Consider the following 114,315-nt stretch of genomic DNA (forward strand, 5'->3'; position numbering starts at 1 on the left):
GCGAGCGGGACGGTCTGGCCCTCGATCCGGGTGAGCGTGCGCCGCTCACGGCAACGCCGCGTCACGATGAGGCTCGAGCTTCGGGGTCCCCGTTCCGAGGACGCGGCGTGCCGACGGACTGACGGGGCATCCTCAGGCCGCCATCTTCGTGTCGGTGAGAAAGGCCAGGAAGTCGCCGTGGGGCAGCGGGCGGCTGACGTGATAGCCCTGCACCTGGCCGCACTGCTCGGCCGCCACGAAGGCGTATTGCTCGGCGGTCTCGACCCCCTCGACCGTCGTCGCCATGCCGAGGCAGGCCCCCATGGTGATGATGGCCCGAACGATGGCCGCGCTCTCGGGGTCCGAGGGCAGCTGGCGGACGAACGAACGATCGATCTTGATCTTCGAGAACGGAAAGCGGCGCAGGTAGCTCAGGGACGAGTAGCCGGTACCGAAATCGTCCATGGCGAGGCCGACCCCGATGGCTTTGAGCTTGGTCAGCATCGCGAGGGTGCGGGTCTCGTCGTCGAGCATCACCCCCTCGGTGATCTCCAGCTCGAGCCGGTTCGCGGGGAGTCCCGTCGTCTCCAGGACGGCGGCCACCATCTCGGGAAGCCGGTCGTCCCGGAACTGAACCGGCGAGAGATTGACGGCGATCTTGATCGTGCCGGCCCAGGCCGCCGCATGGGTGCAGGCGGTCCGCAGCACCCAGGCCCCGAGGGGCATGATGAGGCCGGTCTCTTCCGCGAGGGGAATGAAGTCGGCCGGGGCGACGAGCCCCTGCTCGGGATGGCGCCAGCGCACCAGGGCCTCCGCCGCCGTGACCACGCCCGTCTGCGAGTCGACGAGGGGCTGGTAGTGCACCTCGAACTCGCCGGCCTCCAGGGCGCGGCGCATGTCGGCCTCGAGGCGGCTGCGCGCCTGCATCCGCTCGGCCAGCGCCGGCTCGAACATCCGGAAGGTCGCCCTGCCCTCGGCCTTGGCCTTGTAGAGGGCAAGGTCGGCGTTGCGCAGCAGGGCGTCGGGCTCACGGCCGTCCTGGACGGCGATCGCGACACCGACGCTGACGCCGACATGGACCAGCTGGCCGTCCAGCAGGAAGGCGCGGTCGATCGCCTCGACGATCCGCGCGGCGATGGCCTCCGGCCCCGGCGCGCCCGCCCGGTTTAGGAGGAGGATCGCGAACTCGTCGCCCCCGAGGCGCGCGACGACGTCGGCCTCGCCGACGGCCGCCTGCAGGCGGGCCGCGACCTTGCGCAGGAGCTCGTCGCCCATCCCGTGCCCGAGCGTGTCGTTGACGAACTTGAAGCGGTCGAGGTCGAGCATCAGGACGGCAAAGCCACGCTCCTGCTCGCGCAGGGCGGCGGCGTGGTGGGCCAGCAGATCGCCGAAGCGGGCCCGGTTCGGCAGGCCCGTCACGGTATCGGTGAAGGCGAGCGTCCGAAGCCGGGCCTCGGAGCGCAGGCGCTCGCGCTGATCGCGGAAGGCGACGACCGTCTGGCGCTTGTGCCCCAGCATGATGTCCTTGCGCAGGACCCGCACCGGGACGCCCTGGCCGTCCGCGTCGATGAGCTCGGCGTCGCGCTCCTCCTGCTCGGGCAGGTCGGCCAGCATCAATCCCGGCAGCATCCGGGTGATGCTGGAACCGATGAGCGCGCTCTGGCTCCGGCCGGACAGCAGTTCCAGGCTTCGATTGGCGGTGGTGATGGTGTCGTCCTCGCAGACGGCGAGCCCCTCGAGGGCCAGGCTCGCCAGCTCGCGCAGGCGCTCGCGGTCGCGACGCAGCTGCGCGCGGGCCGCCAAGGTCATGCGCAGGCCGACGAAGGCCAGCACCAGCAGGCCGATCGAGATCGCGGCGATGATCGGCGCGATCGTCGACGGCGCGATGGCCGTCGCCGGCAGTTGGACCTCGGGGTCGTAGACCAGCGTCGCCGCGGTCATGCCGCAGAGGTGCAGGACGATGATCGAGCCGAGGAGAAGGGGGACGGCGCCCCGGCGCCACAGGCGATTGCGCTCGCCCGCCGCGATGAGGGCAAGGCCGGAGAGGACGAGGCTGATCAGGACGGACGCGCCCACCAGGCCCATGTCCCAGGAGACATGGCCGGTCACGCGATACGACGCTTGCCCGACATAGTGCAGGGCCGCGATCCCGAGGCCCAGGATCACGCCCGCGGCAAACCGGCGGAGACGGCTTCGCTGACCCAGGGACAGCTGGACCCCGGCGCCGATGCCGCCGATCACCAGGAGCAGGGAGACGGCCGTGAGGATCGGCTCGAAGCCGGATGCCATGCCGGGCTGGAACGCCAGCAAGGCGATCATGTGCGTGGCCCAGGCGGTACACCCGGACGCGACGATGCTGGAAATCCCCCACTTGAGACGCGTCAGGCCCTCCGCCCGTGCGGCGTGGGTGGCAATGGCGGACGCGGCGTAGATGCCAATCGAACAGACCAGAGCCGCAGCGAGTAAGAGCTGCTGGTCATGCCTCTGAGTAACACACGTTAAAAGCGCCTGCATGGCCACCTCACTGCTTAGGGTCTGAGCCGGCAGGGGTTAAGCCTTCGAAAAAATTCCCAACTATTTACTCAGAGAAAACATCCGGAAACACTTTTTACACCTTCAATGCAGCTTCGTTTTACGTCGAGCCGAGTGCGACATTGTGAACGTCGAAGATGTCCCGTCCGATGCCGGCCGTAAAGATGAAGGGTCAGCGCACGGCTCCCGAGGCCCCGGCGGGATCGTCGCCCCGCGCGGGCGACGCGCCGTCCCAGGCGGTCCGGATCGGGCCGGTCGCGGTATCGGGCTTTGACTCGCCGATGAAGATGACCACCGGACCGTGTTCGGCCCGTCGCGGGTCGTAGAAATCGAGCAGCGCGGGGGACCGATGCTGGAAGAAATCCGGAGTCAGGCCCTCCCGGCGCAGCAGGTGGTCGATGACGACCTGATCCCCGTGCACGGCGTTCGGCACCGGTCCGCAGGAACCGGCCGCCATCCAGCGCGCCGGCTCGGCCGCGAAGGCGGTGTAGAGGAAATCCAGTTCGCCGCCCCGCCACCGCAGCAGGGCGCTGGAGAGGCGGCCCTTGTGGAAGTAATCCTCCATGGCGGTGAGGCCCGGCTCCGCCAGGGCATCGGCCGGCCCGGTGAGGACGGTGTCGAGGTCGCAGAGCAGCGTCGGTCCGCGCGTGAGCCCGGGGCGGAACGCCTCCATCTTCGCCCACCAGGCCGGCCAGTCGTGCCGGAGCGGCACGCGCTCCACGCCGGCCACGGCCAGGGGCAGGTCCGTGAGGCAGAGGATCCGGTCGAAGGCCGGGGCGTGGCGGCGCACGCCGCGGGCGAGGCGCTCGACCCAGGCCGCGTCGTAGCGGCCGCCGCTCTTCAGGACGGTGATGAGTGTCGTCATCGGAGGGGCGCGATCCTGGGCGGGGCGGTCGGAGAGGACTGGGAAGTCGGGTGGCGGCGTTCAGGAATGGCAAGGATGGAGGCGGAGATGCCCGGCCGCCTCGGCCTGCCGGAACCAGGCGCGCTCGGCCGTCCAGGGATGGCCGGGCCAGCCGTCGAAGCCGAAGCCATGCGCCGCGACCGGGCCGCGCCGGAGGGGGCGGCCCAGGAGGAAGGCCAGCGTCACCAGGAAGCCGGTGCTCGGGTTCGGCCGCCCGGCCGGTCCAGGGTCGGTGGTGACGGGTGCGAGCCGGAGCCGTGCCGCCCGATGCAGGTCCTCGGGCAGGATGTGGACGGGTTTGCCCAGGGGAGCCAGCAGCTCCAGCACCTCGCGGGTCCAGCACACCTGTTCGGGGCGGTTCTGCTCCGCCGGCAGCATCGGGAACGGCAGGATGAAGGCATCCGCACACCGGACCACCGGGCGGTCGAGGAAGCGCGGATCGCGGAGCCACTCGCGCATCTGCCCGCCCCGATTGACCAGGGCGAGATGGGTGACCCGGACGCCGGCGCGGCCGCCGAAGCCCGGCGCGTTGTTGAAGCGCACGACGCAGGACGCCGCGTCGATCGCGGCGGCGGCATCGAGGCCCGGCGCATTGCCGACGATGGCGAGCGGTCCCGAGGCGGCGGGGAACAGGTCGAGCCTGCGCGGGGAGTCGACCGGGAGGTCCACTTGGTAGAAGTCCGATGGCGGCAGGGGTTCGCGGAGCAGCGGACGTATGGCGCCGGCCCGGCGCGGCAAGGTCCGTTCGGATCCTTCCGCTACAGGCCGAGTCGATTGGTGCAGAGTCAGTTGATGAAAGCAGACCGTCTCCGGTGAGCGCCGGGATGTCCGCGGTGAGACGAAGGGTCCGGGACCGATGATGCGCCGATGCTTCGTCTGCGCGGCCGACATGCTCGGGCCGAGCAGCCGTACCCTCGCCTACCCGAACGGGCGGGTCAGGAGGTTTCCCATCGCCTGCGGCGCCTGCGGCCTCCTGCTGGAGGTGGCGGCCGATCCGGCGGAATGCCGGGCGCACCTGGCCGCGCAGCTCGCCGGCCCGGTCTTCGACCCCGACCCGGATGCGCCCTACGGCCTCGACCTCTACACCCTGCGCAGCGCCGCGACCGGCCACGGGCGCGGCGTCCGGCCCCGTGACGCGGCAGGGCGCGCGGCGCTCAGCCGGCCACACGACCGGCACGCCGCATGCGCGGCGCTCTACGCCCTCGACCGGGCGGCGGGGCGGCCCGTCTCCCTCGGCCTGCTCTGCCGCCCCGACGCCGTGGAGGCTGTCCTGGCGACGCTCGCGGTCCATGCGGCCTGGACCGACGACGTCGTGATCCTCGCCGATGCCGAGGCGCGTCCGCCGGGCGTGGTGCCGTCCGCCGCGTTCCCGCGGGGCGCCGTTCGGGTGGGGGCCCGGCCCCTGGGGCAGGACTTCGCGGCCCAGCGCAACGCCCTTCAGGACCTCGCCCGCCATACCTGGATGCTGCAGCTCGACGCCGACGAGACCCTGTCCGCCGAGGCCGGCCGGCGGCTGCCGGCGCTGGCGGCCCTGGCCGAGGCGGGGGATGTCGTCTCCATCGGATTGGCGCGCCGGAACCACGTCGACGGCCGCCTCTCGGACGTCTACCCGGACGTCCAGTACCGGCTGAACCGCCGGTCCGTGCGCTATGCCGGCCGCGTGCACGAGCGGCCGGTGCTCGACGGCGGCTGGCCGCGCAGCCTCATCGCCCTGCACGGGACGATCGCGCATCATCTCGACCGGGCCCACGTCCTGGCGCGCTCGCGGCGCTACGAGCGCCTCGCGCCCGGGCACGGGCGCCCCGAGGAGGAAGCCGCGCTGCTGCGCCCCTACCGGGACTGAGGCGCGGAAGCGCGCCGGCGCGGGCCGGTTTGGGCCGCCGCGACGGCGCGGGCGTAGAGGTCGAGGGTCTCGCGCGCCAGGACCTCCCGGGTGAAGCGGCCGGATGCCGCCAGCGCCCGCCCCCGGTAGGCCGCGCGCAGAGCCGGATCGGCGAGGAGCGGACGCAGGGCCTCCGCCAGGGCCGCACCGGTGGCCTCCGACGCCAGGGGCCCTGCACCCGGCGCCCCCACGAAGGCGCGGGCGCTCGCGTCCGCGGCGCAGGCCACCACCGGCCGGCCATAGGCGAGGGCCTCCTGGTAGACGAGACCGAAGCTCTCGTAGCGGGAGGGGGCGAGCACCGCGTGGGCCTCCGCATAGGCCTGGGCCAGGGCCCCGGCCGGGACCCGACCGCGGGCGTGGATGCGGGCACGGGCCGCCTCGGGCAGGTCGCCCGGCAGATCCTCCGGGGGCACGCCGATCAGGTCCAGGCGGAAGGGGGGACCGGCGCCCCGCTCCGCCGCGTCGGCCAGGATCGCGATCGCGCCGAGGAGCGCGTCGAAGCCCTTGCGCGCCTCCGCCCGGCCCACGAAGAGCAGGCGCACCGGCCCGGTCTCGTCCGGATAGGAGGCCCCGCGCGCCGCGGCCGTGATCTCCGGCGGAAGGCTGAGGCCGATCACCGCCTCCGGCTGCCGTCCCGACAGGCCGTAGGCCCGGGCAATCACCGCCCCGTGCGCGGCGGTGTTGGCGATGAGGCCGGCGCTGCCCCGGGCCTGGGCGCGCTCCAGGGCGTCGGCGGCCGCACCGTCGAGGCGGTCGCGCAGGCTGGCGGGGGCGTCCCGGGTGAAGGCGGCGGGCGTCGAGCTTCGCGTGACCAGCGGGAGGTCCCGGCGCCCGGCCAGCAAGGCGGCGGGGGCGTACCAGTTCGTGGCTTCCGCGACGTCGAACGGCTGGCGGGCATGCGCCGCCAGGACGGCGCGGCGGAAGGCGAGCGGCGCGGCGAGGTGTCCCGCGGCCCCCCAGCGGCGCAGGCGTGCCAGCCCGCCGCCGGGCGGAAGGGCGAGGCCCGCCACCGTGACGCCCCCGCGGCGCTCGCCACCGGTCCGGTCGAGGCTGAAGACCGTGACGTCTGCGCCGGACCCGGCGAGGCTCTCGGCGATCTCGCGGGCCGCGGTCGAGAGGCCGCTCGGGGCCGGCGGGTAGTCCCAGGCGAGGAGGGCGACGCGCATCAGGCGGCCAGCAGGCGCCGATAGAGGGCGAGGTAGTCGGCCGCCATGCGCGCGGCGGTGAAGCGCGCCTCGAAGCGCCGGCGAATCCGGGTCCGGTCGAGCTCACCGATCCGGGCCAGGGCGGCCACCGCATCCGCCTCGGAAGCGACGATGAAGCCGGTCACGCCGTCCTCGACGATCTCCGGCACGGAGCCGCGGTTCCAGGCCACCACGGGCGTGCCGCAGGCCATCGCCTCGATCATCACCAGGCCGAAGGGCTCCGGCCAGTCGATGGGGAAGAGGAGCGCCCGCGCGCTCCCCAGGAGGTCGGCCTTCCGGGCATCGTCCACGGGGCCGAGATAGGCGGCGTCCTCCCCCAGGAGCGGGCGCACCCGGTGCTCGAAATAGTCGGGGTTGCCGACATCGATCGTGCCCCCGAGCCGGATCGGCAGGCCGGCGGCGCGCGCGACCCGGATCGCCGTGTCGGGCCGCTTCTGGTCGGTCATCCGGCCCACGAAGGCGACGTGCGGGTCGGGCTGCGTGCTCAGGGCGTAGCGGTCGCGCGCGAGGCCGTGATGCACGATCCCGGCCCGGTTCGCCGGGGGGATGCCGGCCGCCTGCGCCGCCGAGATCGCCGCCACCGGCAGGTCGGGGAAGCCCGCGAAGAACAGTTCCCGGTCGAGTTCGTCCACCCGCCAGTGCACCGTCGTCAGACTGTGCCGCCGGCGCGCGCCGAGGAGCGCCGCATGGGCGAACTCGCCGTGGCAATGCACGATGTCGAACTGGTCGAGCCGGGACCGCAGCGCTTCCAGTTGCAGGGCGTCCAGGGCTGCCGGGACGCCCGGCGGCACCCGCCCGTGACGCTGCTCCAGGGCCGCGAGGCTCGGCTGGTCGCCGATGCGCGGCAAACCTGTCGCACTGTCGGACGGCGCGAAGAGCGTTACCTCCACCCCTAGGTCAACCAGTGCTGTGCTGAGGTCATGTATCACCCTCTCCGTGCCGCCGTGGTGCCTGGGGGGAACGGGGAATATGTTGGGGGCGACTTGGGCAACACGAATCACGGTATGTACTTCCCCGATAACGCTTCTTTGTCTGAATTCTGTTTGTCAGAAGACGCTTGAGTTGCAAGCGGCCTGATGTTTGTCTTGCATATCGCCCTGCAGGGCTGCCTTCGCGGCGGCGGGGTCGTGTTCGGTCTGACCGCCGATACGGGTGGCCACATCCGCTACCTGCTCGATCTGGTGGCCGCTTCGTCCCAGGATGACCGCATCGCGCGGATCGTGATCGCGACGCGCCTGTTCCGCGGCGCGCTCGGCCCGGACTACGCCGTGCCCGAAGAGCGGATCTCCGACAAGGTCGCGCTCGTGCGGCTCGCGAGCGCGTCAGCGGATTACCGCTCGAAGGAGGAGATGCACGCGGAGGTCGACAGCTTCGCGCGCAACCTCATGGCCTGGATCGCGGCCCAGCCGCAGCCCCCCGACCTGATCCACGCCCACTACGCCGATGCCGCCTCCGTGGCGACGATCGTCGAGGATGCCCTCGGCATTCCCTTCGTGTTCACGGCCCATTCCCTCGGGCGGGTCAAGGCATCGATGCTCGGCCACGGCGCCGAAGCCTGCCCCGAGCTCGCCCGCCGCATCGGCGCCGAGGAGGGCGCGCTCGCGCGCGCAAGCCTCGTCGTCGCCTCGTCCCGCGACGAGGCCGAGGTGCAGTATGCCGGGTATGCGGCCTACGATCCGGGTCGCATCCGCGTCCTGCCGCCGGGCAGCGACCTGGCCCGGTTCGCGGCGGCCGAACCCCTGCCGCGCGTGGACGCCACCATCGACCGCTTCCTGCAGGATCCGGGCAAGCCGGTGCTGCTCGCCCTCGCCCGGCCGGTGGCGCGCAAGAACCTCGGCGCCCTGGTCCGGGCCTACGGCGAGAGCCCCGCCCTGCAGGCGCGGGCCAACCTCGTCCTGATGGCCGGGACCCGCGAGGACATCGATGCCCTCGACGGCGACATGGCCGGCACCATGCGGGAAATCCTGGTGCTGATCGACCGCTACGACCTCTACGGGCGGGTGGCCTATCCCAAGACCCACGGGCCGGAGGACGTCCCGGCTCTCTACGCCTATGCCCGCGCGCGCGGCGGCCTCTTCGTCAATCCCGCCCTCAACGAGCCCTTCGGCCTGACCCTGCTGGAGGCCTCGGCCGCGGGCCTGCCGCTGGTGGCCACCGACAGCGGCGGCCCCAACGACATCGTGGAGACCTGCGGCAACGGGCTCCTCGTCGATCCGCGCACCCCCGACGCCATCGCGGCGGCGTGCCTGCGCATCCTGGACGATCCCGCCCTCTATGCCCGCTGCGTGGCGGGGGGCGCCCGCGCGGCCGCCGCCTACGACTGGGACCGGCACGCCGCGCGCTACCACGACCTGCTGCGGGCGCTGCTCGTCCCGATCCCACCGCTGGCGGATGCGCGTCAGCTCCTCGTCTGCGACATCGACAACACCCTGGTGGGCTGCGAGGCGGCGCTCGGCATCTTCCGGCGCTGGCGCAGCCGGCAGGCGGGCCTCGCCTTCGGGGTCGCCACCGGCCGCTCGTTCCACAGCGCCATGGCGATCCTGGAGCAGCAGGCCAGTCCACGCCCCCAGGTGATGATCACCTCGGTGGGATCGGAGATCTACCACCTCGACCCCAACGGCGTGACCTACACGGCCGATGCCGCCTGGCGCGCCACCGTCTCGGCCGGCTGGGACCGGGCGGAGGTGCGCGCGGCGCTCGCCGATCTCGACGGCCTCGTGCCCCAGGGGCCCCTGGAGCAGCGCGGGCACAAGCTCAGCTATTTCGGGGATGCGGCGACCGCCCAGAGGGTCCGCGCAGGGCTCGCGCGGGCGGGACTGTCCGCGAGCGTGATCCACAGCCACGGCCTCTACCTCGACGTCCTGCCGGAGGCGGCCTCGAAGGGCACCGCGGTGGGCCATGTCCGGGCCCTCTACGGCCTGCCGGAGCAGGCGGTGTTCGTGGCCGGCGACTCCGGCAACGACGTCGAGATGCTGCGCGCCCAGGCCCAGGCGATCATCGTGGCCAACTACTCCGACGATCTCGCCAGCAACGCCGCCCTGCAGCACTCCTACGTCGCCCGGGCCTCGCACGCCCGCGGCATCATCGAGGGTGTCGGCCATTTCCGCCGGATGCTGGCCGATGCCGGCTGAGCCGTCCGCCGGACCATCCAGCGGGGCATCCGGCGGTCTGGGCGCGAGCGTGCTCACCCTGGTGCGCGGCCGGGCCGACCGCCTGCGCAACCTGATGGCGGGGCTGGCGCGCCAGTCCGTGCGCCCGGGCGAACTGGTGATCGCCTGGATGCAGCCGGAGCGCGCGCCCGACCTGCCGGACCCGGGCTGCCCCGTGCGCCACTGCCACGTGGCCGGAGAGCCGCTCCCCCTCGCCGCCGCCCGCAACCGCGCGGCCGAGGCCGCCGCGGGCGAGCTGCTGATCTTCCTCGACGTGGACTGCATCCCCTCCCCCACCGTGGTTGAGGCCTACCGGCGTGCGGCGGGGGAGACCGACGGCCTGTTCCTCGGCGAGGTCCTGTACCTGCCCGAAGGGCTGAGCCCGAACGCGGCCACCGACGAAGCGGCGCTGGCCCGGCTCGGCCGGACCCATCCGGCGCGCCCCTCGGTCCCGCCGGAGGGCCTGCACCGGGAGGCCGATCCCGGCCAGCTCTGGGGGCTGTCCTTCGCGCTCCCGGCCCGGTCCTGGCGCGCCGTCGGCGGCATGGACGAGGCCTATCGCGGCTATGGCGGCGAGGAGACCGACCTCGCCGCGCGCCTGGCGGCCTCCGGGCTGCCGACCTACTGGGTCGGGGGCGCCCGGGCCTACCACCAGCACCATCCCGTCCACGTGCCGCCGCTGCAGCACTTCGATTCCATCCTCGCCAACGCCGCCCGCTTCCGGCACACGCACGGGCGCTGGTGCATGACCTACTGGCTCGACCAGTTCCGGGCCGCCGGGCTGATCGACTGGGCCGACGACGCCCCCGCGATCCGGGTCCTGCGCCGGCCGGCGGCCCCTGAGATCGCCGCCGCCCTGAAACCCGACGCCCTGTTCTCCTGACGGATCGCGAACCCGACAGCCATGAAGAAACCCATTGCGTTCTTCGTCCATCACCAGGGACGCGGCCACGCCAACCGCACGATGGCGGTGGCCGCCGCCTTCGCCCAGGACCGGCCCGTCTCCGTCCTCACCGCCGGCCCGCAGCTCTTCGACGGGTTCTCCCGCGACATCGAGATCGTGCCGCTGCCGAACATGATCGGCGCCGAGGTGCCGACGCCGCGTCTCTACGCGGAGCCGACGCCCCAGGTCATGCACTGCGTGCCGCTCGGCCTCACCGCGATGCGCCGGACCATGCGGCGCATCCTCGACCATCTCGACGAGCGCGACGTCGGGCTGTTCGTGGTCGACGTCTCGGCGGAGATCGCGCTGCTGGCGCGCATCGCCAGCGTGCCGGCGGTGCAGATCCGGATGCACGGCGACCGCACCGATATCGGCCATGTGGGCGCCTACGAGGCCTGCGTCGGCATGCTGGCCCCCTTCGACGCGCGCATGGAGCAGGACGATTACCCGGCCGCCCTGCGGGCCAAAACCTTCTACAGCGGCGGGCTCTGCACCAGCGTCGACCGGGTGCCGGATCGGGCGGAGGCCCGGGACAAGCTCGGCCTCGACCCGGACCGCGAGATCGTCGTCGCGGTGACCGGGGGTGGGGGCAGCGGCACGCCCTACGCCCCCCTGACGGTGGCTGCCCGGGCCGCGCCCGAGGCCCTGTGGCTGACCCTGGGACCGACCCATCGCGAGGGCCACGAGACCGATTTCGCCAACCTGCGCGAACTCGGCTGGGTGCCCTCGGTGACCGACTACCTCGCCGCCGCCGACATCGTGGTGGCCTCCGCCGGCGACAACACCATTCACGAGGTCGCCCGCGTCGGCGGACGCCTGATCGTGATGCCCGAGTGGCGCTATTTCGGCGAGCAGACCCGCAAGGCCGAGGCCCTGGTCCGCCTCGGCGCCGCCGTCCAGGCCCCGGTCTGGCCCGGCGATCTCCAGGGCTGGCGCGACCTCCTCGCCCGGGCCCGCGCCCTCGATACCGCCCCGCTGCGCAGCCTGTACGCGCCGGACGCCGCCGCCCGCGCCGCCGGCTGGCTCGAGGGCCTGACCGACGAGCTCTGGCACGGCGCGGCGGCGCCCGCCGCCCTCACGGTCGTTGCCGCCGGCTGACCGCCCGCTTTCCCCGCGCTCGAACCTCCCGGAGCCAGACCGCCCCATGTCCACCGTTTCCGTCGTGACCCTGGCCAAGGGACGGCCGGCGCACCTGCGCAACCTGCTCCGCGGCCTGGAGCGCCAGACGCAAGCCCCCGCCGAGTTCATCGTGGCGGTGATGCAGGACGCGCCCTACGATCTGCCCGAGGTCGCCTTCCCGGTCCGCCAGATCCTGGTGCCGGGCACCGACCTGCCGCTGGCGGCGGCGCGGAACCAGGGGGTGGCGGCGGCCGGCGGCGACGCCGTCGTCTTCCTCGACGTCGACTGCATCCCGGCCCCCGACCTCGTGGCCGACTACGCGCGCGGCCTCGCGGAACTCGACGGCCTGCTCATGGGCGAGGTCCTCCACCTGCCCGAGCGCGCGACCGCGGGGGATTGGACCTGCGAGGGCTTCGCGGCGGTCGCCGAGCGCCATTCCGACCGCCGCGGTCCCCCGGCCTCCGGTCTCGAGATCTGCCCGGATTACCGCTGCTTCTGGTCCCTGAACTTCGCCATCCGGCGCGCCACCTTCCTGGCCACGGGCGGCTTCGACGAGCGCTACACCGGCTACGGCGGCGAGGACACGGATTTCGGCAAGGTCCTCGACCAGGCCGGCCTCCCCATCGCCTGGATGAAGGGCGGGCTGGCCTATCACCAGTACCACCCCCATCACATGCCGCCGGTCCATCATCTCGACAGCGTCGTGCGCAACGCCGAGCTGTTCGAGGCCAAGTGGGGCTACCGCACGATGGGCCACTGGCTCTACGCCTTCAAGGTGATGGGGTTGATCGACGACACCCCCGACCGGCCGATCCGCATCCTGCGTCGCCCGGAGGCCGGCGACTTCGCGCTGACCGGGCAGCAGAGCCACCAGCCCTACAGCAACTCGGCCTCCGTCATCCGCCACCTGGAGGCCCAGGCCGCCGCGGCGGCGACGGCGTGAGGATCGCGCTCCTCGCCCATCTGCGCCATCCGGTGGCGCGGCCCTTCGCGGGCGGCATGGAAGCCCAGTGCTGGGCGCTGGCCGACGGGTTGATGGCGCGGGGACACGACGTGGTCCTGTTCGCCGCCGGGGACAGCGACCCGCGCTTCCCCGTCGATCCGGTGATCCCGGTCCATCACGAGCGCAGCTTTCCGGACCTCGAACATCGGGGCGATGCCGGGCTCAAAGCCCACGTGGATGCCGGATACGCCGCCGCCTGCGACCGGATCGCGGCCGGGGGCTTCGACGTACTCCACAACAATGCGTTGAGCCGCCTGCCCCTGGAGCGGCGGCGTCTCGCGGGGGTGGCCACCGTCACGTCGCTGCACGTCCCGCCCTACGACGCCCTGCGCTGGTTCGTATCCGATAGCCTCGTGCCCGGGCACCGGATCACCGTGACCTCGGAGGCTCAGCGCCGGACCTGGTGGCCCGAGGGCGCGCCGCCGGAGGTGTCCGTGCTCCACAACGGCGTCGATCCCGCCGCCTGGCCCTTCCGGGAACGGGGAGACGGTGGCGCCGTCTGGTCCGGGCGCATCGCGCCGATCAAGGGCACGCATCTCGCCGTCGCGGCGGCCCGGCGCGCCGGCCTTCCCCTGACGCTCTTCGGTCCGATCGAGGACCGGGATTACTGGGAGGCGCAGATCGCCCCGCAGCTCGGTGGATCGATCCGCTACGGCGGCCATCTCTCCGGCGACGCCCTGGCGGGCGAGATCGGCCGCGCCTCCGTCTTCCTGTTCACGCCCTGCTGGGACGAGCCCTTCGGCCTGGTGGCCATCGAGGCGATGGCCTGCGGCGTACCGGTGGCGGGCCTGGCCATGGGGGCGGCCGCGGAGGTCGTCGGCGAGGCCGGCCATCTCGTGCCGCCGGACGCGGGGCCGGCCCTCGCGCAAGCCCTCGCGCAGGCCATCGGCGACGCCCTCGCGATCCCGCGCACGGTCCCGCACGCACGGGTCCTGCGCCTGTTCACCCGCGATCGCTGGCTGACGCGCTGCGAAGACCTCTACGCGCGTGCGCACCGCGCCGCCCACGGCTGATCCCCCCCGACGCACCCGAGTCCCCGGCGGGCGCGCCCCGCATCGCGAGCCAACACCATGAGCCGTCCCCCGACGACCCGCCGCACCCTCCTCGATGCCCTCTGGCACGGCCGCGATCCGTTCGCGGACCCGCCGGGCGATCTGCGCCCCCTCGACCTCCAGGGCTGGCGCAGCGTCCATCCATTCCTCGACGAGGCCGTGACGGCGTTCCGCCCCGGCGTGGTCGTGGAGATCGGCGCCTGGAAGGGCGCCAGCACCTTGCACCTGGCCAAGGCCCTGGCGGCGCACGGCGTCGACGGAACCGTCATCGCGGTCGATACCTGGCTCGGTGCCGTGGATCACTGGGCCGACGCGGCCCTGTTCGCCGAACTCGCCACCGAGCACGGCTACCCGAGCCTGTACCGCACCTTCCTGGCCAACGTGCTGCGCGAGGGGCTCGCGGACCGGGTCCTGCCCCTGCCGCTGGACTCGGTGAATGCCGCCGAACTCCTGCGCCTGCGTGGCGTGACCGCGGATGTCATTCATCTCGACGCCGGTCACGAAGAGGCCTCCGTGGCGGCGGATCTCCGGGCCTGGTGGCCGGTCCTGCGCCCCGGCGGCCTCTTCATCGCCGATGATTACGACAGCCTCGGAGGCCGCTTCCCCGGGGTGACCCGCGCGGTCGACGCGTTCTGCGCCGAGGCACGGGTGCAGGGTCCCTGGGCCCAAGGGGGAAAGTGCAAGTTTCTCAAGCCGATCTGAGTCCCTGAGACGACGCTCCCGGGAGGGGCGCTTCCGGGAGAGGCGCTTCCGGGAGAGGCGCTTCCGGGAGAGGCGCTTCCGCGGTGCGCAGGTCGGAGCTCGGCGGTCGCAGCGCCCTCTCCCGGCGGGCAGCGCCCATCGCGATGAGCGTCTCACCCGTCGCGCGATGTCCGATCGAGCCCGCCCAGCGCGCGCACGAGGGCCGGCTCCATGGTCTGGAGTTCCTCGAGATGGGCCACCGTCAAGGCGGCCAGGATGACTTCCGCCCGCGGCGTCAGCGCCAGCTCCATCCGTCGTCCGTCCTGGGGGCTCCGCGTCTTCGTCAGCAGCGACGCTTCGACCATGCGTGAGACGAGTTCGGCAGCCGTATGCGGCGCGATCAGCAGCCGCTCCGCCAGCAGGCCGACGGTCGGGGGTTCCGCGCCCACATGGCCGGCGATGGCCAGCAGGGCCTGGTGCTGCTGATGCGGAAGGCCGGCCTGCTGGGCGGCCGCCTCGCTGAACGCCAGGAAGCGGCGCAGCTGATAGCGGAAGGCCGCGATGGCCGCGTATTGGGCACGCGACAGGGCCTCCCGCGGCGGGGGGTCGGCGGACATCTCCAAATCCTCTGCTCCAGGGGCTTTATTATATCGTGGTACGATATATATCGCCAGCGACCTCAGGGGGAACGATCATGCCGCAGGACAGGACGGGCGCAAACGACGGGGCAGGCCTCGCCGGCGGACAGGGCGGCGGAATCGCGCTTCGTGCGAAGCGGCCCCTCGGCGATTTCACGACGGATCGGCGCGTCCTGATCCTGGTGGCGATGTCGCTCGTCGTCGGCACCGGCGGAGCGCTGGCGGCCTGGCTGCTCGTCCAGCTGATCACGCTCGTGACGAACCTGGCCTGGTTCGGCCGCCTCGACACGATGCCGGTCTCCATGGCCGCCGCGGCGCGGACGCCCTGGATGGTGCTCGTACCGGTCCTGGGCGGGCTCGTGATCGGGGCGATGGCGCGCTTCGGCTCGGAGAAGATCCGCGGTCACGGCATCCCGGAAGCCATCGAGGCGATCCTCATCGGCGGGAGCCGCATGTCGGCGAAGGTCGCCGTGCTCAAGCCGATCTCCTCGGCGATCTCGATCGGCAGCGGCGGGCCGTTCGGCGCGGAAGGGCCGATCATCATGACGGGCGGCGCCATCGGCTCCCTGTTCGCGCAGTTCTTCCACCTGAGTGCGGCGGAGCGCAAGACGCTCCTCGTGGCCGGCGCCGCGGCCGGGATGACCGCGATCTTCGGGACACCGATCGCGGCCGTGCTCCTGGCCGTCGAGCTGCTGCTGTTCGAGTGGCGCCCGCGCAGCTTCATCCCGGTGGCCGCCGCCGCCATCACGGCGACCTGCTGGCGCCCGCTGCTCTTCGGAGCCGGGCCGCTGTTCCCGTTCTCGGCCGATCCGGCCCTGCCCTGGTGGGGCCTGATCGCCTGCGCGGGACTGGGCATTCTCGCCGGACTGCAGTCGGGCCTCCTGACGAAACTCCTCTACGTCCTGGAGGACGCCTTCGAGCGCCTGCCGATCCATTGGATGTGGTGGCCGGCCATCGGCGGGCTCTTCGTCGGCCTGGGCGGTCTGGTCGAGCCCCGCGCCCTCGGCGTCGGCTACGACGTGATCGGCGATCTCCTGACCGGCGACCTCGCCGTCCGGGCCGTCCTGACGATCCTCGTGGTCAAGGCGGCGATCTGGCTGGTGGCCCTCTCATCCGGCACCTCCGGGGGCGTGCTGGCGCCCCTGCTCATCCTCGGCGGTGCCCTCGGCTGGGTCGTCGGCCTCGCCCTGCCCGGTTCCCCCGGCTTCTGGGCCTTGCTGGGCATGGCCGCCATGCTGGGCGGCACCATGCGCGCGCCCCTGACCGGGGCGCTCTTCGCGGTGGAACTCACCGGCGACGTGCACATCCTGGCCCCGTTGCTGGCCGCCACCGTCGCGGCCTACGCGGTGACCGTGCTGCTGCTGAAGCGCTCGATCCTGACAGAGAAGATCGCCCGGCGCGGGCAGCACGTGACGCGCGAGTACGGGCTCGATCCCTACGAGCTGACGCGCGTGGGCGCGGTCATGACCCGCACGGTCGATGTGTTCGATGCGGAGCGGTCGATCGCCGACACCATCCAGGCGATCGAGACCGGGCCGCATCACGCCTACCCGGTCGTCGACGGGCAGGGACGCCCGGTGGGGCTGGTCACCCGTGGCGATGCCCTGCGCTGGACGGCGGAGGGCGGGCATGGCGGGGAGCGCCTCGGGGCGCGGGTCTCCGATGCCGCCCTGGCGGTCGTTCATCCGGAGGACGTGGTCGCCCGCGCCCTCGACATCATGATGGCTGCCGACCAGGGGCGGGTTCCGGTGACGGATGCGGCGAGCGGTGCCCTGGTGGGCCTGCTCACCCGCAAGGACCTGCTGCAGGTTCGCGCCACGGTCGTGCGGTCCGAGCGGGAGCGGCGGGCCTTTCTCGGCCCTCGCCCCCTCCGGCACATGAAGGCCCGCTCGGCCGGCGGGACCCCGGACGCGCGCTGACCGCACCCGGCCGGCGAAGGTTACGGCGCTTCGTCTCGCAGCTTGGCCCACGATGCCGGAGCGCCCGCCGACCAGTCCCGACCCTGCCCGACGGCGGCCGGATCGCGGCGCCAGGGCGCTCCCCTCCGGCAGCGGTTCGGGGAGACCCCCACCGCCGCGGCTCTCGCACGTCGCGCGTCAGGCAAGGTCGCGATGTTCGAGGATGCCGTACCGGAGATAATGGGCCAGCGGATCGATACCGGCAGCGGCGACATCCGGGTTCGCGGCGAGGTAGGCCTGGGTGTCGAACAGGGCCGACGGGTTGCGGCCCTCGCGCCATCCGAAATCCTCGTAATGAAGCATCGGATTCAGGCCCGCTGCGGCCACGTCAGGGTAGGCGGCCAGGTAGCCCTTCGTCGAGAAATAGGCGTCCGGGTCGCGCCCCTCGGCAGCCCCGAACTGCAGGTAATGCGTGAAGGCGAAGCTGTCCGGTGCGACGCCGGATGCGGCGGCCGCACGGGCCACGTCCGGATTGCGGTCGAGATAGTAGGTGGCATCGAAGTCGCCGTCGAGCTGGTCGACGATCGGTGTGGTCGGAAGAGTCGGTGCCGTCGGTGTCGTCGGTGCCGTCGCTGAGACAGGCGCTTCCGTGCGACCCTCCGTCCGCCCGAACTCGAGATAATGCGCGAGGGGATCGATGCCCGCCGCAGCCACGTCCGGGTTCGCGGCGAGGTAGGCTTTCGCGTCGAACGAAGGCGACGGGTTGCGTCCCTCGCGCCAGCCGAACTCATCGTAATGCGCGAGGGGGTCGATGCCGGCCCTGCGACGTCCGGGTTCGCCGCCAGGTAGCCGGAGGTCGAGAACAGCGGATTCGGGTCGCGCCCTTCGCGCCAGCCGGACTGGGCATAGTGCTGGTCGGGATCGACCTGCATCTCCCAGACATCGGGGTTGGCGGCGTAATAGAACAGGTCGTCGACGAGGGGCGATCCGTCGGCCTCGTCGATCGTGCCGTCGGTGAAGTGGAGATGGCCGATGCCGGTGACGTTGTGCACCACGCCATCCGGCCCGGTCAGCAGCGCGTCGCCGCTTCGATAGGTGAGGCTCGCCTGCGCGAAGGCGAAGGCGAAGGTCGCGTCGGTTGCGGGCGCGGCCGATGCCACGGTGGCGGTGAGCGCGGCCGAGGCGCTGCCCCCACGGCCATCTGCGACGGAGTAGGTGAACGTGTCGGAGCCGGCGCTCCGGCCCAGATAGGTATAATGCCCGTCGGATTCGATCGTCAGGGCGCCATGGGCGCTCGCGACCGTGACGCTGCCCTTCGTCGGAACAGCGTAGGTCGTTCCGGAATCCGAGTGGACCGACGCGACCCGCAAGGCACCGCCACCGGGATCGACGTCGTTGGCGAGCACGTTTCCGCTCGCGATCGTGTGCGCGTCGAGGTTGACCGCGTCCGCCCGGGTAACCGGCGTGGTGGTCACCGCGAAGGTGAAGGCGACCGGGTCGGCAAGATTGCCGGCCGCGTCGCGCGCGGTCGCGGTGACCGTGTGGCTGCCGAGGCCGAAGACCTGGCCCGACGTCACCACCGCACCGCCCTCCGTGAAGGCGACGCTCGGGTGGGCATCCACGGCATCCGTCGCCGTGGCGGCGAAGCGTACGGCCGCGCCCGCGGCGGAGGTCGCCTCGATCGTCGCCGACGGGGTCTGCGTCAGGGCCAGGGCGGGCGCGGTGGTGTCGATGGTCAGGGTGCCGGGCATCGCCGTGACGAAGCCGGCCAGGGCGACGGGACTGCCGTCTTGGCCGACCAGGGCGGCGTTCGTCAGGCCGATGCCGGTGACGGCCAGGTCCTGCACGTCCTGGCCGGGGGCCACCACGTAGGCAAAGCGCAGCGTGGTCGTTCCGGACCCGCCCGCGTAAGCGGCGGTGGCGCCGTTGCTCAGGGTCAGCACGGGCGCGCCCGTCACGTCGACGGCGGCGGCGAACTGGACGGCCAGGGTGACGACGGCCCCGGCCTTGAGCAGGCCGTTGCCGCCGGCGTCGATGCCGGTGCCGCTGTCTGCGATCGCCTGGACCGCGATCGGGCCCGGGCCGACGCTCGGGCTGGTGACCGCCAGGCCGCGGGGATCGACCCAGAGCGGCAGGTTGTTGGCGTCGTAGATCGCGGCGCCGATGCCGGGCTGCCCGGGCAGGGCGATGCGGTCGCCGCCCCATCCGTAGAACAGCTCGGTGGCGGCGGGGACGTCGCGGTCGAAGGTCAGCCGGATGTGGGTGGCGTCGACGATCTCGGCCCGGGTGGCGAGCGCCTGGCTGGTTCCGACGCTCCAATCGGGGCGCAGGCTCCAGCCGGTCCCGGCGGCGGCGGCGCTTCCGAGGGCCTTGATCGCCGTGGCCTGGTCGAACTCGACGGTGAGCAGGAGCTGGTTGGCGGCGCCGGCGACGCGGTCGGCGCGCACCACGTGGGGGCCGTCATCGTCGATGTCGCCGCCGGCCAGCGCCATGGGCGAGCCGGGGCGGGCCGAGGCCTTGAACTCCTCGGCCACCGACAGCGCGATCCGGTTGAAGATCTGCGCACCGTCGGCGCGGTCGACGTGGAGATCGCCTGGGGTAGACGGAAGGCCGCTGGCGTTCACGTCCATGTTGACGTCGCTCGCCTGGTGGGTGGCGTAGCCGGCGTTGAAGGCCTTGTCCTCGGTGAGCTCGGCCTGCCCGACCCGGATGGCCTGGTTCTGGATCGGCTGCGTGCGGGTGACTCCCGCCGTCTGCGCGGGGAACGGGATGGCGTTGACGAACAGGTAGGGGACGGTGGCCGCATCCTGGCCGAGCACGCCGCGCACGAGGCCGGCCTCGTAGCGCACCGCGCTCTCCCACATGGCCGTCGTGAGGTTGGTGTTCTGGCTGTCGTTCTCGTTGTGCAGCCAGACGATGGCCGTTGGCGCGGCCCTCTGGGCAGCCGGAAGCTGCCCGATCGTGTTCAGAAGGCCGATTTCCTGCTGGTTGGCGGTCCATCCGTTCCGGTAGTCGCCATTGACCGGGGTCAGCCAGTCGGTGAGCATCCCGGTGCCGGGCCACTCGGTGTTGGCCCCATTCGCATTGTCATGCGTGCCGATGACGTTGACGACCTGCTGGACTCCGTCAAATCCCAGCTGCGCCTCGATGGCGGCCTTCAGTTTCGGCAGGTTGCCGTACAGCGTCGGGAAGTAGGTGTTGGACTGGCCGCGAAGCACGACGTTGAGCACGGTGGTCCCGGGTATCGCATCGGTCTTGTCGCTGACCGGATCCGCCGCGAACCCCACATTGAGCTGCGCGTTCGACGCCCCGTCGGCGACGCGCCCCGTCGCGATTGTGGTCGGCACGGTGCCTTTCAGGCCTGCCGGGGTCGCGACGGTGATCAGATAGCTGCCCGCCGTCGTCCCGAAACTGTAGTGCCCGGCGGAGTCGGTGACGGTGGATTTCAGCGTGTCCCCGGTGACCGCGTCGCGCAGGAGCAGGCTGGCGCCGCGGATGCCCCCTTCGCTCGCCGACTGGAGTCCGTTGCCATCCGCGTCGCCGAAGATCGTCCCGGACAGGCTGACCGTCGGCGGATTGTTCTTCACACCGAAGTTCTGTGAACTGAGAACCGCACCGCTGGTGACGCTCTCGGTGAGTGTGGATGCGCCGCTCGTGACCTTGCCGTCCGGTGCGGTCACGCTGACCGTGTAAGTCCCCGGGGCGAGATTCTGGAAGCTGTAGACGCCGCTCGTGCCCGGCCGGAACGCGTCCTTGTTGCTCGACGTCGTGGTGGCCAGGAGGACGCCGATGTCATTGTAGAGCTTCACATCGACGCCGTTGGTCAGCACTTCGCCCGCGTTGAAGGCGCCGTTCCCGTTCGCGTCGGTGAAGACGATCCCGGCGATCGTGCCCGCCTTGGAGAATCCCTCGTCGAAGACCGTCACCGTGTTTCCGGGAACGCTCAGATTGGTGACGAGCGTCCGGCCATCCGTCCCCGTCGTCCCGGCACTGCCTCGATATCCGGCGGTCGGCGGCGTGAAACGCACCGCGTAGGTGCCACCCGCGATGTTGGCGAAGGCGTACGTGCCGCTCACGTCGGTCTTGACCGTCGCCAGCACGCTGCCGCTCCCGTCGGCGGCGAGCAGATCGACCGCGAAGCCGGCGAGGGCCGTCTCCGTCGCCTCGCGGGCGCCATTGCCGTTGAGATCCGCAAAGACCGTCCCGGACAGCATCGCAGCAGCCATACGAACCTCCCTGATGTTTGACGATGCTTTTCTGCACCGCGCTTTATCAATCCAGGTAGGCCGCTATAGCGCCGAGGCGCAACACGATATAGTGACAAAACAGGCTATTTGGTGGAACAATATCGCTATAGCGCCGGGATAAGTGTCTCTCCCTGCGCAAGCTCGGGCCGCTTTGTCTTGAGCCGTCTCCAGACGGCATCCGCAGGCGATGGTGCAGGCCAGGTCGCGTCAGGAAGCGTGAGCAGCCCCCTTTGGAGGGGTCTGCCCTTTGGTAGGGCCCTTGAGCCTGGAAAAGGGCCGCACGACATCACGGTGGGCGAGCATCCGGCTCTGGGCCGGCGCGCTGTCAGTCCCTATGGGCTGGACGACCGGATCGTCTGGATCACCGAGAATCCGATGACCGACACGATCCGATAGGGCGCGGCTGCTACAACACGGCACCCAAAAAAAAACTACAAACGCCTTGCCAGTACCAGGCTAAGTGACTGACGTTGAACCACGAAATAGAATGGCGGAGAGGGGGGGATTCGAACCCCCGATGCCCTTGCAGGCATGCCGCATTTCGAGTGCGGTGCATTCAACCGCTCTGCCACCTCTCCGCGAAGGCGCCTCGATGAGACGGGCGGTCACTAGCACGAGTGCTCCGGCTTTCACAAGCGGGGATCGCGGGAAAGCGTGGGGGGAGCGGACGAGGTGGCCGGCCTCCGTGCAGGTCAGGTACGCCGAGGCCTTCAGCGTTGCTTAACCGGACCGGTGCGAGGGTCTCAGGGACGCGGAATCGGGAAACCGTCGGCGACGCCTTGGGCGCCGTACGGGGATTTACAGGATCGGGAAGCCGAGGGATGGCATTGGACGCCGCCACTGCCGTGATCGCCATCCTGGCCGGCTCCGCGCCCCTGCATCTCATCCGCGTGCTGTCCCCCCTCGGCTGCGTCATCCGCCCGGTCACCGGCCTGCCGCAGGATCTCGCGACCGATCGTGGGCCTTTGCCGGCCTGCGACCTGGTCGTGGTCGAGGCGGGTGCCCAGGATTCGCGCGCGGTGCTCGCGCTGATCGCACGGGTGCGCAGCCGGGCGGCGCTGGCCCGGACGCCGCTTCTGCTGATCGCACCCGAGGATGCGGAACCGGTCCGGCGCGAAGCCGCGGCTGCCGGGGCCACCGATGTCATGGCGTATCCGGTAGATCCCTTCGCTCTGCGGACCCGGGTCGGCAACTTGATCGAGCTCGCCCTCGCCCGCCGGGCCGCCGAGCACCAGGGCCGAGTGGCGGCCCATACCGTCGAGCGGGCCGTCGTCGAGGCCGCCGCCCGGGAGCGGGAGATCATCCGCCGCCTGATGCTGGCTGCGGAGTTCCGCGACGACCAGGCGGGAGGCCACCTGACCCGCGTCGCCGGCTGCGCCATCGCGATCGCCGAGGGCCTCGGCCTCTCGGAGCAGGAGGCGAACGACATCGCCTTCGCGTCGACGATGCACGACATCGGCAAGATCAGCATCCCGGACCATATCCTGATGAAGCCGGGCGCCCTCACCGAGGCCGAGCGCGAGGAGATGAAGCAGCATGCCCTTCGGGGTTACCGCATGCTTCACGACAGCCCCTCCCACCTGCTGCAGCTCGCCTCCGACATCGCGCTGACCCATCATGAGCGCTGGGACGGCGAGGGCTACCCCCAGGGCCTGAGAAGCACCGAGATCCCCCTGGCCGGCCGGATCATCGCGGTGGCCGACGTGTTCGATGCCCTCATCTCCGAGCGGGTCTACAAGAAGGCCTGGTCTCTGGAGCGGGCGCGCCAGCACATCGAAGCGCATGCCGGGACGCATTTCGATCCCGACTGCGTCGCCGCCTTCGTCTCGCGCTGGAGCGACATCGTCGTGCTGATCGCGGAGCATCCGCCGGAGAGCGCGGCGGCCTGACCCCGTCGGGACACCACTGATCCCGGCTCAGCCGGCGAACATCCCCGAATTCGGTTGGGCTACAGAAGGCCGGGATCCTGTTACCGCTGCGGCGAAACAGGCATATACTAGAGCCATCTACGTCCGCTATCCTCGATTGTCCGCAGGGGCGTTCCCCGTCGTCTTGCTGGGACGTCGGGGGCTTCGGGATTTCAGTGGCATGGCATGCATGATGGACGCTCCTCGCGAGACAACCGCGCCCCTCACCGATCCGCTGCTCCTCGACAACCAGCTCTGCTACGCCCTCTACGCGGCCGCCCACCGGATGACGAAGTCCTACCGCCCGATGCTGGAGCGGATGGGCCTGACCTACCCGCAATACCTCGTCCTCCTGGTGCTGTGGGAGACCGACGGCATCACGGTTTCGGAGATCGGGCGGCGCCTGCGTCTCGATTCCGGCACCCTGACCCCGGTCTTGAAGCGCCTGGAGGTGGCGGGCTTCCTTGTTCGGAGCCGCCGGCGCTCCGACGAGCGCGAGGTCGAGATCGCGCTCACGCCGCGTGGACAGGGGCTCCGTGCCGAGGCGGCCGCCGTGCGGGAATCCGTGATGTGCCAGCTCAACATGTCGGAGCCGGAGGTGCAGGCCATGCGGGCCGACCTGAACGCCCTGATCGAGAACCTCAGTGCGGCCGGGTGAGGGAGCAGGGTGCCGGCCCGCCCGCGCCTGTCTCCAGACGCCGTCATTGGGAGACGCGCAGGAACTTTGCCGGGTAAGTTTTTCTTGAACCGGACGGGACAGTGCCGCTAAGGCGGGGCTGTCGAGCGCGCGATGCCGCGGACAAGCCCTCGTTCACACCTGTGCGGGATTGAGCGTATCGTGGATCTTCACCGACCGGTTCAGCAGGCCATCGCGACCCGGTACCGGGTTCCGGCGAACGAAGTGCCGTGGCCGTCGATCGGTTGCGTGCCCGGGCGCGGACGCATCAGGGTCGAACTTGCTGGTCGGTCCGGCGTTTCCGACCGATGAGCGCGCATGCGGGCGAAGCGGATCTGGCCCCGCGACGGCAGGTTGGAGTTTTGCCGTTCCGGCGGATGCCCGACGGCGGCTTCATGATCATGCTCATCACCTCGCGGGAAAGCCGACGCTGGGTGATCCCGAAGGGCTGGCCGATGAAGGGGCGCAAGCCCTACGACGCCGCCGCCCGGGAAGCGTACGAGGAGGCCGGCCTCCTCGGCACCGTTGGCAAGCGTCCCCTCGGCTTCTACCTCTACGAGAAGCGCCTGAAGAGCCGCGATGCGGTCCTGTGCCAGGTGAAGGTGTTCCCCCTGGAGGTGCGCAAGCAGCTCAAGCACTGGCCCGAGCGTCACCAGCGCGAGGACCGCTGGTTCAAGCCGTCCGAGGCGGCCGACGCCGTGGCGGAGGCGGGGCTCGCCGCGATCATCCGGGCCGCCTGCAAGCGGGACACCGGCGCCCTGGCCTGAGGCAGGCGCGCGGGGTCCCCACTGCGCCCGTGGGAATTCGGCCACCGGCCTGAGAGAAACCGACACAATTCGCTGCGATGCGATTGCCAAGGAGATGATGATCGGCTAATTGCCCGTCCGTCCGGTTCGCACGGCCCTCGCCGCAACCCAGGACGTTTAGCTGCTGTAGCTCAGTGGTAGAGCACCTCATTGGTAATGAGGAGGTCGACAGTTCAATCCTGTCCAGCAGCACCACTTTCACCCGACGATTACAGAGAGGTAGGGGCGGCGGTGCGGACCGGCGACTGACCCCGGACGATAGTGGGCAGCACGTATCCGCGGCCTCGATCGGCTCACCTGCGGCAACCGATCACAGGGCAGCTCTCGGCGCCTCGGCTCGCGCTCGCTGCTCGCTCAAGCTGTTGGGCGTCGCCTTCCTGGATCGTGGGTCGATCGGGCCGTCGCCCTTGATCGGACGACACGTGAGATATTCGGGGCCCACTCCGCGTCCGGCACCGTTCGGCCCGGCTTCAGCGTCGCCATGGTGCCCGGCCTCAAGCCGGCTTCCAGTGTCCACGAGACCCGCATGCGCTTCGTGAACTCGACCTATCAGCGAGACACGCTGGCCGCTGCGGACGTTCGGCCGGTGACGTCGCGTCACACCGCCCTACCTCGGCGACCTGGCCAGGAACCCAACAACCGGCAAGCTCGACAAGGCGAAGGCCATCTTCGAGGCGGCTGTCATGGCCGCGGTCGACGCCGACATGGCCGCCCCAACCACCCGGGCATTCCCGTTCGGGGACGCCTGCCTCATCACCTTACCGAGGCGGGAGGCTCGTACGAGCGGGCCGACCTCGCGGTCGCGAACCAGGATGCCACGGAGCCGGTGAAGCACGCAGCCACGCGCACCGCGGTTCTGCCGGTCAAGCCGGGAAAGGGTCGACAGTCCCAATGAACATGTCCGCGATCGCTGCGATGGCCGGGATCACGGCCGCCTTTTTTGGCCTGCTCTTATTCGCAATCCAGTACGACCATCCGGCCATCCTGATCCTGATGGCATGCATCGCGGCAATCGCTTTTGCTCCCTGGCACCTGTGGGATAAGTAGTCGGAGAGACAAGGAGCCGAAGAGACAGGGAACCGAGATAGTCTGTTGCCATTCCGCTGGATCACGTTCGGCGAGCTTCATTATCGCTTTTTCACAGCCGGGGTGAGTAGCTCGCAGTGGAACGATCATGTTTACGGCGATGAAATTCAGAGATCTCTCGGAATTTTTACCGTTGGTAGGGCATTGAACACTCGAAAAAACCTCATGCGCACAACCCCCTCGAGAACACGAAACCCGAGCCATGTCTGAGCACGACGTTCATACAGGAACCAACGGATGGCTCTTCCTCGTAGGGGGAAGCAACAAGGTCCTGGTTCACTCTAGGAGAAGCGTCGAGATCGACATCCAACTTCAGGCTTGGCAGAAGATCTTCACTCAAAGATATCTTGCAGCCAAACAAGCAAACTGCCGATATTTTACGATGATCGCTCCGGAAAAGATCTACATCTACGACGATCAGCTCGGCGAGCTTGCAATTGATCCTAAATTTTCACTAAGCCAGCGCTTGCATCGGAACCTCTTGTTTCACCCTATCCTACGCCGATCCTACATCCGACTCTATTCCCACTTTCGAGCGAACCGGACGAAGAGCGATCTTTATCAGAGGACGGATACGCATTGGACGCTAGCCGGGTGCACGATTGCCTATCGGGAGATCTGTCGGTCATGCAGGGCCAAGCCGGTCAATGACTTTCATCGCAGGGCCTTCAGAGAGGAAGTCTCTGCGGGCGACCTTGGATCGAAATTAAATCCTGAACGCTCAGAACGACGAACTTTCTACGATCTCCAGTCAGATTCGACCCGGACCCACGCGAATTCGCTGGCCTTGCTGTTCGAGTCGCAACAGACCTCATCGCATAGAGGCATACACCACGTGTATCGGAATCAAAGCACGGACGCCGACCCGCGGACTTTGATGCTCGTCGGCGATTCCTACGCGCACTTTTCGGCGGCGAGCCTCATTATCATGCTAGCGGAGACCTTCCGTGAAGTACACTTCATTTGGTCTCCGGCCGTGGACTGGGAATATTTTAAAAAAGCAAAGCCCAACATCTTAATCTGCGAGATGGCGGAACGGTTTCTGTGCCAAGTCACAGCAGACTGCTTCACTGTCGAGCCATAGGAACTCGGATTGACGCTTTCGCGATAGCAATTCTCCGAAGATGAGCCCGACGCGATGGACTGGATCTGCGAGCCAGTTTGGGCAACCCACCTGCGCAGCGCCTTCGCGATCTGTTCCGGCCCGTTATCGCGGCGGTTGTGTTCAGGGCTGGCGTACAGGCACATCAGGTCGGCCCGTGCTTCAATCGCCACCAAGCTGTTGATGCGCCCAGCGATCTTCAACGCCGGACAGGCTCGACTCTGCTCTGATCTGTGCCTCGCGCTCGCCGGGGCGGGGCTCGTCGGCCTTGGCCGGCGCGGTGCGGAACGCGCTGAGGGCGCGCAGCGCTGGGTAGCGCTCTATCGGCAGGACGATCGGCGCTACCTGGAGGGGCGGATGACGCCCGCGATCCCGGCACCTGGCCTGCCCCCTGAAAAAGTGGTCCTCCCTAAGGTATGGCTTTGCGCCATGTGGAGGATGTCATCATGGGACGGAAGAAGCACACGGTTGAAGAGATTGTTGCCAAGCTGCGCCACGTTGATGTTCTGGTCTCGCAAGGTCGCAAGGTTGCCGAAGCAATCCGGTGCACTGAGGTGACTGAGGTCACGTATGACCGCTGGCGCTCCGCGTACGGTGGCCTGAAGGGTGATCAGGTCAAGCGGCTGAAGTCCCTGGAGACCGAGAACCAGCGGCTTGGTCGGGCGAACTCGGATCTGACCTTGGAGAAGCTGATCTTGAAGGAGGCAGCTTCGGGACCCGAAGGGCAGCGCCAGCAAAACTTCTGAGCCCGGCTCGCCGCCGGGCGTGTGTCGACGACGTCGTGGCCGAGCACGGTGTGTCCGAACGTTTCGCCTGCCGCGTCCTGGGGCAGCATCGTTCGACGCAACGCAAGACCGCCGTCCTGGTCGAAGACGAGGCCGCTCTGACGGCCGCGATCATCGCATTCGCCGTCCAGTACGGGCGCGACAGTTGCCGTCGGATTGCGGCCTTGCTCCGGTGTGACGGCTGGACGGTGAACGTGAAGCGCGTCGAACGGATCTGGCGCCGCGAGGGGCTCAAGGTTCCGGCTCGGCAGTCGAAACGGGCACGCCTCTGGCTCGACGACGGCTCCTGCCTGCGACTGCGGCCCGAGCGGCCTGACCACGTCTGGTCCTACGACGTCGTCGAGCACCGGACGCACAACGGACGCAAGGACCGGATGCTGAACGTCATCGATGCGTTCACCCGCGAGTGCCTGGCGATCCGGGTCGCCCGTAAGCTGAAGGCGCTCGATGGGATCGACGTGCTCTCGGACATGTTCAGCCTGCGCGGGGTGCCAGGCCCTATCCGTTCGGACAGCGGACCTGAGTTCATCGCTCGATCTGTCCGAGATTGGATCGCAGCGGTCGGCTCGGAGGTCGCCTACATCGAATCGGGCAGTCCGTGGGAGAACGGTGACTTACGAGAGCTTCGACGCGAAGCTGCGCGATGAACTCCTCGACGGCGAGGTGTTCTTCGCCCTCAAGGAGGCCAGCGACGTGATCGAGCCATGGCGGAAGCACGACAACAGCATCCGACCGCACTCGTCGCTCAGCGACCAGCCGCCTGCGCCCGAAGTCATCCTCTGGCCAACGGAACCGAACGGCTCAGTGCCGACCGCGCGCCCTGCCATCGTCACGCGACCGACGATGCACGAACTTCGAACCTGGACCACCAGATCGGGGCAGGCCAGGTCGCCCCGATCCCCAAAAGGTAGTGGCCTATCAATTAGCCTGCAATGGGACAGGCCCGGACCGAGGATCGGGACGGCGCCCCGCCATGGGACGAGGACCGCCGGGGACGTTCGATCGACCCTCCTCCCGCTCCGCCCGACGGCTCCCCGCGCCCGCTGCCCGGACAGACCTCCACGCCGACAGGTCCCCGCCCTGCCTGGAGCGGATGCGTCGACAACGCGTTCCGCTCCACATGGGTGCGTCCGCCGCGCGGCCGAGGCCGGTCACCCGGCATGGAGGGATGATGACCGGGACCTTGCACGCGCAGCTGATCGGAGCCTGGACGCTGGTATCGTACGTGGAAAGGCCCACCGACGGCTCGGCCCCGTCCTATCCGCTGGGCGAGAGCCCGCGGGGACTGATCCTGTACACGCCGGACGGGTACATGTCGGCGCAGCTCATGCGGCCGGGCCGTCCCGCCTTCGCCTCCGGGGACTGGTTCGTCGCCACACCCGAGGAACTCGCCGCGCAGGCGATGGGTTACATCGCCTATTCCGGCCCGTTCCGGATCGAGGCGGAGGGGCTGCTCTCCCACACGATGGCCGTGTCGCTGTTCCCGAACTGGCTCGGGCAGACCCAGCCGCGCCTCGTCTCCCTCGAGGGGGACACCCTTCGCCTGAGCACCGCGTCGCCGATCCGCTCCGGCGGCCGGGAGGTCACCTACCACCTGACATGGCGCCGCGCCGCCGCCGGTTAGGGCCTGCGTCGCCGCGCAAGGCCCCTTGTGGGCGAGGATCCGGGGCGATTTGTCGGAATGCTGCGACGGGGTACTCTCCCCACAGGGAGATACGCCGATGATGACCTCGACGACGGCCGACAGGGCCGCGCCATCGATCTATGACCGGGACCTCGACCGCAACCCGGCGAATTACCAGCCGCTGACGCCCCTGAGCTACCTCGACCGGTCGGCGCGCGTCTTCCCGGATCACTGCGCGGTGATCCACGGCCCCCTGCGCCGCAGCTATGCCGAGCTCTACGCGCGCTGCCGCCGCCTCGGGGCGGCCCTGGCGGCCCGCGGCATCGGGCGCGGCGACACCGTCGCGGTCATCCTCGCCAACACGCCCGAGATGATCGAAGTCCATTACGGGGTGCCGATGACCGGCGCCGTGCTCAACACCCTGAACACCCGCCTGGACGCCGCCGGCCTCGCCTTCTGCCTCGACCACGGCGAGGCCAAGGTGCTGATCACCGACCGGGAATTCTCGAAGGTCGTGGCCCCGGCGCTGGCCCAGGCCCGGGTCAAGCCCCTGGTGATCGATGTCGACGATCCGGACTTCACCGGCCCCGGCACGGCGGTCGGCAGCCTCGGCTACGAGGCGCTCCTGGCGGAGGGCGACCCGGCCTGGGACTGGGCGATGCCCGGCGACGAGTGGGACGCGATCTCCCTGAACTACACCTCGGGCACCACCGGCGACCCGAAGGGCGTGGTCTATCACCATCGCGGCGCCGCCCTGCTCTGCCTCGGCAACGTCATCACGGGCAATCTCGGGCAGCACCCGGTCTATCTCTGGACCCTGCCGATGTTCCACTGCAACGGCTGGTGCTTTCCCTGGTCCCTGTCGGTGGTCGCCGGCACCCATGTCTGCCTGCGCCAGGTCCGGGCCGGCGCGCTCTACCAGGCCCTGGCCGAGCACGGCGTCACGCATCTGTGCGGGGCGCCGATCGTGATGCAGCTCCTCCTCAACGCGCCCGAGGCGGAGCGCCGCCCCCTGCCCCGGCGGGTCGCCTTCCTGACGGCGGCCGCGCCGCCGCCCCAGGCGGTTCTCGGCGCCATGGGCGCCGCCGGCTTCGACGTCACCCACCTGTACGGTCTCACCGAGACCTACGGCCCGGCCGTGGTGAATGCCTGGCACCGCGACTGGGACGCCCTCGACGACGAGGCCCGTGCCGCCCGGATGGCGCGCCAGGGCGTGCGCTATCCCGTCCTCGAGGGCTTCGACATTCGCGACCCCGAGACCTGCGCGTCCGTGCCGGCCGATGGCGAGACCATGGGCGAGGCGATGTTCCGCGGCAACGTGGTGATGCGCGGCTACCTGAAGAACCCGAAGGCGACGCAGGCGGCCTTCGCGGGCGGCTGGTTCCGCTCCGGCGACCTTGGGGTCAAGCACCCGGACGGCTACATCCAGCTCAAGGACCGCTCGAAGGACATCATCATCTCGGGTGGCGAGAACATCTCCTCCATCGAGGTGGAGGACGCCCTGTTCCGCCACCCCGCCGTCTCCGCCGCCGCGGTCGTGGCCCGCCCCGACGCGAAGTGGGGCGAGACCCCGATGGCGTTCGTCGAGCTGAAGCCCGGCGCCACCATGGAGGCCGACGCCCTCATCGCTTGGTGCCGCGAGCGGCTGGCCGGCTACAAGCTTCCGCGCCACATCGTGTTCGGAGACCTGCCGAAGACCTCGACCGGCAAGGTGCAGAAATACCTGCTGCGGGAGCGGGCGAAGGACACGTGAGCGATCGACGGTCCCGCCCGTCGCCGATCACGCCGGGGCCGCGAACCTGCGATGGACCAGGGCGGCCTCGTCGGCCGTCAGGTTGTAGAGGGTCTCGATCGTCCGATCGAGACTGGAACGAACCTCCCGGAAGCGCGGGATCGCCTCCGCCCGGACCTTGAGGCTCGGATGGGCGGTGAGCTGCGCGCCGAGCTGCAGCAGGTGCCCGACCTGCGCGACGATCGCGGCATGGGTCCGCGCCTCGCCGGCATCCCCCAGGTCGAGCAGCCGGATCGGCAGGGCGGCGAGTTCGTTCGTTCCGACATTGTTGTTGGAGCTGGTGAGCTGGAATCGCCATTGCAGCAGCCGACTGTTCAGGCAGGCGAGGATGTATTCCGGGGACAGGCCGCAGGTCGGAGCGACGACGACCGCGTTGGTCGAATCGGCGAAGTACCAGCCCGGCTCCGAGAGAGTCGCGACGATCCGATACCGCTCGTCGACGCCGGTGATCCTCTGGGTCGCGATGCGCCGGACGCCGACGGCATCCGGCGTGACGTGGGTCCGCTCGTATCGCGCACGGTCGAACCATTCGACCCGCCCCTGGCTCAAGGTACGGTGGATCGCGTAAGCCGAGACCTCGACGCCCTTCAGGAGCCGGCTGTGCCGGGGATCGTCCGTGATGTAGGCGCGGTAGACCGTCTGATTGATCTCGCCCCGGGCAATCCGAAGGCCCTCGATCCCGTCGAGGCGCGCGACCGAGTTCGATTGATGCAGCTTCTTGGCCAGCTCCCACGAGGCCTGATCGGTGATCGGGATCGGCAGGCCCAGGGGATCGATGGCCGCCAGTTCGCTCCGTTGCATCGTCACGTCGCGGGAGGGATCATCGAAGGATGCCCGGGGATAGACCTGCAGGCCGATGCGCGGGTTGTGCTTGCGCCGGGACGGTGCGCGCTTGCGGCCTCCCACGACCACCGTCGACAGCTTGGCATCGTAGAAGACGCGATGCTGGCGGATGTCCTTCTGCGGAAAGGCCTGCGCGCGCAGCGCGTCGACCTGATCCAGGAGCGAGAGGCGGGTCCTCTTGCAGCTGAAATCGGCCAGGAGCGCCATGGGTACGATCATGCCCAGGGACCCGTTGTGCCTGACGAGTTGCAGGCTCTGGATCAGGAAGAACCGGAACAGGTTCAGCTTGCCGCCCTTCGCGGCGTCCAGGCGGTCGGTCCGGGCGAGGTAGGCGCGGAAGACATCGTGCGGCCAGGAGGCCGCGCCGCGCGCCTTCTCGATGACGTCGTAGGGCGGATTGCCGATGACGGCGTCGAACCAGCCGCGGGCACGGACCTCCGGAAACGACAGCTCCCAGGAGAACGGTTTCGCCTCGGTGATCCGCAGGTCGGCCGGCAGAAGCGCGTAGGCATCCTGTCCGACGAGGCTGTTGCCGACATGGATGTTGCCGGACAGGTCCGGAAGGAACGTCTCGTTCGGGAACAGCACCCTCTGCCGCCCCAGGGTGGATTGGGTCTCGCCCTCGAGGATCTTGAGATAGATCGACATCTCCGAGACTTCGACCGCCTGGCGATCGATATCGACGCCGAAGATGCAATCCTTGGCGATGCGCTTCTTGAGCTCGCTGGTCAGTTTCAGGTCGCCCTGCGGGTCGACATAGACGGATTTCCCGTCCCGCTTGTCGCCGTTGAGATGGTAATAGTGGATATGCGCCTGGAAGAGCTTTTCCAGCGCACGGATCAGGAAGGTTCCGGAGCCGCAGGCCGGATCGAGGATCCGGATCCGGCGCATCTGTTCCGGCGTCTTGCCCTCGAGGAGCGGCGCCAGGGCGCCGTCGACGATCTGCGCGACGATGTGTTCGGGCGTGTAGAAGACGCCGCCCTGCTTCCAGATCTCGGGCTTCGGCGTCACGTTCCCCTGTCCATCGATGATCGAGCCGAGGAAGCGCTCGTAGACGGAGCCCAGGATCTCGATCGGCAGGGTGCTGAAGAGGTAGGGCGACTCGTCCCCGGCCAGATGATCGATGAAGTCGGCGAGCCACCGGTCATCGACCACGCAGGACTCGACGAAGTGGGACGGCGTTCCGGCCCGTCCGTAGAGCCCGCCGTTGAAGGCCGCCCGCATGTTCGCCTGGTTGCCGACGATCAGGGTCCACAACTCGCCCTTCCGGCGTCCGTGCCGCTCCCAAAGCGCCAGGGCCTGCCGCAGCGTCTGAAAGGTATCGATGTCGCGATCCTCGCAGACCCTCTGGAAGATCAGGCGATCGAGGATCACCTGGACGGCTTCGTTGATCGCGTCCACGTCCCAGTGCAGGGCGGCATTGTGCCGGATCAGGGACTTGGCCAGCCGGGCGCGCTCGCCTTCGAGATACTGCAGGAAATCGGTATCGACGGCCCGGTTGCGGTCCGGCTTGATCAGCCAGAGTTGCCGGTCGGTCCGGGAGGTGACCTTGGGCAGGTTCTGGATGAAGGCTTCCAGCGATCCGGCCGCGACGGCCTGCCGTGACAGCAGATCCCAGATCTTGGGCGCCGCATCCCGGTAGTCCTGGTAGCAGAGGCGCCAGCCCGGCACGACGCTGAACGGCTTCTCCCGGCTCGGCTTCCCCCCGACGACGAACAGGTTCAGCTCGTCGAAATTCGTCGTCAGGCCGATCCAGAGACGCAGGTTGTAGACGTAGTTCTGCAGCTGGAACCGATGGTTCTCGAGCTTCTCGGGAAACTTCTTCGCTTCGCAGACGAACCGGTCGAAGCCGCCGATCCGAAACACGTAATCGGCCTTGCCGTTGATGATTCCATCATAGGCCCTGTACTCGACCCGCACGTCTCGCATGAAGGGCGGATCGTCCTTCGTGTTCCTGACGTCCCAGCCCAAGGCCTCGAAGAACGGATCCAGGTACTCGTTTCGCAGCGAGTATTCGTCCAGGCCCCTACGATACTCCGGGCGATATTTCGCGAATCGCTGGCACAACCGGTCCAGGACCTGGAGAAACTGATCGAACTCGCGGCCTCGCTGCAGGTCCATCCGACACACTCCAACGCATCCGCATCCGTCTCGAACGAGCGTTCCGGGGTCAGCCGATCGCCGGACCGGCACCCGGGCGAAGACGGACGGGCTCGCCCGCCCGGCGGGCTTCGCCACGCGGCGGAGCAGGACACCGCCGCGCAGGCGGCATCGCCCTGAATCCGAAGGGACCGGACGGATCCGAAGGGGCTGGCACCCCGCGGGGGCGGGACCCGGTCCGACCCACGGGCGAACCAAGGAATCCTGCGAGGCCGGGGGGATCGGTGACGGGAACGCTCGACATGATCCAACCTAACGTTGGATCAGAATTTATTCTAGGTGTTATCTTGGGTCTTCCCACGCGCTGTCGAAGGTGCTGGAGTTGGGGAAGCGGAACGAAAAAAGGCCGGGCTTTCGCCCGGCCTCGTGTCGTCAGTGCGTGGGGTGGGTGGGTGCGCTTAGGCGACGCCGCCCGAGCGCTCGAAGCGCTTGCGCTCGTTGGGGTCGAGGTAGGTCTTGCGCAGCCGGATCGATTTCGGCGTGACCTCCATCAGCTCGTCGTCCTGGATCCAGGCGAGCGAGCGCTCCAGGGTCATGCGGATCGGCGGCGTCAGGCGCACCGCCTCATCCTTCGAGGTGGTGCGGATGTTGGTGAGCTTCTTGCCCTTGAGCACGTTCACCTCGAGATCGTTCTCGCGGTTGTGCTCGCCGATGATCATGCCCTGGTACACCTTGGCGCCGGGCTCGATCATCATCGGGCCGCGGTCCTCGAGGTTCCACATGGCGTAGGCCACGGCCTCGCCCTTGTCGTTCGAGATCAGCACGCCGTTGCGGCGGCCTGGCATCTCGCCCTTGTAGGGCTCGTAGGCCTTGAACAGCCGGTTCATGATCGCGGTGCCGCGGGTGTCGGTCATGAGCTCGCCCTGGTAGCCGATCAGGCCGCGGGTGGGCGCATGGAAGACGAGGCGCAGGCGGGACCCGCCCGACGGCTTCATCTCGATCATCTCGGCCTTGCGCTCGGACATCTTCTGCACGACGACGCCGGAATACTCCTCGTCGACGTCGACCACGACCTCCTCGACCGGCTCGAGGACGTTGTCGTTCTCATCCTTGGAGAGCACCACGCGGGGACGCGAGACGGCGATCTCGAAGCCCTCGCGGCGCATGGTCTCGATCAGGATAGCGAGCTGCAACTCGCCGCGGCCCGAGACGAAGAACGAATCCTTGTCGGCGGCCTCCTCGATCTTGAGCGTGACGTTGCCCTCGGCCTCCTTGAACAGGCGGTCGCGGATCATGCGGCTCGTGACCTTGTCGCCCTCGGTGCCGGCGAGCGGCGAATCGTTGACGATGAAGGACATCGTCACGGTGGGCGGATCGATCGGCTGGGCCTGGATCGGGGTCTCGACCTGCGGGTCGCAGAAGGTGTCGGCCACGGTGCCCTTCACGAGGCCCGCGATGGAGACGATGTCGCCGGCCTCACCGATGTCGATGGGCGCGCGCTCCAGGCCGCGGAAGGCCAGGATCTTCGAGACGCGGCCGGTCTCCACGAGCTTGCCCGTGCGGTCCATGACCTTGATGGCCTGGTTCGGCTTCACGGTGCCGGAGGCGATGCGGCCGGTGATGATGCGGCCGAGGAAGGGGTTGGCTTCCAGCAGGGTGCCGAGCATCCGGAACGGGCCGTCCTCGACCTTGGCCTGGGGCACGTGCGCCAGGACGAGGTCGAACAGCGGCGCGAGGCCCTCGCTCTGGTCGCCGTCCGGCGAGGTCGCCATCCAGCCGGCGCGGCCCGAGCCGTAGAGGATCGGGAAGTCGAGCTGCTCGTCGGTGGCGTCGAGAGCCGCGAACAGGTCGAACACCTCGTTCACCACCTCGGTGATGCGGGCATCCGGACGGTCGACCTTGTTGATCGCCACGATCGGCTTGAGGCCGATCTTGAGAGCCTTGCCGACCACGAACTTGGTCTGGGGCATCGGGCCTTCGGCCGCGTCGACCAGCACGATCACGCCATCCACCATCGAGAGGATGCGCTCCACCTCGCCGCCGAAATCGGCGTGGCCGGGGGTGTCGACGACGTTGACGCGGGTGTCCTTCCAGACGACCGAGGTCGCCTTGGCCAGGATGGTGATGCCGCGCTCCTTCTCGAGGTCGTTCGAGTCCATGGCGCGTTCCTCGACGCGCTGGTTCTCGCGGAACGATCCGGACTGCGACAGCAGCTTGTCGACGAGCGTCGTCTTGCCGTGGTCGACGTGGGCGATGATGGCGATATTGCGAAGCTTCATAGGGTATCCGGAAGCGAGAAGAGCCCGTCACGCGACGGGCCGCAGGAATGCGGCCGGCTGCGCCGGGTCACGGGATCGAGCTATCGCGTCGCAATATAAGGTGTGAGGCTCCGGGGCAAGGGGCGACCGCCGCAGGACCGAGCATGGCCCACCCCCGTCAGGCGCGGGCGGGCTCCGGGGGCCGGGCTCGCGCCCGGTCGCGGCCGAGCGCGGTGACGCAGACGAACGAGATCGCCGCGAGGGTGGTGCCGAAGGCGGCGATGGGCCACCAATGGCCTTGGAAGCGCTCGGCCAGGATGGTGCCGATGATCGGGGTGAGCCCGCCCGCCACCGCGCCGCAGACTTGGTAGGCCACCGAGATGGCGGTGTAGCGCACCCGGGTCGGAAAGGCGCCGGCCACGTAGCCGGCGATGACCGCGTAGAAGGTGGCGCTGCCAACGACGTTGAGGGCCAGCCCGAGCATCAGGGCCGGGACGGAGCCGAGATCGACCAGGAGGAAGAGGGGGTAGGGCGCCAGCATCGCCCAGATCAGGGTGCCCTGGAGGAAGAGGCGCTCGTTGCGGATGACCTCGGCGATTCGCGCCCCCACCGGCGTCATCACCAGCTGGACGCAGGCCGCCACCAGCAATGCGTCGAGGATCGTCGCCCGGGGCAGGCCGAGATATTGGGTCGTGTAGGTGATCATGAACGTGTTGAAGAGGTAGACCGAGCCGATCGCGAAGGTGTTGGCCCCCGCCGCCAGGGCCAGCGGCCTCAGGCTGGTGGCCAGGACCTCGCGAATCGGGGCCTGGGCAGGGGCCGCCGCCCGGTTCTCCGCGGTTCGAGCATCCTGAAAGTCCGGTGATTCGCCGACGCCGAGGCGGATGAACAGGCCGACGAGGAGCAGGACGATGCTGACGAGGAAGGGCAGGCGCCAGCCCCAGGCGAGGAAGCTGTCCTTGTCCATCAGCCCGGCGAGGCGGAAGGCCAGCAGCGACAGGATCTGCCCGGCGGGACTGCCGAGCTGAGCGAAGGAGGCGAAGAAGGTCGCGCGCCCCTTCGGCGCGTGCTCGGCGGCGAGAAGCACCGCCCCGCCCCACTCGCCGCCCACGGCGATGCCCTGGAGGATGCGCAGGCACACCAGCGCCACCGGCGCCCAGATCCCGATGCTGGCATAGGTGGGCAGCAGGCCGATGCCGGTGGTCGCCAGCCCCATCATCACCAGGGTGACGACGAGGGCCCGCTTGCGCCCGAGCCGGTCGCCGACATGGCCGAAGACCACGCCGCCGAGGGGCCGGGCGAGGAAGCCCACCGCGAAGGTGCCGAAGGCCGCCAGGGTCGCGACGAAGGGCGTCGCCTCGGCGAAGAACAGCGGCCCGAACACCAGGGCGGCGGCCGTGCCGTAGATGAAGAAGTCGTACCACTCGATCGTGGTGCCGACGAAGGCGGCGATGGCGGCCCGGGCGGGCTGGCGCGGCGCGGACTCGGGGGATGGGCTCGGGCGCATGCGCGGCTCTCTTTTCTGGGAATCAGGGCCGGGACGCCCAGCAAGGGACGGACCGCGCGGCGGAGGCGCGGGGCCGGCCCCACCTTGCCGCGTCGCGCGGGTGGATGCGAGAGTTCGCGACCGGTCCTCGGAGCACGCGGGGCGCGGGGCCGAAGGACGACGATGGAACTCAAGTGGATCGAGGACTTCATCAGCCTCGCCGAGACGCGCAGCTTCTCGCGCTCGGCCGAGGCGCGGTTCGTCACGCAATCGGCCTTCAGCCGGCGCATCCGGTCCCTTGAGGTCTGGCTCGGCACGGTGCTGCTCGATCGCAGCACCTACCCCATCACCCTCACGGCGGACGGACGCCAGTTCCTCGAGACCGCCGAGGAGGTCCTGCGCCTCCTCACCCTCAGCCGCGCCGACTTCCGCACTCGCAGCGAACGCACCAGCCTGCCGGTGGTGACGATCGCCGCGCTCCACTCCCTCTGCCTCTCCGTCCTGCCGCGCTGGCTGAACGGCATCCGCGAGGCGGTCGGGCCGATGGCGAGCCGGGTCCTGCCCGACAACTTCAACATCTGCGTCCAGGCGCTGGTGGAGGGCGGCTACGACCTCCTGCTGACCTATCACCATCCGGGGATTCCGATGCCCCTCGACCCGGAGCGCTATCCCCATCGGGTGATCGGACGCGACAGCCTCGTGGCGGTGGCCGCCCCGAACGGCCTTCCGCCCGACCGCGAAGGACGGCGGCCGCTGCTGCAGTATTCGCGAGGCTCCTTCCTCGGCCTCCTCGCCGCCATCGCCCAATCCGCGGAGGGTGCGCCCGTCACCTACCCGATCCACACCAACGAGAACTCCATGGCCGAGGCCCTGCGCTCCATGGCGCTGGCCGGCCACGGTGTCGCCTGGCTCCCCGTCAGCCTGGTGGCGGGGGAGATCGCCTCCGGCGCCCTGGCGGTCGTCAGCGCCGAGATGCTGATGGAGATCCGGCTCTATCGCAGCGCCGAGCGCGCCCGGCCCTTCCTCGATGCGGTCTGGGCCGCCGCTGCCCTCGACGAACCAAACTATGCGTTACAGGAATAATCTCGGTCGAAACTAGCATTGGCGCTGGCGTCGGAGCGGGATTACTGCCCTCCCCGGCGGCGCACCGAGCCGCACCCGTCCCGCGGCGCGTCGCGGGCGCGACCCTTCCGACCCTCCACGCAGACTCGAGGCGAGGCCGTCCGCGCGGCTGCGCCGCCGCGCCCGCGTGGCCGATTCCCGACCGGCACACCGTGCCGGACCGCATCCGCATGCCTATCGCTTCGGACCCCGGACGTCCGGACGCCAGGAGAGAGCCGTGACCCGCATTCCCGTTGATGGCCATCCGACCCGCACCGAGCACGACCTCCTGGGCGACCGGGAGGTGCCGCAGGCGGCCTATTACGGCGTCCACTCCCTGCGGGCGGTCGAGAACTTCGCGATCACGGGCCGGACCCTGGCCGACTGCCCGGACCTCATCAATGCGCTCGCGGCGATCAAGCAGGCGGCGGCGCTGGCCAACCGGGAGCTCGGCCTCCTCGACGCGGCCCGCACGGATGCCATCGTGGCAGCCTGCGAGGAGATCCGCGCCGGCGCCCTGCACGACCAGTTCGTGGTCGACCTGATCCAGGGCGGAGCCGGGACCTCCACCAACATGAACGCCAACGAGGTCATCGCCAACCGGGCGCTGGAGATCCTCGGCCACGAGCGCGGCGCCTACGAGCACCTGCACCCGAACGAGCACGTCAACATGGGCCAGAGCACCAACGACGTGTACCCGACGGCCCTGAAGATCGCCGCCACCGGCGCCATCCGACGGCTGATCGACGCGATGGCGGCCTTGCGCGGCAGCTTCGCCGCCAAGGCGACCGAGTTCGCCGACATCCTCAAGATGGGCCGCACCCAGCTGCAGGACGCGGTGCCGATGACGCTGGGCCAGGAATTCGGCACCTACGCGCTGATGCTGCGCGAGGACGAGGCCCGGCTCGGGGAAGCCGCCCTGCTGATCCGCGAGATCAACATGGGGGCCACCGCCATCGGCACCGGCATCACCGCGCATCCGCTCTACGCCGCCCGCGTCTGTGCACGGCTGTCCGAGATCACCGGCATCCCCCTGCAGACCGCCGAGGATCTCGTCGAGGCGACGCAGGATTGCGGTGCCTTCGTGCAGCTCTCGGGGGTGCTCAAGCGGGTGGCCGTCAAGCTGTCGAAGACCTGCAACGACCTGCGCCTCCTCTCCAGCGGGCCGCGGGCCGGCTTCAACGAGATCAACCTGCCGGCGCGGCAGGCCGGCTCCTCGATCATGCCCGGCAAGGTGAACCCGGTGATCCCCGAAGTGGTCAACCAGGTCGCCTTCGAGGTCATCGGCAACGACGTGACCATCACCTTCGCGGCGGAGGCCGGTCAGCTCCAGCTCAACGCCTTCGAGCCGATCATCGCCTACAGCCTGTTCAACAGCCTCACCCACCTGCGCGCGGCCTGCATCACCCTCGACCTGCACTGCGTCCGGGGCATCACCGCCAACCGCGAGCGCCTGCGGGCCAGCGTCGAGCAATCGATCGGCATCGTCACCGCCCTCAACCCCTATATCGGCTATCGCAACGCCACCGCCGTGGCCCTGGAGGCCCATGCCACCGGGCGCGGGGTCTACGAACTCGTCCTCGAACAGGGCCTGATGGCCAAGGCGCAGCTCGACGCCGTGCTGCAGCCGGACCGCCTGACCCGGCCGCAGGCCTTCGCGGCGGCCTGAGGATGGCTCCCCGCCCCTCTGCGGGAGAGGGGGCAAGGGCCAGACGGCGTGGCGCCGCGCCCATCACCGCACCACCGGGTCACGCCATGACCCGCGGGAGAGAGCGCCGGCACGGCGCCAACAACACCCCACAGGGAGGAACACCATGACGCACGGCGACGCCAAGGCGGACGGCAGGAAATCCGGCCGGCTCACCCTCTACACCGGCCTCGGGCTCGTCCTCGGCATCCTGGTGGGAGCGGTCCTGCACGGGATGGCGGCGGGGCCGACGGAGGCCAAGGAGATCGCCGGCTATTTCACCCTCTGCACCGACATCTTCCTGCGCCTGATCAAGATGATCATCGCACCCCTGGTCTTCGCCACCATCGTGTCGGGCATCGCGAGCTTCGGCGACACCCGCGCGGTGGGCCGGGTCGCGGCCCTCGCCATGGGCTGGTTCCTCACCGCCTCCGTGGTCTCGCTGACCCTCGGATTCCTCGTCGCCAACCTGTTCCAGCCGGGGGCCGGCCTCGCCCTGCCCCTGCCGGAGGCCGGGGCCCAGTCCGGGCTCAAAGCCGCCTCCCTCAACCTGCGCGACTTCCTCACCCACGTGTTCCCGACCAGCATCGTCTCGGCCATGGCCACCAACGAGGTGCTGCAGATCCTGGTGTTCTCGATCTTCTTCGGCTCCGGCCTCAGCGTGATCGACCGGCGCTACGCCGACCCGATGGTGCACATGATCGACGGTCTCGCCCGGGTGATGTTCGCCGTCACCGACGCGGTGATGCGCCTGGCGCCCGTCGCGGTCTTCGCCGCCATCGCGGCCGTGATCACCGTGCAGGGCCTCGGCGTCCTCATCGATTACGGCAAGTTCATCGGCGCGTTCTACCTCGGCCTCGCGGTACTCTGGATCCTCCTGATCGGGGCCGGCTGGCTGGCGCTGGGCCACCGGGTGGTGCGCCTGCTGGACCTGCTGCGGGCGCCGATGATCCTCGCCTTCTCCACCGCCAGCAGCGAGGCCGCCTTCCCCCGCACCGTCGAGGTGCTGGAGACGTTCGGCGTCCGCCCCCGGGTCACCGGCTTCGTGCTGCCGCTCGGCTACTCGTTCAACCTCGACGGTTCGATGATGTATCAGGCGATGGCGGCGCTGTTCATCGCTCAGGCCTTCGGCATCCATCTCGGGGTGGCCGAGCAGTTCACCATGCTCCTCGTCATGATGGTGACGAGCAAGGGCATCGCCGGCGTGCCGCGTGCCTCCCTCGTGGTGGTGGCCGCGACCGTGCCGATGTTCGGGCTGCCGGCGGCGGGCATCCTGCTCATCATGGGAGTCGACCAGATCCTCGACATGGGCCGCACCGTGACCAACGTCCTCGGCAACGGCCTCGCCACGGCGGCCGTCGCCCAATGGCAGGGCGAGATGGACGCCGAGCGGGATGCGGAGACGGACGGTTCCGCGGAGGCCTCGGCGGCGACGTCCCCCCTGGCCCCGGCCCGCGGCTGAGGCGCTACTTCGCCGCCACCGGCCGCACGGACCAGGTCGCCCAGTAGACGGGGCGGCCGAATACGCTCGATGCGTTCGCGCCGCCCGCTCCTGGCGCGAGCCGGTCCAGCCAGGTCAGGAAGCCGGCCTTGGCGCGATAGCTCGTCGGGGTCGCGAGGTTGCCGTAGCGGTCCGTCATCCAGAAGTGCTGGCTGCGCCCGAAGCGGCCCGACCCGTCGCCGCCCGAGCGCAGGCCGAGATAGGCGGTGGAGCGCATGATCGCCTGCGGCTCCGAAAACCAGGTGAGGCCCGCGAGGGAGCCCGGCGCGAGGTCGGCGGTGTACTGCACGCAGATGTCGGCGACGGGACCGTCCATGGTGTTGGCGGGGCGGTTGCAGCGATAGGCCGCCACCCAGCGGTCCATGTCCCGGGCCTTAGCCACCCGCACCAGGCTCTGGGCCGGCAGCGGCTCCACGACGGTCCGAGCCGGCGACCAGACGCGGTCGGCGGTGAGGTCGCGGCTGGTCCGCAGGTAGAGGCCCATCCGCCGGGTCGCCGCCGGCTCGTTGCAGTCCGAGGGCAGCACGTCGGTGTAGTAGTAGTGATAGACCTGATCGACCACGCTGATCGCGCCGACCAGATCGGTGCGGTCGAAGCCCTGCCCGGCGCAGTTGCCGATGATCGCCGCTCCGGTCTCGTCGAGAACGGCGCTGGGGCTCGGCGCCTCGGGCGTCCGCGACCGGCCGCGACGGGAGCGCTCCGCCGGACGGTCCGCGCCGAACGGCGTCCAGACCGTCCCCGCCTCGGTGCGGCCGCGGATGTCGAAGCCCTTGAAGTCCAGCGTGCGGGCCTGGAGCAGCGCGTGCCGATTGCCGGCCTCGGTGGGCACCGCCGCGAGGAAGAACACGTAGCTGTAGGCATCCCCGCCCCAGGCGCGCCCCGCCACCGTCATCGGATGCCGGGCCGCGATGCCCTCGCTGGCGGGCTCGGGCGCCGGCGCGGGCGGGGATTCGGCCCGGCGACGGCCGCGGCGGCGTCCGCCCTCCTGGGCGCCGCCGCCTTCTTCGCTGCGAGTACCTTCTTGACCGCGAGTGCCTTCTTGGCTGCGGGCAACCTCGCGGGCCATCTCCCACAGGCGTCCTTGGGTCGGCGGCATCGTGGTGGCGAGTTGCTCCGGCATCGCGCCGGAGCGGACCGAGCCGCCGTCGAGAGCGTTGGTGGCGCGGCGCGGCGCGCAGGCCCCGGCCGTCTCACCGCGCCGGGATTTCCTGGCGACCGGGGGCGTCTCGGCCTGGTACACGGCCTGGAGCGGGCCGGTGCCGGGCGTGGTGCGGATCACCTGCACGCTGCTGGCGGATTCACAGGCCGGGGGCGCGAAGAACACCCCCTCGGCCTCGCTCCCCCGGCAGATCTCCAGCGTCCCGCCACCGGTGACGTAGCAACTCGTGTCGGTGGTCTGTGCGCCCGCGGGGCAGGTCGCGAACCCCAGGAGAAGCGGCAGGAAGGCCGACGGGACGGCGCGCATGCGGGCCGGCTGACGGGGAACGCCGGAGGGCGCAGCGAGGGGGAAGGTCCGCGGATGTGTCACGGTGGAGAGGGTTAGCGTAGCCCCGCGGTTCGACAAGGCTTCACCGGGGTGCCATCCACACCGCCGGTCCTCACATTTCCGCGGACGGCCCCGCGTCAGCGGGCCTCCCGGGCCTCCGTCCCGCACCACTCGGCGATGAACAGCGCCATCGCGGTGGTGATCCGCTGCACGGAGGCGAGACTGACGCGCTCGTCGAAGCCGTGGATGTTCTGGCTGACCGGGCCGTAGCAGAGAGCCGGCACCTGGTCGTAGAGGGCGTAGACCCGCGTATCGAGATAGCTCGGCGACATGAAGCTCTGCAGCTCCGCGCCGGTTGCGGTCCGGTGCGCCCGGCCGAGCACCGCCTCGGCCTCCGATCCCTCCGCCAGGGCGTAGCCCTCGGAGTAGAAGCCGTTGAAGCTGACGCGGGGCGGGGTGTTCGACAGGAAGGCGTCGTCCCGGGCGAAATCGCCGATGGCCTGCTCCACCGCGCGGGCGGCCTCCCCGGCCGAGACGCCGGGATAGAGGGCGATGCGGCAGTCGATCCGGCACCAGGCCGGCACCGAGGAGGCCCAGTCGCCGCCCTCGATCCGACCGACATTGAGGTTGATGGCGTCGGGCTGGTCGGCGAAGTGGGGATGGGCCGCCTTCTCGGCGTTCCAGCGCGCCTCGAGGGCCCGCAGGGCGCCGATCACCCGGTAGGTGGCGTCGATGGCGTTGGCGCCGGCCCCCATCTCGCGGACATGGACCGGACGGCCGCGGACCTCGACGGTGAACCACAGCACGCCGACATTGGCGCGCACGAGCTTCTCGTCCTCGGGCTCGGGGATCAGCACGGCATCGGCGCGGTATCCGCGCAGGTGGGTCATCAGGGCGCCGTTGCCGGTGGATTCCTCCTCGACCACGGATTGCAGGGTGACGGTGGCCGCGGGCTGAAGCCCGATCCGGGCCAGCGCGTCGAGGGCGAACAGGTTGGCGGCGTGGCCCGCCTTCATGTCGGCGGCGCCCCGTCCGTACATCCAGTCGCCGTCGACGACCGGCTCGAAGGGTGGGTGGGTCCAGAGGTCCGCGGGGCCGGGCGGCACCACGTCGACATGGGCCTGGAGGATCAGCGAGCGCCCCGTCTCGGCCCGCGGCCGATGGATGCCGACGACGAGGGGCGCCTGCGAATGCGTCTCCGACATCGCCGCCCCGCCCGGATGGGCGGCCAGGGCGGCCCCGTCCATGGTGAAGCGGTCGAGGGCATAACCGCGGGCCCGGAAGGCCCGGAAGACGAAGTCCTGGATCGCGTGCTCGGCCCCCCGGGTCGACCCGAACCGCACCAGGGCCTGGGTGTGGGCGACCTGCTCGGGAAAGCCCGCCGCGACGGCCTCGGCGATGCGGTCGGCGAGGGCGGGATCGAGGGGCATCGGCGCTCCGGCGTTGGCGAGGGACGCGGCCAGGATAGCGATGTCGGCCGGTTCAGGCGAGCAGCGCCGCCGCCAGCGCCAGGGGCAGGGCGAGGAGGGCCGCCGGGCGGATCCAGGCCGGGCGGTAGGACACCAGCCCGACCACCAGGAGAGCCGCGCCGGTCAGCGAGCCGATCCACTGCACCGGGCCGAAATTCCAGTCCGAGGTGACCACGGCAGCCGCGAAGGAGGCGGCGAGGGCGGCCCAGCCGGCGAGGCGCAGCGCCCGGGCGCGGGCCCGCGTCTGGCCGCGCCCGGCGATGGCCCGATGGTGGCGGTCCATGGCGAGGCAGAGGGCCGCCAGCCCGGCGAAGCTCAGGGCGAGGTTGAGGGCGATGGAGAGCGGCGTCATGCTTCGACGAGACCTTCGGGCACCCGGGCCGGGCCGGGGCGCGCGGCCTTCGCGGCTTGCCGGCGCGCCTCGTAGTGGGACACCTTGCGCGCCCCGAGGGCGAGGGCGAGGCCCAGCCCCAGCATGGCGGCGTCGAAGGCCAGGAAGTCGAGGCCGCGATCCGTGGTCAGCGCGCCGACCACCGGGACGGCGCCGAACAGGAGGCCTGCGGCGAGGCCCAGCTCGGTCCAGGCCCTGCGGTGCGGCCGAAGCAGGGATACGACGGCGGCCAGCGCCCAGGCGCCGAAGAACACGCCTCCCTCCCAGGTCGCCCGATGGGCGAGGTCGACGGGCAGCAGCCGGTTGCCGAGGAAGAACGCCGCCATGCCGATGGGCAGGCCGAGGATCGTCCCGATGTTGAGGCCGCGCACCAGGCGCAGACCGAAGCCCGGCGCCTCGCCCGTCTTCGGCGCCCGGGCGACGGTCCAGAGGACGAGACCCGTGGCGATGGTGGCCGCGCCGAGCAGGCCGCAGAGGAAGAACAGCGCCCGCAGGGCCGTGCTGGCGAAATGCGCCTCGTGCAGGCCCATGAAGCTGGTGAAGACGCGGGCAGCCGGCTTCAACGGCTCGACCCGCTCGACGACGCTCCCGGACGCGGCATCGAAGGCGATCTGCGGATGCTGATGGGCGAGGCCGTGGGGCTCCTCGAAGACGGCGACCACGGTGGCGTTGGCGTCGCCCGGATTGTTGACGATGACCATCTCGAGAGGTTCCGAGATCTCACCCTGGGCCCGGGCCAGCAGGGGCGCCAGCGGCACGGCCTCGCCGGGCCGGCCCGCGGCCGGGCGCCAGGTCGTGGTCTGAGCCGCTTCGACGTAGAAGCGCAGGTCGTCGCCCTTGTAAGCGGCCGTCACGCCCCAGGGCATGTACATCACGCCGAGGGTCACGATCCCCGTATAGGTGATCATCAGGTGGAACGGCAGGGCGAGGACGCCCGTGACGTTGTGGGCATCGAGCCAGCCGCGCTGGGCCGACCTGTCCCGCCGGAAGGTGAAGAAGTCGGCGAAGATGCGCCGATGCGTGACGATGCCGGAGATCAGGGCGATGAGCAGGATCATCGCGGCGGCGCCGACGATCCAGCGGCCGAGAGCCGGCATCATCTGGAGCTCGTAGTGAAAGCGGTAGAAGAAGTCGCCGCCCTGGGTGTCGCGCGCCTTGGTGGGCGCGCCGGTCTCGACGTCGAGCATGGCCTGCCCGAGGGGGGCCTCCAGGCTGTCCATCCAGTAGACGGCGATCACCGGCCGGTCCGGCTGCGGCGCGGAGACGTACCAGGCCATGGCCTTCGGCGCGTGGGCCTTCAGGTAGGCAATGCCGCGCTCGGCGGCCGGAATCGCATCGTTGGGGCCGGCCCGCAGCTCCGGGCGCATCCAGAGCGAAAGGTCGGCGCGGTAGTAGGTGGCCGTGCCGGTGACGAACACGGCGAACATCACCCACCCGGTGACGAGCCCGGCCCAGGTGTGGAGCCAGGCCATCGACTGGCGAAATCCCTGTCTCATGCGGGCGGTCCCATCGCGACACCGTCGAGGGCCAGCCAGAGCCCGAGGCCCACCAGCGCGATCGGAAGCCCGAGGCCCAGGGCGGCGCGCAGCAGGGTGCGGGCGGCAAAGACCCAGATCACGGCGCCGGCCAGGATGGCGAAGCTGATCAGGGTCGCGGTGGCCACCGCCTCGGAGCGCACCATCGGCAGGGTCAGCGACAGGAAGGCCGTCGCGAGCCCGGCCAGGGCGTAGCCGCCGAAGGCCGCCAGGCCCACGCGTGCCGCCACCGCGGAGCGGTAGCGCCAGCCACTTCGCGAGCGGGCCCTGTCGAGGGGACCGGAAATATCCGTCACAGGCAACACCTTCGAGACGCGCAGGGGCGAGACAGGTGCGGAGGCAGGCCCCGCAAAGGCAGGCAGGATCGGCAATCCCGGCCGGGACAAAACGCCGACCGATCCCCCAATGCGTGAGGATCACCCCCGCTATAGCGATCCTGGTCTTGGGCTCGCAAACCCTATGTTATGGAATCATTCCAATTCGACTTTCGGATGCTGCGTCCCGCCGGCGACACCGTCGCGCTCCGCATACCGGTGCGCCGGTGCGGCCCAGCGATGGCCCGACGGAATTCGTGTTGACGGGCCGCAGGTCGCGCCCTGTGCCGCCGGGACGCAGGTTAGGATAAGGTGACGGCCAGCGCCCGCTTCCCGCGAACATCGCCCGAGAACAAGACACCCGATCGTGACCGCAAGCTCCCCCCGTCCCCCGATCCGCTTCCGCGGCCGCTCCTTCATGGCCCTGGTGCTCGCCCCGGTGCTGCCCGTCTCGGACTGGCTCGGCGAACTCGACGCCCTGGCCCGGCGCTCGCCGGCCTTCTTCGTGGGTCGCCCCGTCATCCTCGACGTGGCCGGGCTCGGGCTCGAGCGGGAGGCCCTCGTCGCCCTGGTGGCCGACCTCGCCGCCCGCGACATCGCCGTGATGGGCATCGAAGGGGCCGACCCGGGCCAGCTCGGGGCCGGTCTGCCACCGCCCCCGGCGGGCGGGCGCCCGGTCGATGCGGTTCCGACCCCGGAGGCCTCGGCGGACGCCGCGCCGGATACGCCCGTGGTGCCGTCGGCGCCGGCCCCGTTCCGCTCGCTGATCCTCGATGCGCCCGTCCGCTCCGGCCAGACGATCCTGCACCTGGAGGGCGACATCACCGTGATGGGCTCGGTGGCCTCCGGGGCCGAGGTGATCGCGGGCGGCTCGCTCCACGTCTACGGCGCCCTGCGCGGCCGGGCGATCGCGGGAGCGGCCGGCAACCCGGAGGCCCGCATCACCTGCCGCCGGTTCGAGCCGGAACTCATCGCCATCGACGGGCTCTACCGCACCGCCGACGACCTCGGACCGGTCCAGCGCGGTCTGCCGGCCCAGGTCCGGCTCGAGGGCGACGCCATCAAGGTGGCGGGGCTGGACTAGGCCCTACCGGCCCGTCCAGGCCGGCGGGCGCTTGGCGAGGAACGCCTCCATGCCCTCGCGAAGATCCGCGCTGGTGTAGCAGAGGCGGATCAGGTCGTCGCCGGGACGGTCTTGGCCGGAATGGTCTTGGCCGAGATGGTCTTGGCCCGCATCGTCCGTGTCCCGGAGGCGGCGCAGGCCCTCCTTGGTCGCCCGCAGGGTGAGCGGCGCGTGACCGGCCACCAGGGTCGCGAGTTCCGTGGCGCGGGCCGCCAGGGCCTCCGCATCCGTCACGACCTCGCCGACGAGCCCGATGGCCAGGGCCTCCTCGGCCCCGACGAGGCGGGCGGTGAAGATCATGTCCTTGACCCGCGCCGGGCCGATCAGGGCCGAGAGGCGGCGCAGGTTGCCGAGGGAGAGGCAGTTGCCCAGGGTGCGGGCGATGGGAAAGCCCAGGCGGGCATCGCGGGTGGCCAGGCGCAGGTCGCAGGCCGCCGCGATGGCCGCACCTCCGCCCGTGCAGGCGCCGGCGATCGCCGCGATGGTGGGCACGGACAGGCGCTCGAGTGCACCCATGACCCGGTCCATGAAGCGCTCGTAGTCGATCGCGTCCTGCGCGCTCGTGAAGCTCCGGAATTGGGCGATGTCGGTGCCGGCCGCGAAAGCCTTCTCGCCCGCCCCCGCGATGACCAGCGCCTTGACACGCCCCTCCGCCTCAATGCGCGCGCAGGCGTCGATCAGGCCCTGGTACATCCCGAAGGTGAGCGCGTTGCGCGCCTGCGGCCGGTTGAGGGTGAGCCGCGCGATGCCGCCCTCGACCGTGAAGAGAAGCTCGTCGGTATGAGTCGCGTCGGACGTGGTCATGCAGGGTCCCTGGGCGCCGGGCGCGGATGCGTGATCCTCCCTCTCGCCCATCGGGGCCGGCCGGAGCAAGCGGCCGGCGCCCCGCCCCGCCCCGCCTCAGAACACGGACGGCACGAACATCGCGTCCGGCACCGGGTGGCGGATGTAGTCCGCGTGACGCTCGCGGTCCGGCAGGTGCACCGGCGGATGCGCGACGTCGCCGTAGGGGATCTGCGCCAGGAGGTGGCTGATGCAGTTGAGCCGGGCGCGCTTCTTGTCGACGGCCTCGACCACCCACCACGGCGCCTCGGGGATGTGCGTCCGGGCGAGCATGTCCTCCTTGGCCTTGGTGTAGTCCTCCCACCGGCGGCGGGACTGCACGTCCATCGGCGAGAGCTTCCACTGCTTCAGCGGATCGTGGATGCGCATGTTGAAGCGGAATTCCTGCTCCTCGTCGGTGATCGAGAACCAGTATTTCAGCACGAGGATGCCCGAGCGGGTCAGCATGCGCTCGAACTCGGGCACGGAGCGGAAGAACTCCTCCACCTCGTCGGGCGAGCAGAAGCCCATCACGCGCTCGACGCCGGCGCGGTTGTACCAGGACCGGTCGAACAGCACGATCTCGCCGGCGGCCGGCAGGTGCGAGACGTAGCGTTGGAAGTACCATTGCGTGCGCTCGCGCTCGCTCGGGGCGGGCAGCGCCGCGACGCGGCAGACGCGCGGGTTGAGCCGCTGGGTGATGCGCTTGATCACCCCGCCCTTGCCGGCGGAGTCGCGGCCCTCGAAGATCACGACGACGCGCAGCTTCTGAGCCTGGACCCAGTCCTGCAGGCGCACCAGCTCGTGCTGCAGGCGGAACAGCTCGCGGAAATAAACCTTGCGGTCGAGGCCGGGCGGACGGGCGGGCTGTCCGAGCTCGTCGGCCAGGCGCTCCAGGCGCTCGTCCTCCATCTCGAGTTCGAGTTCCTCGTCGAAATCGTCGGCGACCTCCCGGCGGATCGCCTCGACCTCCGCTGCCCGCTGCCCGCCGTCCATGTGGAAGCCCCGTCTCCGCCGAAATGCCGGCCGCGCTTAGATCACGGCATCATGACAGGCTTGATACGGCCTGGTGAGCCGGCGACGATCCGAGGGAACGGGGACCGCACCCTGCGGGTTGAAGGGCAAGCTGCGCCATTTCGCGAGCCTGGCTCGCCCGGCGCCCCACACATCAAGAGGGTCCACCCATGAGCCTGATCGGACGCATCGTCACCAAGCTCCTCGGCAACGAGGACCGTCCCGTGGTCCGCGACGACCGCAACTACGATTCCGGCACGCCGCTCGGTCGCCTCGTGACCAAGATCCTGCGGAAGTAAGGTTTCCCTCCGGGCGGCTTCGGCCGCCCGGCTCCAGAATCCCGGCGCGGCTCAGGCTGCCCGGCGCTTGGCCTTCTTCTCGCGTCCCTGGCCGGGCGCACGCTGGCCGGCGCGGGTCCGGTCGAGCACGAACTTCGCGTAGTCGTCCATGTCGCCCGCGAAGGGCTTGACCGTGTTGTCGGCCGCCAGCCACAGGCGATCCGCCACCAGCTCCATCAGCGAGCGGTCGTGGGTGATGAGAATGACCGCCCCACCGTAATCGTTCAGCGCGTCGAGGAGTGCCCTCCGGCTGTCGATGTCGAGGTGGTTGGTCGGCTCGTCGAGGATGAGCAGGTGCGGCGCCTGCATCGCGACCAGATTGAGCAGCAGCCGCGCCCGCTCGCCGCCCGAGAGCGCATCCACCGTCGTCTCCTGCTTGTCGAAGGCCAGGCCGAAGCTCGCGAGCTTGGCGCGCCGCGCCGACTCGCTGTCGTCCGGACGCTCGCGCCGGATGATCGCCAGCGGCGTGTCCTTCGGGTCGAGAGCCTCGATCTGGTGCTGGTGGAACCAGCCGACCTGCACGCGCCCTTCCCGCACCATGCGCCCGTCGCGCACCGTGAGGGCGCCCGCCGCCATCTTGGCGAAGGTCGACTTGCCCGCGCCGTTGACGCCCAGCAATCCGATGCGGTCGTCGACGTCGAGGGTCAGGTTGAGGTCCCGCAGCACCGGCGCGTCGTCGCCATACGCGATGGTGGCGTCGGTGAGGTGCATCAGGGGCGGGGCCAGCGGCCGCTTCGGCGAGGGCAGGTGAAACGGCGCCACGTGCTCCTCAATGGTGGTGGCGATCGGCTCCAACTTGGCGAGGCGCTTGACGCGGGACTGCGCCTGGGCCGCCTTCGAGGCCTTGGCCTTGAAGCGGTCGATGAAGCTCTGCAGGTGCGCGCGCTCGGCTTCCTGCTTCTGCTTGGTCGAGGCCTGGAGGCGGGCCTTCTCGGCCCGGCGCTTCTCGAAGTCGTCGTAGCCGCCCGTGTAGAGTTCGAGCTTGCCGCCGGCCACGTGCAGGATCGCGTCCACCGAGTTGTTCAGGAGCTCGCGGTCGTGGCTGATGATCAGGGCCGAGTGCGGGTAGCGCTTCAACCGCGCCTCCAGCCAGAGGGCGCCCTCGAGGTCGAGGTAGTTGGTGGGCTCGTCGAGGAGCAGCATGTCCGGCTCGGCGAAGAGCGCGGCGGCCAGGGCCACGCGCATGCGCCAGCCGCCGGAGAACTCCGCCATCGGCCGGGTCAGGTCCTCCACCGAGAAGCCGAGACCGGAGAGGATCTCGCCGGCTCGGGCCGGGGCCCGGTCGGCATCGATCTCGATGAGGCGGGCATAGATCTCGCCCAGGCGCTCGGGCGCGGCGGTCTCGAGCTCGGCGTTCAGGGCGTCGCGCTCCACGTCGGCCGCCAGGATCGTGTCGATCAGGCTGACGGGGGTCGCGGGGTGTTCCTGGTCGACCGAAGCGACGCGGGCGGTCTTCGGCAGCAGGATGGCGCCGCCGTCGGGCTGCAGCTCGCCGAGGATGATCTTGAACAGGGTCGACTTGCCGACGCCGTTGCGGCCCACCAGCCCGACCTTGGAGCCGGGCGGAACCGCGACGCTGGCGCGATCGAAGAAGCGCCGGCCCCAGGCGCTGAAGGTGAGGTCTTCGATCTGAATCATGCGGGGGCTCGTCGGGGGCGTGGGCACCGGACGGACCCGGACGCGGGCCATGACCCTACCGCACCGCACCATCAGACGCGAGGGGCACGGCACGCAACCGCCCCCCTCGCCGCACGCGCCCCGGGTCGAGCCCAGGGTCGTGCCCGGACGGGAAACGAGCCGGGGCGCCGGCCTACTGAGCGGCCACCACCGAGGCTTTCACCAGCGGCGCCACCGGCACGTTCTTGTGCCAGAACGTGCCGGTGCGCCCGGTCTCGTAGCCGGTCTCGTACAGGCTGCGCATGTACGCGGTGTCGAAGCCGCGGGCCGTGGAGGCATTGGGCGCGGATTCGTCGATATAGGCGAGGTTGAAGCCGATGCCGTTGTTGCGCGTGAGCGCGTAGGTCGCGGCCAGGGTGGCGCGGCTGCGGGCGCGGCTCGCGGTGGTGAAGGAGCGCTCGACGATGGAGAGCGTGTTGTTCTGGGCCAGGTCGAATTCCGGCTCCAGGCGCCCGTTGATGATGACGTAGATGTCGGACTTGGCGCCTGCCTTGAACCGGCCGTCGCGCAGCAGGAACGATTGCGGCAGCGTGAACACCGGCGTCACCACCGAACCGTCGACATGCATCTCCTGGAAGGTGCGCTGCGCCGCCTGGACGTCGATGAGCTGCGGCGGGAACACCGCCGGGATGCTGGCCGAGGCGGTGAGCACGTTGGTGAAGAGGTCGAGGGCGGCCGGCCCGCCGCTGGTGGCGATGGCGCCCATGTTCCAGATCACGGCGCGCTGGGCATCGAGGTTCGTCGTCACCACGAGGAGACGACGGCCCTTGGCGTGCTGGGCGGCGACCGCCGCCAGGAGGTCCGGCGTCACGTAGCGCCGCACGAGGTCGCGCAGGCGCCCGTCGCCGAACAGGCCCGAACCGAACAGCACGTTGGCGAAGCTCGGCGACTGGACCAGGGTCGAGGCCACACCGCTGGTGTAGATGTCCTTCAGGATGGCGTCGTATTCCGGCCCGACGAAGGCGAAGGGCGCGATCAGCGCACCGGTGGAGACGCCGGAGACCAGGGAGAATTCGGGGCGCTTGCCGGACTCGGTCCAGCCGTTCAGCAGGCCGGCGCCGTAGGCCCCGTCGCCGCCGCCGCCGGACAGGGCGAGGTAGGCGAACGGCACCTTGCTGTTCTGGGGGCGCGCCGACATCTCGGTGAAGGTCTTCTCCGAGGCATCCGCGTAGGCGCGGACGTTCGGATCGAGCCCGGGCAGGACCGCGGCGGCCGCCTCGCTCGCCGTGTAGGACGTACGCGGCGTGGTGCCACAGGCCGCGACCTGGCCCGCGACGAGCAGGGCCAGGAGCCCCCGGGTCCAACCGAGACGACGCATGTTCGACATGTCCACAGCCAAGTCCACAGTCTGGATTCCGGAGCCCGACCCCGGCGCAACCCTAGCACGGAAAACGAGCTTGGCCGTTGCCGTGTTCCGGCTACGCTTCGCGACGCCTTACCGGTGTGGCATTCGCGCAGCAGATGCCGGGATCTCACGCGATCTCGCGAAAGCGTGTGGACGCCGGGGGCGTCCGTGGCCCGCCCCGACATCAAATGAACTTCCTGCGCACACGTCCGTTGGAGCACCATACTGTGACGGTTGACCGTCGCGGTCATGATCCGACATCCCGTTTCCCTCGCGAAACCTGCTTTCGCCGACCGGTTGCGCTTACGCAGACCGGCCGTGCCGCCCGCATGTGCCGTCGACGGTCCTGACGGATGACGGGGTGAGCAGGACAGCCCCAGGGATCGGTGGCGCGAGGAGGAGGCAGAGGCGATGGAACGAGACGATGCGTGGCACCTGACGGGCGATCTGATGGTCGAGCACGGCAAGGGCGATCCCTTCGCTGCCGCCATCCGGGCGACCCGCATGCCCATGATCGTCACGGACCCGCGCCGCGACGACAATCCGATCGTCTTCGTCAACGATGCCTTCCTGCGCCTCACCGGCTACGAGCGCGGCGAGATCATGGGGCGCAACTGCCGCTTCCTTCAGGGGCCCGACACCGACCCGAACGCGATCCAGCAGCTCCGCGAGGCGGTGGATGCCAGGCGCGACATCGCCGTCGACATCCTCAACTACCGCAAGGACGGCAGCCCGTTCTGGAATGCCCTCTACATGAGCCCGGTTATCACCAAGAGCGGTGACCTGCACTACTTCTTCGCCTCGCAGCTCGACGTGACCGACCGGGTCGACGCGCAGATGCGGACGCAGAACGAGAAGGAGCATTTCGAGCGCGAGGTCGCCAAGCGGACGCGCGAGCTGTCGGACGCCCTGGCGGCCAAGACCATGCTCGTGCACGAGGTCGACCACCGGGTGAAGAACAATCTCCAGATGGTCGCCTCGCTCCTCACGATGCAGACCCGGAGCATCTCCGACCCCACGGCGCGCGAGGCGATGAAGTCGATGCTGACCCGGGTCGAGGCCCTGGGGACGGTGCACAAGCGCCTCTACCAGTCCCACGACGTCGAGCGCTTCGATGTGGCCGAGTTCGCGCGCGAGCTCGCCACGGACCTCGTGCGCGGCTCCGGCCGCTCCGGGATCAGCCTGCACCTCGACCTGGAGCCGGTCGAGGTCCCGGTGGAGAAGGCGCCGCCCGTGGCGCTGATGATGAACGAGCTCATCACCAACGCGCTGAAGCACGCCTTCCCCGACAACCGGCCCGGCCGCCTCTCGATCCGGGTCCAGCCCGATGGACGTTACTTCGGCATCCGGATCATTGACGACGGCATCGGCATGCCCCAGGAAGTCGTGGGCACGCGTTCGTTCGGCAAGCGCCTGATCGAGAGCTTGGCGCGACAGCTGAATGCCAGTATCGCCTGGCAGCCGGGTCATCCCGGAACTTCGATCGACATTCGCCTCCCGCGCGAATCCCCGGGCGCCAAGGACAGCACGTGAGCGAACCCCTCCGGGTCCTGATCGCGGAAGACGAAGCGCTCATCCTGATGCAGCTGGAATTCCTCGTGGAGGATGCCGGCCACGTCGTCGTCGGCAGCGCGGCGACCGCCGAGGAGGCGATCGGGGTCGCCCGCGAGGTTCGGCCGGACCTCGTCTTCGTCGACCTCCAGCTGCGCGGCGGCTCGTCCGGCCTCGACATCGTCCGGACATTGCGGGACGAGGCCGCGATGATCCTGATCTTCGTCACCGCCAATGCCCAGCACCTTCCGGAGGGGTTCGAGGGGGCCGCCGGCGTGATCGCCAAGCCCTTCACCGAGGCGGTGATCTTCGACACCCTGGCGTATTTCAGCGAGTGCGTGCGCGCGCCGCCGCCGCGCTCTCCCCTGCCCCTCGGGCTGCGCCTCGCTCCCGCCTATCGCGCCACCCTCAGCGTCTAGGCCGGCTCAACGATAGCCGGCGGCCTGCAGCTCGAACAGCTCGGCGTAGCGGCCGCCCAGCGCCTGCAGCTCCGCGTGACTGCCCGACTCGATGACCCGCCCGCCGGCGAGGACCAGGATGCGGTCCGCCATGCGCACGGTGGAGAAGCGGTGCGAGATCAGCACCGCCGTGCGCCCGTGGCTCAATTCGCGAAAGCGCTGGAACACCTCGAACTCGGCCCGGGCATCGAGGGCGGCGGTGGGCTCGTCGAGGATCAGGATCTCGGCCTCGCGCATGTAGGCGCGGGCGATGGCGATCTTCTGCCACTCGCCCCCCGACAGGTCTACGCCCTCGGCGAAGCGCTTGCCCAGCGGCTGGTCGTACTGGAGCGGCAACCGGCCGATGACGCCGTCGGCGAGGCTGCGTCCGGCCGCCCGGGCCACGCGCTCGGTGTCGTCGCGCGCCTCGATCCGGCCCACGGCCACGTTCTCGTGGGCGGTGAAGCTGAAGCGCACGAAATCCTGGAAGATCACGCCGATGCGGCCGCGCAGGTCGTCGAGGTCGTAGGCGGAGAGGGGCCGGCCATCGAGGAGCACGCGGCCCTCCGTCGGGTCGTAGAGACGGGTCAGCAGCTTGACGATGGTGGTCTTGCCGGCGCCGTTCTCCCCGACCAGGGCCAGCACCTCTCCGGCCGCGAGGTGGAAGCTGAGGTCGCGCACCGCCCAGGTGTCGGTGCCGGGATAGCGGAAGCCGACCGCCTCGAAGACGATCCCGCTTCGGATCGGACGCGGCAGGGGCGCCGGGTGCGCGGGTGAGCGGATCGCCGGCACCACGGCGAAGAACGAGAACAGGTCGTCGAGATACTGGGCCTGGGAGGCGATCTGCGAGAAGCCGAGGAGCAGCCCCTCGATCAGGCCGCGCAGGCGCTGGAAGGAGCCCGCCAGGAAGGCGAGGTCGCCGATGGAGAACTGGCCGGCGGCGGTGCGCCAGACGATGGTGGCGTAGGCGAGATAGTAGGCCAGTGTGCCGAGCGCCGCGAAGGCCCCGCCCCAGCCGGCCCGGCGCAGCGCCAGGGCGCGGTTGTCGGCCACGAGCTTGGACGCCAGTCCCCGGTAGCGCTCGGCGATGTAGCCGTTCAGCCCGAACAGCTTGACCTCCTTGGCGGATTCCACGCTCGCCCCGAGGAAGCGCAGATAGTCGATCTCGCGCCGCTCGGGCGTCCGGGTCCAGGCCAGCCGATAGCCCTCGCGGTTGAAGTAGGTCTCGTTGAGAAAGGCCGGCACCAGGGCGACCGCGAGCAGCAGGATGAGCCAGGGTGCGAAGGCCACGAGGCCGAGGGCGAAGGCCACGAGGGTGATGAGATCCTGCCCCTGACCGAAGAGCTGGAACAGGAGGTTCGAACGTCCGGTGACCTGGCGGCGGGCCCGCTCGAGGCGGTCCTGCTGCGCGCTGTCCTCGAACTGCTCCAGGTCGAGCTCGGCGGCGTGCCGCATCAGCTTCAGGGTGGCGGACGTGCCGTAGAGATCGGCGACGAGGCCGTCGACCAGGGTGCTGGCCCGCCCGAGGAGGTCGGCCAGGATGGCGAGGCCGAACTCCGCCGCCACCAGCACGGCGAGGTGCCTCAGGGCCGGATCCGACAGCCAGGCCTCGGGCCCGAGGCCGCCCGGATGCGGCCGGGCATGCTCGGCCACGATCGCGTCGAGGATGAGCTTGGCGAGGTAGAGCATCGCGACGGGCAGGCTGGCCCGCGCCAGGCGCAGGCCAAGGCTGACCACGAGCAGGCGCGGACTCGCGGCATAGACGAGGCGCGCCAGGGCCGGCAGGTGGCGCAGGGCGCCGAGGCGCGCGGAGAGGGCGGTCAGGGGAGAGCGGCGATCGGGCATCGGCCGGGACCATGACCGGGAGAGGCACCCCCGTCGATGCCGCAGACGCCGCACCCAGTCGCGCAGATGTCAGCGTGGGACCGGCCGAAGTCTTCAAGCTCTTGAGGACAGGCGACCCGGCGGCGAGACTTCACTTTATCGCCTATGTTAGGCGTTCATCCTCTTCACAGGCGCGAGGCCGCCCTCACAATGCTCAGCGGTTCAGCGGTCCTGCGGGTCGGCATTCTCATCGTGGTGGCAGCCGTCCTGGCCGGGATCATCCAAATCCTGCGTCCGCATGACGGCGGAACACCGGAGGCGCCGATCAGCCGGACGGCCCCGGAGACCGGGGCTGCCGGAACCCAGGCGGCCGTGCCGCCGGCCGTGACGCGGCCCGTCTCCCCGGTGTCGCCGGCGCCCCTGCCGCAGGCTGCGCCATCCCCCGCGCCGGTGCCACAAGCCGCCGTGCCGCCGACGCCCGCGCCCGCACCGAATGCGCCCCTGCCGGCACCGACGCCGAATGGCGCTTCGCCCACGTCACCGCTGCCGAGTGCGCCGGCCCTGCCGTCTCCCGGTCCGGATCTCGGGACGACCGCCCGGCCGACGAGTCCATCGGCCGGCGAGGAGGCCATCGACAACGCCGCCGAGACGGCCGGGCCGCGGGGCGTCGCGATCGTCGACCTCAACACCGGAACCGTCGCCGAGCTGAACGGCCTCCGGGGCGGCGGCATGATCGGGCGCGCCATCGTGCAGAAGCGGCCCTACGCCTCGGTCAGCGAGCTGCTGTCGAAGCGCGTCCTCAGCCGGGCGGTCTACGAGCGGATCAAGGATCAGGTCACGGTGCGCTGAGGCCCGTTTCGGGTAGCGCGCCACGCGCCGGCTGCCTAAGATGCGGCTCCAGGAAGCCGGAAAGTCGCTTCGATCACCAGGGACGAGCCATGTTTGCGCAAGCCGGGGGCGTTACCTTTCGCGAGGATCTCGGCGTCGAGGAGACCACCGAGACCGACAACATCGTCCGGTGGGACGGCGAGAAGCTCTACGTGGAGCACGACATCTATCACAACGGCCAGCTGATCCACCGCAAGTACCGCAAGAACGTCAGCGAGGCGGTGGCCCGGGCGCTGCAGGCGCTGATCAACCGCGCGCAGCAATAGGCGTCCGGATCCCCGCGCGGGCGCCCCCGGCGCCAGCGCGCTACTTTCCGATCCAGTCGTGCCCCGCCACCACCGCCTCCACGGTGCGGGTCCAGGTGCCGGGCTGGTCCGTGGATCCCGTCCCGAGGGCGCGCTGGACCATGACGCTGTCGCTCCAGCGCCCGAACTTGTAGCCCACCGCCGGCAGGAGCCCGACGCGAACGAAGCCGCAGGCCTCGTGGAGGCGGAGCGAGGCCTCGTTCTGCGCATCGATGTAGCCGATCATCTGCCGGTAGCCGCCCGCGGCGCAGGCCTCGATCAGGGCCGGCAGCAGGCGCCGGCCGATGCCGGCGTGCAGGTGCTCGTGGTGGACGTAGATCGAGTGCTTGAGGGTGTAGCGATAGGCCGGACGCTTGCGGAACGGCACCGCGTAGGCGTAGCCCGCCACGATCCCGTCGCGGTCGGCCACGAGGTGCGGCAGGCGCTTCTTGCGCATGGCCTTGCGCCGCTTCTTCAGATCGTCGGGATGGAGCGGATCCGCCTCGAAATCCCCGACATCGCCGACGCCGCGCCGGATGTGGTGGGCGTAGATGTCCACCATGTCCGGCACGTCGCTATCCGACGAGGGCCGGATGACGAGGTCGGGATCGCTCTCGGACGAGCCCGCCATCAGCGCCCCTCGCGCATGACGCGGGGCTCTCGCATGACATAGGTGTGGAACCGGATCGTCCCGTCCGGATCCACGTCGCGGAACACGCCCTGGATCTCGGCCTCGAAGCCCGGGAACAGGTTCGCGGAGCGCTCGAACATCTTGAAGTAGTCCAGCATGGGTTTGGCCCGCTCGTCCAATCGCTCGCCGGGAAGCACCGTGCCGATGCCCGGCGGGTAGACCAGAAGCAAGGTCGTCGCCACGCGCCCCTCGGCTTCCGCGATCGGCACGTAATCGACGTTGTTGCGGGTGAGCTGCTGCACCGCCTCCTTGGGCGTCATCACCATCTCGGGCAGGTGCCCCGGCTCGAACTGCTTGCGCTGGAGCGTGCTGGTGCCGTGCTCGCGGTGGAAGGCGTGGAAGTCGGCGCAGAGATCGCGCAGGCGTACGCCCTTGTAGCGATTGGGCCGGCGCCGCACGAATTCGGGCATCGCCTCCTCGAGGGGCACGTTGTCGTCGTGCAGGCGCTTGAAGGCCACGAGGCCGGAGATCAGCGTGCCGGCCTTGGAGGATTCGACGCCCGGGGTCAGCAGGAAGAGGAGCGAGTTCAGGTCGTTCTTCTCCGGGACGATGCGGTTTTCACGAAGATACTGAGCCACGATGGGGGCCGGCACGCCGTGCTCGGCATACGCGCCCGTGTGCCGGTTGAAGCCCGGGGTGAGCACGGTGAGCTTGTTGGGGTCGGTCATGGCGTAGTCCGGCGCCACGTGGGTGAAGCCGTGCCAGTCCGCCCCCGGGGTCAGCTCCCAGTACTTCGCGTTGCCGGCAAGCTCGTCGGTGGAGAGGCTCTCCCACGGCACCTTGCCGTCCGGCCCCTTGACCGTGTCCGGCACGAAGGGATCGAAAAACCAGCGCCGCAGGGGATCGCCCTCCTTCTCCTCGAACTCGCGGCGGATGGCCCGGACCTTCTTGCGCCACTCGATGCCGAGGCGGATCGTATCGTCCCAGAGGACGACGCCGGAGCGCCCCTTCATCATCTGCGCGCCCACGTCGAGGGAGGCGAACAGGGGGTAGAACGGCGAGGTCGAGGCGTGGACCAGGAAGGTCTCGTTGAAGCGCCGGTGCTCGATGCGCCGGGTCTGGCCGCGGATGTGGCTGTCCTTGGTGTGGATCTGCGAGGCCTGCGAGAAGCTCGCCAGCTGCTTGTGCGTCGACTGCGTGGCGATGATGCCCGGCGAGGTCTCGTCGAGGCCTTTCAGCCCCATGGCGAAGCGGCCGGCGAAGAGCGGGTGGAACTTCATGAAGCCCGCCCAGGCCTCGTCGAAGAGGATGTAGTCGCAGAGATGCCCGATCTTATCGAGGATCATCTGCGCGTTGTAGATCGTGCCGTCGTAGGTGCACTGCTCGACCACCGCGACGCGGAACGGCCGCTCGCGCCGCCAGGCCTCCTTGTCGGTGATCAGCGGGTTGGTGCGGATCTTCTCGCGGATCGCCTTCTCGTCCAGCGCCTCGTGGTACATCGGGCCGATCAGCCCATAGGCGTTGCGGTCGGTCTCGAGGAAGACGGGAATCGCGCCGCCGAGGAACAGCGCGCCGTGATGCGCGGCCTTGTGGTTGTTGCGGTCGAAGAGCACGAGGTCGCCCTCGGCGACCAGGGCCGAGAGCACGATCTTGTTGGAGGCCGAGGTGCCGTTGAGGACGAAGTAGGTCTTCTCCGCCCCGAAGATGACGGCCGCTTCCTTCTGGGCCTTCAGGGCCGGCCCCTCGTGGACAAGGAGATCGCCGAGGTCGAGCACCGAGTTGTCGAGATCGTCGCGGAACACCGCCTCGCCGAGATGCTCGACGAAGATCCGCCCGATCGGCGAACGGTTGTAGAAGATGCCGCCGTTGTGGCCCGGGCAGGTCCAGAGCTGGTTGCCCTGCTCGGCATAGTCGACCAGCGCGCCGAAGAACGGCGTCTTCAGGGTCTCGGCATATTGCTTCACCCGGCTCACCAGGCCGCGGGCGATGTAGTCCGGGGTCTCCTCGGCGAGGAAGATGTACCCGTCGATGAAGTCCAGCACCTCGACGGGGATGTCTTCCAGGCGCTTGCGCCGGACCATGATGACGATGGGCATCTCCAGCCCGCGCTTGCGCATCAGGTTGATCAGCGCCGCGGCCTTGCCGTCGAGGCCGCGCTTGCCCCAGTCCACCACCATGCAGCCGATGGCCGAATCGGTCTGGACCGCGATGGCCGCATCCTCGACGCGGCGAGCCCGCACCACCTCGAAGCCGAGCTTCTCCACGGAGCCGATGATCTGCTGGACGCGCACGCCCTCGAGATCGTCCGGGTCGAAGTTCGGCGCGCACATCAGGACGGTGAAGCGGCGAAAGAAGTCCATGCGGAAAAGGCTCCCAGAGGGGTTTGGCGCACCGTTCGCGACAGGACGTGACGCTTCGATGACGATCTTGCGGCGGTCGCGGTGTTTTCAGGCTCCCCGCGCTGCGACAGAGAGCCGGCTTACGATCAGCCGCGCCGTTTGACGAGCCCGAGTCGGCGGATCACGCCGTAGACCGCCAGGGCGGCGACCGCGCAGATGAGCAGGGCGAGGAGCGAGCCGTCCTCGAACTCCCCCAGGAACAGCCCCTTGGTGTTCATGCCGAAGACGCCGGTCACCAGGGTCGGCGGCAGGAACAGCGCGGTGAGGATCGACAGGGTGAAGAGCTGGCGGTTGGTCTCGGCCGCCGTGCGCCCGGCGATCTCATCCTGCAGCAGGCGGCTGCGCTCGGACAGGACCAGCATGTCGCGGTGGAGCGAGTCGAGGCGCTGGACCACCCGGGCAGCCATGCGCTTCACCGCATCGGGCAGGGCGTCGTCCGCCTCCTCGGTCTCGGCTTCGAGGCGGTGGAAGACCGCGCTCAGGCCCGCCAGCTGGCGGTGCTGGCGCACGGTCTGCCGGCGGATCGGCGCCAGGGGCCGGGGATCGTCGGGCTGATCCTCGTCGAGCATGCGGTCCTCGATGGCGTCGAGGGCATCGGAGAAGCGCCGCGCGGAGGCGTCGAGGGAGGCGGCGACGCCCGCGACGAAGATCTCGAGGAGACCCGCCGGCGTCGTCACCCGGCGCCCGGCCAGCACCGCGTCGCGGGCGGCCTCGGCGGCGGCGGTGGCGTGCCGGCGCCCGCTCACGAGGCGCTGCGCACCGAGGACGCAGTGGAGGCGTCCGGCCGGCTCATCCGCGATCCGGCCGTCGAACTCGCGTGCCCGGTCGGCGATCACGAGGCCGAGATCGGTGCCCTCGATCACCACGCGCTGGTGACCGTCACGGGCGAAGGTGGCGACGGCGAGCGCCGGCGGTCCGAAGCGCCCGGCGGCGATCAGTCCGTCGAGGCGCGCATCGACGAGGTCGAGATGCAGCCACAGGAACCCCTCCGCGACGGGCTCCGGCAACTCGCCGCCCTCCCAGAGGCGCCCACGCCCCGCGGCGTCGAACACCATCGCGAAGAGCAGACACGGCAGGGCGGCGGTATCGGAGAGGAGACGCGGCATGCGGGCGGCCCTGTTGCCGGCAAACCGCCGACGGTCGCGGCGCTGGATCGCAAGTGTGGGCGACAGTGTCGTGACGGTCGTGGGCAACCGGGTCGGGACCGCGGCTCGGACCATGGCCCCATCCTGGTCTCCCCGTCGACGGGCGCGCGGAGAGGCACCGCGCGGAGAGGCACGCCGTCGCCCGCGATGCTTCCCCCCCGGCGCCGGTCGACAACGTGATATCGCCCGCGACAAACGCCGCGGCATCGGGCTTGCTCGGCGCAGGGCAGAACAGCGGGGCGGCATGGTCGAGAAGCTTCTTCACGCGGGCGCGAGCCTCGCCCTGCTGCTGGCCGTCGCCGTGCTGTTCTCCACCAACCGCCGGGCGATTTCGCCCCGGGTGGTGCTCTCGGCCCTGGCGCTGCAGCTGGCGCTGGGAGCCCTGGTGCTGTTCATTCCGGCGGGCCGGACGGGCCTCGCGGCGGCGGCGTCCTTCGTCCAGACCGTGCTGGACTACGGCGACCGGGGCACCGCCTTCCTGTTCGGCGGCCTCGTGGAGCCGCGGATGTTCGAACTGTTCGGCGGCAGCGGCTTCATCCTGGCCCTGCGCATCCTGCCGCAGATCCTCTACGTCTCGGCGCTGATCGCGGTGCTCTACCATTTCGGCGTGATGCAGGCCGCCGCGCGCGGCATCGGCGCGGTGCTGCAGCGGGTGATCGGCACCTCGCGGATCGAGACCTTCTCGGCGGTGATCACCATCGCCATCGGCCAGAGCGAGATCGCCATCGCGCTGCGCCCGTTCCTGGTGGCGCTGACCTCGGCCGAACTGTTCGCCGTGATGTCGAGCGGGGCCGCCTCCACGGCGGGCACGATCCTCGCCGGCTACGCGGCGCTGGGGGTGCCGATGGAGTACCTCCTGGCCGCCAGCGCCATGGCGGTGCCGGGCGGGCTCCTCTACGCCAAGATCCTGGTGCCGACGACGGAGCCGAGCCGGATCACCTCCACGCGGGTCACCTTCGCGGAGACGCGGGCGGTCAACGTCATCGAGGCGGCGGCCGACGGCACCCAGAAGGGGCTCGCCGTGGCGGTCTCGGTGGGGGCGATGCTGATCGCGTTCACGGGACTGATCGCCCTGCTGAACGGGTTCATGGGCTGGGCCGGTGGCCTCGCGGGCTATCCCGCCCTGAGCCTGGAGGGCATCCTCGGCACGGTGTTCGCGCCCCTGGCCTGGCTGATGGGCGTGCCCTGGGACCAGGCCGGCCTCGTCGGCGGGGCCTTGGGTCAGAAGATCGCCTTCAACGAGTTCCTGGCCTACGCGCAGCTCTCGCCGGTCCTGAAGGGCGGTACCCTCGATCCGCGGACGGCCGCGATCCTGTGCTTCGCCCTCTGCGGCTTCGCCAACCTGACCTCGGTGGCGATCCAGCTCGCGAGTCTCGCCAGCCTCGCGCCGGAGCGCAGGGCGGAGATCGCCCGGTTCGGCCTGCGCGCGATCCTGGCCGGCACCCTGTCCAACCTGACGAGCGCGACGCTCGCCGGGTTGTTCATCGGGGCCTGACGGCGATGCCGGCCAGGACGGGGGCGCGGAGGCTCATGCGGCGGCGAGCTTCGCCGCCTTGACCTTCGCGGGACCGGCCTTGGTGACGGCCGTGAGCGGCAGCTCGATGTCGATGTCGAGGGTCGACATGTCCTGTCCGCGGTCGAGGCGGATCTGCACCTTGTCGCTGTTCACCTCGACGTGCTTGGCGATGACCGCGAGGATCTCCTCGCGCAGCACCATCACGAGATCGGAGCCGCCGACCCCCGCCCGTTCATGGGCGAGGATGAGTTGCAGGCGGTCCCGGGCGACCGGCGCCGAACCGCGCCGGTTGAACATGTTGAGGAGGCTCATGCTGCCCTCCGGGTGAAGAGTTTGTCGAGGAAGGACTTCTTGTCGGTGGGGACCGACATCGGGACCGCATCGCCGTTGAGGCGGCGCACGGCGTCGGTGTAGGCGCGGGCCGGGGCGCAGAGCGGGTTGTTCAGGGTCACCGGGCAACCGACGTTCGAGGCGCGCAGGACTTCCATGCTCTCCGGGATGATGGCGAGCAGCGGGATCGAGAGGATCTCGAGCACGTCCTCGATCTTGAGCATGTCGCCGCGATCGGCCCGGGCAGGGTCGTAGCGGGTGAGGATCAGGTGCTTGTCCATCGTCTCGCCGCGCTCGGCCTTCAGCGTCTTGGAGTCGAGCAGGCCGATGATGCGGTCGGAGTCGCGCACCGAGGAAACCTCGGGGTTCGTCACCACCACGGCGACGTCGGCGTGGCGCATGGCCAGCGTGGCGCCGCGCTCGATGCCGGCCGGCGAGTCGCAGATCACCCAGTCGAACTTCTCACGCAGCTCGTCCATGACGCGGGCGACGCCCTCGTCGGTGAGCGCATCCTTGTCGCGGGTCTGCGAGGCGGGCAGCAGGTGGAGCTTGTCCAGGCGCTTGTCGCGGATGAGGGCCTGGTTGAGCTTGGCGTCGCCGTTGACCACGTTGATGAGGTCGTAGACGACGCGCCGCTCGGCGCCCATCACGAGATCGAGGTTGCGCAGGCCGACGTCGAAGTCGACCACCGCCACGCTCTTGCCGGCCTGCGCGAGCGCCGCGCCGAGGGCCGCCGTCGTCGTCGTCTTGCCGACGCCGCCCTTGCCTGATGTCACGACCAGAATTTTGGCCATATGAGCTGTCTCCTCAATCCAAGGATGCGAATTTGATGGCGCCGCCATCGAGCCAGATTTGCACGGCCTTGCCGCGCAGGTGGTTGCCCATCTCCTCGGCCGTGCGGACGAGGCGGTCGATACCGAGAAGCTCGGGCTCGAACTTGCGGCAGCAGATGCGGGCGCGGGGGTTGCGGGCGGCGCCGGCGATGGCCCGGCCGCGCAGCGCGCCGTAGACGTGGATGGAGCCGCCGGCGAGGATCTCCGCGCCGGAGGAGACCGACCCCATGACGGTGACGTCGCCGGTGGGGTGGACGATGGATTGCCCGGACCGGACCGAGCCCTCGATGGTGAGGGACGTCGTGGCCGGCTCGAGGGGTGCCGGCGGCACCTCGGGCTCCGGCTCCGGCTGGGCCGGGATCTCGATCATGTTCGAGGGCCGTCCCTGGACGAGGAGCGGCGGGCGCCCCGGTCCGAGGAGCGACACGTCCGTGCCCTCGATGCCGAGGATGCGGATCTGCCGGCTGCCGAGTTCGGCGAGCAGCGTGTCGAGGTCCGGCGCGGCGGGCGCCAGCGCCGCCACGTCGAGGATCAGGGCGCGCCCGTCGAACAGGGTCGGCGAGCGCTTGAGCGCTTCGTCCAGATCGGCGAACCAATCGGGAAGCGGGGTCTCCGGGGCCAGCACCAGGGACTTGAAGGCGCGGCCACGAAGCTGAACGGGTCTGCGGGGAGGGCTTGTGTCAGTCACGGGCTCTCGCGATTCCTTACCAGACCATTGATGCCCGGTATGGTTACCGCTTCGTTAACAACCCGTGTTCAAAGGATTAAAGGCGCGCATTTTCCTCGGATCCGATGATCCAGGGACGGGATACGCGAAAAGAGATCGGCCCCGGAGGGGGCGCACGACGGCCTGGGCCCGTCGCGCGCCCCCCCCCCGGGGCCGGATTCGTCAGGTAAGGGTCGTCGCCCGGGCGACGACCCGGTTCACCGCGTGGTGGGCAGCAGCCAGTTCGGCAGCCACATGGCGATGCCGGGCACGAGGCAGAGGATCAGGATCGCCACCGCCATCAGGATCACGAAGGGCAGCGTGCCCCAGATGATGTCCTTCAGCGGGATGTCGGGCGCGATGTTCTTGATGACGAAGATGTTGAGGCCCACCGGCGGGTGGATCAGGCCCATCTCCATGGTGATGGTCATCACGACGCCGAACCAGACGAGGTCGAACCCGGCGGCCTTGAGCGGCGGCAGGATGATCGGCGCCGTCATCAGGATGATCGAGACCGGCGGCAGGAAGAAGCCGAGCAGGATCACGAGGCCGAGGATCGTCACCAGCAGCACCCAGGGGGAGAGCTGCATCGCCACGATCGCGGCCGCCGCCGACTGCGAGATGTGCAGGTAGCTCATCACGTAGGCGTAGAGGAGCGACATGCCGATGATCAGCATCAGCATGGTCGATTCCCGCAGGGTCGCGGTGAGGATCGGACCCACGTCGCGCGGACGCCAGACGCCGTAGATGACGGCGATCAGGCCCAGGGCCAGGAGGCCGCCGAGGCCCGCCGTCTCGGACGGGGTGGCGTAGCCGCCGTAGAGGGCCACCATCACGCCGGTGAGCAGGATCACGAAGGGCAGCACCCGCGGCAGCGTCGAGAAGCGCTGGCGCATGCTGTAGGTATCCTCCGCGAGGATCGGCGAAGCCGTGCCGTTCCGCTCGTAGGCGACCTTCGCGGCCGCGTATTCCGCGCGGAACCGGTAGACCGACCAGGTCGCGAACAGGCCGACGAGGAGGAGGCCCGGTCCGATGCCGGCGAGGAACAGGCGTCCCAGCGACTGCTCGGCCGCCACCGCGTAGAGGATCATGGTGATCGAGGGCGGCAGCAGGATGCCGAGGGTGCCGCCCGCGGCGATGATGCCGGCGGCGAAGCCCGGCGAGTAGCCGCGCTTGCGCATCTCCGGGATGCCGGCCGAGCCGATGGCCGAGCAGGTGGCCGGGCTCGACCCCGCCATGGCGGCGAAGAGCGCGCAGGCGAACACGTTGGCGATGCCGAGGCCGCCGGGGATGCGATGCATCCAGGCATGCATGGCCGAGTAGAGGTCCTGCCCGGCCTTGGACCGCCCGATCGCCGCGCCCTTCAGGATGAAGAGCGGGATCGACAGCAGGGTGATCGACGCCATCTCCTCGTAGACGTTCTGCGCCACCGTATCGAGGGAGGCGCCCGGCATGAAGACGTACATGAAGGCCAGGGCGACGAAGCCCAGGGCGAAGGCGATGGGGATGCCGGCGAGCATCGCGCTCAGGGTGGCCCCCGCATAGAGGAAGCCGATGGCCGCGACGCTCATGGATGCCTCCCGGTGACCTTCGTGTCCGGCACGGTGTTGGCGAGGGGATCGCCGAGGGGCCGCGTGCCCGTCGGGGTACCGCCGGGGTGCCCCTGCGTGTCGCGGTTGAGATCGGCACCGAGGCCGATCTTGGGATTCGCCCAGCCGGCCTTCTCGGCGCCGTAGAGGATCTCCTCGGCGATCTGCAGGGCGAACTGGATGCCCAGCAGGGTCATGCCGATCGCCATCAGGATGTAGGGGATCCAGAGCGGCGGCCCCCAGCTCGACTGCGACACCTGTCCGTCGACCCAGGCCTCGTGGAGCAGGGTCCAGCTCTTCCAGGCGAAGAACGCCACGAAGATGAAGCTGATCACGTCCGCCACCAGGAGGCGGGCGCGGTTGACCCGCGGCGAGAGCAGGCCCGTCAGCGCCTCGATGGCCACGTGGCCGCGCTTGGCCTGCACGGCGGCGGCCGAGAAGAAGGTCGCGCCGACGATCAGGAACACCGCCATCTCGTCCTGCCAGTCGGTGGGCTCGTGCAGGACGTAGCGGATGACGACGCTGTAGCTGAGCACCAGGCAGGCGCAGACCAGGGCGATGCCACCGAGCAGCATGATGACGTGATTGACGCCCTTCAGGGCCCGGTCGATGGTGCCGAGGAGCCCCGGAACCCGGGGCTCTGCCGTGGTGTGCGTCTCGGCGGCGGCCGAAGCCGCGTCGAAGGCGTGGCTCACGACACCTGCTCCGCCAGCTTGAGGAGCTCGGCGCAGCCGGCCGACTTGCCCGCGAAGTCCTTCCAGGCGGTCTCCCGGGCGATGTCGCGCCACTGGCCCAGGGTCTTCTCGTCGAGATTCTGGACCTTCGCGCCGGCCTTGGTGAAGATCTCCTCGACCTTGGTGTCGTCCGCCTTGGCCCCGGCCTGCCCGAACGGCTCGAGCTCGGCGCCGATGGCCATGATCAGGTCCTGCTGGTCCTTGGGCAGGCGCTCGAAGGCGAGCTTGGACATCATCAGCGGCTCGAGCATGAACCAGTAGGAGCGCTCGCGGCCCGAGGTCAGGGCCTTGCCCAGTTCCTCCAGGCGGAACGAGATCAGGCTGGTGGAGGAGGTGATGACCGCGTCGCACGCGCCGGTCTGCATGGCGGCGTAGGATTCGCTGGAGGGGATCGACAGGGTGGCGGCGCCGGCCTGCTTCATCATCAGGTCCATCTCGCGGGACCCGCCCCGGACCTTGAGGCCCTTGGCATCCGACGGTGCGAAGAGGGGACGCTCGCGGCTGGCGACGCCGCCCGCCTGCCAGACCCAGGAGACGAGGATGATGCCCTTGGCGTCGAGGATCTCGGTGAGTTTGCGACCCACCGGCGCCTTCTTCCAGGCGATGGCCTGCTCGTAGGAGCTCACCAGCGCCGGCATCAGGCCGATGTTCAGCTCAGGCACCTCGCCGCCCGCGTAGGGCGAGGGATAGAGCGACAGGTCGAGGGCGCCCTTCCGCATGGCCGCGAACTGAGCGTTCGTCTTCATCAGCGACGAGCCCGGGTAGACCTGCACCTCGAGGGCCCCCTTCGAGCGCTCGGCCAGGGCCATCGCGAACTTGCGGCACATGCGATCGCGGAAGTCGCCCTCGTCGATGGTGCCGCCTGGGAACTGGTGCGAGAGCTTCAGGGTGGTGGCAGCCTGGGCCCGCGAGCCCAGGGACAGGATGGCGGGGGCGGCGAGGCCGCCGGCGACGAGGGCACGGCGTGTCAGCATCATGGCGTGTCTCTCCCTGGGCCGGTGCCCGGCCGCTTCGTTTTGCAGCGCAGCATTTATACTGCGCTGCATCTTCGTTATACATGAAACGACGCCTTGTATATTTTGTCAACGCGATTGAATAATGGTGGACGCCTGATTTTCGCGAGTCGGCGGGATTAAAACGGGCCGGGATCTCAGCGCATGAACCAATCGCGCCGCCTCAGGCAGACCATCGAGACCGAGATCGTGGACGGACGCGTCGCCATCGGCGCGCGCCTCGACGAGACGGAGCTCGCCGAGCGCTTCGGGGTCTCGCGCACGCCGATCCGCGAGGCACTTCTGCAACTCGCCATGACGGGCCTCGTGGAGATCAAGCCCCGGCGTGGGGCCATCGTCAGCGCCCCCGATCCGCAACTCCTGATCGCCATGTTCGAGACCATGGCGGAGATCGAGGCCTCCTGCGGGCGGCTGGCGGCGCGCCGGCTCATCCCCGACGACGAGGCCGCGCTCAAGGCGGCCCTGGCGGCCTGCGCCGCCTCGGCCGCGGCCGGCGACCCCGAGACCTATTACGCGGAGAACTACGTCTTCCACACGGTGGTGTACCGGGCCTGCCGGAACGGCTTCCTGGAGGAGCAGGCGCGCCAGTTGCACCGGCGGCTCGCGCCCTTCCGACGGCTCCAACTGCGCGCCCGCAACCGCCTCGGCCAGTCCCTGGCCGAGCACGAGGCCATCGTGGCCGCCATCGTGTCGGGCGACGAGACCGCGGCCTCCGACCGGCTGCGGGCCCACGTCATCGTCCAGGGCGACCGCTTCTCGGATCTGGTGGCCGGCCTGCGCTCGATCAACGCCGCGGCCTGACCAACCGCGAGGACGTCGCCCCGATCTCAGCCCGGGGCGACAACACAACCGACGGATGTCGCCCGGTGGAAAGCAAGTCAATCTTAAGGGAGGTCCGCTAATCGAGACCTGCTCATTCTCGCCAAGCGGTCACCGGCTTTTCCCATGCGCCTCTCTCTCAAGTCGACCCTGATCGGCCTATTCGGTCTACTGGCGGTCATCACCACCGGGCAGGGGCTCGTCTCCCTGGCGAAGATGGATGCCATCGGCGACCGCATCACGGTTCTATCCGACAACGCCCTCCCCTCCGTCGATGCCGCCCATGCCATGAATGCCCTGGTGATGCGGATCCGGCTCTGGCAGTTCCGCTACGTCATCGCCGACACCGCCGAGGAGCGCACCAACAGCGTCGCGCAGGCGGCGACCCTGGCGACGGAACTGGAGACCCGGCGCGCGGCCTACCGGACGCTGGTGAGTTCCCGCGCCGAGGGCATCCTCTACGACGAGGTCAGCGCCAAGCTCGCCCAGATGGGCCAGGACTGGACCCAGCTCCAGGCTATCGATCCGACCCGGCGCGACGAGATCCTGGCCCTGTTCCGGGGGCCGATGAACGCCAACTATCTCGCCACCAGCGCCAGCATGCGCAAGCTCGTGACGCTCAACGGCGAGGCCGGCGAGGCCGCCAAGGCGGCGGCGCGCGCGGAACAGGCGAGTGCCGTGCGGACCACCCAGGTCATGCTCGGGCTCTCCGTCCTGATGGCGCTGGCCGCCATGGCCTACACGATCCGCGGCATCACCCGGCCGCTGGGCGCGATGACGGCGGCCATGCGGCGCGTGGCGGACGGCGAGGCCGAGACCGAGATCCCGAGCGTCGGCCGCCAGGACGAGATCGGCGCCATGGCCGACACGCTCGAGACCTTCCGGGCCAATCTCCTGCGCAGCCGCGCCCTCGAGGACGAGACCCGCCTCGCCCGTGCCGGTGCCGAAGCGCAGCGCAAGGCCGCGATGCGCGAGATGGCCGACGGGTTCGAGGGCGCCGTCGGCGGCATCCTCGACCGGGTGACTGCGGCGGCGGGCCAGCTGCGCGGCACAGCCCAGAGCATGGCCAACACCGCCTCCGAGACGGCCCAGCAATCCAGCACGGTCGCGGCGGCGGCGGACCAGGCGGCCTCCAATGTCGGCATGGTGGCGGCCGCCGCCGAGGAACTCGGGGCCTCGGTCCAGGAGATCGGGCGCCAGGTCGACGGCTCCACGGAACTCGCCCAGCGGGCGGTGGACGAGGCCGCCCGGACCGCGTCGCAGGTCCAGGAACTCAGCGCCGCCGCCGCGCGGATCGGCGACGTCGTCGCCATGATCTCGACCATCGCGGGCCAGACCAACCTGCTGGCGCTGAATGCCACCATCGAGGCGGCCCGCGCCGGTGAAGCGGGCCGGGGCTTCGCCGTGGTGGCGGCCGAGGTCAAGGAACTGGCCAACCAGACCGCCCGGGCCACCGAGGAAATCAGCGGCCAGATCGGCCGCATCCAGGGTTCCACCGGCCAGGCCGTGACCGCGATCGAGGGCATCAGCGGTCGGATCCGCGAGATCAGCCACGTGGCCACCTCGATCGCGGCGGCGGTGGAGGAGCAGGGCGCGGCCACCCAGGAGATCGTGCGCAACGTCGGCGAGGCCGCCACCGGCACCGGCGAGGTCACGACCAACATCGCCGGGGTCGCCGGAGCGGCCGAGGCAACGGGGGCGGCCGCGTCGCAGGTCCTGGCCTCGGCCTCCGAGCTCTCGCACGAAGCCGAGCATCTCGCACAGGAACTGGCACGCTTCCTCGGCACCGTCCGGGCGGCCTGACCGGACCCTGCGCGGGCGGGACCCGGAAACCCTCGAGGGCAACCGGTCCACCTGTCAGGGAGCGCCCGTCCGCGGGCCGGCGCTCCGTGCGACCCGCCGGGGGGCAAAGGTCGTCCGCCCGCGGGGGGCGTCCCCGATGCGAGCGGCTCGAGCCGCGCTAGCCGACCGACCCGGCCGCCTCGCGCCGGGCGGCGCCGAAATTCTCGGCGATCACCGGGGTCCGGGCCCGGATGTGGGCGCGCATGAGCAGGGCCAGCGCATCGCCGTCGCGGGCGCGCAAGAGCGAGATCATCCGCTCGTGCTCGGCCACCGACTGCGCCCACTGCTCCGGCGTCTGATGTACGGCGTAGCGTGAGCGCTGGATGCGGCCCGAGAGGCTGTCGTAGATGCCCCCGAGGGTGGCGTTGCGGCTGGCCCGCATGATGCCCTCGTGGATTTCCCGGTTGAGGGCGAAGTAGACCCCCTCCTCGCCGGCCCGCCAGGCCGCCACCATGGCCTCGTGATCGCGCGAGATGCCGTCGATCTCCGCATCGGTGATGATGCGGCAGGCGAGATCGGCGGCGGTGGCCTCCAGGCCGGCGATGACCTCGATCATCTCCTCGATCTCGGATTGCGACAGGCTGGCGACGCGGGCGCCGCGATTGGGCAGCAGCTCGAGCAGCCCCTCGGTGGCGAGGATCTTGATCGCCTCGCGCAGGGGCGTGCGCGAGATGCCGAAGCGCTCGGTCAGTTCGCTTTCGTTGATCCGCGCCCGTGGCTCCAGCTCACCCGCGCGGATGAGGTCGCGCATTCGGTCGACGACTTCATCGTGAAGATAGCGCCGGTTGATGCCGAGGCCCGGTTCGATCTTGTTCATGGGTCCACGACGTCTGGAAGAGGAATGAAAAATACTCCCTCTGGTAATCCGTCGACTCAGAATTGTCGAGGGATTGCGGAACTATAGCCCGGTTCCGCGCAGAGGCCGCCCGCGAAATCCACGCGATGCCACCGGGATGGCGGAGTCGCGTGTCTTCGAGTCCCTGGGGGCCACCGAATACCACCCCACCCCGATCCGGCGGGGGCTTCTCTCAGCGCAGCTCTTCGTGCCAGGTCCGGCCGTCGCGCTCGATCAGCGCGATGCCGGCGGTGGGGCCCCAGCTTCCGGCAGCGTAGGGCCGCGGCGGCTCGGGCCGGTCGGCCCAGGCCTTCAGGAGGGAATCGGCCCAGGCCCAGGCGACCTCGACCTCGTCGCGGCGCATGAACAGCGTGGCGTTGCCGCGCACCACGTCCATGAGCAGGCGCTCGTAGGCATCGGGGTAGCGCTGCTTGAAGGTCTCCTCGAAGGAGATGTCGAGGTTGGTCGGCCGCAGCCGCATTCCGCCCGGACCCGGATCCTTGGTCATGACCTCGAGCTTGATCCCCTCCTCCGGCTGGAGCCGGATGACGAGGCGGTTGGGCTCGCGCCCGAAGGATTCCGCCGGGAAGATCGAGAACGGCGAGGCGCGGAACTGCACCACGATCTCGGAAAGCTTCCGGGGCAGCCGCTTGCCGGTGCGCAGGTAGAACGGCACGCCGGCCCAGCGCCAGGACTGCACCTCGAGCTTCAGGGCGACGAAGGTCTCGGTCCGGCTGTCGACGTCCCCGCCGAGGTCGGCGCGGTAGCCGTCCACCGGCTTGCCGTTGACGGCGCCCGCCGCGTACTGGCCGCGCACCGTCACGCTCTGCACGTCGTGCGGCGTGATGGGCTTCAGGGCCCGCAGGACCTTCAGCTTCTCGTCGCGCACCGAATTGGCGTCGAGGGAGAGCGGGCTCTCCATCGCCATCAGGCAGAGAAGCTGCAGCATATGGTTCTGAACCATGTCGCGCAGGGCGCCCGAGGTGTCGTAGTACCCTGCGCGGCCCTCGACGCCGACGGTCTCGCCCACCGTGATCTGGACGTGGTCGATGACATCGGCCGTCCAGAGCCGCTCGAAGATGGTGTTGGCAAAGCGCAGGGCGAGCAGGTTCTGCACCGTCTCCTTGCCAAGATAGTGGTCGATGCGGAAGATCTGCTCCTCGGGAAACACCGTGCCGACCGCGTCGTTGATGGCGCGGGCCGATTTCAGGTCCTTGCCGATGGGCTTCTCCAGCACGACGCGGGACTTCTCGCCGATCAGGCCGTGCTTGGCGAGATTCTGGCAGATCGAGCCGTAGAGGTCGGGTGAGGTGGCGAGGTAGTAGGGCCGCACCTGGTCGGGGCGCTCGGCGAGCTTGGCGACCAGATCCTCCCAGCCCTCGTCGCTGGCTCCGTCGACGGCGACGTAGTCGAGGTGGTCGAGGAAGGCGGCAAGCTTGTCCTCGGTGATGTCGCCGGCCGGAACGAAGCGCTTGATGGCGTCGCGGGCGCGCTCGCGGAACGCCTCGGCGCTCATCTCCGAACGCGAGGCGCCGATGATCCGGCTCGTCCCCGGAATCTGTCCGTCCACGAAGCGGTAAAACAGGGCCGGCAGCAGCTTGCGCGTCGTCAGGTCGCCGGTGGCGCCGAAGACGACGCAATCGAAGGAGGCGACGGGGATAATGGTGGCCAAAGGCGGCTCCCGGTTTCCTGAGGGTCGACGGTGCCGGCACCCGAGCCGACCGATTCATCACCGTCGGGATTATACCCCTGCAGGAACCTCGCCAAGGCGGGTCGGCCCCGCGGCGGGGGCGGCGGGATCGGTTCCCTGGACAATCGCCCCTTGAACTCTCGATCGTCGCAACCTTGCGCGCGACAGCATCATAGATCGCGTATGAGCCCGACCCTTGTGGGCAGAACGCCTCGCCCATGCTGGTCGGCCATATCAGGGATCAGCTTGGAGAAGGCCCTGTAGCCATCCTTGCGTGTCGGATAGCCGAAGCGCGACGTCAGGCAGGCGTCGGGCTCCGACCCTTCCGCGACTCGCTGAACAGCGCCTTTCTTCTTCTCCGGACTTTCCCGGATACAGGGTCTCGCAGACGCGATCGCGTCGAAGGATCCGTCCCTCATCATCGGTCAGGTCGACGGACGTAGACCGAACAGCTCCCGCCCGTAACTGTCCGCGACGCGCTTGATCATCTCAGCGTCGGTCTTCCCGACATGCCTGTCGACGATATGGCGGTTGAGGTCGGGATCCTTGGCAAGCTCCGCTCCGGAGATCCGGTCCCGTTCCCGGCCCGCGAGAGGCCTAATCAAGGAACCGTCGTCGGACCCGTCCGAGGTGCTGTCGCCGGACCATCGTTCGCCCTCACGGGTGCCGGCCGGGACGCGCGGCTGGAACGGGTTGAACACCTTGAGCGCCAGGCGCACGGACGAGCTTCGCCTCGACATCGCGAGCGGCCAACGGCCAACGAAGCGCATTCACGGTGGTCGCCGGCAGACTCTCACGCATGGCCATCCCCTGGCGCGAAAGCCATCCGAGGTCGTTCATTTTGCCTACAATAGAAATATATTCTTATCCGCTCGGCAGTCCGTCGGCCCACTCCGCGCAAGCGCCTCGGCCCCCCGGACGACAGTCTCGGCTGCGGATCCGCGGCGGCCGAACGGCGTGCTCCCGGGTCAGATCGATCGCCCGCGCCTTCGCGGATCCCGGATCGCCTCTCGGAGTCAGACGAATCGCCTGCGAGACACCCCTCGTGTCAGCGCCCCGTAGCGAACGCCCGGAACGCCTCAGCGTGATCCGGGTGCCAGCGCGACAGGGCGGGACGGTTCTCGATGATGTCGCCGGCCGCCCAGGCGATGCGGCGCTCGTCCTGCGCCCGCGTGGTCTCGTTGTCCGGGCAGAGAATGTAGAAGTCGCCGGCCTCCAGCCGCTCCAGCATGAAGGCGACGGTCTCCTCCGGCGTCCAGGCGCCCGCGGGCTTCTCTTCCACCCCCCGCGCTTTGGTGAGGCCCGTATAGACGAAGCCCGGAATCAGCAGGTGCGCGCTGACGCGGGCGCCCGCGCGGTCGCGCAGGTCGTGGGCGAGGGCCTCGGTGACGACCTTCACCCCCGCCTTCGAGGCGTTGTAGGGCGTATTGCCGGGCGGGGTGGTGATGCCCTGCTTCGAACCCGTGACCACGATGGCGCCGGGCTCGGCCCCGGCGATCATCGCCGGCGCGAAGGCCTGGATGCCGTTGATAACGCCCCAGAGATTGGTGTCGAGGATGCGTGCCCAGGTCTCGGGGGTCGAGAACAGCTGTCCCCCCGCCTCGATCCCGGCATTCAGCATGACCACGGCCGGCGCGCCCTCCGCACAGGCCGCCGCGCACAGGGCCGCGACGGCCTCGGGCCGTGCCACGTCCGTGGCCATCGCGTGGACGGACGCCGCAGTCCCGTCGCGCGCGACCTCGGCGCGGGCCGAGTCCAGCGCCTCGCCCGGCAGGTCGGCAAGCCAGACCCGCATGCCCGCCGCGGCGAAACGGCGAGCCGCCGCGAGCCCGATGCCGCTCGCCGCCCCGGTGACGACGGCGGTCCGTCCCGCCTGAATTGCCGGATGGTTGGTCATGGCCGCTCCTGCTCTGCCGTATCCTGCTCTGCCGTTCCGGGGCGGGAGTTAGGGCAGGTGCCGGCCCCCGTCACGGCACGAGAGGAGATTGGTAACCCTCTGCACGCATGGTCGGGGAGACATTGCACTCGAAAGGTTCGCGATGCTTTCGCGCCACAGGACCGTCGTTCTCCGCCCGCACCGCCTCCGCGCGGGCCTGTCGCCCCTGGCCCTCCTCTGGGCGCTGGGCGGCGCCGCGACGGCTCAGGTCTCCGGCGTACCCGAAGCCCCCTCGCCCGCGAAGGCTCCGAAGGTCGAGAGCCTCACCACCACCGCTCCGGCGACGCCCGCCGTCCAGGCGATCGCCCCGAGCGCGGGCGAGGCCAGCGCCACCCCAGCCGTCCCGGCCAAGAAATCCCGCGAGCTGCCGCCTCTGGTGGTGGCCCGGGTCTCCGCCGACCCGGTGCCGACCCTCAGTCCCGCGACGTTCCTCGACACCCTGCGGATGGCCGACCGCTATCAGGCCATGGTGGATGCCGGCGGCTGGACCGCGCTGCCCGCCGATCTCGTGGTCAAGCCCGGCGCCAGCCATCCGGCCATTCCGGCCCTGCGCAAGCACCTCGCGCTCGTCGGCGACCTGCCTCCCGATGCCCCGATGAACGACCAGCTCGACGCCTCCCTGGTGGCGGCCGTGAAGGCATTCCAGGCCCGACACGGCCTGCCCGAGACCGGGTTGATCGGGCGCCAGACGGTGACGGCGCTCAACGTGCCGGCGGCCACCCGCCAGCGCCAGCTCGCCGCCTCCGCGGCGCGCCAGATCGGCTCGAACTTCGCCTATGGCGATCGCTACGTGGTGGTGAACATTCCCTCGGCCACGGTGGAGGCGGTGGACCACGGGGTCGTGGTGCGCCGCTACGTGGCGGTGGTCGGCAAGCCCGACAAGGCGACGCCGCGGATCGAAGCCCGCATCACCGACGTCAACCTCAATCCGACCTGGACCCTGCCGGTCTCCATCATCAAGAAGGAGATCATTCCGAAGATGCGCAAGGATCCCGGCTACCTCGCCCGGGAGCGCATCCGCATCCTCGGTCCCGGCGGCGTCGAGGTCGACCCCACCGCCATCGACTGGTCGAGCGAGAAGGCGGCCAACTACACCCTGCGGCAGGATTCCGGCCTGGACAATTCCCTGGGCCAGGTGCGCATCGACATGCCGAACAAGCAGGCGGTCTACATGCACGATACGCCGTCGAAATCGCTGTTCGCCCGCGAAGTGCGGTTCCATTCCCATGGCTGCGTACGGGTCGCCCAGGTGAAGGAACTCGCCGGCTGGCTGCTCGAGGGCACGCCGGGTCCCAACGGCACCGGCTCGACCTGGGGACCGATCGAGATCGAGACCAGCATCGCCACGAACGAGCGTCTGGACATCAAGCTGCCGAAGCAGATCCCGGTGACCTTCGTGTATCTTACCGGCTACGCAACCCCGGACGGCCGCGCCCATTTTCGCGACGACATCTACGGCATCGACAGCCCGGCGGTGCCGATGCCGGACGTGGCGGCGACGGGCACCATCGCGCCGCCGTCGGTGACCGTGCCCGCGACGACCAAGGCTTCCACCGCCGGGTCCGCATCCGCCCGGGCCCCGGGCGACAAGCCGTCCCCCGTCACGCCAACTCTCGCCAAACCCACTCTCGCCAAGCCTACTCTCGCCAAGTCGCCTCTCACCAAGCCATCTCTCGCTAAGCCGGTCGAGGCCGCTCCGGTCCCACCCGGGCTCGTGCCGAAGGCATCGGCTCAGAAGGCATCGGCTGAGAAGGGTGCCGTCCCCGGTGCGGCCCCGGCGCAGAGTCCTGGCAAGACAGCCGCCCCACGTCCTGCACGTGCCGGTGCCGACCAAGCGGCCGGTGATCCGGTCCCGCCGCGATCGATCCCCAGCCGCGCGGCACTCCCCCCGACCGACTGAGCCCGCGCCGGACCCTCTCCCCCGGGAAGACTCGCCAGACCCGAAGGGGGGCCGCCTTGCTCCGGCGGTCCCCTCCGGCCGTCGCGTCGCGTCCGTTCCAGCATTCCCGGGAGACGACGCGCGGTTGACAAACCCCGAGGTCATTGGCAATTGCCATGTTATAACATATCAAAAAAGGTCCGCGATGCCGCGTTCCGACCTCCGTCTGCCCGGCAACCGTTCGATCCGAACCGGTTCAACGCCTTCGTGGGCGCGACCTAGCCCGGGCTGATCCGCACCGAGGGCCCTTTCCGGCTCACCTCGCGACCCGACCGGGTGGGCGGATTCTCCCTGGCCGGGGCCGTGGCACGGGTCTCCGCCATGGGCTTCCGGTGGCAGGCCGTTCCGCGCGCGCCTCAACGGGGTCTGGAACGAGACCTGGGGGGACCGGCGCCAGGAACGGGTCTTCCTCGGCACGAGCCTGGACGAGACGGCCATCCGGGCCGCCCTTGATGCCTGCACGATCGATACGGGGCCGGACCGGGGCGCCTTCGATGCCGCCCCCGATCGCGGACTGCCCGATCCGTTTCCGGTCTGGCAGCGGCGCGCCTGAGCTGCGTGCCTGTCCGGTCGCCCGCAACGGGGCGACCGGCTGGGTCGGCGATCAGGAATCGAGGCCGCCGTCCTCGTCGATGTCGACCAGGAACACGATGTCGGCATCCTCCTCGTCCGCGTCGTCCGCCTCGTCGTCGTTCGAGGCCTCGGCGTGGCGGGCATCCGGCTCGTAGGGCTCGTCCTCCTCGGAATCGTCCTCGGCGAGGGCGTCCTCGAAGATCTCGATCTCCTCCTCGGTGGCCGCCCGGACCTTGAGCGGGGAGGTGCCGTTCCACAGCACCTTGCCGTCGCTCTTCATGGTCTGGATGTCGTCCTTGAAGCCATCGCAGGTGAAGAGGTCGTTGGCGACCTCCTCGGAGCCGTTGATGACCGCGATGGCCACGCCATCGATCTCGAGTGTGAACATCGCGAATCCTTGTTGTCTGCAGCCTCGGGGCCGCCGTCCGTGTAGGGGCGAACGGGGCGGAGGCCAAGGCCCGGAAGGCCGGGGGTTGGTTTGCGGTGGGTGGCCGGGCCTCAGGCGCCGCCGCTCGCCCGGGCGATGGCCCGCTTGACCACGCCCTGCACGTCGGGATTGGACAGGAACAGGTCGTGGTTGATGAGGCCGCCGCCGTAATCGGAGGCGTCGGCCACGCGGACGCCCAGGGCTTCCAGGCGCTCGCGGTCCGCCGCGCCGGCCCGCACGATGCCGCCCGCGATGGCGCCGGAGAGTTCGAGGGCACGGTCGTTCGTCGACGAGATCACGGTGATCTTGTGCACGTCCGGTCCCATCCGCTCCACCGCGCTGGTGAAGAGGTCGATGTCGATGTCGGGGGCGGCCAGCACCACCGCGCCGATGCGCGCCATGGCGGCCTCGCCGGCCTCGGCCCGCAACATGCGCAGGGTCTCCAGGGTCAGCAGCGTGCCCATGGAATGCGCGACGATGTTGATGCGTCCGCCCGAGGGGGAGTTCGCCAGCGCCTTCAGCAGGTCCTCGAAGCCGTCGCGCGACCACAGGGCGCTCTCGCGGTCGTAGCCGTAATCGAAGGTGGCGGCCGCCGAGGGCCAGGTGAACAGGGCCGAGGCCCCGCGGAAGCGGATGCCGTCGGAGAGCTTGGCCGCACTCAGGGCCGCCGACTGGAAGCTCTCGCGGTAGCCGTGGACGTAGATCAGCACGTCGCGCCCCAAAGCCGCCTGGGCGAAGGCGGCGGCCGCCCCCGCGCCGGTCTCGACCTGCGGCACCGCCGTCACGGCCCAGTCGCCCGTCACCACGGAGGAGACCTTGCCGATCAGCGAGCGGTCGGGTGCCGACAGGCGCACCTCGGCGAAGCTGAGGCCGCGGCCGCGCTCGGAGGTGAAGTAGGGGCTCTTGGGGGGCGAGCCGACGGGCTTGCGCGTGGTGGCCACGAGCAGCACCGGGCTGACGTCGAGGGCCGACTGGCGCTCCGGCGCGCCGCCGCCCACCGCATCGGTGACGAGTCCGTCGGCGACGCAGCCGGCCAGTCCGGGCGTCAGGCCGGCCACCCCCGAGAGGGCGGCGAAGCGCAGCAGCGCGCGACGGGTGGGAGGCTGGGGTCGGATCATGGCTCGGATCATGTCGTGCAAGGCGGCCCTGAACGTGGTGGCCCCGGGACGGGCGCAACGCGTCAGTACCCTGTCGATCAGGATCGTGACCATGGCGGGGCGGAGGCGTGGCCGTGGCGATGTGGATTGCGGGCAGAGGCGGGCCTGTGGCCCCCGCCCCACAGGGTGGCACGCCTCCGGATCGCGCCGGTTTGCGGCGGAAGCGCCCGCGCGCCGGACCGCCCCCCTCGACGAAACCGGGCCGGACCGGCAAAGAAGACAACCATGGCCGCCTCCCCCGCACCCGCCCTCGACATCGATGCCCTGCGCGAGCGGCTGCTCGCCGGAGACCGGGCCGCCCTGGCGCGGGCGATCACGCTGGCCGAATCGAAGCGGCCGGACCACCGGGCGGCGGCGCGCGGCCTCATCGACGCGGTGCTGCCGCAGACCGGCACGGCGATCCGCGTCGGGATCACCGGCGTACCCGGCGTCGGCAAGTCGACCACCATCGACGCGCTCGGCGCCAACCTGACGGCGGCCGGGCTCAAGGTGGCGGTGCTGGCCGTCGACCCGTCCTCCACGCGCACCGGCGGCTCCATCCTGGGCGACAAGACCCGGATGGCGCGCCTCGCCCTCGACCCCAACGCCTTCATCCGCCCCTCCCCCTCCTCCGGCACTCTCGGCGGCGTGGCGGCCAAGACCCGCGAGACCATGCTGCTCTGCGAGGCGGCGGGGTTCGACGTCATCCTGGTGGAGACCGTGGGCGTCGGCCAATCCGAGACGGCGGTGGCGGACCTGACCGACTTCTTCCTCGTCCTGATGCTGCCGGGGGCCGGCGACGAACTCCAGGGCATCAAGAAGGGCATCCTCGAACTCGCCGACATGATCGCGGTGAACAAGGCCGACGACGGCGAGGGCGAGCGCCGGGCCAGCGCGGCCGCTTCGGAGTATCGCGCCGCCCTGCACATCCTCTCCGCACCGAGCTCCACCTGGACGCCCCCGGTGGTCACGATCTCGGGCCTGAACAACAAGGGCCTCGACGGCCTGTGGGAGCGGATCGTCGACCACCGCAACAAGCTCACCGCCACGGGCGAGATCGCCGCGAAGCGCCGGACCCAGGACGTGAAGTGGATGTGGGCCCTCGTGCACGAGCGCCTGCACCAGCGCCTCGTCGGCTCGGCCGAGGTGCGCCGCCAGACGGCGGAGGCCGAGGCGGCGGTCGGACGCGGGGATGCCTCGCCCGCCGCCGGGGCGGAGGCGATCGCCACCCTGATCGGCCTCTGACCCATATGCCGGGACCGCTGCTGATCACCGGCTTCGGTCCGTTTCCCGGCGTGCCGCGCAATCCGAGCGCGGCCCTGGCCCGCCGCATCGGTGCCCTCGCGCCCCTGAAGCTCGGCGGCATTCCGGTGCGCGTGCTGATCCTGCGCACCACCTACGCGGCGATCCCCGAGAGGCTGGAGCCGGCCCTCGCCGCGGCGCCCGCCGCGATTCTCATGCTCGGCGTCGCGACCCGCGCCAAGCGGGTCCGGGTGGAGGTGCAGGGCCGCAACCGCACGAGCCGGCTCTTTCCCGATGCCTCCGGCCGGATCGCGTCGCGCCTGACCCTCGAGCCGGATGGCCCGCCCGCGCGCCGCTCACCCGCGGCGGCCCCCGCCCTCGCGACGCTGCGCAGGCACGGGATCGCGGCGATTTCCTCGCGGGATGCGGGACGCTACCTCTGCAACGCCAGCTACTTTCGCGCCCTGCGCGATGCGCCCCCGGCGCTGTTCGTGCACATCCCGCTCCCGCCCCGGACGCAGCGCCCCGCGAAGGCACCCGTGCGGCCGCGGCGCGAGGCCCCGGGAGAGCGTCTCGCCCGAGCCTGCACGGAGGTGGCGCGTCGCCTCGTGGTCCGCGGCCGGGCTGGCGGCTGAGCGGCGCGCGACACGGCCCTTTGCCGGCACCGGAAGATTTTCACCCTCGGGCATGGGTCTCCTTCGCGCCGTCGGGCGTTCTGTGAACGTCGGATGCGGGCGCCCCCGACCCCGGACGGGTGGCCCGCATCATCCGCGTTCAGGAGAGAGACCATGGTCGATACGGATCGCATCGTCGGCGCCGCCAAGGAGTTCGGCGGCAAGGTTCAGGGCGCTGCGGGAGACCTCGCGGGGTCCTCGCGCACCTCCGCCGAGGGCCGCTACCGCGAGGCCGAGGGTCGCGCGCAGGACATCTACGGACAGGCCAAGGACACCCTGCGCGACGTGGCCGACAACGTCTCGGATTACGCCGGCGACGCCTACGAGCGCGGCGGCACCTACCTGCGCGACGGCAGCCGGGTGGTGGGTCACCGCGTCGAGGAGAACCCGTTCATCGCCCTGGTGATCGCGGGCGCCGTCGGCTACGGCCTCGCCCTGCTACTGCACGGGCGCCGCTAGAACCCAGCCCCGGCCGTCCCGCTCCGCCCGCCGTCGCGGCGGGACGGAGCGAGGCGGCCACGCGGGACCGCGCTACTGCGCCGTCCAGCCGCCATCCATGGCCATGTTGGCACCGGTGATCTGGCTCGCCGCATCGGAGGCCAGGAACACGGCCAGGGCCGCCACCTGGTCGATGGTGACGAACGCCTTCGTGGGCTGCGCCTTGAGCAGCACTTCGTTGATGACCTCGTCCTTGGTCATCCCGCGCGCCTTCATGGTGTCGGGGATCTGGCTCTCGACCAGGGGCGTCCAGACATAGCCCGGCGAGATGCAGTTCACCGTGATGCCGTGCGTCGCGAGTTCCAGGGCGGCCGTCTTGGACAGGCCGACGAGGCCGTGCTTGGCCGCCACGTAGGCGGACTTGAAGGGCGAGGCGACCATCGAGTGCGCCGAGGCCGTGTTGATGATGCGGCCCCAGCCGCGCTGCTTCATGCCGGGGATCGCGGCCCGCATGGTGTAGAAGGCGGAGGACAGGTTCAGGCTGATGATCTGCTCCCACTTCTCCGGCGGGAAGTCCTCGATCGGCGAGACGTGCTGGACGCCGGCATTGTTCACGAGCACGTCCACGGAGCCGTAGGTCTCCTCCGCCAGTCGGATCAGCCCCTCGATCTCGGCGGGCTTGGTCAGGTCGGCCGGCGAATAAGCCGCCTTCACGCCGAACTCGGTTTCGATCCCGGACCGCGCCGCCTCGATATCCTCGGGCTTGCCGAAACCATTGAGCACGATGTTGGCTCCCTCCTTGGCGAAGGCGCGGGCGCAGGCCAGGCCGATGCCGCTGGTGGAGCCAGTGACGACGGCGGTCTTGGATTTCAGGATCATGGAAGCCTCCTAGGGGCAGTCTTCGGCGAGGGGAACCCGAGCGCGCCGGACAGGCGCGCGGTCGAACAAAGCCTGAGCGCGGTGGCCGGTCCGGGCGGGGTCGGGCACGACGCGGGACGTCTGGTCGATCAGGCGAGATAATCGTGCAGCACCTGCCCGTAGGGCAATGTGAAGTCGACGACCATGTGCCGGCCGCCGACGATGCGGCGCACGGGCAGGTCGGCCACCCGGCAGTTCACGTGCGGGATCAGGTGAAGGCGGGCCTCCCCCTCCCAGGCGCCGTGGACGGTGATGTCCTCCAGGCGATAGCCGACGAGTTGCGCGACCTTCGGGCCGCCGCCGACATCCGGCAGCAGCTTGAGGTTGACGTTGAGCTTGCCCAGGCCCTGCTTCACCGCGGCGAGATCGTGCTCCAGGCTTCGTTGCTTGTAGGTCATGGTGCCCATCGCGACCCGCTCGTCGTCGTAGTGCAGCGTGCCCGTGAGGGTGTCCTTGGTGAGCTTGAGGCGGGGCACACCCCACTTCTTCGGGAAGCCCCAGATCTCGCGCCCGGCCGTGATCGGCGGCTCGTCGTCGAGGTACATCTGGATCGAGAAGTTGCAGGGCTCGCCGTTGAAGCTGGCGAGAGCTCCCGAGCCGCTCTCCTCGTAGTCGCCGAACCCGGAGGAATCCGGCATCTTCATCCACTCGTAGTAGACGAGGTTGTCCGGGTGCGGCTCCAGGGGCTCGGGCAGGGCCCGGCGCAGGGCGTCCGCATCGGTCTCATAGGTCACGATCAGGTATTCGCGCCGCAGGAAGCGATACGGCCCGCGCGGGTAGCTCGGGCTGAAGGCGGGCATCGAGGGCGTCTCGAGGATCTCGTCGCGGGTCACGGGCTCGTCTCCCTGGGGGTGAAGGGCGTTCAGTCCTGCGCGGCACGGGTCAGGTCGAGCACGCAGATGCCGCTCGCGTCGGGTCGGCGGTCGTGCCAGGCGGGCGCTCGCAGGGACCGGCGCATGTCGTCGAGCCCCGCGGCCCAGTGCTCCAGCATGGTCGTGCGCGAGAACTCGTAATCCTTCGAATTCCCCTCGTAGGCCTTGCGACGGTAGATCAGCTGCATGATCGTCACGACGTTGTCGTGACTGATCCCTCGCAGAAACTCGACATCGGGGTCGCCGAGCCATTCGGGCGGCAGCTTGGCCAGGAGGCTGCGCGTGGCCGCCTTGGCCTTGCGGATCTCCAGGCTCATGTCGGTGTTGAGCCGGGTCCGGCTGGAGAAGCGGATGTCCTTCTCGCGCTCGGCCGCGTCGATCAGGGTCCGGGGCATCGCTCCGCGCGCGGAGAACAGGTCCACCTGGAACACCATGAGGTCGCGCCCGCGCTCCTCGTCGAGGACGTATTGCAGCGGCGTGTTCGAGACGATGCCGCCGTCCCAGTAGGGCTCGCCCTCGATGGTGACCGGCGGGAAACCCGGGGGCAGGGCACCGGAGGCCATGATGTGCTCGGGCGTGATCCGGTCCCGCCGGGTGTCGAAGTAGGCGAAGTTTCCGGTGCGCACGTTGACGGCGCCGACGCTGAGGCGGGTCGGCCCCGCGTTGATCAGGTCGAAATCCACGAAGCGTTCGAGGGTCGCGCGGAGCGGGGTCGTCTCGTAGTAGCTCAGCGCCTCCGGCGCGCCGGCCGGATATAAGCCGGCGGGCGGAAAACGGGGCGTGAAGAAGCCGGGCACCCCGAAGGTGGCGATCCAGCCCGCGCTCGCCTCGTTGAACGCCGCCCGGGCCCTCTCGCCGGGAAACCAGGGCGCTCCCGTCACCCCGGAGGAGACGAGCTCCCAGAAGGCTCTCATTCGCTCCACGCGCCGCTCGGGCGGGTTTCCCGCGATGAGCGCCGCATTGATGGCTCCGATGGAGATTCCCGCGACCCAGTCCACCGCGTGGCCCTGGGCCGCCAGCGCCTCGTAGATGCCCGCCTGGTAGGAGCCGAGCGCCCCGCCGCCCTGGAGCACGAGAACGTTGGTTTCGCCGCTGGGAAATGCCGACACGACAGGCCCTCTCGCGATATGAACCACACACCGCCTCGGGGATCCCGCGAGTCGTCCCGCCAACGGCGAGGCACCAACCCACGGTTGCCCGGTGCGTGCGGCGCACCATGACGCAAGCCCGGGGCGACCGCCATCCATCGGATGGGACGAAGCGGCTCGGTTGTCAGGCCCTCGATCTTCGCCCAGCGGCGCCCGGCTTCGGCGGCAGGACCGCCCGGTCGGGTTGGCCGCCGAAACGGTGAGGCATGGCTGCCTGGCGGGAGGGTCTGACGAGGGTGTCCGGCGAGCGCGTCGGCGGAGACTGCCGGGCCGGATTCGCGTCCGAGCCCCTCGACACCCGGGCCGAACGTCAGGCCGAACCGCGCCCGCGAGTCCCGCGGTCGAGCCCGACCCGGGCCCTGTGGACGGTTGACAGGCGGAGTTCCTTCGCCAACACCCCCCGCCCAGTCGCGGCTTTTCCCGCACGCCCTCCGCCGCCATCGTCCCTGACCCGGCCGCCCCGCGCGCGATGGCGACGAACAAGGATCCCTGACCCATGTCGGTGACGCGCTCCTATCTCGACTTCGAGAAGCCGGTGGCCGAGCTCGAATCCAAGCTGGAGGAGCTGAAGACCATGGCCGCCCGCGACGGTGCGGTCTCGATCAGCGAGGAGGTCGGCCGCCTGGAGGCCAAGGCCGCCTCCGCCCTCTCGGACATCTATGCCGGGCTGACCCCGTGGCAGAAGACCCAGGTCGCCCGCCATCCGCAGCGGCCGCACTTCATCGATTACTGCGCCGGCCTGATCACGGATTTCAGCCCGCTCGCCGGGGACCGCGCCTTCGGTGAGGACCAGGCGATCGTGGGCGGCTTCGGACGCTTTCGCGGCCGTCCGGTCTGCGTGCTGGGCCAGGAGAAGGGCTCCACCACGGAGACTCGCCTGCGGCACAATTTCGGCATGGCCAAGCCCGAGGGCTACCGCAAGGCCGTGCGCCTGATGGAGCTCGCCGATCGCTTCGGCCTGCCCGTGCTAGCCTTCGTCGACACCGCCGGCGCCTTCCCGGGCATCGAGGCGGAGGAGCGCGGCCAGGCCGAGGCCATCGCCCGCTCGACGGAGGCCTGCCTCGCCCTCGGCGTGCCGAATGTCGCGGTGGTCATCGGCGAGGGCGGCTCGGGCGGCGCCATCGCGCTCGCCACCGCCAACCGGGTGCTCATGCTGGAGCATGCGATCTACGGCGTGATCTCGCCGGAGGGCGCGGCCTCGATCCTGTGGCGCGACCAGGGTCGCGCGTCGGACGCCGCCACCGCCATGAAGATCACCGCCCAGGACCTGCTGCGCCTTGGCATCATCGACGGCATCGTGCCCGAAGCGACGGGCGGGGCCCATCGCGGACGCGAGGCCGCGATCGAGGCGACGGGGGCCGCCATCGAAACCGCCCTGGTGGAGTTCCAGGGGCTCGGCCCGGACGAGATCCGAGACCGGCGCGCGGCGAAGTTCATGGAGATCGGTCGGAAGCTCTAAGATCGCGACACTCCGCCGCAGATCGAGGCGGGAACCAATGGGCCCGTCGGCTTGCCGGCCGCTGCCAAGGTTTCGCCACATCGACGCGCGGCGGAGCGATGGCGAAAAACCTGCGAAATCAATCCTTTTCCTTCCCGCCCGCCCGACGCGGCGTCAAATGCGGCGAGATCGCGTCGACGGGCCGGTGATGTCCGCAATCCACATCCCGCCCGGGCCGCCGCGGCCGTCTCCTTGCGGTAACAACCGGGTAAGTTTAACGACGCTAAGGGGTTGGGGAGTGGCATGCCACGGGCGTGAGCCCGGGGCTGCGTGACTGAGGATAGGTTCCCCATGGCTATGCGCCCGCTCGTGGCCGCCGGTTTCGCTCTGCTCGCCCTGTCGCTCGGCGCCTGCCAGGACGGTTCGACGGGCGGTGGCGTTCCGCTGCGGGCCCTGGCCCCGGTGCCGCCGAAGACCCTCGCGCTGATGGCCCAGAAGGGCATGTCGCAGAGCGATCCCATCCTGATCCGCGCCTACAAGCGGGAAGCGGAGATGGAGGTGTGGAAGCGCGGGACCAACGGCCAGTACGCCCTGCTCAAGACCTTCCCGATCTGCCGCTGGTCGGGCCAGCTCGGCCCGAAGACCAAGCAGGGCGACCGTCAGGCGCCCGAGGGCTTCTACACCGTGACGCCGGGTCAGATGAACCCGAACTCGTCCTACTATCTCTCGTTCGACACCGGCTATCCGAACGCCTACGACCGAGCAAACGGGCGCACCGGCAACTACATCATGGTGCACGGCACCTGCTCTTCGTCGGGCTGTTTTGCCATGACCGACGAGTCGATGGGCGAGATCTACGCCCTGGCGCGCGATTCCTTCGCCGGCGGCCAGCGCGCATTCCAATTTCAGTCGTATCCGTTCCGGATGACGGCGACCAACATCGCCAAGTTCCGCAACGACCCCAACGCGCCGTTCTGGAAGAACCTCAAGGAAGGCTCCGACTACTTCGAGGCCCTGCGCGAAGAGCCGCGGGTCGGCCTGTGCGGAACGAAGTACGTCTTCGGCGGCGCCGACGCGGCGGCCGGCTCCTGCACCCCCAAGGTCGAGCCCCAGGTGGCGGAGAAGCGTGAGCGCGACAACCGCGAGATCGCCGACCTGATCGCCAAGGGCGCGCCCGCGACCCGCTTGGTCTACGACGACGGCAGCCAGAACCCGGTGTTCCGCGGTCCGCAGACGCCCGCCAGCACTCTCACCTTCGCGAGCCTCGGCAAATCGACCCCCGAGCCCGAGCTGCCGTACGATCCCAAGGAATATGCCCAGCACAAGCTCGGCGACGTCAGCCGCCCCGAGAGCCTGGCCGCCGGCGAGCGCGAGATCGAGGTCGACGCCAAGGGCCGTCCGGTGATGATGGCCGCGGCCGCTCCAATCCCCACCAAGGCCGCCGCCGCGAACCTCGCCCGGAAGGGCGCCGCGCCGTCAGCCAAGCCCGAGCCCGTGGTGGCCGAGCCGGCCAAGCCCGCCCGCGTGATGGTGGCCGACGCCGAGGGCGATCCGGCCGCCTACAAGAAGCTGATGGGCAACCTGTTCAGCAACGGCGCCCCCGCGACCCCGGCCGCCGACGCCGCCACCGTCCCGGCCGTGGCTGCAGCCGAGCCGGAGCCCGTCGCGGCCAAGCCTGCGGCCAAGTCCGCGCCCGCGAAGGCGGCTCACGCTGCCCTCGCCCCGGCCAAGGGCGGCAAGCCGGACGAGGACAAGGCGGCGAAGCCGGCCCACAAGACCGCCTCGGCGGCCATGACCGCGTCGGCGAAGACCACCGCGTCGCCGAAGACCCCCGCCTCGCCGAAGACCACCGGCTCCACCACGCCCAAGAATTGAGGCGCGGAATCGTCCTGAGCCGAGTTGCCCCGGTTCAGCGCGTGCCGAGGAGCATGGCGCCGAAGCCGAGGAAGATCCCGCCGGTGATCCGGTCAAAGGCCCGCCGCAGCGCCGGACGGGTCAGGGATGCGGCGAGCCGGCGGCCGCCGAGGGCGTAGACCCCGTACCAGAACAGCTCCGCCGCCGCGAAGGTGACGACCAGGATCGCGAATTGCGGGGCCTGCGGCCGCGTCGGCTCGACGAATTGCGGCAGGAACGCGCTGGCGAACAGCAGGAGCTTGGGGTTGCTCAGGCCGATCAGCAGCCCGTCGCGGTAGAGACGGCCCAGCCCGACCGGCGCCGGGATTCCCCCAGGGCCGGGGATCTCCAGCGCTCCGTCCTGCCCGCGCCAGGCCCGGACGCCGAGCACGACGAGGTAGGCGACTCCGGCATAGCGCAGGCCATCGAACAGGACCGGCGAAGCCAGGAGGACGGCGCTCAGTCCCGCGGCGGAGGCCACCAGCACGAGGACCACGGCGCTGAGGCATCCGGCCATGGCGGCGAGGCTGCGGCGCCAGCCGACGCGGACGCTGCGCGCCAGGATGTGCAGCATGTTCGGCCCCGGCGTGCCGGACAGGACGAAGACGGCGCTGAAGAACAGCCACCAGGTCTGGAAGGTCACGGCCGGTCTCCCGATCGAGGGCGCGCGCCCCAGGCGCGATACCGGCAATCTCCTAGCAAGTGGCGCCCGGATCGGCGCCCGGCCGGGACGCGGGGCAGCCCGGCGCCCAACGAAAAAGGGCCCCGCGAGGGACCCTTCTCCAGATCGGTCAGATCGAGCGACCGATCACATGCGGTGCATCATCCGGCGCTCCATGCGACGGTGCATCATGCGGCGCTCCATGTGACGGCGCATCATGCGGCGCTCCATGCGACGGTGCATCATGCGACGCTCCATCCGGCGCTCCATGCGCATCTGAACGGTGGACACCGTCTCGGGGGCGGTCACGCCCATCGGGGTGCCCGGCGCGGCCGAGGCGGAGGTGGCGAGGCTGGCACCGCCGAGCGAGGCGAGCACGGCGAAAGCAAGGGTCAGTTTCCTCACGTGTAGACTCCCATTCTCTTTTGGCCGAGCGCGGCACCCGGTTGGTTCTCTCGCGCCCGAGGCCGAGAAATTTGTGTCGCGCACCGGAGTGAGCGGCAGGCCCCGTTCCGACCTGCCGCTGACAACACCTGAGTCAGAGATTCGTTTCCTCGAAAGCGCGCACCCACTCAGCACAAATTCCGGAGCGGACGATATCGTCGAGGGTAAATTCTACCACCGGGATCGGCATCATCCGACTTTTGATCAGGTGGATCACCGTGCGAAGGCCCGACGTCTCGCGTAAGTCCGTCTGGGACACGTCGCCGTTGATGATCACCTGGCAATCGTCGCCGATGCGGGTGAGGAACATCTTGATCTCGGCGGTGGTGGTGTTCTGCGCCTCGTCGAGGATCACGAGGCAGTTCTTGAAGGTGCGCCCACGCATGACCTCGAAGGGCACCACCTCGATGTCGCCGGTCTTCACCGCGATCTCGAAGGCGGCCTCGCCCATGCGCTCCTTCATGGTCTCGGTCAGGGGCGCGACCCAGGGGGCGATCTTCTCTTCCAGCGTTCCGGGGAAGAAGCCGAGGGAGCGGCCGGAGGGCACGTTCGGCCGGGTGATGATCACCTTGGCGATACGGCGCTGGCGGAGTTGATCGGCGGCGCGGGTCCCGGCGATGAAGGTCTTGCCGGTGCCGGCGGGGCCGAGAACGATAACCTGTTTGTGAAGGGCAAGGGCGTCGAGGTACTGCGCCTGCCGGTCGGTGAGGGGCTGGATCGGACTGAGATTGCGTTCTTCGTCGAAGCGGGTCTTGTGCAGCCGGACCGGACGGTCCTCAACGAGTTCAAGTCGTGCGCGGCGTCTCTTCATCGATCAACACTCCAACCGGACTTGCCAACCTGGATTTAATCTGAGCCTGACTTACTGAACTTGCTTCGCATCACTTGTGACTGATCCCGTTTCGGCGATCCTTTCGACCTCGCCCGCTTCACAGCCAATCCGGAGACCGCCCTCGAGTTCCGGGCGGGTCCCTCAAGGCTGTGGATTCCCGATACGGTCCCGATGACCGCAGTACGTTGCGTTGCACGCACCATGCCGCGCCGGGCGCAACAGGGGCGTGACAACAACTATTCTTGAAAATGATGTAAAAAGTCTGCGCCGATGCTGCGCTGCGGGGGAAAGGCGGCCGCAATTGTCGATTGCCCCGGGCTGTGTCGTGGAAGACGCAGTCCGCATCCGTGCGTCGCTCTCCGCAGCCACGGCGTCCGGCGTATCAGGCCGCCTGAATGAAGCTGTCGAGGACCATCTTCCGGCCGGCCTTGTCGAAATCAACGGTCAGCTTGTTGCCGTCCACACCCGCCACGGTGCCGGGGCCGAACTTGGTGTGGAACACCCGCATGTCGACGCTGAAGGCGGAGGGTGCGCCCGTCGACTTGGCGATGAGTTCGCCCTCGATCTGGCGCGGGCCGCCCCGGCTGGCCGGCGAGCGGTTGCCGACCCCGTAGCCGTTGGCGTTTCCGGACTGCGCCGTGTTGGCCTGGGCCCGCTGCCAGCCCGGCGTGCCGTAGGACGAGCCGAAGGGCGTCGGGTTCCGGTCGAAGCGCGAGGCCCCGGCCGAGAAGTGGGCGGGCGCATCGATCACGTCGACGCTGTCCTCGGGCAATTCGTCGATGAAGCGGCTCGGCACCGTGGAGGACCACAGGCCGTGAATGCGCCGGTTGACGGCGAAGGACAGCTTGGCGCGCTTGCGGGCCCGGGTCAGGCCGACATGGGCGAGGCGGCGCTCCTCCTCCAGCCCGGCCCGGCCGCTCTCGTCGAGCGCCCGCTGGTTCGGAAACAGGCCATCCTCCCAGCCCGGCAGGAAGACGGTGTCGAATTCCAGGCCCTTGGCGGCGTGGAGGGTCATCAGCGAGACCCGGTCGGCGCCCTCCTGCTCGCTGGCCTCCATGACCAGCGAGACGTGCTCGAGGAAGGCGGCGAGGTCCGGGAACTCCTCCATGGAGCGGACGAATTCCTTGAGGTTCTCCAGGCGCCCGGCCGCATCGGCCGACTTCTCCTTCTGCCACATCTCGGTGTAGCCGGATTCCTCCAGGATGGTCTGGGCCACCTCCGAATGCGGCTGCGTCCCCACCAGCCGGGACCATCGTGAAAAGCTCTCGACCAGGGCGCGGACGCCGGACCGGGCGCGGGGCTTCAGCTCGTCGGTCTCCACGACGAGGCGGGCCGCCTGGAGCAGCGGCACCCGCTCGGCCCGCGCATAGGCGTGCAGCGCCTGCAGGGTAGCGTCGCCGAGGCCCCGCTTGGGCGTGTTGAAGATCCGCTCGAAGGCGAGGTCGTCGGAGGGGTTGGCCGTGACGCGCAGATAGGCGAGTGCGTCGCGGATCTCGGCCCGCTCGTAGAAGCGCGGTCCGCCGATGACCCGGTAGGGCAGGCCGAGCTGGACGAAGCGGTCCTCGATCTCGCGCATCTGGGCCGAGATGCGCACCAGCACGGCGATTTCCGAGAGGGGATGCTGCTTGGCCTGGAGACTCTCGATGGCCTCCGCCACCTGGCGGGCCTCCTCCTCCGAATCCCAGGCGCCCGACACCGTCACCTTCTCGCCGGCGACGTCCTCGGTGCGCAGGGTCTTGCCGAGGCGGCCCTCGTTCTTGGCGATGAGGCCCGAGGCGGCGCTGAGGATGTGGCCGGTGGAGCGGTAGTTGCGCTCGAGGCGGACCACGACGGCGCCGGGAAAGTCGTGCTCGAAGCGCAGGATGTTGTCGACCTCGGCGCCGCGCCAGCCGTAGATCGACTGGTCGTCGTCGCCCACGCAGGCGACGTTGCGGTGGCCCTGCGCCAGCAGGCGCAGCCAGAGGTACTGGGCGACGTTGGTGTCCTGGTACTCGTCCACGAGGATGTAGCGGAAGCGTTGCTGATAGTTCTCCAGCACGTCCGGGTTCTCGCGCCAGAGCTTCAGGCAGAGCAGCAGCAGGTCGCCGAAATCGGCGGCGTTGAGGGTCAGGAGCCGGGCCTGATAGGCGGCATAGAGCGTGCCGCCCTTACCGAAGGCGAAGGCCTGGGCCTCGCCGGGCGGCACCTGCTCGGGCAGCAGGCCGCGGTTCTTCCAGCCGTCGATGGCCGAGGACAGGGCCCGCGCCGGCCAGCGCTTCTCGTCGATGTTCTGGTCGACGATGACCTGCTTCATCAGCCGAAGCTGGTCGTCCATACCGAGGATCGTGAAGTCGGAGCGCAGGCCCACCAGCTCCGCGTGCCGGCGCAGGATCTTGGTGCCGATGGCGTGGAAGGTGCCGAGCCAGGGCATGCCCTCGCCGGCCGGCCCGATGAGCCCGCCGATGCGGTGCTTCATCTCGCGCGCGGCCTTGTTGGTGAAGGTCACCGAGAGGATGTCGAAGGGCCGCGCCTTGCCGGTGGCGATCAGGTGGGCGATTCGGGTCGTCAGCACCCGGGTCTTGCCGGTGCCGGCCCCGGCCAGCACGAGCACCGGCCCGTCCGTCGCCTCGACGGCGCGGCGCTGCTCGGCGTTCAGCCCTTCGAGGTAGGGACTGCCCTGCGGCCGCAGGGAGGCCATGGCACGGGCGGCGATGGAGGTCGGGGCGGCGTCGGAGGCGGTGGGGCCGGCCGCGTCGGAGTGCTGGGTCATGCCGCATCCCTGGACCAAAACGCGAACGGCGTCGAGGGTGATGCCCGTGTCCGCGGCGCGTCGACGAGGGCGCGCCCCTGGATTTCGGCCTGACACCGACGCAGCGCCGCAGGAGCCTGAGATTTGGGAACTCGCCTTTCCAACGATGCGTCGTCTTACCAGATCAGATCTCATTCCGTCATCGCCAAGGACGCCGCCATGCGTAGCTCCCCCGCCCTTCTCGCCGGCCTCGCCGTTCTCGCCGCCAGCCCGGCCCTCGCCCAGGTCTCGTCGCGGGGCGTCGACAGCCTGAATGCCACCAACGAGCGCCTGTCCAACCGCAGCGAACTCCGGGGCATCGAGCAGCGCCAGCAATTCGACACCAACCAGTCGCGCCTGCAGATCCAGCGCAGCGACCTGTTCCGGCCGAGCGCGCCCCCTGCCCCGATCGTCGTTCCCGGCCGTCGCTGAGCCGCAGCGCAGGAGGCGGCGCGGGCCCTGGCGCGCTGGGGCCTTGCCTGTGCTATGTCCGCCGGCGAAGCGGGACCCGGTCCGGATGACGAGGCGGAACAGAGACGGTGCGTGACATCCTGACCGCGCTGGCGGGCGCCGTCATCCTGCTCCTCGTCGCGGCGCTCGCCGTCCCGCCCTTCGTGGCCTGGGAGGGCTATCGCGGCACGATCGACCGGACGATCACGCGCTCCCTCGGGGTCGCCGCTCAGACCGAGGGCCGTATCGGCGTCCGGCTCCTGCCCTCGCCGCGCCTCAAGCTCGATCGCCTGCGGCTGGGATCCGGGGCTGGCGCCGCGCAGAAGCCCACCCTCGACCAGCCCCAGCTCGACCTGCAGTGGATCAAGGCCGAGATCGCCCTGGCGCCGCTGCTGAAGGGCGAGATCCGCTTCACCGAGACGCGGGTCGGCCGGGCGGAGGTCAAGCTCCCCGTGACCGATGGCGAGGCGATGCTGCTGCCCGCGCGCGGGCTCTCGGCGGCCCTGCGGCGCGACCTCGCCATCGAGGATCTGTCGATTCGGCAATTCGTGCTGACGACCCAGGTGCCCGCGACCGGCCGGACGGAGCAGTTCTACGCCGAGGCGCTGCAGGTCTCGGCGCCGGCCCTCGTCGGACCGTGGCGGGCCGAAGGCACCAGCCGGGGCGTTCCCTTCCGGGTCTCGACCGGCGAGCTCGGACCCGACGGCGTCAGCGTGAAGATCGCGGGCGGCGGCGACACGCAGCCCCGCTTCGAGGCCGATGCCCGCATCGGCCTCGCCCCCGCCGGAACGGGAACGGGCGGCCGGCGCCTGGCCTCGGCGGTGGCCGAAGGCAGCGCCCGGATCGTCGTCGGGCCGCCGGTCCAGGCGGCGGGCGCCTACCTGCCCTTCTCGCTCGCGGGCAAGTTCAAGGGGCGCGGCCTGACGGCCCGATTCACCGACGTCGCCCTGGAGATCGATCCCGGCGGCCAGGCCCTGCGCCTGGGCGGCACGGGTCAGCTCGACCTGAAGCAATGGCGCGGTGCCCTGGCGCTCTCCGCCCGTCGCCTCGACCTCGACGCCTTCCTGACCTCGGCGGCCGGGCAGGCGCTGATCGCCCGCGGCGTGCCGAGCACCGGCAGCCGCAACGGCCTCGGACTGCCGATCATGGTCGATCTCGACCTCGCGGTGGAGAGCCTGGCCCTCGGCCTCGACGAATGGACGGGCCTCGCCGCCAGCGGCACCCTCGACCGCACCGGTGGCGTGGTGCTGCGCCGGCTCGACGTCACGGCGCCGGGCGCCGCGGTCCTGGGCGCCAGCGGGGAGATCGACACCGAGTCCGGCCTGCGCTTCACCGGGCACCTGTCCCTCGACACGCCGGCCTCCGACGGGTTCGGCCGCTACCTGCGGCGCCTCGGGCTCGAAGGCCCTGCCGTGGCGGTGATGGACGGCCGTCCCGTGCAGGGGACGACCGACCTCTCGGTCGCCGCGGGCACGGTGTCCCTGCGCAATCTGCGCCTCGGGCTCGGCGAGGCTCGCATCACCGGCAATGCCCGCTACATCGCGGCCGAGGGCACGGAGCGGGGGCGCTTCGACGCGCAGCTCGCCGCGCAGGGCCTCGACATCGCCGCCCTGCCGGTGCTGGGCAGCACCCTCGCCGACCTGCGGGGCCACGATGTCGGGATCACGCTCCAGGCCCGGGACGTGCGCTACGGGCCTGCCGGCGCCCATGGGGGCAACGGCACCATCGCGGCGAGCATCCAGTCGGACGGCTCGAGCCTCGTGGTCGACAGCCTCGACATCACCGACCTGGCCGGCGCCAATGCCAAGCTCTCGGGCCGGATCAGTCCGGACGGCACGGGTCGGATCGCCGGGCAGGTCTCGGCGGCGGTGGCCGCTCCCCTGTTCGCGCTCCTCGACCGAGTCTGGGTGACGGAGGCCCGCCAGGTCCCGGCCTTCCTGCGGAACGGGGCCCTCGACCTCGCGGTCAACATCGAGCGCGATGCGAGCGCGGCCGACACGCTGCGGGTCGGAGCGAAGGGCAACGCGGCGGGCGGCACCCTCGACCTCGACCTTCTGAGCCGGGCCGGCCGCATCGACACCCTCGACCTCACCATCGCGACGGCGAACGCGGCCTCCTGGTTCGGGCGCACCGACGTCCCGGCCCTGCGCCGGCCCGGTCGCCTGCGCATCGCCGGCGTGCCCGCCCCGTCCGATGACCCCACGTCGCCCGGAGGCCTCGCCCTGCGCCTGAGCGGGACGGTCGCCGACATCGCGATCGCGACGGTCCAGCCGCTCCGCCTCGACGCCACCGAGACCTTGCCGCGAGGCGGCGAGCTTCAGCTCGCCCTGCCCGATCTCGCGCCACTCCTCACCCTGGCGGGCAGCGCCGTGCCGATCCCCGGGCCGCTCCCGGCCGATCTCGGCCTGCGCCTGTCGCGCGCCGGCCCGGACTTGCGCCTGGGGGTCGTCGGTCGGATCGCCGGCCAGCCCGTCTCGGCCGACCTCACCCGCACGGCCGAGGGCGCGATCGGCGGCAGCGCGTCCCTGACCCGCCTGTCCCTGCCAATGCTGGCCAGCGCCACCATCCTGCCGACCGAAGCCCCGCGCGGGCCGGGGCAGAGCCCCGCGAGCGCGCGGTTCGCGCCGGTACCGGCGGGCCGGCCACCCGTCTCCCTCGGCCTCCGGGTCGACAGCCTCGAGCTCGGGCGTGGACTTACCGCCACCGGCGCGACCCTCGGTGTCACCCTCGACGGCGAGACCCTGACCCTGCGTGACCTCGACGCGACCCTCGCCGGCGGACGCATCGCGGGACGCGTGACCTCGACACGTCAGGGCGGTGCCGCCGCGCTCTCCGGCGAGGGTCAGATCACCGACGCGTCGATCCCCGGACTGATCGGCCCGGGGTCGGTGGAAGGTCGTGTCACCGCCCAGCTCCGCTTCGGCAGTTCGGGTGAGAGCCTGACCGGGTTGATGAACAACCTCGGCGGCAGCGGCACCCTCACGCTCACCGACGTCAGCCTCCCGGGGGCCGATCCGGCCGGCCTGGATCGAGCGCTGACACGGGCCCTGGCCGAGGACGACCCCCTGCGAGAGGGCCGCCTTCAGGCCCTCGTGGCCGAGGAACTCGGCGCAGGTTCGCTCACCGTGAAGGGATCGGTCTCCAGCCCTGTGAGCCTCGTCGGCGGCACTCTGCGCGCCGGCCCGCTGACCTTGACCCTCGGATCCGCCCGCTGGATCGGGACGCTCGGCGTCGACCTGCGGGACGCACGCATCGATGCGCGCGGGTCTCTCGTCGCGAGCCAGTCGCCCAAGGGCTGGAGCGGGGCGAACCCGTCGATCCAGCTCGGCTTCAGCGGTCCGATTCGATATCCCGAACGCAGCATCGACGCCGGACCTGTAACGAACGGGCTCGCCGCCCTGGTGCTTCAGCGCGAACTCGAGAAGATCGAGCTGTTCGAGGCCGACCAGAGCGAGCGCCAGCGGCGCCGCGCCCGCATCGAGATGGACAAGGCCCGCGTCCTCGCCATCAGGGCCGCGGCGGACAAGCTGGCGGCCGAGAGAGCGGCCTCCGAGGAAGCCGCCCGCCAAGCGCGTCTGCGGGCGCAGCAGGCGGCCGACGAGGCCGCACGCGAAGTGCAGGCGCGCGAGGCCGAGGCGGCACGCCGCCAGGCCCCGGAGGCGAATGCTCCGCAACCCGAGGCGGCCCCTCGGCCTTGAGCGAGAGCCCTCAGGCCCTGCCGACGGCCTGCAGGGCGAAGGCCTGGATCAGGCCGACCTCCTCCAGGCGATCGAAGCGCCCAGCGGCGCCGCCATGCCCCGCCTCCATGTTGATGCGCAGGAGGATCGGTCCACCCCCCGTCATGGTCGCCCGCAGGCGCGCGACCCACTTCGCCGGCTCCCAGTAGGTCACGCGCGGGTCGGTCAGGCCACCGAGCGCCAGGATCGCGGGGTAAGGCTTGGCCGCCACGTTGTCGTAGGGCGAGTAGGCCAGGATGGTCTCGAAGGCCGCGAGGCTCTCGCGCGGGTTTCCCCATTCCGGCCATTCGGGGGGCGTCAGGGGCAGTTCACCATCCAGCATGGTGTTCAGCACGTCGACGAAGGGCACGTCGGCGACGATGCCGGCAAACAGCTCGGGCGCGAGGTTGGCGACCGCACCCATCAGCATGCCGCCGGCCGAGCCGCCATGCGCCACGATGCGGCCCTGGGCGGTGTAGTTGGCCTCGATCAGAGCGCGGGCACAGGCAACGAAATCCGTGAAGGTATTGGGCTTCTTCTCGCGCTTGCCATCGAGGTACCAGCGCCAGCCCTTCTCGGTCCCACCCCGCACGTGGGCGATGGCGTAGACGAAGCCGCGGTCCACCAGGGACAGCAGGTTGGTGCGGAAGGCCGCCGGCATCAGCGTCCCGTACGAGCCGTAGCCGTAAAGGAGCAGCGGGGCGGTGCCGTCGAGCGGGCAGTCGCGCCGGTGCAGCAGCGAAATCGGCACGGTCTCGCCGTCCGGTGCGGTGGCGAACAGGCGCCGGGTGACGTAGTCCGCAGGATTGTGGCCACTCGGAACGGCTTGCCGCTTGCGCAACTGCCGGGCCCGGGTGACGCAATCGTAATCGTAGGTCTCCGCGGGCGTCGTCATCGACGAGTAGGTGAAGCGGATCACCGCCGTCTCGAACTCATGCCCCGGCTGCAGGCCGAGGGAGTAGGCCTCCTCGGCGAAGGCCACCACATGCTCGTTGCCCTTGGTGTCGCGCACGACGATGCGCGGGCGGGCATTCTCGATCTCGAGGCGCACGAGATGGTCGGCGATCACGTGCTGGTGACGGATCATGACGCCCGGGCGGTGGGCAATGACGTCGGCCCAGTTCTGGCGACCAGGAGCCTCCACCCGGGCGGTGACGATCTTGAAGTCCTCGGCCCCGTCGGCATTCGTGAGGATGAAGAGGTGGTTGGCCCAGTTCTCGACCGAGTAGATCAGAAGCGGCTCGCGCGGCTGCACCACGGTGAGCGTGCCCTCCGCCGTCCGACGATCGAGCAGATGAACCTCGGACGTCTCGTGGTCGCTGGCCGTCACCGTGAGGTAGTCGCCTGACTGCGTCTCCTCGATATGGACGAAGAAGCCGGAATCGGCCTCCTCGTAGACGAGGGTATCAGCGTCCTGCGTGGTACCGAGGCGATGGCGCATGACCCGCGCAGGCCGGTGGTTGTCATCCACGGCGACGTAGAAGAAGGCTTGGGAATCGGCGGTCCAGACCACCTCACCGGTGGTCGCTTCGACGCGGTCCGTCAGCTCGGAGCCTGAATCAAGGTCGCGCACCCGAATGCTGTGCAATTCCGAGCCCTTGGTGTCGGCACTCCAGGCGAGCAACCGGTGGTCGTCGGAATGGACTGCTGCGGCGATCTCGAAGAAGGCCAGCCCCTCCCCCTCGCGGTCACCATCGATGAGGATGGCCTCCCCCTCTTCCGGCCCCCCGTCGGCCGCCGTCTCGGCGCCCTGGCCGGGGATCACCACGACGGTGCGCGGACGCCGGCACACCAACGGATGCTGTCCACCCTCGCGATGGCGGGTGTAATAAGCATAGGGGCCGTCGGGTTCGGGCACGCTGCTGTCGTCCTCCCGAATCCGCGCGCGCATCTCGGCAACGAGTGTTTTGCGCAGTGCAGCGGTGCTCGCGAGCGCAACGTCCGAGTAGGCGTTCTCGCTTGCCAGATGTTCCCGGATATCAACAGGTAAGGCCGCGGGATCCTTGAGGACATCCCGCCAATTGTCGGCTTTCAGCCAAGCATAGTCGTCGCGGATCATGCGACCATGGACTTCGTAGGTGTGCGGGCGCACGTCCGCGACCGGAGCGGTGGGCGAAACCGAAATGGTTGTTGACTGGGAAGCCATTGCGAAAAATCCTGACGCAGGGTCGAGACACGGAGATGCGTCGCTCCACGTTGTCGTGCCATGTGGCGCGGACGTGGGCAGCAAGCAAGCGTGCGGTCCGCGGGGCACTGAACCGACGAACGCGGCCGCGGCTGCGGCAATCTGTCCAAAGGGTTTCAGGGGGGCTGGCGCTCAGCCGGCCGGGATGAAGATCCCGAGAATTCGGCGCGGTTGAAATATTGTTCGCAGCAGTTGCTTGACGTTATCGAACTGCGCATGCGCGTCTTGCGATGTCATCGAGAATAGCATATCAAGAAATCGTAGCAGGCGAAGTTGCTGCGCATTCTATAGCGCATGCAGGACACACGGTGACGCTGCGGGATCGCCCCACAGAACGAGCGAGCATCGGCGCGATGGCGGCCGAATTGCTTGCGTACCTTATCCACTGCATCGCGTCAGGAGAGCTCTTCCGATTATGACCGACATCGAACACTCCGCGGATTATGTCGAACTGACCGTCGACATCGTTTCGGCTTATGTGAGCAACAACCCGGTGCCTCCCGGCGAGTTGGCTCAACTGATCACGCGCATTCATGGGGCGCTGACCCAAATTGCCAGCGGGCAGATCGAGGCGAAGGCGCCTGCAGCGTCGCTTCAGCCCGCAATCTCCGTGAAGAAGTCGGTGACGGCCGATCACATCATTTGCCTCGAAGACGGACGGACCTTCAAGTCGCTGAAGCGCCACCTGCGTGCCAAGTACGATATGAGCCCCGAGCAATACCGCGCCAAGTGGGGCCTGCCGCCCGACTACCCGATGGTTGCTCCGAACTACGCCAAGGCGCGCTCCGACCTGGCGAAGGCGATCGGCCTCGGACAAACCCGCAACGGAAACTACGACGAAGCGGCGTAAGCTTGCGAGCGCTCCGGAGCGCCTGCGGCGTCCGGAGCCTATCTCCGTTTGCGAAGAGCCTCGAAGCGCGTGTGACCGGGCCCGATCATTCCGAGCCGGGACCGGCTGATGGGTGTTCGGCAAAATCGCCGTCAAGACTTGTGTTAGGATATTTTTCCCGTACTGTCGGCATTCCGGCGCGTGGCGCTGCTGCCCTGAGTACTGGAACAAATCATGAACATTGATCGGACTGTCCCGTCGATCGCTGCGGTGCCGCCGGCCCGAGAGCACGGCCCCCGCCTTGCGCACCCCCAGCCCGCCCATCGCGGAAGCGAGACGCTGGGCTCCGAAGCCCGTCGTTTTCTCAACGCCCTGGCGCAGGAAGGGGCCTACGCGCTGCCCGATCCCACCGAGACGGAGGACTGGATTGTCCGGGAGGGTGGTACCGGCATCTCCGTCGGGGGTGGTCGCTTCGGACGAAGCGCCGGCGCCGAACTGCTGGCCCATGATCTGGTGGAACACGGCTCGGGACGCCGGGCCCGCATGACGATCAGTCCGGCAGGAGGGGCGCGGCTGCGCAGGGAGGCGGCCGGCTCTCAGACACCGTATCTCGCCCAGCATCTCGATCTCGTGAGCAGCTCCCTCGCGCCGGATCGGCCGGTCCGGGATGCATCCGAGAGCCCCCTGGCCTGGATGGCACGGCGGCGGGATCGCGACGGCACCCCCCTAATCGACGCAGCCTGCTTCGAGGCGGGGGAACGCCTGCGACGGGATCTGACCGGGGCGGCGCTGATGCCGCGGATGGGTCAGGATTGGAGCGGCGTGAAGGTCGATGGATCAGGTCCGCGGGATCCGGCCGCAGGCTCCAACGCGATGCTGGCCGCTCGCCAGCGGGTCCGGGCGGCCCTCGACGCTGTCGGCAGCGACCTGTCCGGCCTGCTGATCGACCTGTGCGGCTTCCTCAAGGGCCTCGAGCGGATCGAGGCGGAGCGACGCTGGCCGGCCCGCTCGGCGAAGGTGGTGGCGCGCATCGCCCTGGCGCGCCTGGCCGAACATTATGGACTGGAGCGCGCCGCGGTCGGGCCGGACCGTGCCCGCCCGCGCCTGTGGCGGGACACTTCGCTGCACGCCGCGCGGCGGAGCTGACCGGTTCTGGGGGGCCGTTCAGGCGGCCGTCAGGCGGATCGCGTCCCGGTGGATGCGCTCCGCCATGGCCCGGACGCCGTTGGAACGCTTCGAGGTCAGATGGGCCCCGAGCCCGATCTCCTTGAAGGTCTGGAAGACATCGACCTTGGCGATGTCTTCCGGCGCCTTGCCGTCGTGCAGGGCCATGACGAGGGCAATCAGCCCCTTGGTGATCACGGAATCGCTGGTCCCGCGCAGGTGCAGGCGGGGCGGGGCCTCGGCGCGGTCGATACGGGCATCGACCCAGACCTGGCTCTCGCAGCCATGGACCCGGTTCTCCTCGGTCAGCAACGCCTCCGGGAACGGCGGCAGGGCTCGCCCGAGTTCGATCAGGTACTCGTAGCGGTCCGGCCCCTCATCGAGGATGCTGAAGTTGTCGATGATCGTCGCAATGTCTGGAAGCATGGGTGGGGGAACGGCTCCTGCGCAGCGGCACCCTCGCGCATATAGTTCATCCCATCGCCAATGCGATCCTCAGGACGGCTGCGCGAGGACCTCGGGCAGTTGCAGTTCCAGGGGCTCGGCGGCGGTGCCGACGCCCCGAACGGCGATCTCGGCCTGGGACGCATAAGCGGCGATCAGGCGAGGGCCGAGATTTGGTACCTCGAGCTTGCCAGGGGCAGCGCCCTCCCCCGCGCCGGAGACGATGCTCAGGCGCACGGGGCCGCCGGCTGCCGCGTCGATCTGGATCGCGATGGCGCAAGCGACCGTCTCTGCGGTGGTGTCGAGGCATTCCGACACCACCTCGGCGACGATCATCCCCAGGGCGTTGGCGGTGCGCGGCTCGACCAGGCTGCTGCCGTGACCGCCGACGGTGACGCCGATGCGCCCGGCCCGGCGCAATTGGCCAAGGCCGGAGGCGAGACGGTGCAGGTAATCACGCAGGTCGATCGAGGCGATGTGCGGTGCCTCGTGCAAGTGCTGCTGCACGAGGGCGATGGCACGGACCCGCTGACCGAGCGCCTCGAAGCTGCCCCGGCAAGGGGCCGGCGCGGCGCGGCCGTAGAGGCCGATCAGGCTGACCATCACCTGGAGGTTGTTGCGCACCCGGTGGTAGACCTCGGCGAGGAGCGCCTCCTTCTCCACCAATGCGCGCTCCGAGTGCTCCTCGGCATGCTTGCGGTCGGTGATATCGAAGCAGGTCCCGAGGAAGCCGACGAAATCGCCGTTCTCGAGCAAGGGCTTGGCGGTATCGAGAAGCCACCGGTAGGCGCCGTCGTGCCGGCGCAGGCGGAACTCGGAGGTGAAGGGTTCCTGGGCGGCGAAGGCCTTGGCCACGATGGCGGCATGGCGCTCGAGGTCGTCGGGATGCAGGCCGCGGCGCCAGCCGTGGCCGAGTTCCTCCTCGACCGAGCGGCCCGTGAAGGCGAGCCAGGACTCATTGTGATGGACGGCGGCTCCCTGGGGATCGGCACGCCACATCATCAGAGGCACGAAATCGGCGAAACGCCGGAACTCGCCGCACCCCATAACACTCACCGATGCCGCCTCGGTCGACGGTGTGTCCGCGGCCATGATGTCTCGATCCACCCGTTCCAAACACCGACCCCGCCCGAGCCAGCGCCGGTCAACGTGCCGGGCATGGGCCCGTTCCGATCCTACGTTGTGATGGGGGGCCGCCATCCGCTGCAGGCATGGATGCCGCGGGACAGCCCCACCATCAGAGCATGCTCGGCAGGATCCGGTCGGGCGGCCGGTGCCCGTCCATGAAGGTCTTGATGTTGATGATGACCTTTTCGCCCATGTCGACGCGGCTCTCGTGGGTGGCCGAGCCCATGTGGGGCAGCAGCACGACCTTGCCGGCGCGGGCGAGCTTGACCAGGCGGGGGCTGACCGCCGGCTCCTGCTCGAAGACGTCGAGGCCGGCCCCGGAGATGTCGCCGGCCTCGAGCAGGCGGGCGAGGGCGGTCTCGTCGATGACCTCGCCGCGGGCGGTGTTCACCACCACGGCCTCGGGCTTCAGGAGCTTGAGGCGGCGGGCCGAGAGCAGGTGGTAGGTGGCCGGCGTGTGCGGGCAGTTCACCGACACGATGTCGACGCGGGCCAGCATCTGGTCGAGGGATTCCCAGTAGGTCGCGTCGAGGTCGCGCTCGATCTGCGCCGGGACGCGCCGGCGGTTGTGATAGTGGATCTGCAGGCCGAAGGCCTTGGCCCGGCGGGCCAGGGCCTGGCCGATCCGGCCCATCCCGACGATGCCGAGGCGCTTGCCGGTGATTCGGCGGCCGAGCATCCAGGTCGGCGACCAGCCGGTGGTCCAGGCGTCGTCCGGGATGATCCGGGCGCCCTCGGTGACCCGGCGGGCCACGGCGAGGATCAGCGCCATGGTCATGTCGGCGGTGTCCTCGGTGAGGACGCCGGGGGTGTTGGTGACGGTGATGCCGCGCTCCAATGCCGCGGCGACGTCGATGTGGTCGACGCCGTTGCCGAAGTTGGCGATCAGCCGCAGGTTCGGGCCGGCCTGAGCGAGAAGGCCCGAATCGATCTCGTCGGTCACGGTCGGGACCAGGACGTCGGCCTCGCGCACGGCCGCCATCAGGGCGTCGGGCGCCATCGGGGCATCGTCGGTGTTGAGTCGGATCTCGAAGAGCTCGCGCATGCGCGCCTCCACGACCTCGGGCAGACGCCGCGTGACGACCACGAGCGGCTTGCGCTTCAACGACGACATGCACCCTCCCCGCGAACGGTGTCGGCCAGCCCCGATCCGACCCGGCCGGTCTCCGGCGCGATCTCCGATGCGAGGGCGACACCGCCGGCTTACCGCGCGTTAACCACGCACCGGTCAAGACATTCGAGACGACCGGGCCGACGGCCGGAAGGCCACGACCCCAGGGTCCTCTCGACCCTGAGGCCTCTCTACCAGAGAGGCCGCGGAACACAATGCACGCCGGGGCCGGCCGCCAGCCTTCGGCCCGCAACCGGACAGCGTGAAGGATCACCGGACGATGCGCGCGCCTGCCCTGCTCCTCACCCTCGCGACCCTCCTGTCGGCCGGCGCCGCCGCGGCTGCCCCGGCCTCGGGGGCCGGGCCCGACGTCGCCCTGGGGCCGGTGACGAAGCTGCCGCTGCCGCGCTACGCCAGCCTGAAGACCGACCGGGTCAACCTGCGCGAGGGGCCCTCGAAGGACCACCGCACCCTCTGGGTGTTCCAGCGCGCCGGCCTGCCGGTCGAGATCGTCGCCGAGTTCGAGACCTGGCGCCGCATCCGCGATTCGGAGGGCACCGAGGGCTGGGTGCTGCACTCGCTGCTCTCGGGCCGGCGCACCTCCATCGTCACCGCCGGCAAGGGAAGCGACAAGGGCAGTGACAAGGGGGGCGACAAGGCTCCGGTGCCGCTCTACGCCAAGGCCGACGAGGCCTCCGGCGAGGAGGCCCGTCTCCAGGCCGGCGTCATCGGCAGCGTCAAGACCTGCACGGGCACCTGGTGCCGGATCATCGTGGCGCTGCCGCAGCGGCGCGGCGACGTGGACGGCTACATCCGCCAGGAGCGGCTCTGGGGCGTCTACCCCAACGAGAAGGTCGAGTAGGCCGCCCCTGCGGGACGGGCGCCGCTCATGATTGCCGCATGAAGGTGTCGGGCGTGCCCGTGCCGTCGCTGACGAAGCGGATGTCGCGAGGCTCGCGCCGAGGCGTGTCGACGGAGAGGAACACCATCGGCTGCTCGAGGATCTCCGGCACCGAATGCACCACGCCGCGCTTGAAGAACACCAGCTTGCCGGGGCCGACCTCCACCGGCGTCTCGTCGCCGAACTTCATCAGGCAGCGCCCGGACAGCACGTAGAGGTACTCGTCGCAGGAGGCGTGGCTGTGCGGCGGCGTCGGGTGGTAGACCCGGAACACCCGGGCGCTCGCCGCCGGATCGTCGGTGAAGCGGTGATCCGCCACCATGGTGTCGGAGGTCTCGGGCAGGCGCGCGGCCTGCTCCGCCACGTCGAAGACGCCGTGCGCCGTCAGGCTGTCCGTACTCATCGCCCGCATGTCCTTCCCGTTCCTCGGATGTCCGACAGCCTAGCGGAAAACGCAGCGCCGGGGAGCCTGTCGGCCCGCCGATTCCGCCGTCCCGTCCCAGCGGACCGGACGGCTCGGGCTCCGCGGCGCGGCGGCGTGGTGCGGTCGGCGGCGGGCCGGGCGCGGAGGACGCGCGTCCCGCCGTCGATGCGCCCCGCCTGCCGGATGGTCCGGCGGGCCCGGACGGCGGGCCGGCCTCACGCGGAGGCCCGTTGCGCCTCGGGGGCCCCCTGGGCGGCGCCGGTCCAGTTCCGGAGGAACCAGGGTATGCGCGCGCCGATCATCGGCTTCGCGTAGAGGTATCCCTGCGCGTAATCGCATCCCATCCGGACGAGCTGCTCCGCCTGCCCCCGGGTCTCGATGCCCTCCGCCGTGACCTGGAGATCCAGGCTGTGCCCGAGGCCGATCACCGCCGCCACGATGGCGGCGTCATCCGGGTCCTTCTCCATGTTGCGCACGAAGCTCTGGTCCACCTTGATGTGGCCCACCGGGAACTGCTTCAGATGCGTCAGGGACGCGAAGCCCGTCCCGAAATCGTCGAGCGTCACCAGCACGCCCGCGTCGTGCAGGCGCTGCAGCGTCTGCGGCACGCAATGGGAGCCCTGGCCCAGGAAGACGGTCTCCGTGATCTCCAGTTCGAAGGCGGCGGGCGGGACCTGGAACTGCTCCAGGACGGCGAGGACGTGGCCGGCGAGATCCGCCTTCCGGAACTCGGCGGAGGCGAAGTTCACCGCGACGCGACCGAAGGCGAGGGCGTCCCCGTGCCAGCTCCGCATGTCGGCGGCGATCTGCCGGATCAGGCAATCCCCCAGGGCCGTGGCGAGCTCGGGATCTTCGAAGACCAGCCCGAAATAGCCGGGCGTCACCAGGCCGTGGGCCGGATGCTGCCAGCGCGCCAGGGCCTCGAAGCCGACGACGGCGCCGGTCCGCAGGCAGACCTTGGGCTGATAGAAGGGCACGAAGGCGCCGGCGTCGATCCCGGCGCGGATTTCCGCGATGAGGCCGACGCGGTGTTCGGTTTCGGCGCGCATGGACGGATCGAACACGACGGCGCGGTTCCGCCCCGACGCCTTGGCGCGGTCGAGCGCGATATCCGCATCCTTGAGCAGTTCGAGGCCATCGCGGTGATGGTCGGGAAACGCGGTGATTCCGATGCTCGCCTTGCAGGTGAGCGCGCGGCCGCGATAGCTCAGCGGCGCGTGAAGCCGCTCCAACAGCGTCGATGCGAACGGGACCGCGTGCGCGAGCCCCGGCGCCTCGGTCAGGAGCAGCGCGAACTCGTCGCCGCCGAGGCGCGCCACCGCATCCCGCGGGCCGAGACCGGCCCGGAGGCGCTGGGCGACCTCGACGAGCACGGCATCCCCCACGTCGTGGCCCAGGGTCTCGTTCACGTCCTTGAACCCGTCGAGGTCGATCAGCAGCAGGCTGACGCACGCCCCCGCCCGCTCGGCCTCCGTCAGCGCCGCCTCGAGCTGCTGCAGGAAGAAGCCGCGGTTGGCGAGGCCCGTGAGGCCGTCGTGATGGGCGACCGACCAGGCATGCTCCTCGGCGCGCTTGCGGTCCGTGATGTCGAAGGTGATGCCCACGATCCGGTCGTCGGTGACCCGATCGGCCCGCATGATCAGCCACATCATCGGCCCCGCGGGATGGAAGTACCGGAACTCGACCGCGTGCGCGGTTCCGCCATAGGCGACGAAGTTCTCGACCTGCGGCCGGTCGGCCGGGTGGACCTGGTCGATCAGCAGCGCGATCGACCCCGAGCCGATGCCCAGGAGGGCCATCGCGTTGGCCGAGCGGGTGGCCAATCCCGTCGTCATGTCCCGCTCCCAGGCGACCATGCGCCCCGCCTGGAGCGCCAGGCGCAGGCGCTCCTCGCTGCTGCGCAGGGCGGAGTTCGCCTCGCGAGGCTCGGTGACGTCGTGCATCGCCCCGACCATGCGGAGGGCCCGCCCGGCCTCGTCCCGCACGATGAAGCCCCGGTCGATCACCTCCGCGTAGGTGTCGTCGACGCGCAGGAAGCGGTACGCCTCGTCCCACCGGTCGTCCGGCCCCCCGACGGCCTCCTGGACGGAGGCCAGGACGCGGGCCCGGTCATCCGGGTGGATCCGGCCGGCCCACGATGCGCCGCCCTGGTCGCTTCCGGAATCGCCTTCCCCGAAGAGATGCGGAGCGGCCTCGCTCCACTGGGTCTCGTCGGTCGTCAGGTCCCAGTCCCAGACGGCGTCGCGCGTCGCACGCACGGCGAGGCGATGGCGCTCCTCCTGGATGCGCAGCGCTTCCGTGGCCTGGCGCGCCTCGTGGATGTCCGTCGCGACGCCGACCCACTCGACGAGCCGGCCGGTTTCGTCCTTCAGCGGGACGGCGCGGGCCGAGATCCAGCGGTACCCGCCGGACGCGTGGCGGGCCCGGTACTCGACGACGCCGGTCTCCGCCGTGGCGGTGATCCGCCGCCACGCCGACAGCGCATGGGCGCGGTCCTCGGGATGGACGACGTCGAGCCATCCATCGCCCCCGGCGGCCCCCTGGTCCTGGCCCGTCTGGCGTTCCCAGCCCCCGCTGTCGATGATGCGGCCATCCGGGCCGGCCCGCCAGACCGTCGAGGCGCTGGCGTCGATCAGCGCCGTGTAGCGCTTCAGGATCCGCTGCAATTCGCCCTCGGCATCGGCATCGGCCTGCGGGACGCGTTCGGAGGACCCTGCGGGCACCGGGGCGGTCGGCGCGCAGGCCGGGCTTCCCGCGTCCCGTGCGCCCGCGACCAGCACCCGGTTGCGGCCCTGCCGCTTGGCCTCGTACAGGGCGACGTCCGCGGCCTCGAACCACGCCTCCGTCGTCAGGCCGGGGCCGTGCGCGGCGTGCACGACGCCGCAGCTGACCGTGACGACGCCGTGATCCTGGCCGGCATGCGGCATCCCTTCCGCGACGATGGCCTGACGGACGCGCTCGGCGCAGGCGAGGGCCTCCGCCTCGGTCGCAGGTGCGAGGATCAGCGCGAATTCCTCGCCGCCGATCCGGCAGGCGAGACCGCCCGCGGCGCGGGCCTCGCGCATCAGGGTGGCGGCGATGGCCTTCAGCACCCGGTCGCCCGCCAGGTGACCGTACAGATCGTTGTAGCGCTTGAACCGGTCGGTATCGAACAGCAGCAGCGCCATGGCGTCCGGCCCGGCTTCTGCGCGGCCCGCCGCCAAAGCCTCGTCGAACTGCCGGCGGTTCGCCAATCCCGTCAGGGCATCGGTGCTCGCGAGGCGGACGAGTTCGAGGCGCGTCCCCTCCGCGGCGTCCTCCGCGCTGATCCGGCGGCGCAGCTCCCGATGGAGGAAGACCGACAGGACGCTCGTGGCGGCACACATCGCCACCAGGACGAGGGCGAGGGACAGGGCCTTGGGCCGCCAGGCCTCGTTGATCGAGGCGATGCTGAGGGCCACGTTGATGCGCAGCGGCCAGCGTCCGACGCGCTTGAAGGTGTACAGGCGGTCGACGCCGTCCATGGACGACGAGGCGATCAGCTGGCCGGAATCCTCCCGGATGAAGCGCTGGACGCTGGCCACGGAAGACATGTCGCGGCCGGGCAGGAGCGAGTCGGCCGGCGTTCGGACGAGCAGGACCCCGTCGTCGTGGAAGAGGTTGATGGCGGCCTTCGCCTCGGTGTTGAGGCGGCGGAAGATCTCCGTGAAGTAGGCGATCTCGATGGTTCCGATGACGACGCCGGCGAACGACCCGTCCGCGTAGCTGACGCGGCGGCTCAGCGGCAGCACGAACCGGCCGCTCACGCCCGACCGCATCGGCCGCCCGAGATGCAGCCCGAGATCCGCACGGTCCCGGTGGACCCGGAAGTACCGGCGGTCCGACGCGTTCAGGCGGCGCGGAACGACCGAATGGGAATCGACGTAGGCTTGTCCGTGCTCGTCCAGAACGAAGATGGAGCCGAAACCCGGTGCCGAGGAGGCCCGGTCGAAGAGCGCGAGCCGCCGGACCTCCGGGGAGATGCCCTCCAGCTCGGGCGATTGCAGGCGCTCGACGACGGCCTGGAGCGAGAGATCGTAGAGCTCGATATCGCGGTCGAGGGTGCGCTCGGCACTGCGGAGCAGGGTCTCCGACGTGAGGGTGGCCTGGCTCCAGGCATGCTCGCGCATGTTCAGGACGACGCCGCCGGTCATGGCGCAGAGAACCACCACGACCGCCACGCTGAAACCCGTGATCACGCGCGAGAGGTGAGTCGGGCGCTCCATGTTCAGCGTGTGCGGGCGTGACACCGTGGGACCCAGACAAGAAACCACCGATCGGAAGCGAGATCGTGCTGACAAAATACTAAGATCGCGTTGCCACCGCAGTCAGTCGTCGGAAGTCTTCGGCTCGAGATCTGGCTCCCGAAGATCTCAGCGGTTTCGATCCCCGTCCGATACCGTACTGAGGCGCGCAAATACCTGCCGTTTTCTCGAACGGACGCTCCAGGCTGCATCGTGTCAGGCCACCGCAAAGCCGCGGACTTCGGAGGTCTGCCGGTTGGCGCGCGAATTCTGCCGAACGCGCGACCGCCCCGCCGGCGGGTGCCGCGCCGGCAGCCGCGATCCCGGCCCCGCGGGACACCCCGGCGATCTACGAATAAAATCCGATTTAGGATTATATGTTTGACACCGCGACGCTCCTGGGGTATCCCTACGGCACGCTCAGGAAGTGTGGGTGGCAAGGGAGGCGGCGATGGCGAAGCTCGTGCCGATCGTCGCGTCGATCCGGGGGGCCGTCGAGGCGGCCATGCGGGACACCGCGCGCCCTGTCACCGCCATCGCGGCCGAGACCGGGGTGCGGGTCACCACGATCCGGACCTGGAACAAGCGCTTCGGCTGGCGCCCCGCGGCGGCGACGGCCTCCACGGCCTTCACCCCCGCGCGCTGGAAGCCGGCGCGGCGGGCGGCGGTGGCGCGGCTCTACCGCGAGGACTGGATCGACATCGGCGACCTGGCCCAGGCCCTGGGCGTGGCCCGGCACCGGGCCGAGGCCCTGTTCGCCCAGTGCGGCCTGGAGGGACGCCGGCCCGGCGAGGTCGGGCGCGCCCTGGGCCTGGACACCGATCCCCGCCGGATGCGGGCGGCGCTCCGGGCGCAGATCGCCCGGCAGATCCTGCATTTCGACGCGGCCCTGAACGGGGCGGCGGGCGTTCCGGCCTTCGACAGCGCCCGGGTCCTGCGGGATCTCGGCGGGCTGAAGCGCCTCCTCGACGAGACCACGGATGACGGGCGGGGAGGACGCGATGGCTCGGCATCCGGCGACAGCGGCGGTTCGTCCGGCGATCGGTTCGCCGGCGATGGGCCCGCCGATGATCTGCCCGCCGATGATCTGCCCGCCCTGCGCGCGGAGATCGCGCGCCGTGCTGAGGCGCTCGGCGGCGAGCGGGCGGATGCCGGTCCTGCTGGCGAGCCTGCCGCCGGCCCAGATCCGGGCCCTGGCGACGGACTGGCTCCTGGCGGCGCGCGACGACCAGCTTCCGCCCTGCCCGGCCCTGGCGGACTGGACCACCTGGGCGGTGATCGGCGGGCGCAGCGCGGGCAAGACCCGGACGGGGGCGGAGTGGGTCCGCGCCCTGGCGCTGGGTGACCCGGCCTTCACCGCCCGCCCGGTCGGGCGCATCGCCCTCGTGGGCGAGACCTTCGCGGATGTCCGCGACGTCATGGTGGAGGGTCCGTCCGGCCTCCTCGGCCTGCCCGGGCAACGGCCGCGCTGGTCGCCCTCGCGCCGGCGCCTCGAATGGGACAACGGCGCGGTCGGCCTCGCCTTCTCGGCCGAGGAGCCGGATTCCCTGCGCGGGCCCCAGTTCGGCGCGGTCTGGTCGGACGAGATCGCCAAGTGGCGCTACGCCGAGGCCGCCTACGACATGATCCAGTTCGGCCTGCGCCTGGGGCACCGTCCGCGCGGCCTCGTCACCACCACGCCCCGGCCGATCCCGCTCTTGCGGCGGATCCTGGCGGATCCGCTGACCGTGGTCAGCCGGGCCCGCACCGCCGACAACGCGGCGAACCTCGCCCCGGCCTTCCTCGCGGCGGTGGTGGGGCGCTATGCCGGCACCCGCCTCGGGCGCCAGGAGCTCGACGGCGAGCTGATCGCGGACCGGCCCGACGCCCTCTGGCAGCGCGACCGCCTGGAGGCCGCCCGCGTCCCGACGGCGCCGGACGCCCTGCGCCGCATCGTGGTGGCGGTGGATCCGCCGGCCTCCTCGAAGGCCGGGGCGGATGCCTGCGGGATCGTCGCCGCCGGCCTCGACGCCGCGGGCCAGGCCTACGTGCTGGCCGACGCCACCCTGGCCCGGGCCGCCCCCGAGACCTGGGCCGCGACGGCGCTGGCGCTCTACCACCGCCTCGCGGCCGACAGCCTCGTGGTCGAGGTCAACCAGGGGGGCGAGATGGCCACCGCCGTCCTGCACCAGGTCGACGCCGCCGTGCCGGTGACCCCCGTGCGGGCGACGCGCGGCAAGTACCTGCGGGCCGAGCCGGTCTCGATGCTCTACGCGCAAGGGCGCGTCCACCACGTCGGCGCCCTGCCGGCGCTGGAGGACGAGCTCTGCGATTTCGGGCCGGACGGCCTCTCCTCCGGCGCCTCGCCGGACCGCCTCGACGCCCTGGTCTGGGCCCTGACGCACCTGCTCCTGCGTAGCGGCCCCGAGCCGCGCATCCGGCGCCTCTGACCGCCGTTCCACACCGATGCTTCCGCGAGGCCCCGATGGCGAACCTCCTCTCCCGGCTCGTGCGCCGGGCCGCCCCCGACACCAAGGCTGCACCGGACACCAAGGCTGCCCCCGACACCAAGGCCGCGCCCCTCGCGGCACCCTATGCGAGCGTCGGCGTCGCCTTCTACGGCGAGGGCCGGGCCTCCTGGACGCCGCGGGACATCGGGGCGCTGGCCCGGGCGGGCTTCCAGCGCAACGCCATCGTCCACCGGGCCGTGCGGCTGGTGGCCGAGGCCGCCGCCGCCCTGCCGCTCGGGCTGGCGGGGGCCGGCGTCGCCGAACCGCACCCTCTGACCGCGCTGCTGGCCCGGCCGAACCCGCGCCAGGGCGGCGCGGCCCTGCTCGAATCGCTCTACGGGCACCTGATGGTCTCGGGGAACGCCTACCTCCAGGCCACGGGCCTCGACGGCGTGCCCCGCGAGCTCCACGCCCTGCGTCCCGACCGGATGCGGGTGGTGCCCGGCCCCGACGGCTGGCCGGCGGCCTACGACTACGCGGTGGGCGGCCGCACCCTGCGCTTCGACCAGGGCGGGGACGGGGTGCCGCCGATCCTCCACCTCACCCTGTTCCACCCCACCGACGACCATTACGGCCTCGCGCCGATGGAGGCGGCGGCCGCCGCCCTCGACATCCACAACGCGGCGGGGGCCTGGAACAAGGCGCTGCTCGACAACGCCGCCCGGCCCTCCGGCGCCCTGGTCTTCGCCACCGCCGCCGGCGCCACCCTGAGCGACGCGCAGTTCACCCGGCTCAAGGGCGAGCTCGAGGCGAACTACCAGGGCGCCGGCAATGCCGGGCGGCCCCTGCTGCTGGAGGGCGGGCTCGACTGGAAGCCCCTGTCGCTCTCGCCCAAGGACATGGATTTCGTCGAGGCCAAGAGCGGCGCCGCCCGCGAGATCGCCCTCGCCTTCGGAGTGCCGCCCCTGCTGCTCGGCCTGCCCGGCGACAACACCCACGCCAACTACGCCGAGGCCAACCGCGCCTTCTACCGCCAGACCGTGATCCCCCTGGTGCGCCGCACCGCCGAGGCCCTGGCCCACTGGCTGGAGCCGGCCTTCGGCCCCGCCCGCCTGGAGCCCGACCTCGACGCCATCGAGGCCCTGGCCCCCGAGCGCGAGAGCCTGTGGCGCCGGGTCCAGGCCGCCGACTTCCTCACCGAGGCGGAGAAGCGCGAGGCGGTGGGCTACGGGCCGCGCTGAGGTCGGACGGTCCGCCGACCCGAGCCGCGGATCCTGTGTCTCAGGACCCGTCCGAACCCGGAGGATCCGTTTCGGACCGGCTCGCCAGCCGCACCTGCGCCGACCCGGAGCAGCGGACGAACGCCAC

General features: G+C 70.2%; 88 protein-coding genes, 2 tRNA genes and 5 pseudogenes (1 of these 95 cut by a window edge). 43 read left to right on the forward strand and 52 right to left on the reverse strand.

Annotated elements, in window-relative coordinates; genetic code table 11:
- Positions 1–132 precede the first annotated feature (132 nt).
- The 3 genes from AC0IY1_RS17975 to AC0IY1_RS17985 form a co-directional block, all read right to left on the reverse strand.
- The gene (locus tag AC0IY1_RS17975; RefSeq protein WP_055957606.1) at positions 133–2,493 is read right to left on the reverse strand and encodes a bifunctional diguanylate cyclase/phosphodiesterase; all 2,361 of its coding nucleotides are present in this window, start codon (positions 2,491–2,493) and stop codon (positions 133–135) included.
- Positions 2,494–2,683: 190 nt separating this feature from the next.
- Positions 2,684–3,376, reverse strand: coding sequence for a hypothetical protein (locus AC0IY1_RS17980; protein WP_055957609.1), 693 nt, complete (start codon positions 3,374–3,376; stop codon positions 2,684–2,686).
- A gap of 60 nt (positions 3,377–3,436) precedes the next feature.
- Complete coding sequence (locus AC0IY1_RS17985) at positions 3,437–4,084, reverse strand: hypothetical protein (protein WP_471771433.1); 648 nt, start codon at positions 4,082–4,084, stop codon at positions 3,437–3,439.
- A gap of 190 nt (positions 4,085–4,274) precedes the next feature.
- Here AC0IY1_RS17985 and AC0IY1_RS17990 point away from each other — a divergent pair, with 190 nt between their 5' ends.
- Positions 4,275–5,258, forward strand: a complete 984-nt coding sequence (locus AC0IY1_RS17990; protein ID WP_055957704.1) for a glycosyltransferase family protein — start codon at positions 4,275–4,277, stop codon at positions 5,256–5,258.
- Here AC0IY1_RS17990 and AC0IY1_RS17995 read toward each other — a convergent pair.
- Both AC0IY1_RS17995 and AC0IY1_RS18000 read right to left on the reverse strand, forming a co-directional pair.
- Positions 5,246–6,463, reverse strand: coding sequence for a glycosyltransferase family 4 protein (locus AC0IY1_RS17995; protein ID WP_055957611.1), 1,218 nt, complete (start codon positions 6,461–6,463; stop codon positions 5,246–5,248). The two genes, AC0IY1_RS17990 and AC0IY1_RS17995, sit on opposite strands and share 13 nt — an antisense overlap.
- A complete protein-coding gene (locus AC0IY1_RS18000; protein WP_471771316.1) occupies positions 6,463–7,503 on the reverse strand; it encodes a glycosyltransferase family 4 protein in 1,041 nt (346 codons plus the stop codon). Before AC0IY1_RS18000 ends, AC0IY1_RS17995 begins: the two co-directional genes overlap by 1 nt.
- Positions 7,504–7,578: 75 nt before the next feature.
- Between AC0IY1_RS18000 and AC0IY1_RS18005 the strand changes: the two genes are divergently transcribed.
- Genes AC0IY1_RS18005 through AC0IY1_RS18030 form a run of 6 tightly spaced genes read left to right on the forward strand, consistent with a single transcriptional unit; the run spans position 7,579 to position 14,470 of the window.
- The gene (locus tag AC0IY1_RS18005; protein ID WP_471771318.1) at positions 7,579–9,633 is read left to right on the forward strand and encodes an HAD-IIB family hydrolase; all 2,055 of its coding nucleotides are present in this window, start codon (positions 7,579–7,581) and stop codon (positions 9,631–9,633) included.
- On the forward strand, positions 9,623–10,534 hold the full coding sequence (locus AC0IY1_RS18010) for a glycosyltransferase family 2 protein (RefSeq protein WP_471771320.1): 912 nt from the start codon (positions 9,623–9,625) through the stop codon (positions 10,532–10,534). The genes AC0IY1_RS18005 and AC0IY1_RS18010 overlap by 11 nt, the downstream gene beginning before the upstream one ends.
- Positions 10,535–10,555: 21 nt before the next feature.
- On the forward strand, positions 10,556–11,692 hold the full coding sequence (locus AC0IY1_RS18015; RefSeq protein ID WP_471771322.1) for a glycosyltransferase: 1,137 nt from the start codon (positions 10,556–10,558) through the stop codon (positions 11,690–11,692).
- A 46-nt stretch (positions 11,693–11,738) separates the two neighbouring features.
- A complete protein-coding gene (locus tag AC0IY1_RS18020) occupies positions 11,739–12,656 on the forward strand; it encodes a glycosyltransferase family 2 protein (protein ID WP_055957622.1) in 918 nt (305 codons plus the stop codon).
- On the forward strand, positions 12,653–13,729 hold the full coding sequence (locus AC0IY1_RS18025; RefSeq protein ID WP_471771324.1) for a glycosyltransferase: 1,077 nt from the start codon (positions 12,653–12,655) through the stop codon (positions 13,727–13,729). Before AC0IY1_RS18020 ends, AC0IY1_RS18025 begins: the two co-directional genes overlap by 4 nt.
- A 57-nt stretch (positions 13,730–13,786) precedes the next feature.
- Positions 13,787–14,470 carry a class I SAM-dependent methyltransferase gene (locus AC0IY1_RS18030; protein ID WP_471771326.1) on the forward strand — a complete coding sequence of 228 codons (684 nt, stop codon included), beginning with the start codon at positions 13,787–13,789 and terminating at the stop codon, positions 14,468–14,470.
- A 152-nt stretch (positions 14,471–14,622) separates the two neighbouring features.
- On the opposite strand, the gene AC0IY1_RS18035 is transcribed toward AC0IY1_RS18030, so the two are convergent.
- Positions 14,623–15,066 carry a MarR family winged helix-turn-helix transcriptional regulator gene (locus tag AC0IY1_RS18035; RefSeq protein WP_055957630.1) on the reverse strand — a complete coding sequence of 148 codons (444 nt, stop codon included), beginning with the start codon at positions 15,064–15,066 and terminating at the stop codon, positions 14,623–14,625.
- Positions 15,067–15,143: 77 nt separating this feature from the next.
- Between AC0IY1_RS18035 and AC0IY1_RS18040 the strand changes: the two genes are divergently transcribed.
- Positions 15,144–17,006 (forward strand): chloride channel protein, encoded by a 1,863-nt coding sequence (locus AC0IY1_RS18040; protein ID WP_471771328.1) that lies wholly within the window; start codon positions 15,144–15,146, stop codon positions 17,004–17,006.
- A gap of 177 nt (positions 17,007–17,183) precedes the next feature.
- Here the strand turns inward: AC0IY1_RS18040 and AC0IY1_RS18045 are convergent.
- The 3 genes and pseudogenes from AC0IY1_RS18045 to AC0IY1_RS18055 form a co-directional block, all read right to left on the reverse strand.
- A pseudogene (locus AC0IY1_RS18045) lies at positions 17,184–17,863 on the reverse strand (alkaline phosphatase); the annotation flags it as partial.
- A gap of 291 nt (positions 17,864–18,154) precedes the next feature.
- Positions 18,155–21,211: pseudogene (locus tag AC0IY1_RS18050) on the reverse strand (SdrD B-like domain-containing protein); the annotation flags it as partial.
- Positions 21,212–21,720: 509 nt separating this feature from the next.
- Positions 21,721–21,810, reverse strand: a tRNA-Ser gene (locus AC0IY1_RS18055).
- Between the two features lie 243 nt (positions 21,811–22,053).
- Between AC0IY1_RS18055 and AC0IY1_RS18060 the strand changes: the two genes are divergently transcribed.
- From AC0IY1_RS18060 to AC0IY1_RS18085, 6 genes are all read left to right on the forward strand, one after another.
- Positions 22,054–23,121, forward strand: coding sequence for an HD-GYP domain-containing protein (locus AC0IY1_RS18060; protein ID WP_471771331.1), 1,068 nt, complete (start codon positions 22,054–22,056; stop codon positions 23,119–23,121).
- Between the two features lie 211 nt (positions 23,122–23,332).
- The gene (locus AC0IY1_RS18065; protein WP_181017394.1) at positions 23,333–23,797 is read left to right on the forward strand and encodes a MarR family winged helix-turn-helix transcriptional regulator; all 465 of its coding nucleotides are present in this window, start codon (positions 23,333–23,335) and stop codon (positions 23,795–23,797) included.
- A gap of 326 nt (positions 23,798–24,123) precedes the next feature.
- Positions 24,124–24,582: an NUDIX hydrolase gene (locus AC0IY1_RS18070; RefSeq protein ID WP_055957640.1), complete on the forward strand. Its 459-nt coding sequence runs from the start codon at positions 24,124–24,126 to the stop codon at positions 24,580–24,582.
- A gap of 159 nt (positions 24,583–24,741) precedes the next feature.
- A tRNA-Thr gene (locus AC0IY1_RS18075) sits at positions 24,742–24,816 on the forward strand.
- Positions 24,817–25,512: 696 nt separating this feature from the next.
- Positions 25,513–25,668 carry a hypothetical protein gene (locus AC0IY1_RS18080; RefSeq protein ID WP_471771334.1) on the forward strand — a complete coding sequence of 52 codons (156 nt, stop codon included), beginning with the start codon at positions 25,513–25,515 and terminating at the stop codon, positions 25,666–25,668.
- Positions 25,669–25,909: 241 nt separating this feature from the next.
- On the forward strand, positions 25,910–26,791 hold the full coding sequence (locus AC0IY1_RS18085; protein WP_471771335.1) for an alginate O-acetyltransferase AlgX-related protein: 882 nt from the start codon (positions 25,910–25,912) through the stop codon (positions 26,789–26,791).
- 8 nt (positions 26,792–26,799) lie between these two features.
- Here the strand turns inward: AC0IY1_RS18085 and AC0IY1_RS18090 are convergent.
- Positions 26,800–27,036 (reverse strand): annotated as a pseudogene (locus AC0IY1_RS18090) (IS3 family transposase); the annotation flags it as partial.
- A 219-nt stretch (positions 27,037–27,255) separates the two neighbouring features.
- Between AC0IY1_RS18090 and AC0IY1_RS18095 the strand changes: the two are divergent.
- The 3 genes and pseudogenes from AC0IY1_RS18095 to AC0IY1_RS18105 all read left to right on the forward strand — a co-directional run.
- A pseudogene (locus AC0IY1_RS18095) lies at positions 27,256–28,443 on the forward strand (IS3 family transposase); the annotation flags it as partial.
- A 322-nt stretch (positions 28,444–28,765) separates the two neighbouring features.
- Positions 28,766–29,218 (forward strand): lipocalin-like domain-containing protein, encoded by a 453-nt coding sequence (locus tag AC0IY1_RS18100; RefSeq protein ID WP_471771337.1) that lies wholly within the window; start codon positions 28,766–28,768, stop codon positions 29,216–29,218.
- Positions 29,219–29,315: 97 nt separating this feature from the next.
- Positions 29,316–30,971 carry an acyl-CoA synthetase gene (locus AC0IY1_RS18105; protein WP_471771339.1) on the forward strand — a complete coding sequence of 552 codons (1,656 nt, stop codon included), beginning with the start codon at positions 29,316–29,318 and terminating at the stop codon, positions 30,969–30,971.
- Between the two features lie 27 nt (positions 30,972–30,998).
- On the opposite strand, the gene AC0IY1_RS18110 is transcribed toward AC0IY1_RS18105, so the two are convergent.
- The 3 genes from AC0IY1_RS18110 to AC0IY1_RS18120 all read right to left on the reverse strand — a co-directional run bounded on the left by AC0IY1_RS18110 (position 30,999) and on the right by AC0IY1_RS18120 (position 37,718).
- A complete protein-coding gene (locus AC0IY1_RS18110) occupies positions 30,999–33,974 on the reverse strand; it encodes an Eco57I restriction-modification methylase domain-containing protein (RefSeq protein WP_471771341.1) in 2,976 nt (991 codons plus the stop codon).
- A gap of 437 nt (positions 33,975–34,411) precedes the next feature.
- Positions 34,412–36,232, reverse strand: a complete 1,821-nt coding sequence (gene typA / locus AC0IY1_RS18115; RefSeq protein WP_471771343.1) for a translational GTPase TypA — start codon at positions 36,230–36,232, stop codon at positions 34,412–34,414.
- Between the two features lie 157 nt (positions 36,233–36,389).
- Entirely contained in the window at positions 36,390–37,718 is a 1,329-nt protein-coding gene (locus tag AC0IY1_RS18120) for an MFS transporter (RefSeq protein ID WP_471771346.1), read from the reverse strand.
- A 162-nt stretch (positions 37,719–37,880) separates the two neighbouring features.
- Between AC0IY1_RS18120 and AC0IY1_RS18125 the strand changes: the two genes are divergently transcribed.
- The 3 genes from AC0IY1_RS18125 (at position 37,881) to AC0IY1_RS18135 (ending at position 41,947) form a co-directional block, all read left to right on the forward strand.
- Positions 37,881–38,780 (forward strand): LysR family transcriptional regulator, encoded by a 900-nt coding sequence (locus AC0IY1_RS18125; RefSeq protein ID WP_055945797.1) that lies wholly within the window; start codon positions 37,881–37,883, stop codon positions 38,778–38,780.
- A gap of 256 nt (positions 38,781–39,036) precedes the next feature.
- The gene (gene aspA, locus AC0IY1_RS18130) at positions 39,037–40,467 is read left to right on the forward strand and encodes an aspartate ammonia-lyase (RefSeq protein WP_471771348.1); all 1,431 of its coding nucleotides are present in this window, start codon (positions 39,037–39,039) and stop codon (positions 40,465–40,467) included.
- A gap of 145 nt (positions 40,468–40,612) precedes the next feature.
- A complete protein-coding gene (locus tag AC0IY1_RS18135; protein WP_471771350.1) occupies positions 40,613–41,947 on the forward strand; it encodes a dicarboxylate/amino acid:cation symporter in 1,335 nt (444 codons plus the stop codon).
- 4 nt (positions 41,948–41,951) lie between these two features.
- On the opposite strand, the gene AC0IY1_RS18140 is transcribed toward AC0IY1_RS18135, so the two are convergent.
- The 5 genes from AC0IY1_RS18140 to AC0IY1_RS18160 form a co-directional block, all read right to left on the reverse strand.
- The gene (locus AC0IY1_RS18140) at positions 41,952–43,451 is read right to left on the reverse strand and encodes a hypothetical protein (RefSeq protein WP_471771352.1); all 1,500 of its coding nucleotides are present in this window, start codon (positions 43,449–43,451) and stop codon (positions 41,952–41,954) included.
- Positions 43,452–43,609: 158 nt separating this feature from the next.
- Positions 43,610–44,902: an ArgE/DapE family deacylase gene (locus AC0IY1_RS18145; protein ID WP_471771355.1), complete on the reverse strand. Its 1,293-nt coding sequence runs from the start codon at positions 44,900–44,902 to the stop codon at positions 43,610–43,612.
- A gap of 52 nt (positions 44,903–44,954) precedes the next feature.
- Positions 44,955–45,293, reverse strand: a complete 339-nt coding sequence (locus AC0IY1_RS18150; protein ID WP_055945805.1) for a DUF3325 domain-containing protein — start codon at positions 45,291–45,293, stop codon at positions 44,955–44,957.
- A complete protein-coding gene (locus AC0IY1_RS18155) occupies positions 45,290–46,828 on the reverse strand; it encodes a PepSY-associated TM helix domain-containing protein (RefSeq protein ID WP_055945808.1) in 1,539 nt (512 codons plus the stop codon). The genes AC0IY1_RS18150 and AC0IY1_RS18155 overlap by 4 nt, the downstream gene beginning before the upstream one ends.
- The gene (locus tag AC0IY1_RS18160) at positions 46,825–47,163 is read right to left on the reverse strand and encodes an iron transporter (RefSeq protein WP_471771358.1); all 339 of its coding nucleotides are present in this window, start codon (positions 47,161–47,163) and stop codon (positions 46,825–46,827) included. The genes AC0IY1_RS18155 and AC0IY1_RS18160 overlap by 4 nt, the downstream gene beginning before the upstream one ends.
- A 436-nt stretch (positions 47,164–47,599) precedes the next feature.
- Between AC0IY1_RS18160 and minC (AC0IY1_RS18165) the strand changes: the two genes are divergently transcribed.
- Positions 47,600–48,265: a septum site-determining protein MinC gene (minC, locus tag AC0IY1_RS18165; RefSeq protein WP_471771435.1), complete on the forward strand. Its 666-nt coding sequence runs from the start codon at positions 47,600–47,602 to the stop codon at positions 48,263–48,265.
- A 3-nt stretch (positions 48,266–48,268) separates the two neighbouring features.
- Here the strand turns inward: minC (AC0IY1_RS18165) and AC0IY1_RS18170 are convergent, their stop codons facing one another.
- Positions 48,269–49,108, reverse strand: a complete 840-nt coding sequence (locus AC0IY1_RS18170; RefSeq protein ID WP_471771360.1) for an enoyl-CoA hydratase/isomerase family protein — start codon at positions 49,106–49,108, stop codon at positions 48,269–48,271.
- A 96-nt stretch (positions 49,109–49,204) separates the two neighbouring features.
- On the reverse strand, positions 49,205–50,122 hold the full coding sequence (gene ppk2, locus AC0IY1_RS18175) for a polyphosphate kinase 2 (protein WP_055945821.1): 918 nt from the start codon (positions 50,120–50,122) through the stop codon (positions 49,205–49,207).
- Between the two features lie 188 nt (positions 50,123–50,310).
- Between ppk2 and AC0IY1_RS18180 the strand changes: the two genes are divergently transcribed.
- Positions 50,311–50,439, forward strand: coding sequence for a hypothetical protein (locus AC0IY1_RS18180; protein WP_055945825.1), 129 nt, complete (start codon positions 50,311–50,313; stop codon positions 50,437–50,439).
- Between the two features lie 51 nt (positions 50,440–50,490).
- Here AC0IY1_RS18180 and AC0IY1_RS18185 read toward each other — a convergent pair whose 3' ends face one another.
- Entirely contained in the window at positions 50,491–52,116 is a 1,626-nt protein-coding gene (locus tag AC0IY1_RS18185) for an ABC-F family ATP-binding cassette domain-containing protein (RefSeq protein WP_055945827.1), read from the reverse strand.
- A 172-nt stretch (positions 52,117–52,288) separates the two neighbouring features.
- Positions 52,289–53,482 carry a patatin-like phospholipase family protein gene (locus AC0IY1_RS18190; RefSeq protein ID WP_055945831.1) on the reverse strand — a complete coding sequence of 398 codons (1,194 nt, stop codon included), beginning with the start codon at positions 53,480–53,482 and terminating at the stop codon, positions 52,289–52,291.
- A 429-nt stretch (positions 53,483–53,911) separates the two neighbouring features.
- On the opposite strand from AC0IY1_RS18190, the gene AC0IY1_RS18195 reads away from it, so the two are divergent.
- Both AC0IY1_RS18195 and AC0IY1_RS18200 read left to right on the forward strand, forming a co-directional pair.
- Positions 53,912–55,033: a histidine kinase dimerization/phosphoacceptor domain -containing protein gene (locus AC0IY1_RS18195; RefSeq protein ID WP_055945833.1), complete on the forward strand. Its 1,122-nt coding sequence runs from the start codon at positions 53,912–53,914 to the stop codon at positions 55,031–55,033.
- On the forward strand, positions 55,030–55,470 hold the full coding sequence (locus tag AC0IY1_RS18200; protein ID WP_103710531.1) for a response regulator: 441 nt from the start codon (positions 55,030–55,032) through the stop codon (positions 55,468–55,470). The genes AC0IY1_RS18195 and AC0IY1_RS18200 overlap by 4 nt, the downstream gene beginning before the upstream one ends.
- A 6-nt stretch (positions 55,471–55,476) precedes the next feature.
- Here AC0IY1_RS18200 and AC0IY1_RS18205 read toward each other — a convergent pair whose 3' ends face one another.
- A complete protein-coding gene (locus AC0IY1_RS18205) occupies positions 55,477–57,333 on the reverse strand; it encodes an ABC transporter ATP-binding protein (protein ID WP_471771365.1) in 1,857 nt (618 codons plus the stop codon).
- A gap of 189 nt (positions 57,334–57,522) precedes the next feature.
- Between AC0IY1_RS18205 and AC0IY1_RS18210 the strand changes: the two genes are divergently transcribed.
- Positions 57,523–58,161: a helix-hairpin-helix domain-containing protein gene (locus tag AC0IY1_RS18210; RefSeq protein WP_471771368.1), complete on the forward strand. Its 639-nt coding sequence runs from the start codon at positions 57,523–57,525 to the stop codon at positions 58,159–58,161.
- A gap of 89 nt (positions 58,162–58,250) precedes the next feature.
- Positions 58,251–58,466: a hypothetical protein gene (locus AC0IY1_RS18215; protein WP_471771371.1), complete on the forward strand. Its 216-nt coding sequence runs from the start codon at positions 58,251–58,253 to the stop codon at positions 58,464–58,466.
- A 40-nt stretch (positions 58,467–58,506) separates the two neighbouring features.
- Here AC0IY1_RS18215 and AC0IY1_RS18220 read toward each other — a convergent pair whose 3' ends face one another.
- The 3 genes from AC0IY1_RS18220 to AC0IY1_RS18230 all read right to left on the reverse strand — a co-directional run bounded on the left by AC0IY1_RS18220 (position 58,507) and on the right by AC0IY1_RS18230 (position 62,734).
- Positions 58,507–59,115, reverse strand: a complete 609-nt coding sequence (locus AC0IY1_RS18220) for a GNAT family N-acetyltransferase (protein ID WP_055945844.1) — start codon at positions 59,113–59,115, stop codon at positions 58,507–58,509.
- Positions 59,115–61,475 (reverse strand): Orn/Lys/Arg family decarboxylase, encoded by a 2,361-nt coding sequence (locus AC0IY1_RS18225; RefSeq protein WP_103710528.1) that lies wholly within the window; start codon positions 61,473–61,475, stop codon positions 59,115–59,117. Before AC0IY1_RS18225 ends, AC0IY1_RS18220 begins: the two co-directional genes overlap by 1 nt.
- 125 nt (positions 61,476–61,600) lie before the next feature.
- Entirely contained in the window at positions 61,601–62,734 is a 1,134-nt protein-coding gene (locus tag AC0IY1_RS18230; RefSeq protein WP_471771373.1) for a CorA family divalent cation transporter, read from the reverse strand.
- Positions 62,735–62,903: 169 nt separating this feature from the next.
- On the opposite strand from AC0IY1_RS18230, the gene AC0IY1_RS18235 reads away from it, so the two are divergent.
- Positions 62,904–64,154 (forward strand): NupC/NupG family nucleoside CNT transporter, encoded by a 1,251-nt coding sequence (locus AC0IY1_RS18235; RefSeq protein ID WP_471771375.1) that lies wholly within the window; start codon positions 62,904–62,906, stop codon positions 64,152–64,154.
- A gap of 33 nt (positions 64,155–64,187) precedes the next feature.
- Here the strand turns inward: AC0IY1_RS18235 and minE are convergent, their stop codons facing one another.
- From minE to dctP, 6 genes are all read right to left on the reverse strand, one after another.
- Positions 64,188–64,487, reverse strand: a complete 300-nt coding sequence (gene minE / locus AC0IY1_RS18240; RefSeq protein ID WP_055945853.1) for a cell division topological specificity factor MinE — start codon at positions 64,485–64,487, stop codon at positions 64,188–64,190.
- Entirely contained in the window at positions 64,484–65,299 is an 816-nt protein-coding gene (gene minD, locus AC0IY1_RS18245; protein ID WP_055945856.1) for a septum site-determining protein MinD, read from the reverse strand. Before minD ends, minE begins: the two co-directional genes overlap by 4 nt.
- 13 nt (positions 65,300–65,312) lie before the next feature.
- On the reverse strand, positions 65,313–66,026 hold the full coding sequence (minC, locus tag AC0IY1_RS18250; protein WP_471771378.1) for a septum site-determining protein MinC: 714 nt from the start codon (positions 66,024–66,026) through the stop codon (positions 65,313–65,315).
- A gap of 236 nt (positions 66,027–66,262) precedes the next feature.
- Entirely contained in the window at positions 66,263–67,615 is a 1,353-nt protein-coding gene (locus AC0IY1_RS18255) for a TRAP transporter large permease (RefSeq protein ID WP_055945862.1), read from the reverse strand.
- A complete protein-coding gene (locus AC0IY1_RS18260) occupies positions 67,612–68,328 on the reverse strand; it encodes a TRAP transporter small permease (RefSeq protein WP_055945865.1) in 717 nt (238 codons plus the stop codon). The genes AC0IY1_RS18255 and AC0IY1_RS18260 overlap by 4 nt, the downstream gene beginning before the upstream one ends.
- Positions 68,325–69,344 carry a TRAP transporter substrate-binding protein DctP gene (dctP, locus tag AC0IY1_RS18265; RefSeq protein ID WP_055945867.1) on the reverse strand — a complete coding sequence of 340 codons (1,020 nt, stop codon included), beginning with the start codon at positions 69,342–69,344 and terminating at the stop codon, positions 68,325–68,327. Before dctP ends, AC0IY1_RS18260 begins: the two co-directional genes overlap by 4 nt.
- 180 nt (positions 69,345–69,524) lie before the next feature.
- On the opposite strand from dctP, the gene AC0IY1_RS18270 reads away from it, so the two are divergent.
- Together AC0IY1_RS18270 and AC0IY1_RS18275 are read left to right on the forward strand one after the other, a co-directional pair.
- Positions 69,525–70,181 carry a GntR family transcriptional regulator gene (locus AC0IY1_RS18270; RefSeq protein ID WP_055945870.1) on the forward strand — a complete coding sequence of 219 codons (657 nt, stop codon included), beginning with the start codon at positions 69,525–69,527 and terminating at the stop codon, positions 70,179–70,181.
- 144 nt (positions 70,182–70,325) lie between these two features.
- Positions 70,326–72,002, forward strand: coding sequence for a methyl-accepting chemotaxis protein (locus AC0IY1_RS18275; protein WP_471771381.1), 1,677 nt, complete (start codon positions 70,326–70,328; stop codon positions 72,000–72,002).
- Positions 72,003–72,159: 157 nt separating this feature from the next.
- Here the strand turns inward: AC0IY1_RS18275 and AC0IY1_RS18280 are convergent, their stop codons facing one another.
- The 4 genes from AC0IY1_RS18280 to AC0IY1_RS18295 form a co-directional block, all read right to left on the reverse strand.
- A complete protein-coding gene (locus AC0IY1_RS18280; protein ID WP_055945875.1) occupies positions 72,160–72,858 on the reverse strand; it encodes a GntR family transcriptional regulator in 699 nt (232 codons plus the stop codon).
- A gap of 211 nt (positions 72,859–73,069) precedes the next feature.
- Positions 73,070–74,548 (reverse strand): glucose-6-phosphate dehydrogenase, encoded by a 1,479-nt coding sequence (zwf, locus tag AC0IY1_RS18285; RefSeq protein WP_471771383.1) that lies wholly within the window; start codon positions 74,546–74,548, stop codon positions 73,070–73,072.
- Positions 74,549–74,991: 443 nt separating this feature from the next.
- Complete coding sequence (locus tag AC0IY1_RS18290; RefSeq protein ID WP_471771386.1) at positions 74,992–75,285, reverse strand: hypothetical protein; 294 nt, start codon at positions 75,283–75,285, stop codon at positions 74,992–74,994.
- Positions 75,286–75,614: 329 nt separating this feature from the next.
- On the reverse strand, positions 75,615–76,463 hold the full coding sequence (locus tag AC0IY1_RS18295; protein WP_471771388.1) for an SDR family NAD(P)-dependent oxidoreductase: 849 nt from the start codon (positions 76,461–76,463) through the stop codon (positions 75,615–75,617).
- Between the two features lie 142 nt (positions 76,464–76,605).
- On the opposite strand from AC0IY1_RS18295, the gene AC0IY1_RS18300 reads away from it, so the two are divergent.
- Positions 76,606–78,402: a L,D-transpeptidase family protein gene (locus AC0IY1_RS18300; RefSeq protein ID WP_471771390.1), complete on the forward strand. Its 1,797-nt coding sequence runs from the start codon at positions 76,606–76,608 to the stop codon at positions 78,400–78,402.
- Positions 78,403–78,838: 436 nt separating this feature from the next.
- A pseudogene (locus AC0IY1_RS18305) lies at positions 78,839–78,994 on the forward strand (GTP-binding protein); the annotation flags it as partial.
- A 51-nt stretch (positions 78,995–79,045) separates the two neighbouring features.
- Here the strand turns inward: AC0IY1_RS18305 and AC0IY1_RS18310 are convergent.
- Entirely contained in the window at positions 79,046–79,402 is a 357-nt protein-coding gene (locus tag AC0IY1_RS18310; RefSeq protein ID WP_055945889.1) for a hypothetical protein, read from the reverse strand.
- Between the two features lie 110 nt (positions 79,403–79,512).
- Complete coding sequence (locus AC0IY1_RS18315) at positions 79,513–80,559, reverse strand: alpha/beta hydrolase (RefSeq protein ID WP_181017371.1); 1,047 nt, start codon at positions 80,557–80,559, stop codon at positions 79,513–79,515.
- A 264-nt stretch (positions 80,560–80,823) separates the two neighbouring features.
- Here AC0IY1_RS18315 and meaB point away from each other — a divergent pair, with 264 nt between their 5' ends.
- The 3 genes from meaB (at position 80,824) to AC0IY1_RS18330 (ending at position 82,952) form a co-directional block, all read left to right on the forward strand.
- A complete protein-coding gene (meaB, locus tag AC0IY1_RS18320) occupies positions 80,824–81,822 on the forward strand; it encodes a methylmalonyl Co-A mutase-associated GTPase MeaB (protein WP_471771393.1) in 999 nt (332 codons plus the stop codon).
- A gap of 5 nt (positions 81,823–81,827) precedes the next feature.
- Positions 81,828–82,454 (forward strand): pyroglutamyl-peptidase I family protein, encoded by a 627-nt coding sequence (locus AC0IY1_RS18325; protein WP_471771395.1) that lies wholly within the window; start codon positions 81,828–81,830, stop codon positions 82,452–82,454.
- A gap of 153 nt (positions 82,455–82,607) precedes the next feature.
- Complete coding sequence (locus tag AC0IY1_RS18330) at positions 82,608–82,952, forward strand: CsbD family protein (RefSeq protein WP_056277469.1); 345 nt, start codon at positions 82,608–82,610, stop codon at positions 82,950–82,952.
- A gap of 72 nt (positions 82,953–83,024) precedes the next feature.
- Here AC0IY1_RS18330 and AC0IY1_RS18335 read toward each other — a convergent pair whose 3' ends face one another.
- From AC0IY1_RS18335 to AC0IY1_RS18345, 3 genes are all read right to left on the reverse strand, one after another.
- Positions 83,025–83,810, reverse strand: a complete 786-nt coding sequence (locus AC0IY1_RS18335) for a 3-hydroxybutyrate dehydrogenase (protein WP_103710517.1) — start codon at positions 83,808–83,810, stop codon at positions 83,025–83,027.
- A gap of 128 nt (positions 83,811–83,938) precedes the next feature.
- Entirely contained in the window at positions 83,939–84,682 is a 744-nt protein-coding gene (locus AC0IY1_RS18340) for an acetoacetate decarboxylase (protein ID WP_471771398.1), read from the reverse strand.
- A 29-nt stretch (positions 84,683–84,711) separates the two neighbouring features.
- Positions 84,712–85,830 (reverse strand): patatin-like phospholipase family protein, encoded by a 1,119-nt coding sequence (locus AC0IY1_RS18345; protein WP_471771400.1) that lies wholly within the window; start codon positions 85,828–85,830, stop codon positions 84,712–84,714.
- 535 nt (positions 85,831–86,365) lie between these two features.
- On the opposite strand from AC0IY1_RS18345, the gene AC0IY1_RS18350 reads away from it, so the two are divergent.
- Together AC0IY1_RS18350 and AC0IY1_RS18355 are read left to right on the forward strand one after the other, a co-directional pair.
- Positions 86,366–87,328: an acetyl-CoA carboxylase carboxyltransferase subunit alpha gene (locus tag AC0IY1_RS18350; protein ID WP_471771402.1), complete on the forward strand. Its 963-nt coding sequence runs from the start codon at positions 86,366–86,368 to the stop codon at positions 87,326–87,328.
- Positions 87,329–87,658: 330 nt separating this feature from the next.
- Positions 87,659–89,182, forward strand: a complete 1,524-nt coding sequence (locus AC0IY1_RS18355) for a L,D-transpeptidase family protein (RefSeq protein ID WP_471771404.1) — start codon at positions 87,659–87,661, stop codon at positions 89,180–89,182.
- Positions 89,183–89,216: 34 nt separating this feature from the next.
- Here AC0IY1_RS18355 and AC0IY1_RS18360 read toward each other — a convergent pair whose 3' ends face one another.
- The 4 genes from AC0IY1_RS18360 to AC0IY1_RS18375 all read right to left on the reverse strand — a co-directional run bounded on the left by AC0IY1_RS18360 (position 89,217) and on the right by AC0IY1_RS18375 (position 93,886).
- Positions 89,217–89,843 (reverse strand): LysE family translocator, encoded by a 627-nt coding sequence (locus tag AC0IY1_RS18360; RefSeq protein WP_471771406.1) that lies wholly within the window; start codon positions 89,841–89,843, stop codon positions 89,217–89,219.
- 165 nt (positions 89,844–90,008) lie between these two features.
- Positions 90,009–90,266 carry a hypothetical protein gene (locus AC0IY1_RS18365; protein WP_055945918.1) on the reverse strand — a complete coding sequence of 86 codons (258 nt, stop codon included), beginning with the start codon at positions 90,264–90,266 and terminating at the stop codon, positions 90,009–90,011.
- A gap of 133 nt (positions 90,267–90,399) precedes the next feature.
- Entirely contained in the window at positions 90,400–91,116 is a 717-nt protein-coding gene (locus AC0IY1_RS18370; RefSeq protein ID WP_055945921.1) for a PhoH family protein, read from the reverse strand.
- A 403-nt stretch (positions 91,117–91,519) separates the two neighbouring features.
- Positions 91,520–93,886: an ATP-dependent helicase gene (locus tag AC0IY1_RS18375; RefSeq protein ID WP_471771408.1), complete on the reverse strand. Its 2,367-nt coding sequence runs from the start codon at positions 93,884–93,886 to the stop codon at positions 91,520–91,522.
- 198 nt (positions 93,887–94,084) lie between these two features.
- On the opposite strand from AC0IY1_RS18375, the gene AC0IY1_RS18380 reads away from it, so the two are divergent.
- Both AC0IY1_RS18380 and AC0IY1_RS18385 read left to right on the forward strand, forming a co-directional pair.
- A complete protein-coding gene (locus tag AC0IY1_RS18380; RefSeq protein ID WP_055945926.1) occupies positions 94,085–94,336 on the forward strand; it encodes a hypothetical protein in 252 nt (83 codons plus the stop codon).
- A 107-nt stretch (positions 94,337–94,443) separates the two neighbouring features.
- A complete protein-coding gene (locus AC0IY1_RS18385; RefSeq protein ID WP_471771410.1) occupies positions 94,444–98,052 on the forward strand; it encodes an AsmA family protein in 3,609 nt (1,202 codons plus the stop codon).
- Positions 98,053–98,062: 10 nt separating this feature from the next.
- On the opposite strand, the gene AC0IY1_RS18390 is transcribed toward AC0IY1_RS18385, so the two are convergent.
- A complete protein-coding gene (locus tag AC0IY1_RS18390; protein WP_471771412.1) occupies positions 98,063–100,216 on the reverse strand; it encodes a S9 family peptidase in 2,154 nt (717 codons plus the stop codon).
- Positions 100,217–100,670: 454 nt separating this feature from the next.
- Here AC0IY1_RS18390 and AC0IY1_RS18395 point away from each other — a divergent pair, with 454 nt between their 5' ends.
- Positions 100,671–101,105 (forward strand): Ros/MucR family transcriptional regulator, encoded by a 435-nt coding sequence (locus AC0IY1_RS18395; protein WP_055945938.1) that lies wholly within the window; start codon positions 100,671–100,673, stop codon positions 101,103–101,105.
- A gap of 213 nt (positions 101,106–101,318) precedes the next feature.
- Entirely contained in the window at positions 101,319–102,230 is a 912-nt protein-coding gene (locus tag AC0IY1_RS18400; RefSeq protein ID WP_471771414.1) for a DUF6456 domain-containing protein, read from the forward strand.
- Positions 102,231–102,248: 18 nt separating this feature from the next.
- Here AC0IY1_RS18400 and AC0IY1_RS18405 read toward each other — a convergent pair whose 3' ends face one another.
- The 3 genes from AC0IY1_RS18405 to AC0IY1_RS18415 all read right to left on the reverse strand — a co-directional run bounded on the left by AC0IY1_RS18405 (position 102,249) and on the right by AC0IY1_RS18415 (position 104,934).
- Positions 102,249–102,674, reverse strand: coding sequence for a SufE family protein (locus AC0IY1_RS18405; protein ID WP_055945943.1), 426 nt, complete (start codon positions 102,672–102,674; stop codon positions 102,249–102,251).
- 69 nt (positions 102,675–102,743) lie between these two features.
- Positions 102,744–103,784: a sensor histidine kinase gene (locus AC0IY1_RS18410; RefSeq protein ID WP_055945946.1), complete on the reverse strand. Its 1,041-nt coding sequence runs from the start codon at positions 103,782–103,784 to the stop codon at positions 102,744–102,746.
- 145 nt (positions 103,785–103,929) lie between these two features.
- Positions 103,930–104,934: a 2-hydroxyacid dehydrogenase gene (locus AC0IY1_RS18415; protein WP_055945949.1), complete on the reverse strand. Its 1,005-nt coding sequence runs from the start codon at positions 104,932–104,934 to the stop codon at positions 103,930–103,932.
- A 277-nt stretch (positions 104,935–105,211) separates the two neighbouring features.
- Here AC0IY1_RS18415 and AC0IY1_RS18420 point away from each other — a divergent pair, with 277 nt between their 5' ends.
- A complete protein-coding gene (locus AC0IY1_RS18420; RefSeq protein ID WP_471771417.1) occupies positions 105,212–105,793 on the forward strand; it encodes an SH3 domain-containing protein in 582 nt (193 codons plus the stop codon).
- 25 nt (positions 105,794–105,818) lie between these two features.
- Here AC0IY1_RS18420 and AC0IY1_RS18425 read toward each other — a convergent pair whose 3' ends face one another.
- Together AC0IY1_RS18425 and AC0IY1_RS18430 are read right to left on the reverse strand one after the other, a co-directional pair.
- Complete coding sequence (locus AC0IY1_RS18425; RefSeq protein WP_471771419.1) at positions 105,819–106,235, reverse strand: cupin domain-containing protein; 417 nt, start codon at positions 106,233–106,235, stop codon at positions 105,819–105,821.
- Positions 106,236–106,471: 236 nt separating this feature from the next.
- Complete coding sequence (locus AC0IY1_RS18430) at positions 106,472–110,524, reverse strand: diguanylate cyclase domain-containing protein (RefSeq protein ID WP_471771421.1); 4,053 nt, start codon at positions 110,522–110,524, stop codon at positions 106,472–106,474.
- Between the two features lie 1,142 nt (positions 110,525–111,666).
- On the opposite strand from AC0IY1_RS18430, the gene AC0IY1_RS18435 reads away from it, so the two are divergent.
- A complete protein-coding gene (locus AC0IY1_RS18435) occupies positions 111,667–112,947 on the forward strand; it encodes a DNA-packaging protein (RefSeq protein ID WP_471771422.1) in 1,281 nt (426 codons plus the stop codon).
- Between the two features lie 35 nt (positions 112,948–112,982).
- Positions 112,983–114,188, forward strand: coding sequence for a phage portal protein (locus tag AC0IY1_RS18440; protein ID WP_471771424.1), 1,206 nt, complete (start codon positions 112,983–112,985; stop codon positions 114,186–114,188).
- A gap of 40 nt (positions 114,189–114,228) precedes the next feature.
- On the opposite strand, the gene AC0IY1_RS18445 is transcribed toward AC0IY1_RS18440, so the two are convergent.
- A protein-coding gene (locus AC0IY1_RS18445; RefSeq protein WP_471771425.1) for a PIN domain-containing protein crosses the window boundary here: on the reverse strand, positions 114,229–114,315 show its 3' portion. 216 nt of this gene lie beyond the right edge of the window; 87 of the gene's 303 nt are visible here — the last part of the coding sequence; its start codon lies off the right edge, out of view; the stop codon is at positions 114,229–114,231.

The sequence above is a fragment of the Methylobacterium sp. AC690 genome (assembly GCF_979256535.1).

Excerpts from the sequence above, each read along its gene's own strand:
- AC0IY1_RS17975 (WP_055957606.1), bottom strand. The coding sequence starts at position 2,493 with ATGCAGGCGCTTTTAACGTGTGTTACTCAGAGGCATGACCAGCAGCTC.
- AC0IY1_RS17980 (WP_055957609.1), bottom strand. The coding sequence starts at position 3,376 with ATGACGACACTCATCACCGTCCTGAAGAGCGGCGGCCGCTACGACGCG.
- AC0IY1_RS17990 (WP_055957704.1), top strand. The coding sequence starts at position 4,275 with ATGCGCCGATGCTTCGTCTGCGCGGCCGACATGCTCGGGCCGAGCAGC.
- AC0IY1_RS17995 (WP_055957611.1), bottom strand. The coding sequence starts at position 6,463 with ATGCGCGTCGCCCTCCTCGCCTGGGACTACCCGCCGGCCCCGAGCGGC.
- AC0IY1_RS18005 (WP_471771318.1), top strand. The coding sequence starts at position 7,579 with ATGTTTGTCTTGCATATCGCCCTGCAGGGCTGCCTTCGCGGCGGCGGG.
- AC0IY1_RS18010 (WP_471771320.1), top strand. The coding sequence starts at position 9,623 with ATGCCGGCTGAGCCGTCCGCCGGACCATCCAGCGGGGCATCCGGCGGT.
- AC0IY1_RS18015 (WP_471771322.1), top strand. The coding sequence starts at position 10,556 with ATGAAGAAACCCATTGCGTTCTTCGTCCATCACCAGGGACGCGGCCAC.
- AC0IY1_RS18020 (WP_055957622.1), top strand. The coding sequence starts at position 11,739 with ATGTCCACCGTTTCCGTCGTGACCCTGGCCAAGGGACGGCCGGCGCAC.
- AC0IY1_RS18030 (WP_471771326.1), top strand. The coding sequence starts at position 13,787 with ATGAGCCGTCCCCCGACGACCCGCCGCACCCTCCTCGATGCCCTCTGG.
- AC0IY1_RS18035 (WP_055957630.1), bottom strand. The coding sequence starts at position 15,066 with ATGTCCGCCGACCCCCCGCCGCGGGAGGCCCTGTCGCGTGCCCAATAC.
- AC0IY1_RS18040 (WP_471771328.1), top strand. The coding sequence starts at position 15,144 with ATGCCGCAGGACAGGACGGGCGCAAACGACGGGGCAGGCCTCGCCGGC.
- AC0IY1_RS18060 (WP_471771331.1), top strand. The coding sequence starts at position 22,054 with ATGGCATTGGACGCCGCCACTGCCGTGATCGCCATCCTGGCCGGCTCC.
- AC0IY1_RS18065 (WP_181017394.1), top strand. The coding sequence starts at position 23,333 with ATGGACGCTCCTCGCGAGACAACCGCGCCCCTCACCGATCCGCTGCTC.
- AC0IY1_RS18070 (WP_055957640.1), top strand. The coding sequence starts at position 24,124 with ATGAGCGCGCATGCGGGCGAAGCGGATCTGGCCCCGCGACGGCAGGTT.
- AC0IY1_RS18080 (WP_471771334.1), top strand. The coding sequence starts at position 25,513 with ATGAACATGTCCGCGATCGCTGCGATGGCCGGGATCACGGCCGCCTTT.
- AC0IY1_RS18085 (WP_471771335.1), top strand. The coding sequence starts at position 25,910 with ATGTCTGAGCACGACGTTCATACAGGAACCAACGGATGGCTCTTCCTC.
- AC0IY1_RS18100 (WP_471771337.1), top strand. The coding sequence starts at position 28,766 with ATGACCGGGACCTTGCACGCGCAGCTGATCGGAGCCTGGACGCTGGTA.
- AC0IY1_RS18105 (WP_471771339.1), top strand. The coding sequence starts at position 29,316 with ATGATGACCTCGACGACGGCCGACAGGGCCGCGCCATCGATCTATGAC.
- AC0IY1_RS18110 (WP_471771341.1), bottom strand. The coding sequence starts at position 33,974 with ATGGACCTGCAGCGAGGCCGCGAGTTCGATCAGTTTCTCCAGGTCCTG.
- typA (WP_471771343.1), bottom strand. The coding sequence starts at position 36,232 with ATGAAGCTTCGCAATATCGCCATCATCGCCCACGTCGACCACGGCAAG.
- AC0IY1_RS18120 (WP_471771346.1), bottom strand. The coding sequence starts at position 37,718 with ATGCGCCCGAGCCCATCCCCCGAGTCCGCGCCGCGCCAGCCCGCCCGG.
- AC0IY1_RS18125 (WP_055945797.1), top strand. The coding sequence starts at position 37,881 with ATGGAACTCAAGTGGATCGAGGACTTCATCAGCCTCGCCGAGACGCGC.
- AC0IY1_RS18135 (WP_471771350.1), top strand. The coding sequence starts at position 40,613 with ATGACGCACGGCGACGCCAAGGCGGACGGCAGGAAATCCGGCCGGCTC.
- AC0IY1_RS18140 (WP_471771352.1), bottom strand. The coding sequence starts at position 43,451 with ATGCGCGCCGTCCCGTCGGCCTTCCTGCCGCTTCTCCTGGGGTTCGCG.
- AC0IY1_RS18145 (WP_471771355.1), bottom strand. The coding sequence starts at position 44,902 with ATGCCCCTCGATCCCGCCCTCGCCGACCGCATCGCCGAGGCCGTCGCG.
- AC0IY1_RS18150 (WP_055945805.1), bottom strand. The coding sequence starts at position 45,293 with ATGACGCCGCTCTCCATCGCCCTCAACCTCGCCCTGAGCTTCGCCGGG.
- AC0IY1_RS18155 (WP_055945808.1), bottom strand. The coding sequence starts at position 46,828 with ATGAGACAGGGATTTCGCCAGTCGATGGCCTGGCTCCACACCTGGGCC.
- minC (WP_471771435.1), top strand. The coding sequence starts at position 47,600 with ATGGCCCTGGTGCTCGCCCCGGTGCTGCCCGTCTCGGACTGGCTCGGC.
- AC0IY1_RS18170 (WP_471771360.1), bottom strand. The coding sequence starts at position 49,108 with ATGACCACGTCCGACGCGACTCATACCGACGAGCTTCTCTTCACGGTC.
- ppk2 (WP_055945821.1), bottom strand. The coding sequence starts at position 50,122 with ATGGACGGCGGGCAGCGGGCAGCGGAGGTCGAGGCGATCCGCCGGGAG.
- AC0IY1_RS18180 (WP_055945825.1), top strand. The coding sequence starts at position 50,311 with ATGAGCCTGATCGGACGCATCGTCACCAAGCTCCTCGGCAACGAGGAC.
- AC0IY1_RS18185 (WP_055945827.1), bottom strand. The coding sequence starts at position 52,116 with ATGATTCAGATCGAAGACCTCACCTTCAGCGCCTGGGGCCGGCGCTTC.
- AC0IY1_RS18190 (WP_055945831.1), bottom strand. The coding sequence starts at position 53,482 with ATGTCGAACATGCGTCGTCTCGGTTGGACCCGGGGGCTCCTGGCCCTG.
- AC0IY1_RS18195 (WP_055945833.1), top strand. The coding sequence starts at position 53,912 with ATGGAACGAGACGATGCGTGGCACCTGACGGGCGATCTGATGGTCGAG.
- AC0IY1_RS18205 (WP_471771365.1), bottom strand. The coding sequence starts at position 57,333 with ATGCCCGATCGCCGCTCTCCCCTGACCGCCCTCTCCGCGCGCCTCGGC.
- AC0IY1_RS18210 (WP_471771368.1), top strand. The coding sequence starts at position 57,523 with ATGCTCAGCGGTTCAGCGGTCCTGCGGGTCGGCATTCTCATCGTGGTG.
- AC0IY1_RS18215 (WP_471771371.1), top strand. The coding sequence starts at position 58,251 with ATGTTTGCGCAAGCCGGGGGCGTTACCTTTCGCGAGGATCTCGGCGTC.
- AC0IY1_RS18220 (WP_055945844.1), bottom strand. The coding sequence starts at position 59,115 with ATGGCGGGCTCGTCCGAGAGCGATCCCGACCTCGTCATCCGGCCCTCG.
- AC0IY1_RS18225 (WP_103710528.1), bottom strand. The coding sequence starts at position 61,475 with ATGGACTTCTTTCGCCGCTTCACCGTCCTGATGTGCGCGCCGAACTTC.
- AC0IY1_RS18230 (WP_471771373.1), bottom strand. The coding sequence starts at position 62,734 with ATGGTCCGAGCCGCGGTCCCGACCCGGTTGCCCACGACCGTCACGACA.
- AC0IY1_RS18235 (WP_471771375.1), top strand. The coding sequence starts at position 62,904 with ATGGTCGAGAAGCTTCTTCACGCGGGCGCGAGCCTCGCCCTGCTGCTG.
- minE (WP_055945853.1), bottom strand. The coding sequence starts at position 64,487 with ATGAGCCTCCTCAACATGTTCAACCGGCGCGGTTCGGCGCCGGTCGCC.
- minD (WP_055945856.1), bottom strand. The coding sequence starts at position 65,299 with ATGGCCAAAATTCTGGTCGTGACATCAGGCAAGGGCGGCGTCGGCAAG.
- AC0IY1_RS18255 (WP_055945862.1), bottom strand. The coding sequence starts at position 67,615 with ATGAGCGTCGCGGCCATCGGCTTCCTCTATGCGGGGGCCACCCTGAGC.
- dctP (WP_055945867.1), bottom strand. The coding sequence starts at position 69,344 with ATGATGCTGACACGCCGTGCCCTCGTCGCCGGCGGCCTCGCCGCCCCC.
- AC0IY1_RS18270 (WP_055945870.1), top strand. The coding sequence starts at position 69,525 with ATGAACCAATCGCGCCGCCTCAGGCAGACCATCGAGACCGAGATCGTG.
- AC0IY1_RS18275 (WP_471771381.1), top strand. The coding sequence starts at position 70,326 with ATGCGCCTCTCTCTCAAGTCGACCCTGATCGGCCTATTCGGTCTACTG.
- AC0IY1_RS18280 (WP_055945875.1), bottom strand. The coding sequence starts at position 72,858 with ATGAACAAGATCGAACCGGGCCTCGGCATCAACCGGCGCTATCTTCAC.
- AC0IY1_RS18295 (WP_471771388.1), bottom strand. The coding sequence starts at position 76,463 with ATGACCAACCATCCGGCAATTCAGGCGGGACGGACCGCCGTCGTCACC.
- AC0IY1_RS18300 (WP_471771390.1), top strand. The coding sequence starts at position 76,606 with ATGCTTTCGCGCCACAGGACCGTCGTTCTCCGCCCGCACCGCCTCCGC.
- AC0IY1_RS18310 (WP_055945889.1), bottom strand. The coding sequence starts at position 79,402 with ATGTTCACACTCGAGATCGATGGCGTGGCCATCGCGGTCATCAACGGC.
- AC0IY1_RS18315 (WP_181017371.1), bottom strand. The coding sequence starts at position 80,559 with ATGATCCGACCCCAGCCTCCCACCCGTCGCGCGCTGCTGCGCTTCGCC.
- meaB (WP_471771393.1), top strand. The coding sequence starts at position 80,824 with ATGGCCGCCTCCCCCGCACCCGCCCTCGACATCGATGCCCTGCGCGAG.
- AC0IY1_RS18325 (WP_471771395.1), top strand. The coding sequence starts at position 81,828 with ATGCCGGGACCGCTGCTGATCACCGGCTTCGGTCCGTTTCCCGGCGTG.
- AC0IY1_RS18330 (WP_056277469.1), top strand. The coding sequence starts at position 82,608 with ATGGTCGATACGGATCGCATCGTCGGCGCCGCCAAGGAGTTCGGCGGC.
- AC0IY1_RS18335 (WP_103710517.1), bottom strand. The coding sequence starts at position 83,810 with ATGATCCTGAAATCCAAGACCGCCGTCGTCACTGGCTCCACCAGCGGC.
- AC0IY1_RS18350 (WP_471771402.1), top strand. The coding sequence starts at position 86,366 with ATGTCGGTGACGCGCTCCTATCTCGACTTCGAGAAGCCGGTGGCCGAG.
- AC0IY1_RS18355 (WP_471771404.1), top strand. The coding sequence starts at position 87,659 with ATGGCTATGCGCCCGCTCGTGGCCGCCGGTTTCGCTCTGCTCGCCCTG.
- AC0IY1_RS18370 (WP_055945921.1), bottom strand. The coding sequence starts at position 91,116 with ATGAAGAGACGCCGCGCACGACTTGAACTCGTTGAGGACCGTCCGGTC.
- AC0IY1_RS18375 (WP_471771408.1), bottom strand. The coding sequence starts at position 93,886 with ATGACCCAGCACTCCGACGCGGCCGGCCCCACCGCCTCCGACGCCGCC.
- AC0IY1_RS18380 (WP_055945926.1), top strand. The coding sequence starts at position 94,085 with ATGCGTAGCTCCCCCGCCCTTCTCGCCGGCCTCGCCGTTCTCGCCGCC.
- AC0IY1_RS18390 (WP_471771412.1), bottom strand. The coding sequence starts at position 100,216 with ATGGCTTCCCAGTCAACAACCATTTCGGTTTCGCCCACCGCTCCGGTC.
- AC0IY1_RS18395 (WP_055945938.1), top strand. The coding sequence starts at position 100,671 with ATGACCGACATCGAACACTCCGCGGATTATGTCGAACTGACCGTCGAC.
- AC0IY1_RS18400 (WP_471771414.1), top strand. The coding sequence starts at position 101,319 with ATGAACATTGATCGGACTGTCCCGTCGATCGCTGCGGTGCCGCCGGCC.
- AC0IY1_RS18405 (WP_055945943.1), bottom strand. The coding sequence starts at position 102,674 with ATGCTTCCAGACATTGCGACGATCATCGACAACTTCAGCATCCTCGAT.
- AC0IY1_RS18410 (WP_055945946.1), bottom strand. The coding sequence starts at position 103,784 with ATGGCCGCGGACACACCGTCGACCGAGGCGGCATCGGTGAGTGTTATG.
- AC0IY1_RS18415 (WP_055945949.1), bottom strand. The coding sequence starts at position 104,934 with ATGTCGTCGTTGAAGCGCAAGCCGCTCGTGGTCGTCACGCGGCGTCTG.
- AC0IY1_RS18420 (WP_471771417.1), top strand. The coding sequence starts at position 105,212 with ATGCGCGCGCCTGCCCTGCTCCTCACCCTCGCGACCCTCCTGTCGGCC.
- AC0IY1_RS18425 (WP_471771419.1), bottom strand. The coding sequence starts at position 106,235 with ATGAGTACGGACAGCCTGACGGCGCACGGCGTCTTCGACGTGGCGGAG.
- AC0IY1_RS18435 (WP_471771422.1), top strand. The coding sequence starts at position 111,667 with ATGCCGGTCCTGCTGGCGAGCCTGCCGCCGGCCCAGATCCGGGCCCTG.
- AC0IY1_RS18440 (WP_471771424.1), top strand. The coding sequence starts at position 112,983 with ATGGCGAACCTCCTCTCCCGGCTCGTGCGCCGGGCCGCCCCCGACACC.